The 113369-nt window shown below is 69.8% G+C and carries 100 protein-coding genes and 14 pseudogenes (1 of these 114 running past the window's edge); 69 read left to right on the top strand and 45 right to left on the bottom strand.

Annotation, left to right across the window (positions count from 1 at the left end):
- Positions 1 to 12: 12 nt before the first annotated feature.
- From BLW82_RS46235 to BLW82_RS08610, 7 genes and pseudogenes are all read left to right on the top strand, one after another.
- Positions 13 to 222 (top strand): annotated as a pseudogene (locus BLW82_RS46235) (hypothetical protein); the annotation flags it as partial.
- A 178-nt stretch (positions 223 to 400) separates the two neighbouring features.
- Positions 401 to 817: a DUF5994 family protein gene (locus BLW82_RS08640; protein ID WP_093498239.1), complete on the top strand. Its 417-nt coding sequence runs from the start codon at positions 401 to 403 to the stop codon at positions 815 to 817.
- A gap of 344 nt (positions 818 to 1161) precedes the next feature.
- Positions 1162 to 1603, top strand: a pseudogene (locus BLW82_RS08635) (aldo/keto reductase); the annotation flags it as partial.
- 155 nt (positions 1604 to 1758) lie between these two features.
- Complete coding sequence (locus tag BLW82_RS08630) at positions 1759 to 2736, top strand: magnesium transporter CorA family protein (protein WP_093498238.1); 978 nt, start codon at positions 1759 to 1761, stop codon at positions 2734 to 2736.
- Between the two features lie 141 nt (positions 2737 to 2877).
- Positions 2878 to 3465: a DUF5994 family protein gene (locus BLW82_RS08625; RefSeq protein WP_371131316.1), complete on the top strand. Its 588-nt coding sequence runs from the start codon at positions 2878 to 2880 to the stop codon at positions 3463 to 3465.
- Positions 3466 to 3727: 262 nt separating this feature from the next.
- The gene (locus BLW82_RS08615; RefSeq protein WP_055495844.1) at positions 3728 to 4000 is read left to right on the top strand and encodes a hypothetical protein; all 273 of its coding nucleotides are present in this window, start codon (positions 3728 to 3730) and stop codon (positions 3998 to 4000) included.
- 283 nt (positions 4001 to 4283) lie between these two features.
- Positions 4284 to 4772 carry a DUF5994 family protein gene (locus BLW82_RS08610; protein ID WP_093498236.1) on the top strand — a complete coding sequence of 163 codons (489 nt, stop codon included), beginning with the start codon at positions 4284 to 4286 and terminating at the stop codon, positions 4770 to 4772.
- A gap of 38 nt (positions 4773 to 4810) precedes the next feature.
- On the opposite strand, the gene BLW82_RS08605 is transcribed toward BLW82_RS08610, so the two are convergent.
- The 3 genes from BLW82_RS08605 to BLW82_RS08595 form a co-directional block, all read right to left on the bottom strand.
- Positions 4811 to 6079: an ATP-binding protein gene (locus tag BLW82_RS08605; protein WP_093498235.1), complete on the bottom strand. Its 1269-nt coding sequence runs from the start codon at positions 6077 to 6079 to the stop codon at positions 4811 to 4813.
- A 120-nt stretch (positions 6080 to 6199) separates the two neighbouring features.
- Entirely contained in the window at positions 6200 to 7063 is an 864-nt protein-coding gene (locus tag BLW82_RS08600; RefSeq protein WP_093498234.1) for a slipin family protein, read from the bottom strand.
- A gap of 136 nt (positions 7064 to 7199) precedes the next feature.
- Entirely contained in the window at positions 7200 to 7889 is a 690-nt protein-coding gene (locus BLW82_RS08595) for a DUF5994 family protein (protein ID WP_093507934.1), read from the bottom strand.
- Between the two features lie 356 nt (positions 7890 to 8245).
- Between BLW82_RS08595 and BLW82_RS08590 the strand changes: the two genes are divergently transcribed.
- On the top strand, positions 8246 to 8851 hold the full coding sequence (locus BLW82_RS08590; RefSeq protein WP_093498233.1) for a DUF5994 family protein: 606 nt from the start codon (positions 8246 to 8248) through the stop codon (positions 8849 to 8851).
- Between the two features lie 61 nt (positions 8852 to 8912).
- Here the strand turns inward: BLW82_RS08590 and BLW82_RS08585 are convergent, their stop codons facing one another.
- The 7 genes from BLW82_RS08585 to BLW82_RS08560 form a co-directional block, all read right to left on the bottom strand.
- Complete coding sequence (locus BLW82_RS08585; RefSeq protein ID WP_093498232.1) at positions 8913 to 10154, bottom strand: PP2C family protein-serine/threonine phosphatase; 1242 nt, start codon at positions 10152 to 10154, stop codon at positions 8913 to 8915.
- Positions 10155 to 10458: 304 nt separating this feature from the next.
- Complete coding sequence (locus BLW82_RS43865; RefSeq protein ID WP_093498231.1) at positions 10459 to 10614, bottom strand: DUF6131 family protein; 156 nt, start codon at positions 10612 to 10614, stop codon at positions 10459 to 10461.
- Between the two features lie 84 nt (positions 10615 to 10698).
- The gene (locus BLW82_RS08575) at positions 10699 to 11307 is read right to left on the bottom strand and encodes an alkaline shock response membrane anchor protein AmaP (RefSeq protein ID WP_093498230.1); all 609 of its coding nucleotides are present in this window, start codon (positions 11305 to 11307) and stop codon (positions 10699 to 10701) included.
- Positions 11308 to 11335: 28 nt separating this feature from the next.
- Entirely contained in the window at positions 11336 to 11962 is a 627-nt protein-coding gene (locus BLW82_RS08570) for a DUF6286 domain-containing protein (RefSeq protein WP_256215713.1), read from the bottom strand.
- A 112-nt stretch (positions 11963 to 12074) separates the two neighbouring features.
- A complete protein-coding gene (locus BLW82_RS08565) occupies positions 12075 to 12482 on the bottom strand; it encodes an Asp23/Gls24 family envelope stress response protein (RefSeq protein ID WP_093498229.1) in 408 nt (135 codons plus the stop codon).
- Positions 12479 to 12646 carry a hypothetical protein gene (locus BLW82_RS44330; RefSeq protein WP_030645371.1) on the bottom strand — a complete coding sequence of 56 codons (168 nt, stop codon included), beginning with the start codon at positions 12644 to 12646 and terminating at the stop codon, positions 12479 to 12481. The genes BLW82_RS08565 and BLW82_RS44330 overlap by 4 nt, the downstream gene beginning before the upstream one ends.
- 84 nt (positions 12647 to 12730) lie before the next feature.
- Positions 12731 to 13228 (bottom strand): Asp23/Gls24 family envelope stress response protein, encoded by a 498-nt coding sequence (locus tag BLW82_RS08560; protein ID WP_093498228.1) that lies wholly within the window; start codon positions 13226 to 13228, stop codon positions 12731 to 12733.
- A gap of 154 nt (positions 13229 to 13382) precedes the next feature.
- Here BLW82_RS08560 and BLW82_RS08555 point away from each other — a divergent pair, with 154 nt between their 5' ends.
- From BLW82_RS08555 to BLW82_RS08530, 6 genes and pseudogenes are all read left to right on the top strand, one after another.
- Positions 13383 to 13958: an RNA polymerase sigma factor gene (locus BLW82_RS08555; protein ID WP_177232883.1), complete on the top strand. Its 576-nt coding sequence runs from the start codon at positions 13383 to 13385 to the stop codon at positions 13956 to 13958.
- Entirely contained in the window at positions 13949 to 14620 is a 672-nt protein-coding gene (locus BLW82_RS08550; protein ID WP_093498227.1) for an Asp23/Gls24 family envelope stress response protein, read from the top strand. Before BLW82_RS08555 ends, BLW82_RS08550 begins: the two co-directional genes overlap by 10 nt.
- A complete protein-coding gene (locus BLW82_RS08545; RefSeq protein ID WP_256215712.1) occupies positions 14617 to 14985 on the top strand; it encodes a hypothetical protein in 369 nt (122 codons plus the stop codon). Before BLW82_RS08550 ends, BLW82_RS08545 begins: the two co-directional genes overlap by 4 nt.
- A 253-nt stretch (positions 14986 to 15238) precedes the next feature.
- Positions 15239 to 16121 (top strand): annotated as a pseudogene (locus BLW82_RS08540) (SDR family oxidoreductase).
- A gap of 260 nt (positions 16122 to 16381) precedes the next feature.
- A complete protein-coding gene (locus tag BLW82_RS08535) occupies positions 16382 to 17695 on the top strand; it encodes a PP2C family protein-serine/threonine phosphatase (protein ID WP_093507931.1) in 1314 nt (437 codons plus the stop codon).
- Between the two features lie 360 nt (positions 17696 to 18055).
- A pseudogene (locus BLW82_RS08530) lies at positions 18056 to 18286 on the top strand (GAF domain-containing protein); the annotation flags it as partial.
- 408 nt (positions 18287 to 18694) lie between these two features.
- Here the strand turns inward: BLW82_RS08530 and BLW82_RS08525 are convergent.
- Complete coding sequence (locus BLW82_RS08525; RefSeq protein WP_371131480.1) at positions 18695 to 19042, bottom strand: ANTAR domain-containing protein; 348 nt, start codon at positions 19040 to 19042, stop codon at positions 18695 to 18697.
- Between the two features lie 892 nt (positions 19043 to 19934).
- On the opposite strand from BLW82_RS08525, the gene BLW82_RS08520 reads away from it, so the two are divergent.
- The 5 genes from BLW82_RS08520 to BLW82_RS08500 all read left to right on the top strand — a co-directional run bounded on the left by BLW82_RS08520 (position 19935) and on the right by BLW82_RS08500 (position 26078).
- Positions 19935 to 20786, top strand: coding sequence for a hypothetical protein (locus BLW82_RS08520; protein ID WP_093498224.1), 852 nt, complete (start codon positions 19935 to 19937; stop codon positions 20784 to 20786).
- A gap of 524 nt (positions 20787 to 21310) precedes the next feature.
- Positions 21311 to 22525: a PP2C family protein-serine/threonine phosphatase gene (locus BLW82_RS08515; RefSeq protein ID WP_256216190.1), complete on the top strand. Its 1215-nt coding sequence runs from the start codon at positions 21311 to 21313 to the stop codon at positions 22523 to 22525.
- Positions 22526 to 23184: 659 nt separating this feature from the next.
- Positions 23185 to 23403 carry a DUF5994 family protein gene (locus BLW82_RS45270; protein ID WP_371131479.1) on the top strand — a complete coding sequence of 73 codons (219 nt, stop codon included), beginning with the start codon at positions 23185 to 23187 and terminating at the stop codon, positions 23401 to 23403.
- Positions 23404 to 23433: 30 nt separating this feature from the next.
- Entirely contained in the window at positions 23434 to 24306 is an 873-nt protein-coding gene (locus BLW82_RS08505; RefSeq protein ID WP_093498222.1) for a helix-turn-helix domain-containing protein, read from the top strand.
- Between the two features lie 533 nt (positions 24307 to 24839).
- Positions 24840 to 26078, top strand: coding sequence for an IS256 family transposase (locus BLW82_RS08500; RefSeq protein ID WP_093496986.1), 1239 nt, complete (start codon positions 24840 to 24842; stop codon positions 26076 to 26078).
- Positions 26079 to 26406: 328 nt separating this feature from the next.
- Here BLW82_RS08500 and BLW82_RS08495 read toward each other — a convergent pair whose 3' ends face one another.
- The 3 genes from BLW82_RS08495 to BLW82_RS08485 all read right to left on the bottom strand — a co-directional run bounded on the left by BLW82_RS08495 (position 26407) and on the right by BLW82_RS08485 (position 29631).
- Positions 26407 to 27459, bottom strand: a complete 1053-nt coding sequence (locus BLW82_RS08495) for an HTTM domain-containing protein (RefSeq protein WP_093498221.1) — start codon at positions 27457 to 27459, stop codon at positions 26407 to 26409.
- Between the two features lie 79 nt (positions 27460 to 27538).
- Positions 27539 to 28123 carry a DUF5819 family protein gene (locus BLW82_RS08490; RefSeq protein WP_093498220.1) on the bottom strand — a complete coding sequence of 195 codons (585 nt, stop codon included), beginning with the start codon at positions 28121 to 28123 and terminating at the stop codon, positions 27539 to 27541.
- A 317-nt stretch (positions 28124 to 28440) separates the two neighbouring features.
- Complete coding sequence (locus tag BLW82_RS08485) at positions 28441 to 29631, bottom strand: ice-binding family protein (protein WP_371131315.1); 1191 nt, start codon at positions 29629 to 29631, stop codon at positions 28441 to 28443.
- 692 nt (positions 29632 to 30323) lie between these two features.
- Here BLW82_RS08485 and BLW82_RS46230 point away from each other — a divergent pair.
- From BLW82_RS46230 to BLW82_RS08445, 7 genes are all read left to right on the top strand, one after another.
- Positions 30324 to 30536, top strand: a complete 213-nt coding sequence (locus tag BLW82_RS46230) for a DUF3556 domain-containing protein (protein ID WP_093498218.1) — start codon at positions 30324 to 30326, stop codon at positions 30534 to 30536.
- Positions 30533 to 31993 (top strand): phytoene desaturase family protein, encoded by a 1461-nt coding sequence (locus BLW82_RS08475; protein ID WP_093498217.1) that lies wholly within the window; start codon positions 30533 to 30535, stop codon positions 31991 to 31993. The genes BLW82_RS46230 and BLW82_RS08475 overlap by 4 nt, the downstream gene beginning before the upstream one ends.
- 1367 nt (positions 31994 to 33360) lie before the next feature.
- Entirely contained in the window at positions 33361 to 34362 is a 1002-nt protein-coding gene (locus tag BLW82_RS08465; protein WP_093498215.1) for an acyl-CoA desaturase, read from the top strand.
- A gap of 33 nt (positions 34363 to 34395) precedes the next feature.
- Positions 34396 to 34833 (top strand): DUF5994 family protein, encoded by a 438-nt coding sequence (locus BLW82_RS08460; RefSeq protein ID WP_093498214.1) that lies wholly within the window; start codon positions 34396 to 34398, stop codon positions 34831 to 34833.
- Positions 34834 to 35098: 265 nt separating this feature from the next.
- Positions 35099 to 35518, top strand: a complete 420-nt coding sequence (locus tag BLW82_RS08455; protein WP_093498213.1) for a hypothetical protein — start codon at positions 35099 to 35101, stop codon at positions 35516 to 35518.
- Between the two features lie 86 nt (positions 35519 to 35604).
- Positions 35605 to 36216, top strand: coding sequence for a DUF5994 family protein (locus BLW82_RS08450; protein ID WP_256215711.1), 612 nt, complete (start codon positions 35605 to 35607; stop codon positions 36214 to 36216).
- Positions 36217 to 36230: 14 nt separating this feature from the next.
- The gene (locus BLW82_RS08445; RefSeq protein ID WP_256215710.1) at positions 36231 to 37211 is read left to right on the top strand and encodes an SPFH domain-containing protein; all 981 of its coding nucleotides are present in this window, start codon (positions 36231 to 36233) and stop codon (positions 37209 to 37211) included.
- A gap of 76 nt (positions 37212 to 37287) precedes the next feature.
- Here BLW82_RS08445 and mgtA read toward each other — a convergent pair whose 3' ends face one another.
- The 5 genes from mgtA to BLW82_RS08410 all read right to left on the bottom strand — a co-directional run bounded on the left by mgtA (position 37288) and on the right by BLW82_RS08410 (position 46662).
- Entirely contained in the window at positions 37288 to 39915 is a 2628-nt protein-coding gene (gene mgtA, locus BLW82_RS08440; protein WP_177232882.1) for a magnesium-translocating P-type ATPase, read from the bottom strand.
- The gene (locus BLW82_RS08435; protein ID WP_093498212.1) at positions 39897 to 42308 is read right to left on the bottom strand and encodes a phosphoketolase family protein; all 2412 of its coding nucleotides are present in this window, start codon (positions 42306 to 42308) and stop codon (positions 39897 to 39899) included. Before BLW82_RS08435 ends, mgtA begins: the two co-directional genes overlap by 19 nt.
- A gap of 25 nt (positions 42309 to 42333) precedes the next feature.
- Entirely contained in the window at positions 42334 to 43059 is a 726-nt protein-coding gene (locus tag BLW82_RS08430) for a GAF and ANTAR domain-containing protein (protein WP_093507927.1), read from the bottom strand.
- A 31-nt stretch (positions 43060 to 43090) separates the two neighbouring features.
- Complete coding sequence (locus BLW82_RS08425; protein WP_093507926.1) at positions 43091 to 43924, bottom strand: GAF and ANTAR domain-containing protein; 834 nt, start codon at positions 43922 to 43924, stop codon at positions 43091 to 43093.
- Between the two features lie 1904 nt (positions 43925 to 45828).
- Positions 45829 to 46662 carry a YhjD/YihY/BrkB family envelope integrity protein gene (locus BLW82_RS08410; RefSeq protein ID WP_093498210.1) on the bottom strand — a complete coding sequence of 278 codons (834 nt, stop codon included), beginning with the start codon at positions 46660 to 46662 and terminating at the stop codon, positions 45829 to 45831.
- A 140-nt stretch (positions 46663 to 46802) separates the two neighbouring features.
- On the opposite strand from BLW82_RS08410, the pseudogene BLW82_RS08405 reads away from it, so the two are divergent.
- The 7 genes and pseudogenes from BLW82_RS08405 to BLW82_RS45260 form a co-directional block, all read left to right on the top strand.
- A pseudogene (locus tag BLW82_RS08405) lies at positions 46803 to 47168 on the top strand (YihY/virulence factor BrkB family protein); the annotation flags it as partial.
- Between the two features lie 111 nt (positions 47169 to 47279).
- Complete coding sequence (locus BLW82_RS08400; protein WP_093498209.1) at positions 47280 to 48332, top strand: fatty acid desaturase family protein; 1053 nt, start codon at positions 47280 to 47282, stop codon at positions 48330 to 48332.
- 53 nt (positions 48333 to 48385) lie between these two features.
- Positions 48386 to 48559 (top strand): STAS domain-containing protein, encoded by a 174-nt coding sequence (locus tag BLW82_RS08395; protein ID WP_256215709.1) that lies wholly within the window; start codon positions 48386 to 48388, stop codon positions 48557 to 48559.
- A 236-nt stretch (positions 48560 to 48795) separates the two neighbouring features.
- Entirely contained in the window at positions 48796 to 50589 is a 1794-nt protein-coding gene (locus tag BLW82_RS08390) for a molybdopterin-dependent oxidoreductase (protein WP_256215708.1), read from the top strand.
- A 236-nt stretch (positions 50590 to 50825) separates the two neighbouring features.
- Positions 50826 to 51158 (top strand): cupin domain-containing protein, encoded by a 333-nt coding sequence (locus BLW82_RS08385; RefSeq protein WP_093498208.1) that lies wholly within the window; start codon positions 50826 to 50828, stop codon positions 51156 to 51158.
- Positions 51159 to 51334: 176 nt separating this feature from the next.
- Positions 51335 to 51676, top strand: a complete 342-nt coding sequence (locus BLW82_RS44325) for a succinate dehydrogenase/fumarate reductase transmembrane subunit (RefSeq protein ID WP_177232881.1) — start codon at positions 51335 to 51337, stop codon at positions 51674 to 51676.
- A pseudogene (locus tag BLW82_RS45260) lies at positions 51583 to 51844 on the top strand (dipeptidase); the annotation flags it as partial. The gene BLW82_RS44325 and the pseudogene BLW82_RS45260, both read left to right, overlap by 94 nt.
- A 538-nt stretch (positions 51845 to 52382) precedes the next feature.
- Here BLW82_RS45260 and BLW82_RS08375 read toward each other — a convergent pair.
- The 4 genes from BLW82_RS08375 to BLW82_RS08360 form a co-directional block, all read right to left on the bottom strand.
- A complete protein-coding gene (locus BLW82_RS08375) occupies positions 52383 to 52895 on the bottom strand; it encodes a GNAT family N-acetyltransferase (RefSeq protein WP_177232880.1) in 513 nt (170 codons plus the stop codon).
- Positions 52896 to 53407: 512 nt separating this feature from the next.
- Positions 53408 to 54091 (bottom strand): transposase, encoded by a 684-nt coding sequence (locus BLW82_RS08370; RefSeq protein ID WP_256215707.1) that lies wholly within the window; start codon positions 54089 to 54091, stop codon positions 53408 to 53410.
- A gap of 58 nt (positions 54092 to 54149) precedes the next feature.
- Positions 54150 to 54383 (bottom strand): hypothetical protein, encoded by a 234-nt coding sequence (locus BLW82_RS08365; RefSeq protein ID WP_093498206.1) that lies wholly within the window; start codon positions 54381 to 54383, stop codon positions 54150 to 54152.
- 154 nt (positions 54384 to 54537) lie between these two features.
- Positions 54538 to 55515: a GlxA family transcriptional regulator gene (locus BLW82_RS08360; RefSeq protein WP_093498205.1), complete on the bottom strand. Its 978-nt coding sequence runs from the start codon at positions 55513 to 55515 to the stop codon at positions 54538 to 54540.
- Between the two features lie 137 nt (positions 55516 to 55652).
- Between BLW82_RS08360 and BLW82_RS08355 the strand changes: the two genes are divergently transcribed.
- The 6 genes and pseudogenes from BLW82_RS08355 to BLW82_RS08330 all read left to right on the top strand — a co-directional run.
- On the top strand, positions 55653 to 56291 hold the full coding sequence (locus BLW82_RS08355; RefSeq protein ID WP_093498204.1) for an HD domain-containing protein: 639 nt from the start codon (positions 55653 to 55655) through the stop codon (positions 56289 to 56291).
- A complete protein-coding gene (locus tag BLW82_RS08350; RefSeq protein ID WP_093498203.1) occupies positions 56212 to 57588 on the top strand; it encodes an MFS transporter in 1377 nt (458 codons plus the stop codon). The genes BLW82_RS08355 and BLW82_RS08350 overlap by 80 nt, the downstream gene beginning before the upstream one ends.
- A 192-nt stretch (positions 57589 to 57780) precedes the next feature.
- On the top strand, positions 57781 to 58671 hold the full coding sequence (sigJ, locus tag BLW82_RS08345; protein ID WP_093498202.1) for an RNA polymerase sigma factor SigJ: 891 nt from the start codon (positions 57781 to 57783) through the stop codon (positions 58669 to 58671).
- A 181-nt stretch (positions 58672 to 58852) separates the two neighbouring features.
- On the top strand, positions 58853 to 59773 hold the full coding sequence (locus BLW82_RS08340) for an NADP-dependent oxidoreductase (RefSeq protein ID WP_177232878.1): 921 nt from the start codon (positions 58853 to 58855) through the stop codon (positions 59771 to 59773).
- A 24-nt stretch (positions 59774 to 59797) separates the two neighbouring features.
- The gene (locus BLW82_RS08335; RefSeq protein WP_093507923.1) at positions 59798 to 60253 is read left to right on the top strand and encodes a cupin domain-containing protein; all 456 of its coding nucleotides are present in this window, start codon (positions 59798 to 59800) and stop codon (positions 60251 to 60253) included.
- Between the two features lie 160 nt (positions 60254 to 60413).
- A pseudogene (locus BLW82_RS08330) lies at positions 60414 to 60716 on the top strand (integrase core domain-containing protein); the annotation flags it as partial.
- A gap of 1208 nt (positions 60717 to 61924) precedes the next feature.
- Here the strand turns inward: BLW82_RS08330 and BLW82_RS08315 are convergent.
- Complete coding sequence (locus BLW82_RS08315) at positions 61925 to 62689, bottom strand: SDR family NAD(P)-dependent oxidoreductase (RefSeq protein WP_218162409.1); 765 nt, start codon at positions 62687 to 62689, stop codon at positions 61925 to 61927.
- A 271-nt stretch (positions 62690 to 62960) separates the two neighbouring features.
- Between BLW82_RS08315 and BLW82_RS08310 the strand changes: the two genes are divergently transcribed.
- Both BLW82_RS08310 and BLW82_RS08305 read left to right on the top strand, forming a co-directional pair.
- Positions 62961 to 63311 (top strand): HD domain-containing protein, encoded by a 351-nt coding sequence (locus BLW82_RS08310; RefSeq protein ID WP_256215706.1) that lies wholly within the window; start codon positions 62961 to 62963, stop codon positions 63309 to 63311.
- Between the two features lie 91 nt (positions 63312 to 63402).
- Positions 63403 to 65892 carry a SpoIIE family protein phosphatase gene (locus tag BLW82_RS08305; protein ID WP_256215705.1) on the top strand — a complete coding sequence of 830 codons (2490 nt, stop codon included), beginning with the start codon at positions 63403 to 63405 and terminating at the stop codon, positions 65890 to 65892.
- A 198-nt stretch (positions 65893 to 66090) separates the two neighbouring features.
- Here BLW82_RS08305 and BLW82_RS08300 read toward each other — a convergent pair.
- Positions 66091 to 66666: pseudogene (locus BLW82_RS08300) on the bottom strand (transposase); the annotation flags it as partial.
- Between the two features lie 329 nt (positions 66667 to 66995).
- Here BLW82_RS08300 and BLW82_RS08295 point away from each other — a divergent pair.
- The 4 genes and pseudogenes from BLW82_RS08295 to BLW82_RS08280 all read left to right on the top strand — a co-directional run.
- Complete coding sequence (locus tag BLW82_RS08295) at positions 66996 to 67625, top strand: STAS domain-containing protein (protein WP_371131314.1); 630 nt, start codon at positions 66996 to 66998, stop codon at positions 67623 to 67625.
- Positions 67626 to 67681: 56 nt separating this feature from the next.
- On the top strand, positions 67682 to 68287 hold the full coding sequence (locus tag BLW82_RS45255) for a hypothetical protein (protein ID WP_256215704.1): 606 nt from the start codon (positions 67682 to 67684) through the stop codon (positions 68285 to 68287).
- Between the two features lie 309 nt (positions 68288 to 68596).
- Positions 68597 to 69046: an ANTAR domain-containing protein gene (locus tag BLW82_RS45250; protein WP_256215703.1), complete on the top strand. Its 450-nt coding sequence runs from the start codon at positions 68597 to 68599 to the stop codon at positions 69044 to 69046.
- Between the two features lie 78 nt (positions 69047 to 69124).
- A pseudogene (locus BLW82_RS08280) lies at positions 69125 to 69830 on the top strand (ANTAR domain-containing protein); the annotation flags it as partial.
- A gap of 300 nt (positions 69831 to 70130) precedes the next feature.
- Here the strand turns inward: BLW82_RS08280 and BLW82_RS44320 are convergent.
- The 3 genes and pseudogenes from BLW82_RS44320 to BLW82_RS46225 form a co-directional block, all read right to left on the bottom strand.
- On the bottom strand, positions 70131 to 70298 hold the full coding sequence (locus tag BLW82_RS44320) for a hypothetical protein (RefSeq protein ID WP_177232876.1): 168 nt from the start codon (positions 70296 to 70298) through the stop codon (positions 70131 to 70133).
- Between the two features lie 1327 nt (positions 70299 to 71625).
- Positions 71626 to 72678 (bottom strand): fatty acid desaturase family protein, encoded by a 1053-nt coding sequence (locus BLW82_RS08265; RefSeq protein ID WP_093507922.1) that lies wholly within the window; start codon positions 72676 to 72678, stop codon positions 71626 to 71628.
- A 246-nt stretch (positions 72679 to 72924) separates the two neighbouring features.
- Positions 72925 to 73044 (bottom strand): annotated as a pseudogene (locus BLW82_RS46225) (YhjD/YihY/BrkB family envelope integrity protein); the annotation flags it as partial.
- A gap of 252 nt (positions 73045 to 73296) precedes the next feature.
- Here BLW82_RS46225 and BLW82_RS08255 point away from each other — a divergent pair.
- On the top strand, positions 73297 to 74130 hold the full coding sequence (locus tag BLW82_RS08255; protein WP_093498197.1) for a YhjD/YihY/BrkB family envelope integrity protein: 834 nt from the start codon (positions 73297 to 73299) through the stop codon (positions 74128 to 74130).
- 74 nt (positions 74131 to 74204) lie between these two features.
- Here BLW82_RS08255 and BLW82_RS43860 read toward each other — a convergent pair whose 3' ends face one another.
- The 4 genes from BLW82_RS43860 to BLW82_RS08235 form a co-directional block, all read right to left on the bottom strand.
- Complete coding sequence (locus tag BLW82_RS43860) at positions 74205 to 74414, bottom strand: hypothetical protein (RefSeq protein WP_143063650.1); 210 nt, start codon at positions 74412 to 74414, stop codon at positions 74205 to 74207.
- Positions 74415 to 74790: 376 nt separating this feature from the next.
- Entirely contained in the window at positions 74791 to 75777 is a 987-nt protein-coding gene (locus tag BLW82_RS08245) for a YihY/virulence factor BrkB family protein (protein WP_093507921.1), read from the bottom strand.
- 331 nt (positions 75778 to 76108) lie between these two features.
- Complete coding sequence (locus BLW82_RS08240) at positions 76109 to 76282, bottom strand: CsbD family protein (protein ID WP_093498195.1); 174 nt, start codon at positions 76280 to 76282, stop codon at positions 76109 to 76111.
- Positions 76283 to 76350: 68 nt separating this feature from the next.
- Positions 76351 to 76821: a hypothetical protein gene (locus BLW82_RS08235; RefSeq protein ID WP_093498194.1), complete on the bottom strand. Its 471-nt coding sequence runs from the start codon at positions 76819 to 76821 to the stop codon at positions 76351 to 76353.
- A gap of 592 nt (positions 76822 to 77413) precedes the next feature.
- Here BLW82_RS08235 and BLW82_RS44315 point away from each other — a divergent pair.
- The 3 genes from BLW82_RS44315 (at position 77414) to BLW82_RS08220 (ending at position 78954) form a co-directional block, all read left to right on the top strand.
- Positions 77414 to 77569, top strand: a complete 156-nt coding sequence (locus BLW82_RS44315) for a DUF6131 family protein (protein ID WP_093498193.1) — start codon at positions 77414 to 77416, stop codon at positions 77567 to 77569.
- A 278-nt stretch (positions 77570 to 77847) separates the two neighbouring features.
- Positions 77848 to 78402, top strand: a complete 555-nt coding sequence (locus BLW82_RS08225) for a hypothetical protein (protein ID WP_093498192.1) — start codon at positions 77848 to 77850, stop codon at positions 78400 to 78402.
- 375 nt (positions 78403 to 78777) lie between these two features.
- Positions 78778 to 78954 carry a hypothetical protein gene (locus BLW82_RS08220; protein WP_177232875.1) on the top strand — a complete coding sequence of 59 codons (177 nt, stop codon included), beginning with the start codon at positions 78778 to 78780 and terminating at the stop codon, positions 78952 to 78954.
- A 54-nt stretch (positions 78955 to 79008) separates the two neighbouring features.
- On the opposite strand, the pseudogene BLW82_RS08215 reads toward BLW82_RS08220, so the two are convergent.
- Together BLW82_RS08215 and BLW82_RS08210 are read right to left on the bottom strand one after the other, a co-directional pair.
- Positions 79009 to 79673 (bottom strand): annotated as a pseudogene (locus BLW82_RS08215) (fatty acid desaturase); the annotation flags it as partial.
- A gap of 33 nt (positions 79674 to 79706) precedes the next feature.
- The gene (locus BLW82_RS08210; protein WP_093498191.1) at positions 79707 to 80537 is read right to left on the bottom strand and encodes a hypothetical protein; all 831 of its coding nucleotides are present in this window, start codon (positions 80535 to 80537) and stop codon (positions 79707 to 79709) included.
- Between the two features lie 203 nt (positions 80538 to 80740).
- Here BLW82_RS08210 and BLW82_RS08205 point away from each other — a divergent pair.
- Positions 80741 to 80974 (top strand): annotated as a pseudogene (locus BLW82_RS08205) (Asp23/Gls24 family envelope stress response protein); the annotation flags it as partial.
- A 51-nt stretch (positions 80975 to 81025) separates the two neighbouring features.
- On the opposite strand, the pseudogene BLW82_RS08200 reads toward BLW82_RS08205, so the two are convergent.
- From BLW82_RS08200 to BLW82_RS08165, 6 genes and pseudogenes are all read right to left on the bottom strand, one after another.
- Positions 81026 to 81371, bottom strand: a pseudogene (locus BLW82_RS08200) (helix-turn-helix domain-containing protein); the annotation flags it as partial.
- A 1526-nt stretch (positions 81372 to 82897) separates the two neighbouring features.
- The gene (locus tag BLW82_RS08185; protein ID WP_093498190.1) at positions 82898 to 83665 is read right to left on the bottom strand and encodes a glucose 1-dehydrogenase; all 768 of its coding nucleotides are present in this window, start codon (positions 83663 to 83665) and stop codon (positions 82898 to 82900) included.
- Positions 83666 to 83879: 214 nt separating this feature from the next.
- Complete coding sequence (locus BLW82_RS08180) at positions 83880 to 84035, bottom strand: hypothetical protein (protein WP_256215702.1); 156 nt, start codon at positions 84033 to 84035, stop codon at positions 83880 to 83882.
- A gap of 197 nt (positions 84036 to 84232) precedes the next feature.
- Positions 84233 to 84580 (bottom strand): cyclophilin-like fold protein, encoded by a 348-nt coding sequence (locus BLW82_RS08175; RefSeq protein ID WP_058079689.1) that lies wholly within the window; start codon positions 84578 to 84580, stop codon positions 84233 to 84235.
- Positions 84581 to 84839: 259 nt separating this feature from the next.
- Entirely contained in the window at positions 84840 to 85250 is a 411-nt protein-coding gene (locus tag BLW82_RS08170; RefSeq protein WP_093498189.1) for a (R)-mandelonitrile lyase, read from the bottom strand.
- 46 nt (positions 85251 to 85296) lie between these two features.
- Complete coding sequence (locus BLW82_RS08165) at positions 85297 to 86313, bottom strand: zinc-dependent alcohol dehydrogenase family protein (RefSeq protein WP_093498188.1); 1017 nt, start codon at positions 86311 to 86313, stop codon at positions 85297 to 85299.
- 225 nt (positions 86314 to 86538) lie between these two features.
- Between BLW82_RS08165 and BLW82_RS08160 the strand changes: the two genes are divergently transcribed.
- On the top strand, positions 86539 to 87429 hold the full coding sequence (locus tag BLW82_RS08160; RefSeq protein WP_093498187.1) for a helix-turn-helix transcriptional regulator: 891 nt from the start codon (positions 86539 to 86541) through the stop codon (positions 87427 to 87429).
- A gap of 50 nt (positions 87430 to 87479) precedes the next feature.
- Here BLW82_RS08160 and BLW82_RS08155 read toward each other — a convergent pair.
- Positions 87480 to 87934, bottom strand: a pseudogene (locus BLW82_RS08155) (Dyp-type peroxidase); the annotation flags it as partial.
- Between the two features lie 405 nt (positions 87935 to 88339).
- Between BLW82_RS08155 and BLW82_RS08150 the strand changes: the two are divergent.
- The 9 genes from BLW82_RS08150 to BLW82_RS08110 all read left to right on the top strand — a co-directional run bounded on the left by BLW82_RS08150 (position 88340) and on the right by BLW82_RS08110 (position 96089).
- Entirely contained in the window at positions 88340 to 89437 is a 1098-nt protein-coding gene (locus BLW82_RS08150; RefSeq protein ID WP_256215701.1) for an IS110 family RNA-guided transposase, read from the top strand.
- Between the two features lie 32 nt (positions 89438 to 89469).
- Positions 89470 to 90789 carry a bifunctional 3-oxoadipate enol-lactonase/4-carboxymuconolactone decarboxylase PcaDC gene (gene pcaC, locus BLW82_RS08145; RefSeq protein ID WP_093498186.1) on the top strand — a complete coding sequence of 440 codons (1320 nt, stop codon included), beginning with the start codon at positions 89470 to 89472 and terminating at the stop codon, positions 90787 to 90789.
- Between the two features lie 19 nt (positions 90790 to 90808).
- Positions 90809 to 91444 carry an MBL fold metallo-hydrolase gene (locus tag BLW82_RS08140; protein WP_093507919.1) on the top strand — a complete coding sequence of 212 codons (636 nt, stop codon included), beginning with the start codon at positions 90809 to 90811 and terminating at the stop codon, positions 91442 to 91444.
- Between the two features lie 99 nt (positions 91445 to 91543).
- Positions 91544 to 92323, top strand: a complete 780-nt coding sequence (locus BLW82_RS08135; RefSeq protein WP_093498185.1) for an exodeoxyribonuclease III — start codon at positions 91544 to 91546, stop codon at positions 92321 to 92323.
- Between the two features lie 16 nt (positions 92324 to 92339).
- Positions 92340 to 92747 (top strand): DUF6278 family protein, encoded by a 408-nt coding sequence (locus BLW82_RS08130; protein WP_093498184.1) that lies wholly within the window; start codon positions 92340 to 92342, stop codon positions 92745 to 92747.
- A 145-nt stretch (positions 92748 to 92892) separates the two neighbouring features.
- Complete coding sequence (locus BLW82_RS08125; protein ID WP_093498183.1) at positions 92893 to 93636, top strand: amino acid ABC transporter ATP-binding protein; 744 nt, start codon at positions 92893 to 92895, stop codon at positions 93634 to 93636.
- A gap of 16 nt (positions 93637 to 93652) precedes the next feature.
- A complete protein-coding gene (locus BLW82_RS08120; RefSeq protein WP_093498182.1) occupies positions 93653 to 94588 on the top strand; it encodes a glutamate ABC transporter substrate-binding protein in 936 nt (311 codons plus the stop codon).
- Positions 94589 to 94599: 11 nt separating this feature from the next.
- A complete protein-coding gene (locus BLW82_RS08115; protein WP_093498181.1) occupies positions 94600 to 95244 on the top strand; it encodes an amino acid ABC transporter permease in 645 nt (214 codons plus the stop codon).
- Entirely contained in the window at positions 95241 to 96089 is an 849-nt protein-coding gene (locus BLW82_RS08110) for an amino acid ABC transporter permease (protein ID WP_093498180.1), read from the top strand. The genes BLW82_RS08115 and BLW82_RS08110 overlap by 4 nt, the downstream gene beginning before the upstream one ends.
- 44 nt (positions 96090 to 96133) lie before the next feature.
- Here BLW82_RS08110 and BLW82_RS08105 read toward each other — a convergent pair whose 3' ends face one another.
- Both BLW82_RS08105 and BLW82_RS08100 read right to left on the bottom strand, forming a co-directional pair.
- Positions 96134 to 97702, bottom strand: a complete 1569-nt coding sequence (locus BLW82_RS08105) for a CocE/NonD family hydrolase (protein WP_093498179.1) — start codon at positions 97700 to 97702, stop codon at positions 96134 to 96136.
- A gap of 116 nt (positions 97703 to 97818) precedes the next feature.
- Positions 97819 to 98583, bottom strand: a complete 765-nt coding sequence (locus BLW82_RS08100; RefSeq protein ID WP_177232874.1) for a hypothetical protein — start codon at positions 98581 to 98583, stop codon at positions 97819 to 97821.
- 143 nt (positions 98584 to 98726) lie between these two features.
- Between BLW82_RS08100 and ggt the strand changes: the two genes are divergently transcribed.
- Positions 98727 to 100520: a gamma-glutamyltransferase gene (gene ggt / locus BLW82_RS08095; RefSeq protein ID WP_177232873.1), complete on the top strand. Its 1794-nt coding sequence runs from the start codon at positions 98727 to 98729 to the stop codon at positions 100518 to 100520.
- Between the two features lie 48 nt (positions 100521 to 100568).
- Here ggt and BLW82_RS08090 read toward each other — a convergent pair whose 3' ends face one another.
- Positions 100569 to 103139, bottom strand: a complete 2571-nt coding sequence (locus tag BLW82_RS08090; protein WP_093498178.1) for an ATP-dependent Clp protease ATP-binding subunit — start codon at positions 103137 to 103139, stop codon at positions 100569 to 100571.
- A 204-nt stretch (positions 103140 to 103343) separates the two neighbouring features.
- On the bottom strand, positions 103344 to 104123 hold the full coding sequence (gene map / locus BLW82_RS08085; protein ID WP_093498177.1) for a type I methionyl aminopeptidase: 780 nt from the start codon (positions 104121 to 104123) through the stop codon (positions 103344 to 103346).
- A gap of 57 nt (positions 104124 to 104180) precedes the next feature.
- Here map and BLW82_RS08080 point away from each other — a divergent pair, with 57 nt between their 5' ends.
- The 8 genes from BLW82_RS08080 to BLW82_RS08045 form a co-directional block, all read left to right on the top strand.
- Positions 104181 to 104432, top strand: a complete 252-nt coding sequence (locus tag BLW82_RS08080; RefSeq protein WP_093498176.1) for a helix-turn-helix domain-containing protein — start codon at positions 104181 to 104183, stop codon at positions 104430 to 104432.
- Between the two features lie 177 nt (positions 104433 to 104609).
- Positions 104610 to 105944 (top strand): hypothetical protein, encoded by a 1335-nt coding sequence (locus BLW82_RS08075; protein ID WP_093498175.1) that lies wholly within the window; start codon positions 104610 to 104612, stop codon positions 105942 to 105944.
- A 218-nt stretch (positions 105945 to 106162) separates the two neighbouring features.
- Positions 106163 to 107005: a nitrilase-related carbon-nitrogen hydrolase gene (locus BLW82_RS08070; protein WP_093498174.1), complete on the top strand. Its 843-nt coding sequence runs from the start codon at positions 106163 to 106165 to the stop codon at positions 107003 to 107005.
- Positions 107002 to 108285 carry an aspartate aminotransferase family protein gene (locus BLW82_RS08065; RefSeq protein ID WP_093498173.1) on the top strand — a complete coding sequence of 428 codons (1284 nt, stop codon included), beginning with the start codon at positions 107002 to 107004 and terminating at the stop codon, positions 108283 to 108285. The genes BLW82_RS08070 and BLW82_RS08065 overlap by 4 nt, the downstream gene beginning before the upstream one ends.
- Before the next feature lie 170 nt (positions 108286 to 108455).
- The gene (locus BLW82_RS08060) at positions 108456 to 110036 is read left to right on the top strand and encodes a PucR family transcriptional regulator (protein ID WP_093498172.1); all 1581 of its coding nucleotides are present in this window, start codon (positions 108456 to 108458) and stop codon (positions 110034 to 110036) included.
- Between the two features lie 155 nt (positions 110037 to 110191).
- Positions 110192 to 111034: a nitrilase-related carbon-nitrogen hydrolase gene (locus BLW82_RS08055; protein WP_093498171.1), complete on the top strand. Its 843-nt coding sequence runs from the start codon at positions 110192 to 110194 to the stop codon at positions 111032 to 111034.
- Positions 111035 to 111162: 128 nt separating this feature from the next.
- Entirely contained in the window at positions 111163 to 112566 is a 1404-nt protein-coding gene (gene hydA / locus BLW82_RS08050) for a dihydropyrimidinase (protein ID WP_093498170.1), read from the top strand.
- 11 nt (positions 112567 to 112577) lie between these two features.
- A protein-coding gene (locus BLW82_RS08045; protein WP_093498169.1) for a TIGR03842 family LLM class F420-dependent oxidoreductase crosses the window boundary here: on the top strand, positions 112578 to 113369 show its 5' portion. The gene runs 228 nt beyond the window's last position; the window shows 792 of its 1020 coding nt (coding positions 1-792); it begins with the start codon at positions 112578 to 112580; its stop codon lies beyond the right edge, outside the window.

Below are 113369 nucleotides of genomic sequence, written 5' to 3'. Positions count from 1 at the left end.
TCGTCCGCACGCATGGCGAACTGGACACGCAATCCGCAACACCACTGGTCCGCGCCCTGGCCGAGGCCCGAGCGGCCCGGCCCGGACGGCTCTTTCGTGGACCTCAGCGAGGTGATCTTCTCCGACTCCAGCATCCTGTCTGCGCTGTGCGAGGCGTGGTCCGACTGCCGCGCCCGGCGCGGCTGGGTACGCATCGTGTACGAAAACCACACGACCGACCTGGTCTTCCGTCACACCGGCCTGCTCGACCGCTTCCCCGCCTACGCGAACGCACAGGACGCCTGGGAGGGACGAAGGCCGACGCCGCACTCCGCCTCCCCGCGAGCGCATCGCCCGCCGCCGAGGCGCGCTGTCCGGCCGAGGGCCACATGCCGCGCCGAACCACCCGACAGGACACCTCATGAGCGACCAGCTGCGGCGCCCGCCACCGGCCCCGCCCCTCCTTCGCCTGTACCTAGCGCCCGAGAGCACCGTGCCACGCCGGATCGACGGGGCCTGGTGGCCGCGAACCTTCGACCTCCTGGCGGAGCTCCCGTCACTGCTCTCCGGCCTGCCCCGCGCCTGGGGCCAGATCGTCAGTGTCCTGGTGAACGGCACCGGGTGGGCGGGGGCCCCGGGCCGCATGCTCGTCTGCAACCAGGTCGTACGGCTGCGCAGGACCACCACGGCGCGCACGCCGAGCACCATCGTCCTGATGGCCCCCGCCCACGGGCGCCGGGATCTGCTGGTCGTGCCACCGGAGGCCACCGAGCAGGCCGCGGAATCGCTCATGTCCGCATTGGGACTGACGCCGGAGCAGGGTCACTTCGCGAGCTGAGTGCGTGGATCCGGCCCGTCCGGCGGCACAGGCAGGCGCAATCGGCGAGGATGCGCTCGGTTCGTGGGTAGACGCCGGCCGGCTGCAAACGAGACTTCTTCCGGAGCAGCCCTGCGCGCGACGCGGTGCGAGGTCTGGGACGGGTACGGCGGCTTACGGCTGTTGACCGGTGGCCCTCGGGGTGTGCGCGGGGCGTTGCGGCGGCCGCGGCGCGGTCATGTCGAGAAGGAGAAGGGCGTCGTGGTCCGGAGTGCCAGACCTTCACCCTCGACCAGGCGCCGGACGCCTACCGGGCCATGGCCGACCGCCAGGTCCTCAAGGCCCTCATCCGCGGCCTGGCGGGTTTCGAGACGCCCCTGAACAAGCTGGGTCTGGACCACCTTGACGTCTACGGCCAGTGGCGCGCCATGGAGGCGCTCAACCGCGAGGGCGTGGCCAAGGCGATCGGCGTCGCCAACTTCTATCCGGACCGGCTGATCGACCTGAACGTGAACAACGAGATCGTGCCGGCGGTCAACCAGATCGAGACCCACCCGTTCTTCCAGCGCGCCGATTACCACGACCTCATGCGGCAGCGGGGTGCAGATCCAGTCCTGGGGCGGCTTCGCCGAAGGCCGGAACGACTTGTTCACCAACCCGCTGCTGGCCGAGATCGGCAAGGAGTACGGCAAGTCGGTCGCGCAGGTCGTGCTGCGCCGGCTGAGCCAGCGCGGCGTCGTCGCCATCCCCAAGTCGGTGCGTCCCGAGCGCATGGCCGAGAACGCCGACGTCTTCGACTTCCAGCTCGGACGCTTGATCCGCTCCCGCCCACCCCTCCCGTGCCACAGCCGCCCAAGGTGCGGCGGGGGCCTGGCGGCGAGGGAAGTCGGGGCGGTCATTGCCGGTCAGGATCAATGCGGGCGAAGCGCCATGATCTAGGTGTAAGACACTAGCCTCGGGCCATGGTGACGCGCACCCGGCTGTATCACGACGGCGCTCTCGTCCTGGAGGACTTTCCCGCCAGCGACGTTTCCGCGCATCTCGCCGATCCTGCGTCGGTCCTGTGGCTGGACCTGTACCGGCCCGGGCCTGCCGAGTTGACCATGCTCGGCCAGGAGTTCGGCATCCACGAACTGGCTCTGGAGGATGCCGTACAGCGCGGGCAGCGGCCGAAGCTCGACCGCTATCGCACCCACGAGTTCCTCAGTGCCTATTCCGTGACCGTGAGCCCGGACGGTGCGGAACTGTCATGCAGTGAGATCGCCGTGTTCCTCACCAGTCAGGCCATGATCACCGTCCGCAAGGACGACGGTCTCGACATCGAGGACGTCGTCGCCCGCTGGGACGAGAGCCCGGACCTGGCCGGCCATGGCGTCGGATTCCTGCTGCACGGTCTGCTCGACCATCTCGTGGACGGCCACTTCGCCGCGGTCCAGCAGCTGGACGACGGCATCGAGGAGCTGGAGGGCCTGCTCTTCGCGGCCGGGCGCCGTGAGATCGAAGCTGTACAGCACCGGGTTTTCGCACTGCGTAAATCGCTGGTCCGGTTGCGCCGCGTCGTGCTCCCGATGCGTGAGGTGGTCAACGGACTCATGCGTCCCGGCCTGCACATGGTCGCCGACCCTCTCGTCCCGTATTACCAGGACGTCTACGACCACGTGCTGCGTGCCACCGAATGGACGGAATCACTGCGGGACCTGGTGGCCTCGGTCATGGAGACGAACCTCTCGGTCCAGGCCAATCGCATGAACCTGATCATGAAGAAGGTGACGAGCTGGGCCGCGATCATCGCCGTACCCACCGCGATCACCGGCTACTACGGCCAGAATCTTCCCTACCCCGGTTTCGGCCGCCAGTCCGGATTCATCACCTCGGCAGCCGTCATCGTGGTCCTGTCCGCAGTGCTGTATCTGACGTGCAAGCGCAAGGACTGGCTCTGACCGGCCCAGTGCCGGGCGCGGGTGACCAGGCCGAAGGCAGGAAATACCTGGTCACCCCCGGCTTCTCGGGCCGGTGAGCGGAGTAGTGTGAAAGCACCGGGAGTTCTTCGCGTACCGGCTCCGCTGCGGGTGCCGTTTCCGGTGATCGACAATGCCGGGCCGCACCCACAAGCCCGGGGACAGGTGCGCGCCATGCCTGTGACCATTGACCGTACGACATCGAGCAGGCGCGCGCCGCCGCGGCCGGCCCGGCTGTCCCTGACGCCCGCACCGGGCGGGCTGGACGGCATGTGGTGGCCGCGTTCCCGTGCCCTCACCCGTGAGCTGCCCACCCTGACGGCCGCGCTGGTCGAACAGTGGGGCCGCATCACAGGCGTCACCGTGCACCCGGCCTACTGGCCCGTCATCCCGCACTGGGTGTCCGTCGCCGGGCGTACCGTGCAGGTGGGCTGGTCCACCGAGACCCAGGATCCGCACAGACTGACTCTCTCCCTACCCGACGGTCGCCGAGACGTGCTGGTGATTCCGCCGGAAACCCGTGCGGAGGCAGCCGCGCAGCTGATGGCGGGCGACGGCACCGAGGCCCCGGCACGGGAGGAAGCAGCAGACAGGACCGACGCCCGGATCAGGGAAGAAGCTTGGGAGACCGACGGCGGAGCCGGTCGGGCCGTCGGCCTGCCCCGGTATATCGGATCGGCAGGCCCTTCGCCCACCGTTCGACGGAGGTGAGAGGACCATGACGGTCATCGCCGCGGCCGCGCTGCTCCTTCTGATCGCCGTCGGAGTCGTTCTGATCCGCCGGCTCAACGGCCAGCACGCCGAACGGATCGCTGCCTTCCACTACAGCGATGTTCTGCCGGGGATCGGGCGTCGGCCCGGGAGGCACCGTCGGTCGGCGGTGGACGCGACCGTTCCGACGCGCCCCACCGCGACGGCGACCGCGGATGACATCGACTTCGGCCCGACGGTGGGCAGTAGAGGAAGGCGCGTGATGGCGATATTGCGAGACCGGAAGACGTATCGCGAGAGGATCATGCAGGCTCTCTACCAAGCCGCCGAGGGCAATCGCCTCCTGGGCGTCGATGGGGCGAAGCTCCGCACGGACCTCGGTATCCCTGAGCAGGACATGGCCGCTGCCTGTATGTACCTGGCAGGTGAAGGCTGGGTCGTCGTGGACTGGGAGAGGGGCAACACGCCCGCGATGATCACGCTGACGCACCAGGGGATCCGGCAGATGGAGACGGAAGAGGAAGGGCGTGGCTGAGCCGCCGCGTCGGCTTCTCGGACCGAAGTGAACCCTCGCAAGGATTGCTTATGGCGGATTAATCCCTTTGACGTAACCTGGAAAGCGGGTCGGAGCACGCTCACGTGCGATGACCCGGAAGGGCGGCTCCGGCGGGTATACGCCGGAGCCGTTGCCTGTTTCCGCAACCGCGCCCTGTGGCGAGGCGCTCGCGCGAGCGTCGTGCGGAGTACGGTGAGGTGGCAGGGTCGTATCGCGGTCGCACGCTCTGCGTCGCACGCTTTTCTACGGACGGGCGGACACCATGGCCGACTCAGACACCCCCGACCACCTCCCCAGGCTCCTGCCGGACGCCGTCCACCGGTCGGTGCACCCCGGGACGGCCCTGCTGCGGCTGGAGACGACACACGCACGCGAGGGAATCCTGGACGGCGCATGGTGGCCGCGGTCCCGGGACATCGGTGCCGAGCTTCCCTCGCTGATCTCCGCGTTGACCGAGCATCTCGGGCCTGTCACCCGGGTCGGTCTGGACGGCAGTGCCTGGGACGGACTGCCAACCCGGGTGGTGGTCGACGGCCGAGTCGTGCACATCGATTCCTTCCCGGTCGGTGACGACACCGTCCTCATCACCCGAGGCGAAGGGGACCTTTTCTCTCTGTTGCTGGTCCCTCCGGACACGTCGCCCGATGCGGCACGCGCCGCGATGGCCAGGGCCGTACGGGCCGAAAACGTCATCGAGGCCAGGCAGATCCTCATCGAAACGGGCAGCGACACGCCACCTACGCCGGCCTGACACGTCCGTCGCAGATCGACTCCCCATCGGCCTGGACGCTAGATGCGGGCGAACTCCTCCGTCTGCTGGGCGAATTCCCGGGCCATGGCGGCGCTGACCGTGGGCTTGGTGTCGCGGATCGTGTCCAGGTAGTCGTCGGTGGTGGGGGTGGTCCGGGTTCCGGTGTCGAAGGTGCGCTCGAACTGGGCCTGGGAGACGGTGCGCGCCGCGTGGGCGATGTCGGCGGGGGTGAACCCCTCGCTGGCGGACGCGAGTACCGCGCTGTCGGCCCGTGCGCCCGCTCGGGCCAGGTAGCTGTCCCACAGCGCGGTCCTGGCGGTGCGGTCGGGAGGGCCGATCGGCAGCACGTAGTCAAAGCGGCCGTGCCGCAGGAACGCGGAGTCGAGCGTGGTCACGTTGTTCGTGGCGCAGACGAGCAGCCGTCCGTCCTGGCTTCGGAACCGGACGATCGCCTTGAGCAGTTCGTTGACGACGCCGACAGCGGTCGCGTCCGCGCCGCCGCGTTCGCCGGCGACCTCCTCGACCTCGTCGATGAAGACGAGGACGTGGTCGAGGCGGGCGATCTCGTCGAAGCGCCGGTTCAGCCCGGTCGCCAGGCCGTACTCGGCGGCCAGACGGGCGGGGAACAGTTCGAGGAAGGGCCATCCCAGGCGGCTGGCGATCGCGTGCGCGAACGTGCTCTTGCCGGTCCCGGGCGGGCCGAACAGCATCACCGCCCGCGGCAGTTCCACTCCGTGCTGCGCGGCCAGTTCGGGACGGGCCAGCGGCAGGACCAGGCGCCGCTCGATGAGCTGCTTCTCCCGTTGCATGCCCGCGACTTTCTGCCAGAGCCCCCCTGGCGGCAGCTCCGCTCCGAGCGAGGACAGCGTGCCGGCCGACTGCGGGGTCACCGGTCCGCGTTTCTCGAAGAAGACCAGCCCGGGGCGGGCGCCGAAGTCGCAGTTGCGCAGGGCGGTGGCACCGGTCTCGCCCTGGGGCAGGGCGGCGTGCACCGCGCGGACGCCGGCGGCGAAGAGCCGTTGCTCAAGGGCGGTGATCAGGGCACTGCCCAGCCCGCGCTGCCGCCAGCCGGGCGCCATGCAGATGCGCAGGATCCATGCCCGTTCGCCCTCCACCCTGCTCACCGCGGCGCCGATCAGCACGTCGTCGGCCGTGGCCACCACGGCCGGGTGGCGGGTCTGGAGGGCCGTCACGGCGTCCGAGAGCGGGAACAGCGGCGGCTCCTCGGTCGTGCCGCTCTGCATGTCGACACGGATCACCGCTTCGAGATCGTCCTGGGTGTAGTCCCTGACCCGCCAACCCGTCATGATCAGCTCCGCGTGTTCGGCCGTACCCCCATCATCAGCCGGTGCCCGGAGGACGCGCGCGACAGGCGACGGTCACGAATCCTCCCTGGTGCCACGGATCGCTCGGGCCGTGGTCCGGCTTCACGCCGCGGTGCCGGGCGCGCTGCCTGCCGGGCTGAGGGACTTGTCGGTGCGGCCGGTGCCGGCCGGTGGCGCTGCCGTGGCGGGTGCGGCGGCAGCGGTTTCCCGGGCGAGGAAGGAGCCGAGCTCGCCGATCGTGCTCATGAGGGGGGCCGGGAAGACGACGGTGGTGTTCTGGTCGACACCGATCTCCACCAGGCTCTGGAGATTGCGCAGTTGAAGCGCAAGGGGGTGGGCCATCATGGTGTCCGAGGCGTCGCCGAGCGCGGCTGCGGCCAGGGACTCGCCCTCCGCGTTGATGATCTTCGCTCGCTTCTCCCGCTCGGCCTCGGCCTGGCGGGCCATGGCGCGCTTCATGGTGTCGGGCAGCTGGATGTCCTTGAGCTCGACCAGCGTGACCTGCACACCCCAGTCGACGGTGGTGACGTCGAGAATCTGGCGGATGTCCAGGTTGATACGGTCCGTCTCCGACAGCGTCTCGTCGAGCGTGTGCCGGCCGACGACCTTCCGCAGGGTGGTCTGGGCGATCTGGTTGATCGCCGCGCTGACGTTCTCCACGGCGACGACCGACTTCACGGCGTCGACGACCCGGAAGTAGGCGACCGCCGACACGTCCACGCTCACGTTGTCCCTGGTGATGATGCCCTGGGACTGGATCGGCATGGTGACGACCCGCAGCGACACTCGGTGCAGGGCGTCGACGAACGGGATGATGAACCGCAGCCCCGGGGAGCGTGTTCCGACGAGTCGGCCGAAGCGGAACAGCACTCCCTTCTCGTACTGCTTGACGACCTTCACGGACAGGGCGAGGGCCAGGACGGCCAGGAGGCCGATCACGACGATGAGAACGATCAGGGCTTGCATGTGCTGCTCCTCGGGACGAGGATCCGCCGGTCGAGGCCCCTGCATGTGCCTGCGCCGGTTCGTGAGGCAGGTCCGAAACCCGGGAAGGCACCGGTTGTGGCGGCCATCTCACATGCCGATGACCAGGCGACTGGCCTCACATGCCGATGACCAGGCGACTGGCGCGATCGGTCCGTGTCGGAACGGCCGCTGAGGCGGGGCCGTCCTCGTACTTCCCTGCCTCGTCCGGTTCGAGTGGCCGGTCGGCGGTGGAGACGGCGTGCCGGGTCTCGTCCGCGGCCATGAGAGCGCTTGCGGTCAGCGGTGGGCCGTCGTAGTCGGACGAGGCCGCCATCAGGCGGGCCGCCGACTTCGTCTCCGTCTCGGGTGGGATGACCAGCAGATCCCAGCGGCCGGAGCCGTAGGAGAGCAGCAGCAGCTTGTGCGGGTCGATCTCCGGGGTGAACCATCCGACCTTGACGACATGACCGCCCACGGCGATCTCGTGCGGGATGACCGGCCAGTACTTGGGGTTGACGGCGATGCGGGTGATGCGGCCCCACAGAGGGTCCAGCACATCGGTCAGTGCGGGCAGCTCGCTCAGCAGATCCCGGGAGCGGGGCCACCAGGCACCGTCGAGGAGGCCGCGCGACGGGCCGTCGGTCTTCAGCGCGAGACGCGCGGCCGGGGCTGCGACGGGCTCATGGTGTGGCAGGGGTTGGTGCAAGGTCGCCGACATGATGCGGACCCGTCTCCGGGCCGCCTCAGCGGCGACCCGGGTTTCGTCTCTCGCCGAGGACGACCCGGCGTGGAAGCCGGTGTGCGAAATGCCCTCGGTGCTGTCCACGGTACTCCGCACACGCCGGGGCGGTTGTGGAGGCGCCGCCGCATTCCGGAAACGGCTGTCGGTACCGGCGGCAGTGGGCCGAGGGGCCCTTCGTATGCCGGCACCCGGACCGGTCTCGCGCCCGACGCCCGCATGCCCCTGGCCCGGCACTCCTTGGCTGTCTTACGTGGGAGCTGTTCCTCGTGTTCCGTTCAGCCCGTCGCTCCCTGTCGCTCCCCGCCGGTCCGCCGGGCATCGGCGAGGAGTATCCTGGTGATTACCGAGAGCATCTCGTGCACCGGCTTCCACGCCGGGTCGTTCTCGGCGATTCATGACAACCGGGCCGGCCGTGACCGGCCCGGGGTTGGGTCCGCGCCATGACCGCGACCATTCCGTTCACACCCGCAGTCGGAGACCGGGCCCCTTCTTCGTCACCGCTCCGACTCACGCTGGCGCCGGCCGGTGCCCCTCCGGCCCTGATCGACGGTGTCTGGTGGCCCCGTTCGCGCAACCTGACGGAGCAGCTCCCGGCGCTCGTCGAATGTCTCGACCCGCTGTGGGGGCGGATTACCCGGATAGCGGTGAGCCGCACGTTCTGGCCAGTCATCCCGGGAGAAGTGCCCGCGCACGGCCACATGGTGCGCGTCGGCTGGTCCAACTCCGGGCAGGACCCGCACAAGCTGTTGCTGCTGTCCTATACGTTCGGCTGCTGGAGCCTGCTGGTGGTCCCACCGGAGACAGGGCCGGCAACCGCGGCCCGGCTCATGGCCACGGCCACCGACCCGTCACGGAGCCTCCCGCCGAGCGGCCTGATCCGTGAGGCCGAACGTCTCCGGGCCGCGGCAGAGGCAGCGGCCGACTCGGACTCGCTCCGGGAGGCGGTCTGGGACTCCGAAGGCGGACACGACGCCCCCCACCCCGCCTCACGTACTCCTGACGGGCCGGTCACCCGTCACGTGCCCACCGCGGCAGCAGGAGTGTGAGAGATCGGCGGTGGGGAAAGGCTGCGTGCTGTCGGCCTTTCCCTGGGGGTGGGAGGCCGGCTCACTCCAGGAGGGCGAGGTCGTCGGTGGCGCTCCCGCGCCATTCGATCAGCAGGAGCGTCGCATCGTCCGTCGTGATCCCGCCCCGCGCCCGTTGCAGCGTGTGGGAGAGGGAGCGCGCCACCGTCCGGATCTGCTGCGCCGCGGGCTCGAGGCGGTTCACCCACCCGATGAGCTGCTCCTCACCGAATTCCTCACCGCCGACATCGTGCTCCTCTGTCAGTCCGTCGGTGAAGCACAGGATCCGGTCGCCGGGCATGAGAGCCACTTCACTGATCCGGGGCTCGTGACCGCCGAAACCGACGGGCAGCGTCGTCGGGCCCTCCAGCCGTCGTACGACACGGTGTCCACCGATCAGCACAGGAGCGGGATGTCCGGCGTTGACCCACTGGAGCCTCCCCGTGGCCGTGTTGAGCCGCATCATCTGAGCGGTCGCGAAGTGGTCGGGGCCGAACTGCTCGGCGACGGCCCGGTCCATGAACGCATAGATCTCCGACAGGCCGACGCTGATGCGCCGGGCGTGCCGGTACGCTCTGATGACCACCGTGGCCATCGTGGCGGCGTCCAGTCCGTGGCCCATCGCGTCGACGATGGCCACATGCAGGACATCGCCGTTGAGGGCGTAGTCGAAGCTGTCGCCGGCCACGTCGTAGGCGGGTTCCAGCATCCCGGCCAGCTCGACCCGGGGCGTGGACATCGCCAGCGGTGGCAGCAGCGACCACTGGATCTCCGCCGCCACACTCATCGGTTCTCTGCGGCGCAGCCGGAAGAACAGATCGGTGTAACCGTGCTTGGTCACCAGCGTGTCGGCCACGAGTGAGGCGAGCCTGCGCAGCAGCCGTCGCTCGTCGTCCTGGAGACGGTCCAGGGTGACGGCCATGACGCCCACCTGGTCGCCACCGTCCAGCAGGGGCAGATAGACCCGCACACCGTCGGCCTGCGAAACCTCGACGGGACGAGCTTCCCGGAAGGCGCGTCCGGCGTCGGAGCCGCCGATCGGCTGCGGTTCCCCGGCCGCCAGCCCGTCACCCGGCAGGGGGACGAGCCGCACCTGGCCGTAGTACTGCAGGAAGATAGAGGTCTCGCGGCCGTCGAGCCTGCCGATCTGCCGTGCGACGAGCGGACCGAGCTGGTGCGGCGGCAACTCGTGCCCCTGGTCCAGCAGGACTCCCAGAAACTCCTCCCCGAAGCACTCCGACCGGGTGGAGCCTTCCGCGGGTCCTTGCCGCTCACCGCCCGCCATCGCCGTGGCCCGGGGGGACGTTCTGGCGGATCTTCACGAAGGCGCTGTGCATACGAACTCCCGACGGAGACTCACGGGCCGACGCGGTGGGGAACTTCCGCCCGGATCGTGGGGGCCGGTCCACCGACTCCCATCGAGTCGGCCGTGCGCTCGTGCGCGCCGCGTCCGAGCCGCGGCGGCTGGTCGGCACCGGCGGCGACCTCTGCCGGATCGACCTCTCCGGCGCCGCGAACGTTTTGAGGGGTCCGCGCCGTCTGCCGCCCTGCCCGCGGCCCGGCTCACTGCCTGCGGGGCAGGATCCCGACTACCAGTAGTGGCGTCGACCGGCGACGGCGTGTCCCATCGCGCCGAGGATCCACAGGATGGCTCCGACGACCAGCAGGATGATTCCGATGGTCCACAGGATGGATATCCCGGCGAGGAAGCCGACGACGAGCAGAATGATGCCCAGGATGATCATGATCTCTCCTTTGGGGAGTAGTGCTGAGTCCCTGCGAACTACGAGGGACTGAAAGCGCGTTGAGGTGGCAATGGTCGATCCCTTCTACTCCACCCGGTGTGGTTTGTGGCGGGCGACCTGCAGGCGGACCTCGGTGGGCATGTCAGCAAGGCCGGTGGACCGCCGGGCGGTGCGGAGCGGGCCTTCACACAGGGCACCGAGAGTGGCGCCGGGCGTGCCCTCGGGAGTGAGGGTGAGCTCGATGCGGGTGCGGTGGCGGCCCGGTCGGCCGGTGATGAGTACGGCCGCATGGCCTACCCCTGGCAGGGCACCGGCTTCGTTCGCGATCGCTTCGCTGAGTGCCCGGTCGCGCAGTTCGACGCCCTCCTGCGGGGGTGTGCCGCCGACGGGCAGTGAGCCGGGGCGACGTCGGCTCAGCTGGGCGAGCAGCCACCACAGGGCGAGCAGGGCGGTGAGGACGAGGGCGGCGATGACCGCGGGCCACCACCACCAGCCCTGGCTGCTCCAGCGGGCCCGGTCGGCGGAGCCGAGCAGGACGTCGGCCGGGGTGGTCAGGGGCCAGCCGGCGGGTGGGGCCAGATCGTACCGCCGGTAAAGGCCGAGCCCGGCGAAGAGGATGAGCAGTCCGCCGCCGAGGAGGACCAGTCCGGCGAGGGCCAGCAGAGTGCGGTTGAGGGCGGATCGCGGCGTCATGGCGGGCTCCGGTGCTGCGGGTCTTGTGTCAGCGGGTGCGTCGCCGCGCCCGTACGGCGATGCGGGGAGGACGGGCGAGGGCGAGCCGGTCGCGCTCCTCGTCGAGGACGGCGGTGAGGTCGTCCTTCACCTGTCGGGGGTCTCGGAAGCGGACGTCCGCGCGGGCTTTGATGCGGTGGCGGCCCACCAGGACGTGCGCCGCGCCGACTCCGGGGACCCGCATGGCGGCGTCGCGCAGCAGGACGGCGGCGCTGTTGCGGTCCACGAAGGCCCGCAATCGCGGGCAGCCGGCGGGTGAGCGCAGGGGCAGCCAGCGTCGCTGACCGGGGGTGAGGGCCAGGACGATCAGCCAGACGCCGACGGCGGCGGCCACGGCGGCCCCCGTCAGCATCCACACGTCGTCCACCGGGCGGGTCGCCAGTTCGTCGGCCAGGTGCCGCCGCCAGGCCGCCGCAGGACGTCCCACCCGTACGGCGACGACGTCGACGAGCGCCGCGACCGCGGCCACGAGGATCACCGCGGCGACCATCGCCGCCGTGATGCGGCGCGCGGACCACTTGCGATGTGTTCGGTGTCCTCCTTCGCGCTCACCGGCTGTGAGGTCCGAGGTGGACACGTCGCGTTCGGGAGGGTCGGGCTCCTTCGTCAGCGGCACCGCGGCACGGTGCGTGGACGGCGCGGAGCCGCGGCCCGGGGGAGGTGGACCGGATGTCATCACGATCGCCCTTCCTGCACGGCGTGCCCGGTGACCCGGGCCGCCCGGCCGCTCACCGGACCCGCCCCCGGCTCGAGTCGGTGGCGGTCACCAGCCGCCGGACGGTGAGGAGGACCTCTCCCACTCGCAGCCCGGTCAGCTGGGCGACCCGTTCGGCGACGTCCCGCTGGATCCGCTCGCAGACACGGGGGATGTCGGTGGGGTAGGGCAGGTCCATGGTCAGATGCAGGCGCACCGATCCGGAACGGACGGCGGCGGAGGCGTGGGGTGCCGCAGGTCCGCCCCGATCGGGCGGTACGGCGGCGCGCCGCGACTGCGCCGCGCGCGCGGCCTGTGCGGCGATACGGGCGACCACCCTGTCCGGGATGACGGTGGCGCCCCGCTCGGCCGGGGGCGGCAGCCCGGCGGCCAGTGCCGGCGGGCCCGACCCCTCGCCGGGGGAACCGGGCCGGGTCTTCACCGCTGCCTCCGTGTCCGGAGGTCCAGGTCGCCCTGTACGACGAGGCCGACGATTAGCCCCGCCGCACCCAGGACCAGCACCAGCAGAAAGGCCCAGAAGCCGCCGAAGTAGCCGGCGAAGCCGAGGGCCATGCCGGCCGCGAGTCCCGTCGTTGCTGTGTTCATCTCGCACTCACCCGTCTCGCGAGCGTCCCTCTTGCCGTGATCATCCGCTCGGGCCCGAGGACACGGCGGTGCTCCTGGCAGCGGTCACCTCACGCGGCCCTCGTTCGGTTCGGTCTGTTCCTCCTCGTCGTCAGGCAGATGGACGTCGTCGACGGCGATGTTCACCTCGACGACCTCCAGGCCCGTCATCCGCTCCACGGCGCTGATGACGTTGGTGCGTACGCCGCCCGCGACGTCGACGATGGAGACGCCGTACTCGACGACGACGTCCAGGTCCACCGCGGCCTGCCGTTCCCCGACCTCGACCTTGACGCCGCGGGTGACCGCTCCGCCTCCGCCTCCGCCTGCGCCGGGGACGCGTTCGCGCATGGCGCCGAAGGCGCGGGCCATCCCCGCGCCCAGGCTGTGGATGCCCGGTACCTCGCGGGCGGCCATGCCCGCGATCTTGGCCACCACACCGTCCGCGATGGTGGTCCTGCCCCGTGTCTCGGCCGGAGCCCCGGCCCCGGTGCGGCCCTTGAGCGCGCTCACGCCCGCTTCGGGCCGGCTGCCCCCGCCGACGCTGGTGATGTTGTCCGTCATGGCGGTCGCCTCGATCGGTCGGCCGGGCACCGGAATGATGCCCGTCGAAAGTTGGACATATCGAGTGGCGGAGTCCTCACGTGCCCTGGTGTGTGACGTGCATCACATCTCTTTTCGAGGGTACACGGTCGTTCCGAGCCTGCGTGGGAGCGCCATGATCGAACGCACTGCTTCCTCACGACTGGGGTGCGGCCTGCCCGACCGTCTGCTGGCGGTGCGGGCGGCCGAGGGAGACGAGGACGCCTTCGCCGTTCTCGTCCAGCGGCACAGCCGCTCCCTCCTGACCCTGGCCCGCTGCATGCTGGGCAACCCCCAGGACGCAGAAGAGGCCGTTCAGGACGCCTTCGTCAGCGCCTGGCGCCACCTGCCGGAATACCGCCACAGGGCGGAGTTCCGCACCTGGATGTACCGGATCACCGTCAACCGCTGCCAGACCATGTGCCACCGCCGGCCGCCGCCCCTCCCCCTGGACACCGTCGCCGAACCCGCGGCGGGCGACGCGTGGAGCCAGCCCGCCCGGGCCGCCGAGCAGGACGCGGCCACGGCCGCCCTGTTCCGCGCACTCGCCGAGCTGGACGCCGGACAGCGGGTCTGCTGGATCCTGCGGGAGGTGCAGGGCCTGCCCTACAAGGAGATAGCGCACGTGACGCGTACCGGCGAGCAGACGGTACGCGGCAGACTGTTCAGGGCACGCCGATCCCTGCAGGAGGCGATGGGCTCATGGCGCTAGACGACCCGCACACGCGGCCTCCCGAACCGCCCGGAGCCGACGGGCCCCGCAACGGCTGGGCCGCCGCCGACGTGCCCCCGATCGCAGGCGATGAGGTACTGCCCTGCGGCCGCCTGCTCAGCCGGGTCTGGGAACAGGCGCGGGAGGCACCGCCGGCCGTGGACCCGCACCCGGCGTCCTGTCCTCACTGCCGAGAGGCGGTCGAGGGACTGGCCACGGTGAACGCGGCCGCCCGGACACTGCGCGACGAGGACCCTCCGGGCCTGCACGCACTCGCCGACCGGGTCATGGACGTCGTCAGGGCAGAGGTCCGGTTCGGGCGGCTGCTGCCCCTGGCCGACCCGGACCGGGACCTGCGGATCGCGGAGAGCGCCGCGGCGAAGGTACTGAGGCGGGCCGCGGACACGGTCCCCGGTGCCAGGGCCGCGACCTGCCGGCTCGTACCCGAGGGCAACGGCACCGACGTGCGGGTGACCATGACCCTGGCCGCCGCCCTCGACCGCCCGCTGCCCGAACGGGTCCACCAGGTGCGCCGATCGGTCCTCCACTCGGCCGGACAGGACCTGGGGCTCACGGTGACAGCCGTCGACATCACCGTGGCCGACGTACTGGAACCGGGACCGACCCTCGGTCCCCGCCTCCCGACGGGCGGTGGCGCATGATGACCGCCACCGGCACCACCGCGCTCCTCGGCGTCGCGGCCGAGGCAGCCCTCGCGGTTCCTGGCGTGGCCGCCCTGCAGCCCCGCCTCGCCCGGCGCCTCGCGGCAGCCGCCGCGCCCACCCGGGCGGACACCACGCCGCCCGAGGCCGGCGTACGCGCCGACCGGGCGCCGGACGGTTCCGGATGGCACATCGAGGTGCGCTGCGTCCTGACGGAGGGTCAGCGGGCGCTGGACATCGCCCGAATCGTCCACGACCGGGTGACAGCCACCCTCGTCACTCACCTCGCCACCCACGGTGCCGCGGAGCCGGTCACCGTCGCGGTCACGGTGACCGGTATCGCCGCCTGGCGCGACGCGGCATGAGCGGCGGCGCGGGCACAGGCCCCACGAACCGTCGTTCGGCAAGCAGCAGGTCGCCGACCGTGGGAGCACGCTGCTCCCCTCCGGAAGTCCTACATGGGCGGTCGCGGCTCAAGCCTCGATGCCGCCGACGATCCGGCTCTCGTGCGGGGTGACCGGCTGTGAGTTACGGGTACGCGGGGAGGCGGCCGACCACGGCAGCGGGAGAGATGAGGGTCGCATGCGTACTGTCCTCGGCAGCCGTCCGCCTGCCGCCATGCGCGACGGCCCACTGCGTGGCCGGGTCGCTATGGTCACGGGGGCGGCGCGCGGCGTCGGCGAGGCACTGGTGCGGCGCCTGTCCGCGGAGGGCATGCGGATCGCTCTGCTCGGTCGTGAGGAGGAGACGCTGTCCCAGGTGGCGGCGTCACTGGCCGTCATGACCGTCTGCATCGAGGCGGACGTGACCGATCAGGTCGCCCTCGACAGGGCTGCGCGGCAGGTCGAGGAGCGGCTCGGACCGGCCGACGTCGTCGTGGCCAACGCCGGCATCGCCGTCGGCGGGCCCTTCACCCGCACCGAGGCCGAGCTGTGGCGACGCGTCGTCGACGTCAACCTGGTCGGGGCGGCGAACACCGCGAGGGCCTTCCTTCCCCAACTCGAGCGGACCGGAGGTTACTTCCTCCAGATCGCCTCGACCGCAGCGTTCGGCTCCGCTCGGATGATGAGCGCCTACTGCGCGTCCAAGGCAGGCGCGGAGTCCTTCGCCCTGGCGCTGCGCGGTGAGGTCGCCCCCCGAGGGGGTCGCGGTCGGCATCGCCTACCTGCACTGGACCGGCACCGACATGATCGCCGGAATGGACGAGCACCCGGTGATGGGAGTCCTCTGCCGACACCAGCCGCCCTTCGCTCGGCGGGTCCACAGTCCCGCACAGGTGGCCGACTGGCCCGCCACCGGCATCACACACCGTGCCCGGAGCATCTACGCGCCCCCGTGGCTGCGCTGGTGCCAGCCCTTGCGGCCGGTCTTCCCGTTCGTGGTCGGCCGCATCACCCGGCGCGAACTGGGGGAGGGGTCGACCGACGAGCTCGGTGCCGATGTCGACGTGCTCGGGGCGGGCGGCCGCGCCGACTGGATGTCGGTCAGGCCCGAGACCTGACCCGTGGCGGGGGCCGAAGGCGTCCAGAGGGTGTCCGACAGGCCGTGCGACGTCCGCGCATGCTGCGATCGCAGAGCTAGAGCCGGCCGGACCGGCCGATCAGAACGCTCGGTAACACGCCGGAAGCAGGAGACTCGGCCCCGGGGAGACCGTAAGGACATGCCCGGGCCCCTGCCGTATACGGACGCGGTGCACTGCCCGGGGAGTGGTTTCCCAGGGTGGAAGCGGCCGTAGAGCCCTCAGGCGGGTAGGTGGTCGCCATGGACGAGGATGACGCGGCCGCGGCGCTGCGAGCGGCGCTCGACCAGCTGGCGTTCGCCACCCGGAGCGCGGCGGCGCTGTCGAGCACGCTGGACGCGGTCGAGGGGCTCAGGCGGGTGTGCCGCGTGCTGGTGCCGGGGCTGGCCGACTGGGCCGCGGCCGATCTGGTGGACGAGGACGGCGCCGTCGAGCGGGTCTGTGTCTCACACCGTGACCCCAACACCGCCCTGACCGGCCTGACGGGACCGTTGCCGCCGGTGCCGGAGACGCCAGGAGGACCGCTGTCCCGGGTGCTTCGCGGCGGCGGCCCCCTGCTGTTGTCGGCCGGGCGGCTGCCGACCGCGCAGGAGGCGTCCGATCCGCTGCACAAGGCAACCATGCAACCGTTCGCCCGACTCGGGGGAGACTCCGTGATCGTGGCACCCCTGCGGGCGCGCCGGCGAGTGCTGGGTGCGCTGACCCTCGTCAGGGGCGAGGGACACCCGCCGTGGGCCGAGGCTGACCTGGAACTGGTCGAGGACCTGACCCACCGCATCGCGCTGGCCCTCGACAACGCCAGGCTCTACGCCGAGACCCAGGCCGTCGCCGTGCGCCTCCAGCGCTCTCTGCTACCGGACCTGCCCGTCGTACCGGGTCTGCGCGTCACCGCCCGCTACTCCCCGGCGCTCGCCACCGCGCAGATCGGCGGTGACTGGTACGACAGCTTCGTCCTGCCGGAAGGCGGTGACACCACTTTGATCATCGGCGACGTCACCGGCCACGATCTGCATGCCGCCGTGACCATGAGCCAGATCCGGAACATGCTGCGTGGCATCGCCTGCGACCGCCGGGAGCCCCCCGGCATGATCCTGCGCCGCTTGGACCTCGCAGTCGACGCCCTCTACAGCCACCGCACCGCCACCTGCGTGTACGCACTGCTCAAGGGCCAGGAAGGAGGGCCGTACCAGCTGGAGTGGGCGAGTGCCGGACATCCACCACCCCTGCTGGTCACTGCGGACGGCGACACCACCTACCTCTGGGAAGCACACGGCCTGCTGCTGGGCGTCGACCCGCACGCCGAACGGCCCAGTGCCTGCCTGCCCCTGCCCGAGGGCAGCACCCTGCTGTTGTACACGGACGGTCTGATCGAACGGCGCGGCGAATCCATGGATCACGGCATGACCCGGCTCCGGCAGCACGCTGCCGCCCTGGTCGACCAGGACATCGACGAGCTGAGCGACGAGCTGATGAACGCACTCGTGGCAGGGGCCCACGACGACATCGCCCTGCTCGCCCTGCGACTGCCACAGTCGGACGAGGGCGTCTCGCCCTGAGGGCGAATCCTCGCCGTACGCGATGATCCTGCGACCGTGACACTAGGTGTGCACGCGCCGGCAAGGAGACAACGCAAGAGCCCGGATCATGTACGGGCGGCCTGCCGAGCAGCGAGGAGGGCGAGGCGGCCACCCGGGGGCCAGGAGATCGACACTCACGTCAGCGCCCGTCCGAGTCCGTCCGGCCAGGCGTCCTGCGGACGCGGTCAACCGCATCGCCGGGCCGGATGAGCGGACCGGCGGCTCGTTTCCCCACCGCGCCCGGGCCGGCGCTCCCCGGCTTCCGGAGCTCCGCCTGTCCGGCAGCACAAGCCCGACGGCTCCGCAGGGCGCGGTCCTCGGCGCGGGACTGCGCCGCGGACGGGAGATCACCGAGACCGCCATGGGCCATGTGCGGCTCGCCGCTGTTCGCGGCACGTGATCCTGCACGTCGGCAGCCGCGCTTGCCACTGCGTCCCGCTGCTCGACGAGCGTGGTGCCTTGCTGGGAGCGATCTCGACGCATCACGCCCGGCCCATCGCCGGATTCACCCGCAGCCAGCTCGCGGCCCTGCGCGAAACCGCCGACGTGGCGGGCAGCTGGCTGGCATGACACCGACGCACCGTCATCCCGGACGCCATGGAGGATCTCCAACGCACAGCGTCCCAGGCGTACGGAGCGGCTGTTCGGCCCGCGCCGGCCTGCCGCCCGGTGCCGGTACGCGGCCTCGGCGGGCACCGGCCCGCGTACATACAGCTTCTCGCTCAGCGCATGACGCAGACGAGAACGGACCGGCTACGACGTTGTCCCGAGCTGCGTTCCGGTTTGGCCCCGGCGCTTCGTAGCGTGCGTGATCAGCGACCGCCGGAGAGTCTGGCGTGCGACGTTTTGGTCAGATGGGTTCGGGGACACGTTGAGCGGAGGTCGCGTCGCGTGCGGGTTCGGAAGTGAGCTGGCATTCCACTCGTCCGCCCGCCCTGCCGTCCGACTCAGAACGCGGGCGGCAGAGCTGTTCTGCGTTCAGATGTATCGTGCGGTGGCCAGTGCCTTGTCCAGGGAGGTGCGGATCTCGTCGGGCAGCTGTTCGCTGTGTACCCACTCCACGATCAGTTCGGAGACCTGCCGCAGTTTCGTATTGGTGTGCTGTGAGACCTCTCGTAGCACTTGGAAGCCCTGCTCGGGATGCAGGCCACCGAGGGTGATGACCACACCGATCGCTTGGTCCACCACGGTGTGGGAGACGACGGCCTCCTGCAGCTGACTGACTTCCGTCTGCAACTCGCTGATTTTGTTCAGGAGCGGTGTCCGTGCCGGAACCAAGTGCCCCTCGAGCCGCATCGGGGTGCCGTTCAGAGAGTCTTCCATCATGATCACATCCCAGACCTCGGGTTTCCCGTCCGGGTCGCCGGTGCCGTACGGAATTGCGAGGACGACAGTTCGACTATTACCCCAGGTTGCCGTTTTCGTGCATCCCGTTCCACGGCGCGCAGCAGCCGGTGGAGCGGAGCTCACTCAGGGTTCAACTCGGCCATGACGGTGGGCCCTGCCCTGCGACGATCTGTACCGCTCGGATCGCGGGATGTGCCGTCCATGGTCGCGGGTGGCTGTCGGCGCGCCCGATCCGGGCGGAGGACTGTTCGCCCATCAGATACCGGGGCAGGATCACGAGGCCGGGTATCGTCCTGGCTCGACCGACCGTGTTCACAGTCGGTTCGCGGGTCTCCGGTGCGGGCGCCGACGGCCGTGCGTTCGGAGTGCATCAACCGCAGCCGGAAGAAGACGTCTTGATCGCGGCGTCCCAGAGCATCCCCTCCTCCCGGGGCCCTGCGCACCGGTCGCGGCTTAGATTGAGCGCCTGTCGCACATCGCGGCAGCCATTTCGGTGTGGGTGGGGGACTCGGGAGGGGGACTCGGAGGCGGGCGGCGTTCAGCAGCGTATCCATGGGGCTGGCTCGACTCAGGCTCCTCCGGTTCAGCCAACGAGCCGGGGTAGCTGCTGACGGGACCGCAGTGGTGGTGCCCATGGCCCCGCCGTTGGTCTGGCGGGTGGTGACGGCGAGTTCCACGCACGACCCTGTGCCATCGCGACCCGGGAGGTGCCCTCATTCCGCGGGAGCGCTGCCCGCTGCTGTGGGCACTGGCCGAGAGGCGTGCGGCACGCGGGGACGACGACAGGTGCCTGCGTGGTGACGGACGGCTGGTCCCGATCTCCTGGTCGGCCACCCCCCTGGCGGACGACGTCTCCGGCGTCTGCCAGGGCATGGTCGTGTTGATCGTCGAGACCGCGGCGGACCGCCGTGCCGGTAGGGAACGAGCGGAACGCGCCGAGCGGTCGGAACGGGTGGAACAGGCGGAACGGGTGGAACAGGCGGAACGAGCGGCTCATACGAGCGCTCTGGAGAGCCTCGCCGAGCGGCTGACACTCGTCGCGGAGATCACCGACGTGCTCGGTCAGACCCTGGAGGTGGACGAGGCCCTCGCCCGGATAAGCCGCAGCCTTGCTCCCCGCCCCGCCGACTGGGCCGCGGTGGACCTGCGGGTCGGCTCCCGTCAGGTGCACCGAGTGGCCGTGACCGGTCCGGAGGGCCGTGCAGCCGGGCAGGAGGACTGGCGCGGCCATCTGCCCCCGGTCGGGGAGGCGACCTACTCGCCCCTGGTCCAGGTACTGATAGGAGGCGCTCCCGTCCTTCAGGAGCGGGTGGACCTGGACGCACCGCCCGACTCCCCGCTGGCCACCGTGCACAGCGCCTTCCTGGGAGCGGCCGGTGCGGCATCCGTCTTCTGCTCGCCGACCACGGCGCCGCGCTCGGCGTCGCCGAGGCTCGCGAGCGGCTGGAACTACTGCGGGTCATCGGTATCGAGGAATGCCCCACGGAACGGGCCCGACGGCACGGTGAAGCGGCCGGCCATGGGACCCGGCTCGGCATTCGGCGGTCAGGTCGGCGGAGTGGCCGCCCCTGAACTGCGGGATTGCGGGCCGGCTGCGTTGCGGGTCCACGTCAGCACGGGACCGGTGGCCGCCAACGTACCGGCCGCGTGGTCGGCAGCGGGCGCGACGCTTGCTGAAACTCCCCACTCCGCTGAACGCCGGACCAAGTGGGGCGACAAGTAGCCCTGGCCGCTTTCCGGGCCCTGTCCGCAGTTTCGTGAATCCCCAGGTCAGCGAGGGGAACGACGGGCACAGCGCTCACGGCGCGGTGAGGTTCTGTTCGGCAAAGAGGCGTTCCGGAGCAGCCCTGGCGCCCTGGAGGCGACCCTGGAGTCGCTCGAAGGCGAGCCTGCTGGATTTCCCGTACGACCAGCTCGCCGTCCAGGGCCGTCGCGTCGGCAGCTGGACCGTGCCCGAAACGAACCTCGGGGAAGGACGGTGCGAGGTTCCTGCCCCTGCGATAGCGCAACACCAAACGCCCGGCATCCAGAGAGAGCAGCGCTCTCCAGCGATCGTTCTCCAGACTCTGGCGTGTCTCCTAAGACATGGGCCCGTCGAGCCGCTTTTGTACAGAGCAGCCGTGGCGGCACCGTCCGCGGGCGAACGCCGGAGCGTGACTGTTCACGGATTGACGCTCACTGCGGTTATTACCAAGCTGGTGGGGGGTTGTGGAAAGGACTGCGGTCGTGAGCGGTGGACAAAGTGGGATCACCCGATTGCTGACAGCAGCGGAGACAGCGGCGCCGGCGGACGCCGTCGACGTGATCGCGGAGGACCTGCGGCGGCGTTTCGAGGCCACTAAGGTCTCTTTCCTCATCGTGGACCTGACGGGGAAGGCGGTGGCTCGGCTGTCCACCGCTCCCACTCAGGGTGGGCGGCAGGCCGAGCGGGTTCCCCTGTTCGGCAGTGTCTACGAGGAGGTGATCCGTACCCAGCGCCCGTATCAGGACGCGACCGGCGAGGGGCAGCGGGTGATCGTGCCCGTCACCAACCGCGGGGATGCGATCGGGCTGCTGGAACTGCTCCTGCCGACCGGCCCTGGCGAGGATGTGCTCGACGCAGTCGGGGAAGCCGCCCACATCCTGGCCTACATCGTGATCGCCAACGGCCGCTTCACCGATCTCTACACCTGGGGCAAACGCTCCAAGCCGGCCACCCTGGCAGCTGAAATCCAGTACCAGCTGCTGCCCCTGTCGCTGTCGTGCGAGGCCGCACAGTTCACCCTGTGCGGGAACCTGGAGCCCTCCGAGGACCTCAGCGGCGACACCTTCGACTACACCGTGGACCGCGACACCTTGCACGTGTCGGTGACCGATCCCATGGGCCACGACATGGATTCCGCCCTGGCCGCCACGATCCTGGTGGGCGCCCTGCGCGGTGCCCGCCGGGCGGGCACCGGCCTGGGCGAACAGGCCCACCGGGCAGACCAGGCACTGATCGAACACGGCCACGGTCATGCCACCGGGCAGCTCCTGCGCATCAATCTCCATACCGGGCGGGCCCGGTTCGTCAACGCCGGTCATCCCTGGCCGCTGTGCATGCGCGACGGGGCTGTGGAGACGATTGCCTGCGAGGTGGACCATCCCTTCGGGCTGTCTGAGCTGACTCCCCACCCGTACCGTGTGCAGGACCTCGACCTGCGGCCCGGTGACCGTCTGCTCATGGTCACCGACGGCATGCTCGAACGTCACGGAGAGAAGGTCGATCTGCCCGCCCTGCTGGGGTGTACCCGGAATCTGCACCCGAGGGAGACCGTGCTGGCGCTGACGTCCGCGGTCCGGGACGCCGCCGACGGCCGGCTCGAAGACGATGCCACCGCCGTCTGCCTGGACTGGCACGGCCCCCAGGAGACCCAGCGGCACGTCAGCAGCGGCGCAGACACCCGGCAAGCCTCAGCCGCACGCACGGAGGACCAGTCGTGACCTGGGTGAACGGTGCCAACGCGAATGAGACATCACGAGGTGTCTGGAGAACCGTCCCACTTCTCCTCGGCGGCCCACCCATCGGGCGGCGCCGGGTCGGTGACGGGGGCCGCGAGCATCGGGTCCGGCAGCGCCCACATGCGCCATGCCTTCCACGCGGGCGCCCCTTCGTGCGGTGCTGCTGTTCCCCGTTACTCGAGTAGACCGAGTTCCCAAGCACTCGCCGGTGCCTTTGCCGAGTTGCTAGGCAGCCTCTTTGGCAGCCCGCCCCATGACTTGCGGACAACCGTGCACCAGAATGAGGGCTCGAAGCCGTTCGTGCGATGGCCGATGGAGGGCGACCGTAAGGCGGCCCAGACGGCTGTCTGTCATTGCCGGTCGCGAGTGGGCGGGGAGTCAACTCATTCTCAGCCTGCTCCGGCCAGGTTGGGCATTGGTTCGGGCGAAGCCATCCGACGCCGTCACTCCCGCCTCGGACAACGCAGTCCCATCGCCTACGAGACGGCACTCGCCACGACAGCAACTACCCTGGCCCAAGCCGCATAGCCCGTGTCCAAGAATCCGGGTTAAGGCCCGTCTGACTCTTGAGGCGATCTCGTACCCCGCGACGCGAACCTGGCGGTTGTTGAAGCCGAGGGGGCGAAGGTCGTTGCGGCCTACTGCTCAGACTCGAACTGGCACCCGCCGGCACCACTCCAGCACTGATCGGCGGCGCCTGGTGGCCCCGCTTCCGCGATCTGAAGGCGGAGCTTCCGGCGCTCATCGAGGTCCTCGACCCGCTGTGGATGACAACGTCACAGTCCGTTTCACCGATCCACGCACACGACGGCATGGCACATGATCGACAAGTCGTGCCCCATGGCAACCTTCGGACCTGACAACACCGTGGATCCGGAGGTACCCCGCGCATGACGGTGATCATCAGCCCCACCGTGAGGAGACGCCGTCTGGGGGCCGAACTGCGCCGGCTCCGCCATGACAGTGGGCTGAAGAGCACGGAAGTGGCTGAGCGGCTCATGGTCTCCCAGCCCAAGATCAGCCATATGGAGAACGGCCGCCGTGCCATCAGCCCCCGCGATGTACGCGACCTTTGCACCATCTACGGGGTGACGGACCACCAGGTCGTCGACTCCCTGATGCGCATGGCCCAGGAGTCGGCACAGCAGGGATGGTGGAGCGCCTACGGAGAGCACCCCCGCAGCGTCCATATCGGCCTCGAGACGGACGCCGCCTCGATCCATGCCTATGAGCCCATGGTGATTCCCAGCCTGCTGCAGACCCCCGCCTACGCCAGTGCCGTCATCGAGGAAACGATTCCCTCGATCACTGCCGAACAGGCCGCCCGGCGCCTCAAGGTGTTGCTACGCCGTCAGCACCGGATCTACGACCCCACCTCACCACTACGTCTGCGGGTCGTCCTGGAGGAATCGGCACTGCGCCGTGTCGTCGGCGGCCCCGACGTCATGCGTGAGCAGCTGGAGCATCTGAACGCACTCGGCGCCGAGCCGCACATCACCGTGCGAGTCCTCCCCCACACGGTGGGCGCCCACCCGGGACTCTCAGGACAGTTCTCCATCCTGCGGTTCGCCGACGGCCTGCAGACAGAGGTGGTGTACCTGGAACGCTTCACCAGCGACCTTTACCTGGAAAGACAATCCGCCGTACAGCAGTACGCCATGATGTACGACCACCTCCGGGCCCGAGCCCTAAGCCCGGAAAGCACGCACGACTTCATCACCGACGCCACCAAGTCACGCATCGACGCGACAAACCGCCCCTGAGTATTCCGACGGCCTCACCGCGGGAGTCGCACCCACCACGCTCTCCAAGCCCTCCTCCGGGGTTCGGTGGGAAACGGGATTTTCTGACCTGGGGCGGAGCGAGCGGTAGCGGCACCATTGAACGGCGCCGGACGGGGGCGAACGAGACCCACCAGGCTCGGGTCCGCCTTCCGCCTCGCCTTCTCCCACACCCTCACTGAAGGCAGCACGGGTGGTTGCTCGTGCCGTGACCTCAGCCGGTGACAGGCGTTATCGGGGATGGCACGCGTGCGCCGGTGTCCTGTGGTTCCGCGGCTGCTTTCCTCGGCCCGTGCCGGGGGACCACGAACGCGTTTGGCCCCGGTGACCGACTGCCATTGGAGACGGCCTCTGGTTTCCCCTCAGAGACCAGGGGCCATGGTTGCGTCTCTGGAAGTGGTGTACCGGTTCCCACCTGATCCGGGTGTTTGTCCCGGCGTCGGAGTGAGGGTCCGGATATGAGAACGGCCACCGGCTGATCTTCGAGATGTCTAGGCTCGAAGGAGATCAGCACGATGACCGCACCAGACAGTCTGCCCCTGCACGCTCTCGCCGAGGACAACCTCGCCGCGGCGAGTCCCGATCTGCTGCGCGCGATGGTCAAGACGTTCGCCGACGCGCTCATGTCCGCGGAGGCCGATGCCCTCTGCAATGCCGAATACGGGCAGGTCAGCGAGGAACGCGTCAATCACCGCAACGGTTATCGCCCGCGCGAGTGGGACACCCGCGCAGGGACCGTCGAACTCGCCGTCCCCAAGCTGCGGCAGGGCAGTTACTTCCCGCACTGGCTCCTGGAACGCCGCCGGCGGGCCGAGCAGGCCCTCGTCTCGGTGGTCGCCACCGCCTACCTGCTCGGTGTGTCCACCCGCCGCGTCGAGAAGCTCGCCGAGTCCCTCGGCGTCACCCAGCTGTCGAAGTCCCAGGTCAGCGCGATGGCCAAGCATCTGGACGATCAGGTCACCGCGTTCCGCAACCGGCCGCTCGATGCCGGGCCCTACACGTTCGTCTGGGTGGACGCGCTGACCCAGAAGGTCCGCGAGGGCGGCCGCATCATCAACGTCCACGCTCTGATCGCAGTCGGCGTCAACGCCGACGGACACCGCGAGATCCTCGGCATCGACGTCGCCACGGCCGAGGACGGTGCGGGCTGGCTCGCCTTCCTGCGCTCCCTGACCGCCCGCGGCCTGTCCGGTGTCCAGCTGGTCGTCTCCGACGCGCACACCGGCCTGGTGAACGCGATCGGCGCGGTCCTGCCCGGCGCATCCTGGCAGCGGTGCCGCACGCATTACGCCCGAAATTTGCTGAGCCAGGTCCCGAAGTCCGCTCAGCCGTGGGTGGCCACCCTGCTGCGGACCGTCTTCGAACAACCCGACACCGACGCTGTCCAGGCCCAGATGCGGCACGTTCTGGATGCCCTGGAAGCCAAGTTCCCCAAGGCAGCAGCCCACTTGGACGCCGCTCAGCACGACCTGCTGGCCTTCACCGCCTTCCCACGCGAGATCTGGCGGCAGATCTGGTCGAACAACCCACAGGAACGGCTGAACAAGGAGATCCGACGTCGCACCGACGTCGTCGGCATCTTCCCCGACCGCACCGCGCTGATCCGCCTGGTCGGCGCCGTGCTGGCCGAGCAGAACGACGAATGGACCGAGGCCCGCCGCTACATGGGACTCGACCTGCTGGCCAAGGCCCGGCTCCACCCGATCGAGTCAGAAACCGACGAGACCGTCCTCCCGACCGAACTCACCGCATAGCCTCAAAACGAGATCACCGAGTGGCCGGCGATACACCACTCCAGCGGACGTGACCGGGGCCATCGAAGTCAGGCAGCAACATCCACTGAGCGCGGGCACCGCCGTCCGGGCTTGCGGCCGGCCAACAGACCGGACGGAAGGCGGGTCTGCGCGCTGGATGGGTGGGGCTGCTGGACCTGGGGCCCAACCACGGTGCTTCTACCCGGTCCGGCAGCCCGGAGCGCGACGCCGAGGGTATCTGCTGGCCCTGACGAGGGCTGAAAGCCGTGATGCGCCGGATGGTCAGCGAGTTGGATGTCCGGTCGTGCAACGGCACCAAGTGTCGGCCTCAGCCGGTATGTTCCGGCTGCGGAGGTACCAGTGCAGCCTCTGCGGTCGGAGTCTGTGCCCCCCTGACGTCGGCCCACGGGACAACTCGCCGCGAGAGCTGTCCCAAGTACCGGTAGAAGCGGTCCGGAAGGAACACGGCGTCCGCGACGATCATCGCGCCGGAGAAGAGCGGCAGGCCCAGGAACACCGCGATACCCACGTGCATGCCCAACAGCGTGGTCAGGACGGGGTACTTGAGCCTGCCGAACAGGACGAACGGGAAGGCCACCTGCAACAGCACCGTCAGGTAGCAGGTGATGGCGATCAGTACGTCGTGTTCGTCCGCCATGGCGGAGAGCGCGGGCCAGGGCTGGAACAGGTCCAGATTCAGGACGTAATGGAGGGCGGTTCCGTTGCCCCAGGAGGCGCCCTGCACCTTGTACAGGCCCGCGGATCCGTAGAGGAAGCAGACCTGGGCGGCGATGACGAGCATGCCGCAGTTGTGCAGCACGGTGATCACTGTCAGGCGCGCGTCGCGGAGGTGGCGTCCCAGTTCGCCGGATGCCCGGTCCAGCGGAAGCAGGACTGTCTTGCCGGCGGATTCTCGGAGCCGGGCCCTGCGCGCGTCGAGGGACCAGCGTCGGCCGCATGCGGTGACGACGAGGTAGAGGGCCATGAGGAGGATGAGGTTGTCCCCTCCGTCCGTCATGAAGATCGCCCTGGCGTGGAACGACGTCACGACGACCGCGAAGAGTACGGACACCGCTCTGGTCCGCCAGCCCAGCATGAACAGTGCGGAGATGACGATGGCTGCCGCGTAGCAGACCTCGAAGTAAGCCCGGCTGTCGGACAGGGTGAGGATGCTGGTCCAGCCGGTCTGGTCGAAGAGCTGCTTGGCCAGTGCCGGCGTCCACGGTGAGCCGGGACCCCAGATCTCGTCGCGGTGGGGAAACTCGCGCAGCAGGAAGGCGAAGTAGAGGAACCCGTACCCGATGCGCAGAACCGCCGCGGCGTACAGGGAGATCGGCTGCTCCAGCAGGAGGGTGAGGAGCGCAGCGACACGGGCCGGCATGTGCCGCGGCGCCTGTGCGCCCGCCCGCTCGGCGCCGTGTCCGGGTCGCGTCGGCGGGGTTGCCGGGGGCGATGTCTGCTCAGCCTGTTGCATGGCGGGCCGCCTTCCACCAGGGCAGGTAACGGGTGTCGGTGGGCCGTGGTGGGGCCGTGCCGGGACCGGGGCCGCCCGCTGCGGGCGGCGCGGTGATGGGCAGGGTGACCACCCGCAGTTGGATGGACTCGAATGCGCTGTGGCGATGTGCGGCGACGCGATCCGCTGCGATGTTGCGCAGGTATTGTTGGATCATCAGAGCGCGTTGTGAGCGCGGATGGTCGTCGCCGCCGTGTGTTTCGACGTAGGAAGTCCAGGCCCGGCGCAGCATGTTCTGTGCTGTGTGGCTCGGGAAGGGATCGTGTTTCACCGCGGCTGTGTCGATGGCGGTGAGGTCGAACCAGCCGCTGACTACGGCGGTGCCGTCCGGGGCGGTGTGCATGGTCCTTGCCGAAATCTGCCGGTTGACCGACTCCGGGTCCGGGGCGAAGAGCCGCCAGTTCTGCTCGAACAACGGGAAGACCCAGGCGTTGACCTGCCGACTGTACTGCCGGGAGACGGGATTCGGCGGTGCCACCTGCAGGAACACCAGGAGCACATGCACCAGGGCCGCCGCCAGGCACAGGACCACGGCGACTTGTACTCCGGCCTTCAGGACGACGGGCGGCTCTGAAGACGCTGGGAACGCAGTCGGTCTCCCGCTCCCTCTCTGTACGGTCGGCCTGGCGCCCGCCTGGTCCGATTCGTCAGCATCTGCTGACGCAATGCCACCCCGGACGGCTCTATCCGGTCTTTCCGTCCCGACTTCTCGCACCTGGTTCTCCTGAGTTTCCGCCTGCGGCGTGCGGCGGAATCGATGACGATCCGCGCCGCACGCCACCCGTCCTAACCCGCGCACGTGGGTGGCTGCCTGCGAGCAGTCACCCACGCTGGAGTGGGTCGCGCATGCTAGGCAGGGTCACAGCCGTAGCTGTCGTCCTGGCCGGGCTTGTCGCCATACTCGTCGCCGTACCCGTTGTGTTCGGGTTTGCAGCCATGGCCGTTCCCACCGGAGGTACCACCGGTGGTGCCGGTGGTGGTACCACCGGTGGTGCCGGTGGTGGTGGCGCCGGTGGTGCCGGTGGTGGTGGCGCCGGTGGTGCCGGTGGTGGTGGCGCCGGTGGTGCCGGTGGTGCCGGTGGTGGTGGCGCCGGTGGTGCCGGTGGTGGTGGCGCCGGTGGTGCCGGTGGTGGTGGCGCCGGTGGTGCCGGTGGTGGTGGCGCCGGTGGTGCCGGTGGTGGTGGCGCCGGTGGTGCCGGTGGTGGTGGCGCCGGTGGTGCCGGTGGTGGTGGCGCCGGTGGTGCCGGTGGTGGTGGCGCCGGTGGTGCCGGTGGTGGTGGCGCCGGTGGTGCCGGTGGTGGTGGCGCCGGTGGTGCCGGTGGTGGTGGCGCCGGTGGTGCCGGTGGTCGTGGCACCGGTGGTGCCGGCCGTCGTGGTGGCACCCGTGGTGCCGGTCGCGCACTGCGGCCGGGTGATCGTGTTGGTGTCCAGCGTCACGGCACCGTTACGGGCCAGCGCCCGTCCCTCGATGGTCGCGCTCGTGGTGGCAGTGATCGAGGTCATGGCCAGGATGTTGCCCACGAAGGCGGTGCTGGTGCCAAGAGTGGCCGAACTACCGACCTTCCAGAACACATTGCACGGCGAGGCGCCGTTGATGAGGGACACGCTGCTGCCGGACGCCGTCGTCAGACCCGAACCGATCTGGAACACCCAGACGGCGTTGGGGTCCCCATGGGCATTCAGGGTGAGGGTACCGGTGAGCCCGAGAGTGGTGGAGGCCGTGTAGACGCCCGGATCCAGTTCCAGGCCACCGGCGTCCGGGGGAAGTGCCCCGTCGGAGGGCTGCCCGGCAGCGTCGTCGTACGCCGTGATCAGGTCGGTCTGGGCGTCCTGGGCCACAGTGTCCGCAGAGTGCTGGGTCCCGTTCACCACGGCGGGCGGCCCGTATCCGGTGATGGACGTGCCCGGAGACACTCCGACGTCCCCGGTGATCACCGAGGGGCCGGTGTTGGTGGTGGCCGAACCGGCCAGTACTGCGAAGCTGTCCGCCCTGCCCAGATCTACAAACGTGGCGAGGGCACTTGCCTGCGTCGGCGACACAGCGACTACGACAGCGGAGATCACCACGGCAAGTACCGCCGCGATCCATACCGACAAAGTGCGCCGCAGAGGCGCGACAGGGAAATGGGGCGTCATCGAAGGGCCAGCTCCTGTGAGGGGATGGAGACGTATTTGGCGGTTCTCCGTCACACTGAATCGCCTGTCTCTTCGCCTGGAATATTACGCAGGCGCATGCCGCAACTTGCAACTCATGCGCATGCTTTCGCCCAGCTTGGCGAGCCGATCACAAATACTCAGAAGATTTTTAATAGGCTGAATGGTCTTTCCTGCGTAGCCGAGACGGGTGACGCGGTGACGCCGCTTCCCAGGTCAGCTCAGGCAGCAAGGAAATTCATGCATCCGTAGCCCCTCGGTCGATGCCGCCCCCATCCGACACCCGGGGCCTCACCGGCGTGTTGAGTAAATGAGCAGCTCCGCGATTCTCTCCGGAGGAGATTCGTATCACTGGCGGAGCGGAAGGAGTACAGCGAGGAGATCATGAAGGCTTTGCGTGAGGCCAGGGAAGGGAACCGACCTCTGCGTGTCACAGGAGCGGTCCTTCCCCGCAATCCCATCTTTCGGTGAGGACCTGGTCGGTTGACCAGGTCACCGGCAAGGATCGCCCTGACCCACCAAGGCCCTCGGCTCATGGAAGCACCGAGGAAAAAGATCACGGCTGACGTTAGTGATATTTGGAAGGGCAGCCCATCCACCGGCAGACTGTGGCGTATGAGATCCACGACGCCGCCCTTGGCCTGCTCGGACAAGGCCAGGTCACGGTGGGCGACATGGTGACCCGGCAGCCCGGGCCCATCGATGGCCCGGACTGTCCCGTGTGCGGTGCCGTGTCTCGTCATGCGCAACGCTCGGCGTCCGGCGTTCCGCGCATGGGGTTGGCGTCATGACGACCGCGGTCGTCGTCGGTGGCGGGCCCAACGGGCTCGCCGCTGCGGCCCTCCTCGCGCGGGACGGCCTGGACGTCACGCTGCTGGAGGCCGCCGACGAGGTCGGCGGCGGCACGCGCAGCCACGAGGCGATCCTGCCCGGCCTGCTGCACGACCACTGTTCGGCCATCCACCCCATGGCCGTCACCTCGCCCGCGCTCCGGGCCCTCGGCCTCGAACGCCACGGGCTGCGCTGGCGGCTGCCGGAGATCGACTGTGTGCACCCGCTGGACGACGGGACGGCCGGGGTCCTGCTGCGCTCCGTCACGGAGACCGCCGCCGGGCTCGGCCCGGACGGCCGCCGCTACCTGGCTCTGGTGGAGCCCTTGGTGCGGCGCTGGGACGCCCTCGCGCACGACGTGATGGGTCCGCTGCTGCGGATCCCGGCGCACCCGCTGCTGCTCGCCCGGTTCGGCCTCCCGGCCGTGCTGCCTCCCGCGATCCTCGCGCGCCTCTTCCGGACCCGGCAGGCCCAGGCTCTGTGGGCCGGGGTGGCGGCGCACGCGTTCCGGCCGTTCTGGGACCCGCTCGTCTCGGCGATCGGGCTAGGCATCCTCACCTCCGGCCACGCCGCCGGGTGGGCCGTCGCCGAGGGCGGCTCGCAGTCCATCGCCCGCAGCATGGCCGCGGCTCTCCTCGCCGCCGGCGGCACGATCGAGACCGGCGTGCCGATCACCGCCCGGCGGCAGATCCCGCCCGCTGACGTGACGCTGCTCGACCTCGACCCCGGTCAGGTGGCCGGCCTCTACGGCGACAGGCTGCCCGCCCGCGTGACGCGCGCGTACCGGCGTTTCCGCCGTGGCCCTGGCGTCTTCAAGGTGGACCTGGCCGTCGAGGGCGGCGTGCCTTGGAGGGACGAGCGGGCGCGACGGGCCGGGACCGTGCACCTCGGCGGCCCGCTCGCCGAAGTGGCCCGGACGGAACGGGACGTGACGCAGGGCCGGATGCCCGAGCGGCCCTTTGTCCTGGTCGGCCAGCAGTACCTTGCCGACCCCTCCCGATCGGTCGGCGACGTCCACCCCGTCTGGACGTACGCCCAGGTCCCGCACGGCTACGACGGCGATGCCACGGAGGCGATCCTCCGACAGCTCGAACGCTTCGCCCCCGGCGTACACGAACGAATCGTGGGCCGACACGTCACCCGCCCCGCCGACTTCGCAGCGGCCAACCCCAACTTCACCGGCGGCGACATCCTCACCGGAGCGAAGACAGTCTCCCAGCTCCTCCTGGGCGCCCGCCCGGCGCTGGACCCGTACGCCACTGGCCTGCCCGGAGTGTTCCTGTGCTCAGCGGCCACCCCACCCGGCCCTGGGGTGCACGGCATGTGCGGCGCCGGGGCGGCGGCATCAGCACTGCGCCACCTGGGGGGCCGCCCGACCTGGCAGGCTCAGGAGCGCTCCCAGGACTCGCGCACGTAGCAGCGCTACTCGCTCGTGCAGCCCAGGCCATTGGAGACCTGCTTGGACCCCAGGTTCCAGCCCACGGCGCCATTGACCTTGCGGCCGAGTTCGATCAGACGGTTGCGCTCCGTCCACGTGTGGCAGGCGCCCCGGCCCTCGACGAGCGAAGCCCCGCCCTCCCAGCGAGCTGAACATCTGCCGCTCGATCCCACAAGGTGGGCCGTCACCTGATGACGGCCCACCTGGATAGCCCGTGCCCGACCCGGCCCACTCCAGTCCGAGGCCGGCCAGTTAACCGAGCATGTCCGCTGTGACCCTCCCACACCGCGCTTTCGTATTCGTCAGGAACACTCCAAGTGTTTTACCTCGATGCCGCCGCAGGTGCCGTCGGGCTCTCGCCGCCGGCCTGCCTGGACGCCGTGGACAGATCTCGGCCTGACCGCCCTGCACTTCGCCACCTCCGAGGACCATCACAACGTGACCGGCAGGCGCCGAGGTCCGGGAGCCTCTTGGAGCCGCTTGTACCTTCGGAGCTGGGTCATGGTCGGATCGCCAGCGGGGGCACCGTTGGTGACTTACACGAAAGTGTCCGGCCCTCCCCAAAGACCCGGCCCACCATAGCCACAGGCCAGAGTGCGTTTGGGGCAGCCGCTTTCGCACAAGCCGCCTAGTAGGACTCCGTTAGGTCTGTCTCGGTCCTGGTGCCGTATATGTCCTGCTGGGTAGGGGCTGTTGGCAGGTGGCGCAGATGCCCGCGCCCGCCGATCTCACCGACCAGGGCGACCTGACGGCCCCGCCGCCCACCTCCGTTGTCGTCGCAGCCGGTCTGTCCGTGGGACTCCCCGGGCTGCCACACGAGACACGGCAAGGTCAGCAGTGTGACTGGTCGCGGATTCGCTTCCTCGTCCCGGGAGCAGTTCATGATTGACCAACCCGTCATCCCGCCATCGGGCATCGGCCGGTGGTTTCGGCGGGCACCGCATCACAAAGATGCGCCGGAGCGGCTGTCCCGAGCGGCAGGAGTACGCTGACAACTGGAGGGCGCGTCGTACGCCGGTGTTCGGACCGGTCTCGTCCTCGTCGCGGCCCCTCAGGAGCGGGGACGTGACTGCACCTCACACTGGGCGCCTCGCGCGCCGGCGGTCCGCTCGGCTCTTGGCTCGACTCCACCGGACCGCCTGCCGACAGCACCCGCCAGGGCGAGACCGCCTGACGGCCCCGCCGCCCACTCTGCACGTCCTAGCCAGTCCAAACCCGCGTAGCTCCCGTATCCACCGTCCGTGCGACTCGCATCCGCTCTCTGCGATGCCGTTGCGCACCCACCGTCCAAGAGGCGCAGCCCAAGACCCCGGCCGCACTGTCGTCACCGAGGTCAAGGACCGCGCATGTCTCTCCATATCCTCCGTTCCCCGTCCGCCGTCCCGCCGGAAGGCGCCCCGCCGTCCCCGGAGTACGACGGGAGGGCGGCCTTCCCGCGCGAGGGACCGGCTGCCGAGCGCACCGGCAGCGAGCGGCTGTCCCTGGCGATCACGGCGTTGATCGTCTTCCTCCCGTTCCTGGCACTCAGCCTGGCCGTATGGCTGCTGTGGGGGCGCCTGATCCATCCCGTCGATGTCCTGCTCGCCGCGGTGCTCTACACCGTCACGGGCCTCGGCGTCACGGTCGGCTTCCACCGTGGCCTGACCCACGGCAGCTATCGGGCCGTCCGGCCGCTGCGCACCGCGCTCGCCGTGGCCGGGTCGATGAGCTTCCAGGGTGACGTGATCGGCTGGGTCGCCATCCATCGCCGCCACCACGCCTTCACCGACCGGCCGGGCGATCCTCACTCTCCGTATCGCTACGGCACTTCTGTATGCGGCCAGTTACGCGGACTAGCGGATGCCCACGTCGGCTGGCTGTTCCGCAACGACCCCACGTCCGCGGCGCGCTACGCTCCCGATCTGCTGGCCGACCGTGACATCCGGGTCGTGTCCCGGGCCTTCCCGGCCCTGTGTGTACTCACTCTCGCGCTGCCCTTCGCCGCGGGGTGGCTGATCGGCGGCAGCTGGGTGTCCGCACTGACCGCCCTGCTGTGGGCGGGACTTGTCCGCATCGCTCTGCTCCACCACGTCACGTGGAGCGTGAACTCCCTCTGCCATGTGATCGGTGAGCGGCCTTTCCGTACCCGTCGTCACGACCGCGCCACCAACCTGTGGCCCCTGGCTCTGCTCTCGTTCGGCGAGAGCTGGCACAACCTGCACCATGCCGACCCCACCTGCGCCAGGCACGGCGTCGACCGCGGCCAGCTCGACCCGTCCGCCGCCGTGATCCGTTTCTTCGAACGCCTCGGCTGGGTCTGGGACGTGCGCTGGCCCACCCCGGACCGTATCGCCGCCCGCCGCGCGTGAACCCGAGCGACCGCATCCCGTTCAGGAGTTCTCATGACACTTGCCCCACCGCCCCCGCTCTCCTCGTTGTCCGCCGTCCGCCTGCGCCTGGTGTCCCAGCCGGCACAGGGCCACATGCCCCGGCGCATCGACGGCGCATGGTGGCCCCGCTCGCCCGATCTGGCGACCGAACTGCCCAGGCTGCTGGCCGGACTGGCGCACGCCTGGGGACAGGTCACCAGCGTCCTCGTGGACGAGACCGTATGGTCCCCGTTCCCGAACCGGCTGCTCGTCGCGAACCAGGTCGTACGCCTGCGCCGGACGACCACCCGGCACTCCCCGTCCGCCGTCTGCCTGCTGGCGCCCGGCCGCGGCAGGTGTGACCTGCTGGTGGTGCCGCCCGCCGCCACGGACGCGGAGGCCGGGCGGCTGATGGAGAGTATGGCCACCGATTTGAAGGACAGTGCGGGGTTGGAAGTCGCAGCTCGTTGACGGTGGCCGCCGGACCACCCCCGGGGTCCGCGGCACCCCGGGTGCGGGCCTGGGGGTGTGTTGTCACCGGACCCGGCCGGGCGGGCTCCACGTGCCCGGTCCTTGGCCGGCTGCGCTGCCCGGACGGGGGAGTCCGCTCGGACCGTCGACGGAGTACGCTGGTGTTACCGAGGGTATTTCGTGCACTGGCTTCCATGTCGTTGTCACTTTCGGCGATTTGACCACGCCGGGCCGGTTCCGGTCGGCCCGGAGCAGGGTTCGCGTCATGACTGCGACCGTTTACCCCACGCCGATCCCCGGAAGTACGCCCTCCTCCAAGCCACTCCGGATCCCCTTCACTCCCCTCGGTTCCTCGCCGACGACCGTGCTCGATCTGCTGTCGGGGCGGATCACCGGGGGCCTGACGAACCAGCCGTACTGGCCGGCCTCCCCGGGTGCGGTGCCCATGAGCGGGCGGGTGCAGCCGACGCCCGTCTCGGCCCGCTGGCTGATGGCCGCCGGCAGAGACTGCCTGCGCACCTCGCACGTGGACCGGCTGATGGTGGAGGCGGCGCGCCTGCGTACAGTGTCGGAGGCCGACCCGGCGGGGCAGACGGCCTGGGACTCCGAAGAAGACCACGAAGTCCGCGATCCGGCAGCACGCCCGCAGATCCCGGCCGTATACGTTCCGCCGACGGCGCGGTGAGAGCCGTGAGAACCCTGGTGGCCAGCACGGCCGCAGCCGGCCGAGGAAGGGCCGGGCGCACCCGTGAGGGAGGGAAAGGAGCCGCCATGGACACCGTCAGGCTCCTTGCGGACACCAGCGGCGAGCCGGTGCTTCCCGGCACACCGGTCCTGCGGATGGAGACGACCAAGAGCACGGGGACGTTCGACGGCGCGTGGTGGCTGCGGAGACGCGACCTCAGGAGCCGGCTGTCGGGTCTCCTCACCGCGCTGACGGCCCGCCTGGGCCCCATCGCCCGCGTGGGCCTCGATGCGAGCGACTGGGACGAGACCCCGGGCCATCTGTTCGTCGACAGGCACATGGTCCGCATCGGCTGGTCCGCCGTGAGGGACAACATCGTGATCGTCACCCGTGGAGACCAGGACCACTTCCTGTTCCAGGTGATCCCGCCGGGGACCGGTCCCGGTCCCGCGTACGCCGCGATGGACATGGCCGTACAGGATGACAACGGCGTCTCGGCCGAGCGGATTCTGGCCGCCACCGGCATCACCCGGCCGACCGGACCGACGCACTGCAGGGTTCTCCCGGCTGAGCCGGGCCGACACACCAGAGTCTCAACAGCAGCCCGAGACCCCGGCCGCACCTCAGACGACAGGCCGGGGTTCTCGCGTGCCGTGTGCTTCCCGGACCGCTCGGGTCCGGGACCGTCATCGACGTAAGGAAAGTGAGAACCATGGGTGTTCTGATCACTGTGCTGCTGGTGTGCGCCGTGGCCGGGCTGGTCCTGCTCGCCCTGAGCTTGCGCAACGTCCAGCAGTACGAGAAGGGCGTGGTGTTCCGCTTCGGGCGGCTGCTGCCGGACATCCGCGGGCCCGGCCTGCGTGTCATCCGGCCGATCGGGGACCGGATGCGGAAGGTGTCCGTCCAGACCGAGGTTCTCGGTATCCCGCCGCAAGGATCCAACACCGCCGACAACGTGACGCTCACCGTCGACGCGGTCGTCTACTTCAAGGTCATCGACCCGGTCAAGGCCCTGGTGAACGTCCGCGACTACCCCAGCGCCGTCTCCCAGATCGCCCAGACCTCGCTGCGTGCGGTCATCGGCAGGGCGGATATGGACACGCTGCTCTCCGACCGTGACCACATCAACGCGGAACTCAAGAAGGTGATGGACGCCCCCACTGAGGAACCCTGGGGACTGCGCAACGAGCGCGTGGAGATCAAGGACATCGCCCTTCCGGAGTCGATGATGCGCTCCATGTCCAAGCAGGCCGAGGCCGAGCGGGAACGCCGGGCCCGGGTCATCGCCGCCGACGGTGAGTTCCAGGCGTCCCAGCGGCTGAGCGACGCCGCGGCGACCATGGCCGACACCCCGGGCGCGCTCCAACTGCGCCTGTTGCAAACCGTGGTGGACGTCTCCGCCGAGAAGAACAGCACCCTCGTGATGCCGTTCCCCGTGGAGATGCTCCGCTTCTTCGAGCACCAGAGCAGGGACAGCGGCGACGAGTCCGACGGACGGCTTGTGCGCCGGAGTGACAGGCACGCCGCGCTCTCCGCGGGGGCCGTGATCCCGGAGCCTGCCATCCCCGCACCGGCCCTCGCACCGTCGGTCTCCCTGCCCGGAGAGCGGGTCGGTAGCCGTGCGGAGGTGGCCCGGGAGCGGCGGCACAACTGGCCGACGCGGCGGGACGCCGAGGAATCCCTGAGCGGTTGACCGTTCCCGGCCTGCCCGGGGTGACGTGATCGTCTCGGTGCGGGGTGGTGCCGCTGCCGGCCCCGTTGACAGCGTGTCACTGGGGTTGCAGCGGTCCGTGGTGGCTGAAGCGGCCGGCCCGGCGTTGGATGCGATGCCGGAGGGTGCGGTGGCGTACCGGTGGAAGCGCGGCCCGCGCGTCGGCGCGGGCGTAGAAGATGTGCTTGGCGCCCTCGATCAGCACCAGGTAGAGCACGACCATCAGGGCCAGGACGAGGACGAGCCCGAGCGGCAGGGACCGGAAACCGAGCGGTCCCGCGAGCGGGGACATCGGCAGCGCGACACCGACGGCGACGACACCCAGGGCGCTGACCAACAGGGGGCGGCTGGGCCGGCTGCGGTAGAACGGCACCCGGCCGGTGCGGATGGCGAGGACGACCAGTGCCTGCGTGGCGAGGGATTCCACGAACCAGCCGGAGCGGAACAGCTCGGCGCCGGTGTGGAAGATCTCGATCATGACCGCGAAGGTGAGGAAGTCGAAGACGGAGCTGACGGGCCCGAAGAAGAGCATGAAGCGACGGATGAAGGCGATGTCCCAGTGCGAGGGCGCGCGCAGTTGCTCCGGGTCGACGTGGTCGGTTGGGATGGTCAACTGCCCTGCGTCGTAGAGGAGGTTGTTGAGCAGGATCTGCGAGGGCAGCATCGGCAGGAAGGACAGCACCAGGGAGGCTCCGGCCGCGCTGAACATGTTGCCGAAGTTGCTGGAGGTGCCCATCAGGACGTACTTGATGGTGTTGGCGAAGATCCGGCGGCCCTCGGCGACCCCGTCGGCGAGGACGCCGAGGTCCTTCTCCAGGAGCAGGACGTCGGCCGCGTCCTTGGCCACGTCGGTCGCGGTGTCCACGGACAGTCCCACGTCGGCGGCGTGCAGGGCCAGCGCGTCGTTCACGCCGTCGCCCAGGAACCCGATGTCCCGGCCCCGGCGCCGCAGTGCCCGTACGACTCGGGCCTTGTCCTGGGGCGAGACGCGGGCGAAGACGGTGGTGGTCTCGGCCGCCCTGGTCAGCTGGTCGTCGTCCAGCGCCCCGATGTCCTGGCCGGTCAGGGCGCGGCCGGGCGGCAGGCCGAGGTCGGCGCAGACCTTCTGGGCGACGAGCGCGTTGTCGCCCGTACAGATCTTGACGGTGATGCCGAGGCCGGCGAGGCGGCGCAGTGAGGCGGCGGCACCGGTCTTGGGCGGGTCGAGGAAGACCAGGAAGCCGGCCAGACGCATCCGGTACTCGTCGGCGGCCGTGAGGGACGTCTGCCCGTGCGTGTCCCGGGTGGCCACGGCGACCACCCGGCTGCCCGCCGCGAAGTGCTCCTGGAGCACCGCCGCGGCCGCCTCAGGTACGTCATCGCAGCGGGCCAGGACCGCTTCGGGTGCGCCCTTGGCGACGAGCAGGCGGCTGCCGTCCGGACGCTCGACGAGCGCGGAGCCCAGCTGCCGGTCGTGGTCGAAGGGCAGCAGCGCGAGCCGGTGGTGTCCGGCCGGGGGCGCATCCGTGGCCTGCCACAGCGCGACGTCCAGCGCGTTTCCGCCCACCTGGTCCAGGTCGCCCTCGGTGGCCAGCAGGCCCAGCTTCAGCACCGTGTCGGAGGGCGTACCGGCCGGGTCGAGGGCCGCCTCGAAACGGATACGGCCCTCGGTGAGCGTGCCGGTCTTGTCGGTGACCAGGACGTCCATGTCGCCCAGGTCCTCGATGCACACCAGCCGTTTGACGAGTACCTTGCGCCGCGCCAGCTGCCGTGAGCCGGTGGCCAGGCTCGTGCTCACCACGGCGGGCAGCAACTGCGGGGTGATACCCACCGCGATGGCCAGCGAGAAGAGCAGGGCGTCGAGCAGCGGGCGGTGGAGCAGGAGGTTGATGACGAAGATCCCCGTGGTGAGGGCGGCGGCGACCTTGAGGAGCAGCATGGAGAAGCGCCGCAGCCCCGCCTGGAAGTCGGTCTCCGGCTGCCGTTCTCCCAGCCCCAGCGCGATCCGCCCGAACTCGGCGCGGCCACCGGTGGCGACGACCACTCCGGTGGCGCTGCCCCCGTGCACCACCGTCCCCATCAGCGCGCAGGAGGTCAGCTCGGCCAGCGCCGCCCCCGCGGCGACCGGTTCCGGGTCCTTGTCGGCGGGGGCGGACTCCCCGGTGAGGACGCTCTCGTCGCAGGCGAACGCGGTGCACTCCAGCAGGCGCAGGTCCGCGGGAACCACCTGCCCCAGTGTCAGACGTACGACATCGCCCGGCACCAGCTCGGTCACGTCGACCTCGCCGGCCGCGCCGCCCCGGATCACGACGGCCGTGTGCCGCACCCGCGAGTGCAGGGCCTGTGCCGCCTTCTCCGCCCGGTACTCGTTGACGAATCCCAGTGCCACGCTCAGCACCAGAATCCCTGCGATGATGATCGCGCCGGTCCGCTCGCCGAAGAAGTACGAGACCCCGGCCGTCACCGCCAGCAGGATCAGCAGGGCGCTGCGCAGCTGCCGCCCGAGGACCGCCAGGACGCGGACGTGGTGCGTGCGTACGGCGTTCGGCCCGACGGCCGCGAGCCGTTCGGCCGCCTCACCCGTCTCGCCCCCCGACAGGCCCTCGGGACTGCTCGCAAGCGTGGACAGCACGGCCTTCGCGTCTTCGGCGGCGGCGTCCCCCACCCGCAGCTCTGCCGCACGGGTGGTCACTGGCTCCAGGTCCATTCGGCCACCTCGGGCAGGTCCACCCCGTGGGCGCGGATCCAGTCGTGATGGCGGTAACGGACGTCGATCATCCGCTGGCGCAGCGCCGCCGCGCGGACCGCGAGACCGGGCACCCGGTCGATGACGTCCATGACCAGCCGGTACCGGTCGAGGTCGTTGCGTACGACCATGTCGAACGGGGTCGTGGTGGTGCCCTCCTCCTTGTAGCCGCGCACGTGCAGGTGCGGGTGGTTGGCGCGGCGGTAGGCAAGCCGGTGGATCAGCCACGGATAGCCGTGGTACGCGAAGACGACGGGCTTGTCGGGGGTGAACAGCGCGTCGTACTCGCTGTCGGGCATGCCGTGCGGGTGTTCCTCCGCGGGCAGCAACCGGGCGATGTCCACCACGTTGACCACCCGTACTGCGAGTTGGGGCAGGTGGCGGCGGAGCAGCGAGGCCGCGGCCAGCACTTCGAGGGTGGGTACGTCGCCCGCGCAGGCGAGCACCACGTCGGGCTCGCCGGGGTCGGACTCGGTGCCGGCCCAGGCCCAGATCCCGGCGCCGCGGGCGCAGTGCGCGCGGGCGGCGTCGAGGTCGAGCCAGTCGAAGCAGGGCTGCTTGCCCGCGACGACGACGTTGACGTAGTCGCGGCTGCGCAGCACGTGATCCGCCACGCACAGCAGGGTGTTGGCGTCCGGGGGGTAGTAGACCCGCACGACCTCCGGCGACTTGTTGAGTACGTGGTCGACGAAACCGGGGTCCTGGTGCGAGAAGCCGTTGTTGTCCTGGCGCCACACGTGCGAGGTGAGCAGGTAGTTGAGGGAGGCGATCGGGCGGCGCCAGGGGAGCCGGCGGGCGACGCGCAGCCACTTGATGTGCTGGTTCGCCATGGAGTCGACGATGTGGACGAAGGCCTCGTAGCAGGAGAACAGGCCGTGCCGCCCGGTGAGGAGATAGCCCTCCAGCCAGCCCTGGCAGGTGTGTTCGGAGAGGATCTCCAGTACCCGGCCGCCGCGCTCCAGGTGCTCGTCCGTGGGCAGAACCTGGGCCTCCCATGCCTTGCCGCTCGCCTCGTAGACGGCCTGGAGGCGGTTGGAGGCCGTCTCGTCCGGGCCGACCAGCCGGAAGTCGCGCCGCTCGCCCGTGTCGGCCATCACCTGCGCCAGCAGGTCGCCGAGGACGCGGGTCGGCTCGTGCGTCGTCGAGCCGGGCTTGTCGACCGGGACGGCGAACCGCTGAAGGGGCGGCAGGGGCAGGTCGCGCAGCAGCAGGCCGCCGTTGGTGTGCGGGTTGGCGCCCAGGCGGTGCGCGCCGTCGGGGACGCAGGCCAGGACCTGTTCCCGGGGGCGTCCGTGCTCGTCGAAGAGCTCCTCGGGTTGGTAGGAGCGCAGCCATCGCTCCAACTGCCGTAGATGGTCGGGGTTTTCGCGTACCGCGGGCAGCGGCACCTGGTGTGCTCGCCAGGTGCCCTCCACCGGGAGGCCGTCGACCTCGGCGGGTCCGGTCCAGCCCTTGGGCGTGCGCAGCACGATCACCGGCCAGCGCGGGCGTTCGGTGATGACGGAACCGGCACGGGCGGCGTACTGGAACGCGGCCATACGGTCCAGAGCTTCGTCCATGGCGCGAGCCATCGTCTGGTGGACGGCGTGCGGGTCATCCCCGGTCACGTGGAGGGGCTCGTGGCCGTATCCCCTGAGCAGGGAGTCGAGTTCGGGCTCAGGTATCCGGGCCAGGACCGTCGGGTTGGCGATCTTGTAGCCGTTGAGGTGCAGGATCGGCAGGACGGCACCGTCCCGTACCGGGTCGAGGAACTTGTTCGAGTGCCAGGAGGCGGCCAGCGGGCCCGTCTCGGCCTCACCGTCGCCGATCACGCAGGCCACCAGGAGCCCCGGATTGTCGAACGCGGCCCCATAGGCGTGCGAGAGGGAGTAACCCAGCTCGCCGCCCTCGTGGATCGATCCGGGGGTCTCGGGTGCGACATGACTGGGGATGCCGCCCGGGAAGGAGAACTGCCGGAAGAGGCGGGTCATGCCGGCCGCGTCCCGGGTGATGTCCGGGTACGTCTCGGTGTAGCTGCCCTCCAGCCAGGAGTTCGCCACCACGGCCGGCCCGCCGTGCCCTGGTCCCCAGACGCAGATCGCGTCCAGTTTCCTCGCCTTGACGACCCTGTTGAGGTGGGTGTGGACCAGGTTCAGACCCGGTGAGGTGCCCCAGTGCCCCAACAGTCGCGGTTTGACGTGCTCAGGCGCCAACGGCTCGGTCAGCAGGGGGTTGGACATGAGGTAGATCTGCCCGGCGGCCAGGTAGTTCGCCGCCCGCCAGTGGGCGTCCAGAGCGCTCAGTTCCTCCTCGTCGAGGCGGTCGGGGGTGCCCGGAGTGCCGAGGTGGGTCCCGGTGGTGGGGCCAAGTGGCATGACGAACCCTTCTCGCAGGGGCTGATCAGGAATTTCCCGGACTGAGACCGGGGAGGTGCTCGGTTTCTTCGATGAAGGCGCGGGCGACGTCCGCCAAGCGGCGGTTGTGGGCGCGGGCGTAGGCGCGCAGCGTCGTGAAGGCCCGCTCCATGTCCGTGTGGCGGCGTTCGGCGAGCTTTCCCTTGGCCTGTTCGATCAGGACGCGGCTGTTGAGGGCGGTCTGCAGCTGTTCGTTGAGGAGGGTGCTGCGCTCGGTGGTGCGTTGTTGCAGCAGGCTGATGGTGGCGACGTCGGCGAGGGCCTGTGCGAAGGGGGTGGCGGCGGGGCTGATGGGCCCCGGGGTGGTGTGGAAGAGGTTGAGGGCGCCGACGACTTCGTCGCGCAGGCGCATGGGCAGCGCCTGGACGGCGGTGAAGCCGATGCGCTGGGCCTGGGCGGTGAACAGGGGCCAGCGCGCGGCTTCGTCGCGCAGGTCGGGAACGGAAACGGTGATCCCGGTGTGGAAGCAGTCCAGGCAGGGGCCTTCGTGGTTCTGGAGCTGGAAGAGTTCCAGGAGGCGCACCCGCTCGTCGGAGGCGGCCATGACGCGCAGCACTCCGTCGCGGTCGGCGAGCAGGACGCCTGCCGCGCTCGCGTCGAGCAGATCGACGCACCGGTCGGTGAGCAGACGCAGGAAGTCCATGAGGTCGAAGTCGGCGACGAGACTGTCCGCCAGCTCGACGAACGTCCGGGCCATCAGCTGTTCCTTCATCGTGCACACCTCTGTTTGTGGGGCGTGAGCATCAGGGCTCCTCGTCGGGCGGTCGCGCATCAGGCGGTTGCGTATCGGCGGGACGCGCATCCGGCGGTCTCACGTCGGACGGTGTCGTCTCCCGGCGGAAGCGGAGCCGGTGGGCGACCACGTCGGCGGCGACCACCGAGATCCGTATCCCCCGGGCGTACGCGTGGGCGCGCAGTCGGATGAATGCCTCCTCGACGCCGACGCCGAGCTGCACCATGAGGATGCCGGTGGCCTGGTCGATCTCGGCCCGGTATCCGCCCAGGTCGTCGAAGGGCGCGTCGTCCGGCCGGTCCGTGCCGGCCACGTCGGTGCCGGACGGGACGCCCGTCTCGCTGATCCCGGCGTCGAGCAGAAGCAACGTGGCAGTGTCGGCGAAGGCCATCGCGTCGGCCACCTCGTCCGCGTCCAGCTCGACCGAGGTGCTGGAGTACAGGTCGAGTACGCCGGGGCTGATGGCCCCGATCCGCAGGGGGAAGGCGAAGACCGCCCTGGCTCCGGCTTCCAGGGCCGCGTCGGCGAACACCGCCCAATGCCGCTGGAGTTCACCGGCCAACAAGTCGGTGCACAGGACCGAGGAGCCGAGGACAAAGGCATCCACGCACGGCCCCTCGCCCAGTGTGAGCTGGAGTTCTTCCAGCTGCCGACTGACGGAGTCGGTGCTGCACAGCGGATGACTCGCCCGCCCGCGGGACATCGCCGACACCCCGGCCCCGCCGACCGGCAGCGCCGTCACCGCCGCCGTACACACGTCGAGGAGGCCGACCTGGGCGCCGCGCAGGGCTGCCTGCTCGGCCACGAGAGCCTGGATCCGCGCCGACCGGCTGCCGGGGATCACGGTGACCACCGGATCAAAGGGGGAGGAGGCGCCCGGAACACGGCACCGTCGGCCGGCCGACGGACGTTTCCGACGTCCTTCCTGCGCCAGGAGCGGAGGGAGGCCACGATCGGCTCGTCGGCCCGGTCCGCCGAGGCGACACCGAGTGATGCCTGGCGCTCGGAGAGGAGCGGTTCCTGCAGCCGTCGGGCCATGTCCCGGTGCCGCACGTGCGGGTGAACCAGGAGCCCGGCGAAGCCGGCGCCGGCGCCGGTGATCCGGCCGACGGCGGGCGGGAGCGCTCCGTCGATTCCCGGCCACCCGAAGTCGTCATCGCCTACGACACGGGAGGCTGAGGTCGCGTGGGGGAGCCGCCGGCGCCGCCATCCCGGGGAAGATCCGAACCCGCAGCCCTCCAGGGTCGCGGTACTCGCGATCACCACGGACAATCCGGACCGCCGTACGGCGACGGCGAGACGTCCTGGTCGGACTTCCGGGCTCGGCTCGCGAGCATCTTCGCGGAACGCCGCTGCACGGGACTCCGCAACGGACCCGCGAGATCCCCGCGGGAACGGGCGGCCTGCCGGCGGCTGAGCCGGCGCGGGCACATTGCTTCCACGGCGGGCTGCTCGCAACCTCCTCCGCTCCACGGCTGACCGTGGGCCGGAGGCATGATCATGGCGCCCCCGCCCGCTGGAAGGGACAAGAGCGGCGCGAGCGCACGCGAGCCCTGCCGGCGGACGGACAGCCGCAGAGTAAGGCATGACACCTCTGTTCCAGTCGTTCAGGTGTTCTCGGGACCGTCACCGGGCACCGCCCGCGAGGCGCCGGGCTTCGTACCCGGTGGGGTGCGACCTAGGTCGGGGCGTACGAGGACGTGAGTGGGTCACCAGGTCGGGGTTCCGCTCCGAGGCTCGGTGCCCGACAGGGATCTCCTCGAAGATGCGACGGGTCCGGACGAGATTCCGCTCCCGTGGCATCGTGGTCAGCAGGCCGTGCGTCCACCGGGGTCCTGGGCGTCCGTTCCCCACCATAGTCCCCGGCCCTGCGTCGCGGTGGGTCGGAGCGGGCCGGAATCTGACGACCGGGCGGCCGTGGAAAGGCGTGGGAGATATCCGGTGGCGAGCCGATCTCGGCGTCCGGTCCAGACAGAGGGTCCGGGCAGGGCGCCTGCGGGGCAGCCTCCTGGCGTCCTGTTTCCGTGTGCACACGAAGTCCGGGGAAAGTGCGTCGGCGAAACGGCGGGCGTGTTCGCGGTAGGCGGTGTGGCTGTCGGGGCGCCAGGCATGGCGCCGGTTGTCGCCCAGGCGGTTGGGGAAGCCGCCGGGTTCGATCAGGCTCACCGCGACGTTGACAGGGGCGAGCTCGAAGTACAGAGTCGTGGCGGGCGAGGCGGAGGAGGGCTTGGGTGTGGGGCTTTCCGCGGGTTCGGCATTTGTCGTGGTCGCTGATCGACTCTGCGCCGTCGGCGGCCTGGACGGTCTAGTCGTCCTCGACTGCGGAAGCGTCGTCGAGTAGGTCACCAAGGAGGAGCTGCTCGCGGTGGACGGTGCCTACGCCGAGCTGTGGCAGCACCAGGCGTGCGGCTTCGTCGGCGCATGCACCGAGCCGGCCCCCGGACGCCCGGTCCCAGGAGCCGGTTCCAGCGGGCTGCCCGGACCGGCCGACCCGGCGCCGGACGGGGACCGCAGGGTGTCGTCGCACGCATCGCGTAGCCGGCACCGGACCGCACGGATGGTCAGAACCGTGACGACGCTTGCTCGGCAAGCCCCCTTTCGAGACACCCGGCCAGCCCGGTACCGGCAAAGCACCCACGCCGATCGGGCGCACGCCTCACTGGCGTCGGGCGTCCTTTCGTTGCTGTACCTCTTGTCCGTCTGCCAGTCCGGTCAGGTGTGAGCAGCTCCGGGCTCCGAGGCCGTGTCTCATCCTCGCTGTTTCAGTACACGTGCCACGCGTGGGAGTTCCTCGTGCAGCAGCCGGCCGGCCAGGGCACCGCCGAAGACGACGACGCCCACACCGACGAGCCAGGACTGGATGACCAGGACGGTTCCGACGGGGCCGTAGGTGACGGCGTTGGACGCGATCAGCGGCGAGTAGACGAGCCGGGAGAAGACCCTGAGACCGAGCAGCCCGACCATGGTGGCCACCGCGCCGGGCAACAGGGCCTGCCAGCGAACCCGCCGGCCCAGCAGTATGTGCTGCGACCACCAGAAGAACAGGACGGCGCTCAGCGCGGCGGCGAACGCGCCGGCCAGGGACTCGGCTCGCAGCGTGGTGGTGGCGGAGGCGAAGAGGTAGCCGATGAGTACGCCGAGCCACACCACATGGCGCCACCTGGCCCACCAGCGGGCCGGGGGCAGATCCCAGACCTTCTCGTAGCCGGACTGCACCGCTGCCCCGAAGGCCAGGCCGAAAGCGGCGAGGACGGCGATTCCGAACGCGGTCGTGGTCCGCAGAGCCTGACTGGGGCGGGTGAACAGCTGCTCCACATGTTCCCTGGAGGTCGTCGACACGCCGAGTCCTTCCCCCAGCCACTGCGCGAATCCCCGCCCATGCTCCGGATCGGCAGAGGAGACGATGATCAGCAGCGGCACCAGCGTGAGGAAACCCAGCGCCGCGAAGCCCAGCGAACGCTGTCCCAACGCCAGGTCGCTGCTCCGCCGCCATCCGCGTCCGACTGGTGAATGGCTGATCACGCGGCCCAGCCGTTCGAAACGAGAGGAACGGCCCGCGGCACCCGGGGTCTTCATCGGCATGCCTGTCGACTACCACGGTGGACACCGGTGCCCCGCGAGGGCGCGACGCAGCTTCCCGAACGGCTCAGAAGGAGGCCACGATCCAGGAAGCCGGTATCCGTGAGTGGCGCAACCACAACGTCGTGGATCCCAGGGGCCACAACATCGCCAAATGGCCCGTGATGATCATGCTCTTCGCCGCGATCATCGCCCTGCTGTACTGGGCGGCACCCAACGTCAAACGTAAGTTCCGGTGGATCAGCCCCGGCAGCCTCATGGCCATCGTTCTCTGGTTCATCGCCTCCGCCGCGTTCGCCTTCTACGTGGCGAACTTGAGCAGCTGCAACAAGACCTACGGCAGCATGGCCGCGATCGTCATCTTCCTGGTCTGGATGTGGATCTCCAACCTTGCCATCCTGCTCGGCCTGGAATTCAACGCCGAACTCGAACGCGCCCGGGCCATCGGCAGCGGCCACCCGCCCGTGGAAAAGCCCTGCGTCGAGCCCCGTGACACCCGCGAACTCTGACAAGCACCCCGGCTGGCGTGCCGGTCTCAGGGATGTGGGTACCCGGCTGCCGCCTCGCTTCCGGCACACCGACGGACGCGGCCCATCAGCCGGGAAGGACACACCGACAGCATGACCACGCATACCCCGCCCCGTCGCCCGCCTCCCCCCGCAGGCGGCAGTGATTTCGCCCGCCTGTCAAGGAAGATCGCCGAGGCCGGCCTGATGAACAGACGCCCCGGCTACTACACCGTCCGCTCCATCGCCGTGGCCGTCGCCTACGCCGGCGGCTGGAGCGCGTTCGTCCTCATCGGCGCCAGCTGGTGGACCCTGGCGCTCGCCGCGTTCCTCGCCGTGATGTTCGGGCAGGTGGCTCTGCTCGCCCACGACGTCGCGCACCGCCAGGTCTTCCGCCGGCGCCGGCCCAGCGAGACGTGCGGCCGCATCGCCGGGGCCGCGATCGGCATGGGCTACGGATGGTGGCAGGACAAACACACCCGCCACCACGCCAACCCCAACCACGAGGACCTCGACCCCGACATCGCCCCCGACCTGCTCGTGTGGTCCCAGGACCAGGCCCGCGCCGCGACCGGACTGCCGAGGCTCCTCGGCCGCCGGCAGGCGTTCCTCTTCTTTCCCCTGCTCCTACTCGAAGGGGTCAACCTTCATGTCTCCAGCGCGCGAGCATTGCGCAACCGCGCCCTGAAGAACCGCGCCCTGGACGGCACGCTGCTCTACGGGCACATCGCCGCCTACCTGACCGCAGTGTTCCTCGTCCTCCCGCCAGGCATGGCCATGGCGTTCCTGGCCGTCAACCAGGGCCTGTTCGGCATCTACCTCGGCTGCCTCTTCGCCCCCAACCACAAAGGCATGCCGATCCTCACCGGCAACGACGGCCCCGACTTCCTGCGCCGACAAGTCCTCACCGCACGCAACGTACGCGGCAGCTGGTTCACGGACCTCGCCCTGGGCGGACTGAACCACCAGATCGAACACCACCTGTTCCCCAGCATGCCCAGCCCCCACCTGCGCAAAGCCCGGTCCATCGTCCGCCACTACTGCCAGGACCTGGGCGTGGACTACCTGGAAACCGGACTGATCACCTCCTACCGGCAAGCACTCGCCAGCCTCCACCGAGCAGGAGCGCCACTGCGGCGAGCCCGTGTCAGCACCGCCCACGTATGACGCTCATCTGCCCCGCTGCCGCCACACTTCAGGCGGGGGTCGGGGTTACCTTCATGGACTCCAGCGGCATCAACCTCTTCATCGCCGCCCACCGCGCTACGACCGAAGCAGGCGGCTGGCTGCGACTGGCCGCACCCACTGCATCAGTGATGCGCACCCTGCAGATCGTCGGCGTCGACACCGTCATCGACTGCCACGCACCCCTCCGCCAAGCCCTCACCAACTGACCTTCGGCCTTTCCAGACCGCCCCTGGCCCAGTTCCGTCGAGTACGGATCGGAGCGTTGCACTGCAAGCTGGTGATGCTGGGGCAGGACTCGGACCAGGACAACGAGAGGCATCTGCCGGAAATGGTCAGATTGATCAGTCCGCCCCCCTTGCGGCGGGCTCGGTCACTGCAGCCTCCCGGCCGGTCCAAGGCGCGAGGTTTGGCAGTCTTTGCAGCGTGACGGGAGGTCGATGACATGCCCGATGACGAGCACGTGACGGGTGACGGTGCGCTGCCGCACGCGTCGGGTGCCTCCTCTCAGATCCCCGGAGGTTTCCGCTCGAACCTGACGCGAGGTGACGACGTCGTCGACGTGGCGACCTGGGCGGGCTCTATTCCGGCGGCCGGCGGGGTCGCTCCGCGGGTGCGCTTGGGCAGCAGGTGGTTCAACCTGCTGTGGCTGCTCCCGATCGGCTTCGTGGGTTTGCTGGGGTGCGTCGCCGCGGCGAAGGGACTGCGGGGCATGCCGTCGGTGCAGCGGTTCATCGCCGAGTATCCCGGCACCGATCCGCGCGCGGACCGCGACGGCGCCTACCTGGGCGTTCCGTCATGGGCACGATGGTCGCACTTTTTCAACCTGTTCTTCATGCTGTTCACCCTGCGGTCGGGCCTGCAGATCCTGGCCGATCACCCGCGCCTGTACTGGACCCGGCACAGCACCCCGGGACGGGAATGGTTCCGGATGCAAAAGCCCGTCTCCGCTGACCCGCTGTGGACCGCGAAGCAGGACTCGATCGGCCTGCCCCGCGGGGTCGGCCTCCCCGGGATCCGGCACTCGATCGGTCTGGCCCGGTGGTGGCACCTGGCGGTGAACACGCTGTGGCTGCTCAACGGTCTCGTCTTCTACGTGCTGCTGTTCGTCACCCCGCAGTGGAAGCGCCTGGTCCCCACCAGCTGGAGCGTCTTCCCCAACGCCGCTTCTGCGGCCATCCAGTACTTGTCGCTCAACTGGCCGCGGGAGAACGGCTGGGTGGCGTACAACGGGCTCCAACTGCTCGCCTACTTCGTCACGGTCTTCGTCGCGGCACCCCTTGCGTTGATCACCGGGCTGGGTATGTCACCGGCGCTGTCGACCCGTTTCAAGCGGCTCAGCCGGGTGCTGAGCATCCAGACCGCCCGGTCCATGCACTTCCTGATCTTCACCTGGTTCGTGCTGTTCATCGTGATCCACGCGAGCCTGGTCTTCACCACCGGCTTGCTCACCAACCTCAACCACATCGGCAGCGGCCGCAACGACAGCAGCTGGCTCGGCTTGTGGATCTTCCTCGGCTGGATGGCGGTGGTCGTCGCCGCCTGGGTCGCGGCCACACCGCTGACCCTGCGCCATCCCCGGGTCGTGCAGCGCCTCGGGTACGCCATCATCGGTGAGGCTCAGCGCCTGTTCGAACACGTCGATGTCTCCCCCGGCGAGTACACCGAGAAAGACATCTCCCCCTACTTCTGGCACAACGGCCGCTACCCCGACTCTGCCGAGTACAAGGCCCTGCAGGCAGGAGGTTTCGCCGACTACCGGCTACGCATCGGCGGCCTGGTCGCCCACCCGGCCGAGCTGTCCCTCGACGACCTGAGGAAACTGCCCGGGCACGAGCAGATCACCCAGCACTTCTGCATCCAGGGCTGGTCCGGTGTCGCCAAATGGGGCGGCGTGTCGATGGCCACGATCCTCGACCTGGTCACGCCCGACCCGCACGCCAAATGGGTGGTGTTCTACTCCCTGGGAGAAGGCTTCGACGGCGGCACCTACTACGACGCCCACCCCATCGACCACATGCGCGGCAAGCTCGCCATGCTCGCCTACGACATGAACGACCAACCGCTGTCATTCGGCCACGGCGCGCCGCTACGGCTGCGCAACGAGCTCGAACTCGGCTTCAAACAAGTCAAATGGATCAAGGAGATCGAGTTCGTCGCCGACTTCTCCGACATCGGCAGCGGCTTTGGCGGGTACAACCAGGACCACGAATTCTTCGGCTACCGGCAGTCCCTGTAACGTCCGGACACTCGGTCTGGCGCGTGAGACCGTCGGCGGGGGCGAGCAGGCCGTCGGCGAGGCGCGCTGGTCCGCTGCGGGCTGCGGCCCGCAGGCGCCGAGCAGGTCCGGACCGGCCTGAGCGGGACTCTCCCGCTCCGGGGAGACGCGGGACCACACCGGTGGGGCGCGTTGTCACGCGGCCCGCCCGGGCCGCCCCGAGTTGCCCTGGCTCATCGAAGCGGGAGACTGGTGGGGTGCAGAGAACCTCCCTGGAAGCGCTGGCCCGTCAACAGCTGGAGCTAGCAGCCGCCGCGGGTGGTGGTCACACCGCTGAGACCGTCTATGGCAGCCACGAGAAGGTTCTGCGTCAGACGGTCATCGGCATGACTGAAGGCGCCAGCCTCGCCGAGCACGAGAACCCGGGCGAGGCGACGGTGCAGGTCTTGCACGGGCACGTGCGACTGTCGGCAGGTGAGGTGTCGTGGGAGGGCCGCACGGGGGACCTGCTCATCGTCCCTGACTCCCGCCACAGCCTCGAGGCGCTCGAGAACTCCGCCATCCTGCTGACGGTGGCCAAGCTGCCCTGACCTGACCTGTATAACGCACCACGGCCACGTCGCCGGCGTACATCCACCGCGCGGCGTGGATCGCCCAGACGGCCCGTGTGTCCGAGCCTGTGAGCAGCGTCGCCTGAAATGCGCGGGTGTTGACGGCCCATCCCTTGACGACGTCTCGCCACCGAGTGCCGGCTTCGCGCTCGACCGTGGCGCTCAAGGCCATGGCGATCTCCGGCTTGATCACGGTGCTGTTTCTCCTGATCCACATGTACGGCGACCTCAACGTCTTCAACGGCCGTGCTGCCTTTGACGACTACGCCCGCTGTCTGTGGACGATGGGTGAACCGTTCCTTCCCTACTCCGGCGCCCTGTGGATCACCTGGGTGGTGCTGCTCGCGAGCGTGTTGGTTCACATCTATGCGGCGGTGACGCTGCGGAAACGCGCCCGCAGGGCGACCGCGGGTCCGCCGAGCTCCGCGAGGCCGCCAGTCGCTTCGTGTCACCTCCGGAGGTCGCACCGCACTCCGCCGGCGCGGCCGTCGACGTGACGCTGATCGACCACCTCGGCCGCGGGCTGGGCCACGTTGAGCGGCGCGCTGTCGGCCGCCGGGTTGATCAACTACGAGACCGAGTGGTGGCATTGGTCGTACGGCAACGGGTACTGGGCACTGCAAACCAAGCAGCTGGCCGCCCTCTACGGCCCCGTCGAACTGCCCTGGCACCGCACCATCACCCACGTCTTTCACGAACGAGAAGCGATCTCAGGATCGGCGTGTGAGGGCTCGTCTCACTCCGTCCGCTCACAAGCCCCTATCGCCGGGGGCTCGCAGGAAGGCGGACTGCATCATGCCACGAGAGCCGGAACGTCCCATGTCATATCGCGTTTCAGGACAGCCTTCGACGCCGGGCGGGCTGTGGCCCCAGGATCCAATCAGGTCAGAGACGCGGTGCGGGCTCCCCGACGAAGCGGGCAAACTCCCCTGCGGCACCGCATGGCAGGCCGGCGACCGCCGTCTCCGGCAATGAGGTGATGACTTTCCGCAGCCGCGCGCTCCGTAGCTGCCGGTCCCTTCCACTCGGGCTCGCGTCACCGGCCCGAACCGACACGCCCACTCAAGAAGCAGGCTGTAGCCGGACGCGGTGGCTGGAAGGGCCGCAGTGCCGAGCACCTCACCGGCCGGGCCATCGAGCACGAGACGCGATTGCGCACCCTGTGTGCGGCGTTGGAAGACGCGGTCACCAAGACCGAACTGCTCAAAGTGTGCCCGGGTCGCCGAGGAGGCCCGAAGGAATGCGAAACTCGAATTCGGGACGGTCCCACTGCACGGCCGGCGGGTTCGCGAACGCGGTCCCGATCCGCACCGCACCCACGCGGTGGTAGAAGTCCTCGGCGGGAGGATGCGACACGACCTTGACACGGTCGAGCCCGGCGGCACGGGCCTCGGACTGCATGTGCGTCACGAGCAGCCGTCCGATACCCCGCCCTTGCGCTTCGCCGACGACGAACAGCAGGTCGAGCTCCGGTGGAGCGAGGACGAGCGAGTAGAACCCGAGGACCCGTCCTCCATGCTCGTCGGCGCCGACGGCCACGAAGGCGCGGTGGGTCTCGATGTAATCGGGACCGACCCGGTAGCCCGCGACTGCGGCTGCGTACCGGCCCTCGTAGGCACCTGAACCACGCACGAGCCGCGTGAGCCGTTTGGCATCCCGCGCGACGGCCCTCCGTATCGTGATCGGCTGACTGACCGGGGAAGTGCGTGAACTCATCGGGAGAGTATTTCGCACCGGGGAGTGCCTTCCTGCGGCAGGTCGGCTGCTCGGGCAGGATTCCTGCACCGCTCCCGGGAACCGCCTGCCCAGGCCCCGGCCGACCAAGTCACTGCCGCCGCATCGGCCGCCCGCCGACAGCAACTGGGACGCCCGAACACTGCGGAGGAGCCGGAGAACGGGGTGGTCAACCGCTGCTTCCCCTGGGCCTGCCGCAGCGAGGGCCAGCCTGCGCAGGACGACTTCAGGCTTGCCTCGTGAGCCGCATCAGGAGACGCTGGACTTTGTGTCAGCAAACGGATGTGCCCTGGTTGATCACCCCAAGCCCCTGGGTCGTGTGTTGCGCATCGGCCGTATAATGCGTGCCGTCGCTGTGTCCTTGCTTCGGGTGGCTCCCAGGTGGACAACCGAGTGCAACGGCGCCCGCGCCGGCGTTGTAACCCACCTGTTCGGAAGCCCCGCCAGGCCGCACCCGCGGGGCTTCTCATCGAGTGCCGCTCTCACAGACGCCCCTATAGCGTGGGGGTGCGGGAAACCTGTCTGACCAGGTTGAAGACCTCTCGGGCGGCATATCGCTTGAGGCATCGGACGATCTCGCGTCGGGTCTTGCCCTCCTGCGTGCGGCGTTCGTAGTACGCCTGGGTGCGTGGGTCGTGGCGCAGGCGGGTGAAGACGATGCGGTGCAGGGCCGCGTTAGCCTGCCGGTCGCCGCCGTGGTTGAGCCGACGCGTGCGCCGCCGGCGGGAGGAGTACTCGATGGGGCTGACCCCGCAAAGGGCAGCAAAGGACACCTCGGTGTTCAGCCGCTCGGGGTTGTCTCCCATGGTGATCAGGAGCGTGATGGCGCTGTCCGGGCCGATGCCGACCGGTACGAGCAGCTGGGGGGCGTGGCGTTCGACGAGCCGGGTCAGGCGCTGGTTCAGCTCATTGATCTGTGCGGTGAGCTGTTCGATGCGCTGGCCGAGCATGCTCAGGGTCGTGTGGGTGGCCTGGGCTACCGCGTCATCGTCTCCTTCATCGTCGAGTAAGCCGAGGCGCGCGCAGGTGCGGAACAGCTCGGCGTTGCCGAGGTTGGACAGTCGTTCCCGAAGGGCGGGGTCGGCGATGACCAGGACGGCTTTGAGCTGGTTGATCGCTTGGGTGCGGGCCTTGACCGCGGAGTCCTTGGCGAGTTTGTAGATCCGGGCGCTGTGCACCGGACCGTCGCCGGACTTGGCCCGGGCACGGGCGCGACCAGGCGTTTGGCCTTCGACCTCAATGCCTCCTCCCGCGCCGGCACCCCGTCCATACCGAACACTGCGGCCCCATCGTGGCCTCGTCGTGGCCGTAGCCCAGCGTCACGATCTCCTCGAACAAGGCGTGGCAGACGTCGAGCAGCGGTGAGGCGACCCCCGTCTTGCGGGCACCTCGCCGATCAGCCGGTTTCAGCACGTCGTGGGCCGGCGCCTGCACCGCGAAGTCGCGGGCGTACAGCTTCGGCACCTTCATGCAGGACAGGTGACAATTCGTACTCGCTGAGCGCGCCTGGGAAGGCTGTGCTGTCGCGGATGTGGTGGACGAACCCGTCGTGGAACAAAATCGCACACGGGCAGCGCAACCATCTCTAACGCATCGGTGTCGTCCGTGCAGTGACAGCTTCTTCTTACTGCTGCCCCTCGTCGGCCCGGTGCGCCGTGCTGAAGCGGCGCTGATAGGCGGCGGGGCTGAGTGACAATTCCCGCGCGAAAACTCTCCGCATACTCTCGTAGTTCGGGAATCCGGCGAGGGATGCCGTCTGCGTCGCGGTATGCCCCTGGTCGAGGAGAGCTTTCGCCATGTCGAACCGGATCATCTCCACGTACCGGGCCGGCGTGGTGGACAGCTCTTCGCGAAAGAGCCGCGTGAGGTGCCGGGGGCTCACATTGAGGTGCTTGGCGAGTTCGCCGAGTGAGTGGTTTCCCCCGGGATTCGCCGTGACCACGTCGGTGATTCTGCGGAGGGCCGGAGATCGGGGCGGCGGTCCCTGCAGTGGTGCGGAGAACTGCGACTGGCCGCCCGAACGCTGCAAATAGACCACCAGCGCGCGGGCGACGTCGCGGGTCAGATCAGGGCCGTGATCCTCCTCGACGAGTGCCAGTGCCAGGTCGATGCCGGCGGTCACGCCCGCCGAGGTGTAGGTGGTGCCGTCACGGACGTAGATCGCGTCGGGTTCGACGCTGCTGGCCCGGCAGCGGGCGGCGAGCTCGTGCGCGACCTTCCAGTGCGTGGTCGCGCGCTTGCCATCCAGGAGGCCGGCGGCGCCGAGGATGAAGGCTCCGGTGCAGATGGACGCGACCCGGCCGGCCCGGCCCGCCAGCGTTCGCGTGGCCTCGATCAGATCACGGGAGACCGGTGTGCGCGGGTAGATGTCGGCGCCGGCCACCAGGAACGTGTCGGGAGCAGGCTCCGTGGCGGCGGCGTCGACCGAGATCCGGATCCCGATGGACGAGGTGACATCGGCACCGGTCGGTGACACCAGAACGATCTTGTAGTCGGCGCCGAGCCGGTTCGCTTCCCCGAACACCTCCGCGGGGCCGACGACGTCCAGGAGTTTGACCCCGTCGTAGACGAGGATCGCGACCCGATGCGTGGTGGAGCCCACAACCCCGCTGCCCGCCTGTCCGGATTCGGGTGACTCATGGCCGGACCGAGGGAGCGCCGGACGCCGGGTGGTCGGCAGGGTGGAAGACGGACGCACCGTCCATTCGTAACACACCGATACCGGAAGGAGCAGAGGTCATGAGCAAGATCATCGCGGGGGTGGAGATTCCCGAAACGGCGGCGGTCGCCGAGGCCACCCGCCTCATGCAGGAGATGACCAGCCCCCTCATCTACCACCACTCCCGGCGCGTTTTCGTCTTCGGCGCCCTGCATGCTCACAGGCTCGGTTTGGAGCCCGACCCGGAGCTTCTCTACCTGTCCGCCATGTTCCACGACACCGGCCTCTTGACGCCGTTTTCCGACGTCGAGCAGCGCTTCGAGGTCGATGGAGCCGACCACGCACGCAAGTTCATGCTCGACCACGGCTTCCCGGCCGCGGCCGCCGACGTGGTGTGGACGGCGATCGCGCTGCACACGACCCCGGGAATTCCCGGCCGGATGGGCCCGGAGATCGCCATCACGTACTCCGGGGTTCTGACGGACGTGCTCGGCTTCGGTCTGGACGAGCTGGATCGCAGCCAGGTGGACGAAATCACCGCCGTCCATCCGCGGGGCGACTTCAAGAACGAGTTCCTGCAGGCCTACGTCGACGGACTCAAGTACCGCCCGGAGACCACGAACGGAACCGTGAATTCGGATGTGCTGGAGCACTTCATTCCCGGCTTCCGTCGCACCACCACGGTCGAGCGCATGCTGGGCGCTCCCTGGCCGAGCTGATCAGGACGCCAGAAGAGGCAACGTGATGAAACGTGCGAGTCGCTCCCGCGACGGGCGTCGTCTCGGACGAGGTCCGGCCTTCGCCGTGCTGGTCTGTGTCACTGTGGTGATGATGGCCACGGCAAGCGCACCGTCACCGATCTACCCGCTGTACCAGGAGCGCTGGGGCCTGTCGGTCACGATGCTGGCGGTGGTCTTCGCGGTGTACGTCGTCGGTCTGCTCGGCGCGTTGCTGACGGTCGGATCGCTGAGCGACCACCTGGGGCGCCGCCCCGTGCTGGTCGCCGCCCTTCTGGTGGCGGCGGCCAGCACGGCGGTCTTCTGGACGGCCGACGGTATCGTCTCCCTCCTGATCGCCCGGGTGGTGCAGGGCATCGCCACGGGGACGGCCACGGGCGGTCTTGCCGCCGGACTGGTCGACCTCTCACCCGAGCGACGTCCGCAGCTGGGGCCGACGATGACAGCGGTGGGCACGAGTACCGGCATGGCCACCGGTGCCGGAGTCGTGGGGTTGCTGCTTCAGTTGACTTCACGTCCCGATGCGTATGTCTTTCCGGTCCTTACGCTGACCTTCGTCGTTCTGGCCGCGGTCATCCTCAGGATCCCTGAGACACTCGCCCCGCGAGCGTTTCGGCTGGCGTCGTTGCGACCGAGAGTCCGGGTTCCTCGGGAGGCCCGGCCGGCGTTCCTCGCCTCGGTTCCCGCCCTCGTCGCGGGGTGGGCCGTCACGGGTCTGTTCCTTTCGCTCACTCCCTCCCTGGTGAGGAACGTCCTGCATGTGCGGTCCGGTGCTGCGGGCGGGCTCAGCATTGCGGCGCTGTTTCTGGCCAACAGTGTGGGCGGGGTGTGGTCAGTTCGGCATACGGCACGGCTCGCCAGCTTGCTGGGGGCGGTTCTCCTGACTCTGGGTGCGTTCGGACTGGCGGTGGCCATCGCTGTTGCGTCGCTGGTCGTATACGTGGGCGGATCGGTCGTAGCGGGGCTGGGCGTCGGCCTGACGTTCAACGGGAGCCTCCGCGCCATCAGCGCGGTCACCACCGCGAAGTCGCGGTCGGAGGTCTTCTCGGCCGTGTACGTGATCAGCTATGCGGCGTTGAGTCTTCCGTCCCTCGCGGCCGGGCTCGCGGCGCCCTCATGGGGACTGGAGACCACGGGCTACCTGTACGTCGGCTTCGTCGGGGCGCTGTCCGTGGCTGCGGCCCTCCACGCCGGACGATCGCGAGCTCACCGGCCGACCGGAGACCCGATGCGGACGGCCGGGGAATGCGAGCCTCGCAGCGAACTGACCCGCTGCTGAGCGTGTCGCATCGAGTCGGTTCCGGTGGGGTTGCCCCCAGGCAGAGTGGCCCCACCATGAAATACCGCCGTACGCCGGCAGGCAGCAGCCCCGGAGCAGCTTGCTCACGACTTACGACCGCCGTGTCAGAGCGCACGTCCTGAAATCGGCTAACTACGCTGGCCCCGCAGGTTGGAGGAGGTTGCGATCCGTATGGGTGATGGGCACGGGCCCGGACGGTCTGGGCAGGAGGACCTGCTCGGAGCCGAATGGGAGAGGCACCGGCCCGCGGTCTTCGGGGTGGCCTACCGGCTGCTGGGGACTGTGGCCGATGCCGAGGATGTCACCCAGGACGTGTGGCTGCGGGCGGCCGGAGCGGAACTGCGGGAAATCGATGATCTGCGGGCCTGGCTGGTGACGGTGGCCGCGCGACGGTCGTACGACATCGTCAAGAGCGCCCGCTTCCGCCGGGAGACCTATGTCGGGCCGTGGCTGCCGGAGCCGCTGCTGACAGGACCGGACGCGTCGCAGCCGGTACTCGTCGACGAGTCCGTCAGCTCGGCGATGCTCCTGATCATGGAAGAGCTGAGCCCGCCGGAGCGGGTGGCCTTCGTCCTGCACGATGTCTTCGGCCTTGAGTTCGGCCGGATCGCCGAAGTGCTGAACGTCTCCGTGCCGGGCGCCCGGCAGCTCGCCTCGCGGGCACGACGGCGGGTGGCCAAGGCGAAGCAGTCCACGCCGCAGGCGTCGAAGGCAGAGCGCGAACGGGTCCTCAAGGTGTTTCGCGCCGCCTACGAGGCCGGGGACCTGGCCGGCCTGGTCAGGCTCCTGCACCCGGACGCGGTCTACGTCACCGACGGCGGCGGCAAGATCTCGGCGGCACGCAAGCTCATCCACGGCGGCGAGCGCGTCGCCGAGGTCATGGTGCGTACGGGGCGTCGGTGGCGACCGGACCGCATCGGCTTCGCGGAGGTCGGCGGCGAGCTGGCCCTCGTGTTCCACCGGGAAGGACGGGTCTACTCCGTCGACACGGTGCAGATCACAGATGGTCTGATCACCGCGTACCGCAGGGTCATAAACCCCGACAAACTGGTGCGCGTCTGAGCTGTCACACACGGAGGGGCTGTCTCGTCTCCCTGCCGAGAACGCATAACGGGCGACGAAGGAATACGCGCGAGCAGGTGAGATCGATCATGCAGAACGGCATACATCCACCTGCAGCCGCCGTGAGCCCCGCGCGCGGGTGCGCTGTGCACTCGGGTCGCCCCTCCCAGTAAGGATCTGTATGCAAGCCATCACTGTGCGAGACCGTGACGCAGGTCTTGCCGGGATGTCCTTGACGGACATTCCCTACCCTCACGCGGCCGAGAACGACGTCATCGTGAGGGTGCACGCCGCCGGCTTCACCCCTGGCGAGCTGGACTGGCCCGCCACGTGGACCGATCGCGCCGGCCGCGACCGGACGCCGAGCGTGCCCGGGCACGAGCTGTCCGGTGTCGTCGTGGAACTGGGGTACGGCACCACCGGCCTGAGCGTCGGACAGCGGGTGTTCGGCCTGGCCGACTGGACCCGCGACGGCACCCTCGCCGAGTACACCGCGGTGGAGGCCCGCAACCTCGCCCCGCTGCCGGCGGACGTCGACCACACCATGGCCGTCGCACTGCCCATCTCGGGGCTGACCGCCTGGCAGGGCCTGTTCGACCACGGCCGCCTCACCACAGGCCAGACCGTCCTGATCCACGGCGCCACGGGCGGCGTCGGATCGATCGCGGTACAGCTCGCCCGCGAAGCCGGCGCCCGCGTCATCGGCACCGGCCGCGCCTCAGGCAGGGACAGGGCACTCGCACTCGGCGTCGACACCTTCATCGACCTTCAGGCCGAGAAGCTGGAGGACGCCGGCGAGGCCGACGTCGTGTTCGACGTGATCGGCGGCGACATCCTCGACCGCTCGGCCGCCCTCGTCCGGGCCGGTGGCACGCTCGTCTCCATCGTCATGCCGCCCAAGGTCCAGCCCAAGGACGGGCGTGCAATCTTCTTCGTCGTCGAACCCGACCGCGCCCGGCTCGCCGACCTGGCCACGCGACTGAGGGACGGCCGGCTCAAACCGGTCGTCGGTGCGGTGCGGCCCCTCGCCGAGGCAGCCGACGCGTTCGCCCCCGGCAAGCGCACCCCCGGCAAGACGATCATCCGCGTCACGGAAGACTGAATAAGGAGACCCATCGTGATCGGAATGCGAATCGCCGCCGGCCTGCTGGCTGCGGCCACGCTGACCGGGACCACGGCCTGCTCGGCCTCCGACCAGCCCGCCCACGCCAAGGCGCAGGCGACGGTCGCAGCATCGACGCGCCCCGTCGAAACCTTCACACCGCTGCTCCAGCAGGCCCTTCCGAATGTGAAGGGTAAGACGTTCACCTCAGCGATCGTCGCCTTCCCGCCCAACGCAAGCGCGCTGCCGCACCGGCACGGCCAGGCGTTCGTCTACGCCTACGTCCTCGAAGGCACCGTGCGCAGCCAGCTCGACGGCAAGCCCGTGACTACCTACCACCAGGGCGAGAACTGGGTCGAGCAGCCGGGCGCCCACCATGTCCTCACCGAGAACACCAGCCGGACCAGGCCGGCAAAGCTCCTGGTCGTCTTCGTCTCCGACACCGGCGCCAAGCTCAAGGTCGACGACCCGAAGTCGTAACCCCCGGGGCATGCAGCGGGGCGGCAACACTCTTCACGAGCCCCGCCCCTGCCGGAGCGCGCCCCCCGCAAGGTCCTCGGTTGGCGGACACCGGCCGAGGTCTTCGAAGAGCAGCTACGCTCGCTGCAACAGCCCGGTGTTGCAACGACTGGTTGAACTCGCCCAGTACACCAGCCGGGCCTTCGCCGACGCCTGCCGCCAGGCCGGCGTCCGCCGGTCCATGAGCGCGATCGGCAGCTCGGCGGACAACGCGCTCGCCGAGTCCTTCAACGCGACGTTCAAACGAGAGACTCTTCAGGGACGAAAGCACTGGTCCAGCGAACGCGAGGCCCATCTCGACGCGTTCCGCTGGCTCAACCGCTACAACACCCGACGCCGTCATTCCCACCTCGGACAACGGAGTCCCATCGCCTACGAGAGAGCACTCGACACAACACCAACCACCCTGGCCCAAGCCGCATAGCCCGTGTCCAAGAATCCGGGTCAAGGCCCATCAGCCGGGCGGCTTGTGCGAGCCGCCCCGGCTCGCACAAGGCGGAGGCATCCGACGACGTACGTACGTCCACGGGGAACGGCCAGGGAGCGGATCGCGCCCCCGCTTGTCCGGGCGGAAGGTGCCGTACGGGTTGACGTTGGGCCTGAACAGGGCGGTCAGACCGCGCCGGTCCTCGTCCGCCGGCTTCTTCGCCACTCTGTCTCGGCCAGAACCTGCTGGAACAGCAGCGGTTTGACGTGCACGTGGCTGGCCTGGCGCAGGTGCAGGTGCAGGGACGGCATCGACGTTTCCGGCTTGCTCCTGGTACCCCGCTGATAGGCCGGAAGTGCCACTTCTCGTACGGCGTCTCCGTCATCACGCGGCTGCTGCACCGCACGGGCTACAGCGTGCAGATGCCCGCCCGGCCAAACCGGGCCTGCCCGCCGGCCTGTGCTGCCGGCTGCGCCGACACGCGGGTTGCAAGGGCGGGCGCCGCGCTCTCACCAAGAGCGACTACATCCCGCCTGGACGACGCCCACCATCTGCTGAAGGCCCTGATCGTGGTGTGGGGCCGACTGGGCACTCACTGTGCTGCGTGGCCTGGCGTCTGTGCCGGGATCGCCCGCGATGCGGCGGCTGACCGTCCAGGGCGACGACCGCCCGCTGCGGGTCACACCCGCTTCCCCGAGGCGCTGGCCGCTCTGGCCCAGCGTGCCGCTCGCCGGCACCGGAACGTGCTCGCCGCGGCGGTGCCCGGTTGTCCTGGGCGGTCGAGTGGACCGCCGAATCGCTGCGAGCCCTGCCGACGACCCTCGCAACCGCAAGTGACGGCGGCGATCTGGGACATGTGCGGACCCGCCGGGGAGCACCACACGGCCGAGCTGACCAACCTCTTGTACCGCGACCGCCGTTCCTATGGTCGTCGACCACACTGCCGGAGGAGTTCGCGCCTGTGGAATCGGGTCAAGGCGGTGTCGCCCGGACCGGTCCGCACGCCGGGCTGGACAGACAACTGCCGACTGGCACACGGCGTGGTCGCCGCGTTCGGCGTCGCACGGGAGCGAGCATGTACTCGCCGAGGGCGTGCCGAAAGCATGGGTGCCGTGCTCGGAGGGATGGCCGAGGCCGACGAGTTCGCCGCAGCCGTCGCATTTCTGCTGGGGCCTGATGCCCGGTGGATCAGCGCAAAAGCGTATTCAGATGAGTTCGAGGCCTCCGTCGATCGTGAGAACCTGGCCCGTCAGCCACGTTGCGGTGGGATCTGCGAAGTGGACGACCCAGGAAGCGACTTCCTCCGGTTCTCCCCTCCTCCCCAGAGGGATCCGGGATGCCTGCTCCTTCTTGACCTTCATCACCTCCTCCTCCGTGAGTCCGCTGACGTACAGAGCCTCGCTCTCGGTCGGACCGGGGGCAATGGCATTCACTCTGATCCCGTCCCTGGACAGCTCGACCGCCCAGGTCCGCGTCAGCTGTTCCAGGGCGGCCTTGGTCGCCCCGTAGTGGGCACCGCCCGGGTGGGGGCGATGGCCGTAGGTGCTGGAGATGTTGATGATCGAGCCCTTGCTGCGACGCAGGTGAGGCAACGCTGCCTGGGCGAGCATGGTGGGTGCGATGACGTTGAGGTCGAACAGGTCGGTGATGCGCGAGCGTGTCACCTCGTCGAACGAGACACGTGCGGTGGCGCCGGCGTTGTTCACCACCACGTCAAGCTGCTTCCACCGGTCGATCGCCGTACCGATGATCAGCTCAGGGGCATGCTCCGAGCGCAGGTCCGTGGCGAGAGTCGCGATGCCGGGGTGCATGGCGGCAGTCTCCTCCAGGGCCACCTGGCGTCGTCCGACACCGAGGACGTGCGCCCCCGCTTCGGCCATCGCGACCGCCGTTGCTCGGCCGATCCCAGTCCCGGCTCCGGTGACGATGACGACGCGGTCATGAAGGGGTCGGGCGTGCTGGTGTTCCATCATGCGTCTTCCTCTTGCTGTACGACTGGCGTCAGGACACGACCGCCCGCCAAACATCGGCACAGTCGGTTGTCCACGATGGGGACGTCCAGGACTTTCATCCGCCATGGACGAGGATCGCACCCGCTGCGTGGCGGAGCCCACAACCCCGCTGCCCGCCTGTCCGGATTCGGGTGACTCATGGCCGGACCGAGGGAGCGCCGGACGCCGGGTGGTCGGCAGTGTGGAAGACGGATGCACTGTCCAACTGATACCGGGAGGAGCAGAGGTCATGAGCGAGATCATCGCGGGGGTGGAGATTCCTGAAACGGCGGCGGTCGCCGAGGCCACCCGCCTTATGCAGGAGATGACCAGCCCGCTCATCTACCACCACTCCCGGCGCGTTTTCGTCTTCGGCGCCATTCATGCTCACAGGCTTGGCGTGGAGCCCGACCCGGAGCTTCTCTACCTGTCCGCCATGTTCCACGACACGGGCCTTTTGACGCCGTTTTCCGACGTGGAGCAGCGCTTCGAGGTCGATGGGGCTGATCACGCATCGAAGCAACGTCTGACGGGTCGAGATCACCGCCGCAGCCGCCGTCGGAGGCGGTGCGAACGGACTGCTGGCCCCCGTGCCTGGTAGCTCGATCACTCCTGCTCTGGATTTGTCCATCCACCAGACAGCCGAGCAGTTGGGGGGACCACATCGCCGGGGGACACAGAAGGGAGAAGCGGTGGGCAGTTCCGCAGCGACAGCAGTCTCCGAGGCTCAGACGGCCATCAAGAGAGTCCGCCCAGCGATAGCTCTCCTGGACGAGCAGGGGACGGTGGTCGGATGGTCACAGGCCGCTCAGCAGCTCGTGGGCTATTCGGCCATGGAGGTGGTGGGGCGGTCCGCCGGTGTCCTGTTGGTGGCCGCTGACGACCGAGCAAGGGCTTCACAAGCCGCACGAGAGAGCACCCTCCGGGGCTGCTGGTCCGACCTTGCGCAGGTGCGCCACCGCGACGGCCGCAGCATCGACGTGTTTCTGTGCGTGTCATCGCTGTCCGGGCATGACGGCCGGGACTGGTGGGTGGTCTGCGCGGCCGACAAGGCTTCGCTTCCCGCGTGGCCGGCCAAGGTCACAGCGGCGGAGCCGCTCCACGCCAGGCTGCCGCTGCCGAGCCGCCTGCCGATCGGCGTCGTCATACGGGACACGCACCTACGCTGCATCCAGGCGAACGACACCCAGGGCTCCAAGGACGGCATTCCTCTCCACAAGCGGCTGGGCCGCAGGCTGACGGAGGCGGCGCCCGGGGCGAAGGCCGAAATGCTGGAGGCAGTGATGCACCAGGTGCTGGAGAGCGGCGACCCGGCGATCGACGTGGACTACCAGGCTTTCCTGCCGGCCAATGTGCGAAGCAATCGGATGTTGACGGCGTCCTACGTCCGCCTCGACGACGCGCAGGGACGCGCGCTGGGCGTGTGCGTCGTGAGCGTGGACGTCACCGACAGCCGGCGGGCGCGAGAGCGTCTGGCAATCCTCGGCGAGGCCAGCAGGCGCATCGGCACCACTTTGGATGTCATGCAGACCGGGCAGGAACTGGCCGACCTAGCCGTGCCGCTCCTCGCGGACTACGCCACCGTCGATCTGGCGGAGTCGGTCCCACTCGGCGAGGAGCCCTTGACCCATCTCAGCCCACAGGGCGGGCGGATCCCCGTCTTCCGCCGTGCGGGCCTGGCCTCGATCCACCCGGGAACGCCGGAGTCTCTGTTCGCTCGCGGAGAGCCGGTCTTCGTCCCGCCCACTTCGCCCTTCACCGGCGTCCTGCGCTCCGGGAAATCCCACTTCGAGCCCCTACTGGACGCATCCCCCGGCACATGGCTGGATCACCACGACGCGGCGCGGGCGCAGAAGCTCCGCGAGCACGCCATGCACTCGTTGATGATCGTTCCGATCAAGGCGCGGGGCGCAATGCTGGGTGTGGCGGTGTTCGTGCGGACGAAGGACGCCAGGCCGTTCGAGGAGGACGACCTGCTCTTGGCAGAAGAACTCGTCAACTGGGCAGCGCTGGCCCTGGACAACGCCCGCCAATACGTGCGCGAACGCTCCGCGGCTCTCGCCCTGCAGCGACTGCTGCTACCCCACCGCCCCACAGGCGGCTCTGCCGCTGATGTGGCCTGGCGCTACCTGCCGGCCGACAGCCACCACGGCATCGGGGGTGACTGGTTCGACGTGATCCCCCTCTCCGGCGCCCGCGTCGCCCTGGTCGTCGGCGACGTGGTCGGACACGGCATCAATGCGGCGGCGAAGATGGGACAACTCCGCACCGCCATGCGCACCCTCGCCGACATGGACATGCCTCCCGACGAAGTACTGTCCCGCCTCGACGAGCAGGTCATCCGCCTCACCGAGGCGGAAGCCGAGCCCCGGCACCAGGCCACCACCGCGATGGCCGCCACGTGCCTGTACGCCGTCTACGACCCGGTCACCCGAACCTGCACCATGGCACGGGCCGGCCACCCTCTGCCCGCGATCATCGATCCTCACGGCCACGTCACCTTCCCCGACCTGCCCACCGGAGCACCGCTCGGCCTCGGACTGGTCCCCTTCGAGTCCGTAACCTGGGAACTCACCGAAGGAAGCGTGCTCGCCCTCTATACCGACGGTCTCGTCGAGGTCCGCGACCAGGACATCAGCGCCGGCATGAACCGCTTGCGCGCGGCCCTCGCGCGGCCCGACCTCACACTGGACGATCTGTGCTCTTCCGCAGTGGACACACTGCGGACCCAGCCGCCGAGCGACGATGTCACTCTGCTCCTCGCACGGACCCGCTCGCTGAACGCAGACCAGGTCGCCTCTTGGCAGTTCCCCAGCGACCCCGCCATAGTCAGCCGTGCCCGAACCCTCGCTACCCGGCAACTCACCCAGTGGGGACTAGAACAGCTGGCCGAGTCCACGGAGCTGATCGTCAGCGAACTGTTCACCAACGCCATCATCCACGGCAGCAGCGACTGCAACGGCGACCGCACGATCGGCCTACGCCTCATCCGACACGAGATGCTGACCTGCGAAGTCTCCGACGCCAGTAACAGCCACCCGAGTGCGCGCCACGCCCGCACCACCGACGAACACGGCCGCGGCCTCTTCCTCGTCAATCAACTGTCCCGCCGATGGGGAACCCGCCACACCTCGGACGGCAAAATCATATGGGCTGATCAGCAACTGCCAACCAGTGCGTGAAACCACCGGGTCTGTACGGTGCAGGCACAAACGAACCCGCCCTCGTTCCTGTCCTCAACCCGGCGACAACGCGCGGGTTCAGCGGTTCGCCCTTTCAAGAATCCGCGAACTAGCACACTTCAGGTCGGGACATCGCGTTGGTCGGGGTGTGTCAACTTAACGGCCCTGTCTCACATTCGGTGGTGGCGGAGCGTGCTGTTATCCGAGGAGGATGCGGTGCCGGAGCAGGGTGAAGCTTGCTCGTCCGTGCATCTGGCGCGCGACCCGTTTGGTCTTGGTGTTGACGCCCTCGGTGGGGCCGTTGCTGTAGGGAAGCGTGAGGGCGGCGATCACGGCGTCGATGTCCCGGTCCAGGCCCCGGGTGAAGGCGTGAAGGTGGGGCAGATCAGCTGTTCGGACCTGGGTGATCCAGCGCGTGAGCGCATCGGGGTTGTCGGTGTGTGGCGTAAGAAGCGGGGCGAAGCCCCTGATGCCCGCGCTCAGTTGGGTCATCTCGGCGCAGGCCGCGGTGAGTTTGGCCAGGAGATCGTGCTGCTCGGCTGTGAGGTTGTCGGGCCTGGTCAGCAGCATCCGGGCGAGTCGGCGTGGGGAGATGTGGCTGCGGTCGGCGTCCGCGCGGCCCTGGTTGATGTACTTGTGCAGGAGGTTCAGACAGCCCGTGAAGCCGAGGGTCTTGATCTCTTCGAAGAGGTGCTGGACCGGGACGCCGGGGTCTTCAGCTCGGCGTTTGCGCAGGTACTCGCGGTAGGGATCGACCAGGCTGGCACGGTACTGAGCGCCTGCCGTCTGGGGTCGTTGCCCCACACGGCCGGGTGACCGCTTGCGGCACCACGTCCAGAACCTGTAGTGGCTGTGCGGCGCCCGCGAGACGAACTCGCCGTCCGCCCCGCTGCCCGCCACTGCCATACCTGAGCGGCTGTTGGCCGCCACCTCTGTGCCGCAGGCCCAAGTCCCGTGCACGGCACCCGATATGCGCGCGCCGCTGCGCTTTCGCGCCGTCCACGTCATCCTGGGCGGCTTCGGGCCGTCCGTCGCACCGGGTTGGGGACTATGCTGCAGTACGGACGTCCCAGACCCCGGCGGCTTGTCGTTGCTCGACACAGATGGCTGCGGGGAGCGGACCTTTCGTCCGTCACCCGGCGCATCCCTGGAGGGAACTGGGTGGGTCCTCTGACCTGTCGCACAGGCTGACGGACCGGCCATTGCTCCACCTCCGCCGAACGTACGCCCCTGCCGACAGCGCACCAAGGGGCCGGGATCCCCGGCGTCACCGCGCGCTGCCGGATGGTCTTCCGAACCGAGGCGTCATGCCCCTCCCACAGCTCACCGTCTACCGTCAAGACCGAAGGCACCGGGCACAGATCACCCTGGCTGGTGAGATCGACCTGGAATCGGCGCCGCTGGTGCGTGCATCACTGCAGCGGTGTCTGCACGACGGCATCCGCACCATCGACGTCGACCTCGCCCTCGTCACCTTCTGCGACTGCAGCGGCCTCAACGCCTTCCTCCACGCTGCACAGCAGACCGCCGAGGAAGGTGGGACGCTGCGCCTGCACTACCCGCCACCGACACTGGGCCTGCTCCTCGACCTCACCGGTTCCAGGTTCCTGCTCCTTGGCGTTCCGTTCGGGCACCTGCCACCTCCTCCCGGGCATGTCCCAGCCCCGACCGCTCCAGACCCGCCACACCGGACTGTTCCTCCGGCGCCCGTCCTCTCGGGCGATGTGAAGTGACGGAGCAGCCCATGTGGAGGCAGCTCCACAAGCCCCATGCAGGCGACTCGTCCGCCGTGGACGCGGTGCGGTTGCGCCGGGTGAACCGCTGGCTGGCGCAGGGCCTGGCCGAAAAGCCGGCGGATCTGTACACGGACTCCCCCGAAGCGTCTGCCCCAGGGGCATACCGCGGCCGCAGCCACCAGGACTTCCTCAACCGTCTCACCGGCGACATCCGTCGGCCGGGCTGCGCCATGGTGATCGTGGAGACCGACAGCCTGGTGGGATGCGCCTTCGGATTTCCGGTGCACAGCGACGGCTTCTGGTGGCTCGATTTCGACGGAGCATTACCACGGAGCATCGAGCAACTCACCGGCTCCGGGGCCGTCTTCGCGATCACCAGCGTCCTGGTCCGCCCGCACCCGCACGACAATGACGTGGCCCCCCAGTTGCAGGAGCCGCTGCTGAGCGACCACCAGGCGTCCCTCGGCGCCACCTTGGTGAATCAGAACGATCGCCCGAACCTCACTGCGCTTCGCTCCTGGAGATGGCTGGGCATCGGAGAGGTTTGGCGGCCGGCGGGGCCCACCATGTTGCGTGCTCTGGTACTCCCCCTCGGGGAACGAACCGCGGTGAGGCTGGAGGGACTTGCCCGCGATGCCTGGACTCGGTGGCCCAGGTGAGGTCCGACAACCGATCGGCCCGCATCCAGACGCTGGTCGCCGAACAGGCGGCCCGACGCGGTGCCCGGGTCGGCGTGGTGGATGTGTGCACCGCGGCCGTGGCCGCGCTGCCGGTCGGTGGGGCGGGGCTGTCGGTGATGTCGAGGGCCGCAGCGAGCCATCCGTTGTGCAGCACCGACGACATCAGCGCCCAGCTGGAGGAGCTTCAGCTCACGCTGGGCGAGGGGGCCTTGCGGGGATGCCTTCACACGGGGCTCGGCCGTCCTGACGCCCGATCTGCTGACCGGAGCACTGCAGGACCCCTGGATCGTGTTCGCCGACGCGGCCCTGAAGGCCGGAGCACGCGCAGTCTTCGCCTTCCCCTTGCAGATAGGGGCGATCAGCCCGGGGGTTCTGGACCTGTACGCCAATGTCCCGACCGTGCTGGACGCGGAGGAGCTGGCCGACGCGCTGACTTTCGCCGATCTCGCGGCGTTGCTCCTGCTCGATGCGCGGATCGACGAGACGGGCGCGCCGACCGACGAACCGTTGCCGGACCGCGGCTTGGAGGACCTGGGCGGATACCGGGCGGAAATCGACCAGGCCACCGGCATCCTCACCGTCCAACTTGGCGTCGGCATCGAAGAAGCCTTCGTCCGGCTCCGCACCTACGCGTATATACAGAGCCGCCGGCTAGCCGATGTGGCCGCCGACGTGGTGGCCCACCGGCTCCGCTTCTCCCCGGAGACGGAGCCGGACCATACCGGCGAGGAAATCTGACGCACCGGTGCCATCCGATGAACGTGCTGCACCACCCGCCCCTTCCCGGCGGGACTAGTCTCAATCGAGGGTGTCACGATGAATCAGCAGCTCCTGGCCAAGACCTTCGTCGAGCTGGCCGACAACCTGGTCGCCGACTTCGACCTGATCGACTTCCTGCGCCTGCTGACCGACCACTGCGTCGGACTACTCGGCGCGAGCGCCGCCGGCGTGCTGCTCGCCGACCGGGACGGCGAGCTGCGCGTGATGGCCGCCTCCGACGAGCAGGTACGCCTGCTTGAGCTCTTCCAGCTCCAAAACGACGAAGCCCCCTGCCTGGAGTGCTTCCGCACCGGCACGCCGGTGATCGTCCCCGACCTGACGCGGGAGGTCGACCGCTGGCCGCGCTTCGCCACGACGGCCCACCGCAGCGGTTTCGGGGCGGTCCAGGCCCTGCCCATGCGCCTGCGGGACGAGGTCGCCGGCGCCCTGAACCTCTTCCGCGCCGCCCCCGGCCCCTTCGACCCGGCCGGCACACTCATCGCCCAGGCTCTGGCCGATGCCGCCACCATCAGCCTGCTGCAACAACGTTCCAGCCAGCGCAGCACGGTCCTCAACGAACAGCTGCAGACTGCGCTGCACAGCCGCGTGCTGATCGAACAGGCCAAGGGCATACTCGCCGAACGCCAGGGCATCGACATGGAATGCTTTCACCGCCCTGCGCGGCTACGCCCGCGCCCACAACCGGCGCCTGTCCGACCTGGCCCGCGCCTTCATCGACGGCTCCGAACCCCTCCCCGGCCTGGCGCCGAGACGGCGAACGCACGTACCGGCGCCAAGGAAGAACCAGACTCACTCCCATTCCGTCGGCACAAGAGCCGCTCTCCGGCGCGCTTGAGCGCAGGGAGCAGGAAAGCACCCGTGGGCTTTGGAACGGGGCCGAGGAAGGCCATGTCGAGGGTGGCGTCGCGGCACAGGGAGCGGAAGAAGCACCATCTCGCCGGCTTCGGCGGACTGGCCGTCCTGTCACTCGACGCACTGGCTCATCGGCGAGATCCCCCGCAAGGGAGCAGCGGCGGATGCAGGCCGGACGGGGCGGGCGGGGTCAGTGGGCCGGACTCTGGAGGTGCAGTACCGATCTCACGGCGAGGTAGAGCACGTCTGCGATGAGGAGCAGCACTCCGGCGGAGAGCAGGTACAGCATGCCTTCGGTGGTCGCTCCGACGATGACCAGCACGATCGCGGCGATCAGCAGGAGGTAGAAGATGGTCATGGCGTGATGCCTCGGTTCGCAGGTGCGCGCGTGCTGGAGGCGCGGCAGGACAGTTGTGACGGCCGCGTGCTGTATGCGTCCTCGGTGTCGGGGGTCGTGCGCGTACGGGTTGTTTCCCAGGCTGGGCAGGGGCGGCTACCAGTAGTGCCGCCGTCCGGCGACCTTGTGTCCGACGGATCCCAGGATCTATAGGGTGATTCCGAGGACGATCATGACGTCCTTCGATCTTGTGGAGTGATGCTAGGCCCCTGTTCTCAGGGTAGACCCGCCCTTCGGGGGTGGCTCCCGAACAGTGCAGTCCCTATTCCGCTCCGCGGGGGTGGCGGTCCAGGTCTGGGATCTGCCCCCGGCCCGCTCGTGGCCAGGTGACGGCACGTGGTGTGGCTCGCCACCCTCATCGGGGTCCTCTCCCTGTCCGCGATCACGCCTGTGTGGCGCGAGTCCCCAGCCCGCGGGCAGCCTCGGGGTCTTCTCCCCGGCTCGTGTTCTTACCGTAGATCGCATCCAGCGCCGTCACCTACTGCCTGCTCGGGACCGGCCTGGTCATCCAGTCTTGGCTCGTCGTCGTGTTCGGCGGTGCGCTGGTTGGCCGTTTTGCTCCACCATGATCCGCTCCGCGTGGCACGTGGTGCCGACTATGGCCGGGCCGGGGCCCTTCGCCAGCCTGTGGCGTCACTGACCGGGCTCCAGTAGTTTCGGCTGCTGTGCCACTGGTTCACCGCGCGCCGACGGGCGAGGAAGCAGCGTAGGCAGACAGCCGTTTTGGAAGAGGGAGTGGTCCGCGTCGCAGGTGCCTGTTCGGGCTCCTGGGTCGGACCAAGAGTGTTCGGTCCGACCTCGAGGCCGCGTGCCATGCAGGTGTCGAGGATGCGGGGCAGAGCGCCGAGGGCCGAGCGCCAGGCGCCGGGGCCGACGTGCAGTCGGAGTCGTGGAGCAGGATGGTGCCGCCGCCGTCCAGGTCGCGGACGACGGTGCGGTGAATGGACTCCGAAGACGGGCTCGCTCGCCCCGCTGGCGTTCACCGGGCTCCCGCAGATGTGCCCGGTCGCGGCCCGAGGGCCACTGGTCTGACAGCGGTCGCATCGCCGACAGCGCGAAGCGATCGCAGTGCGCGGCGCCGGCGAGGACCGGGAGCGCGCCACCGATGGGTGACCGCCGGTACGGGCCCGGTTTCTGTTGCGGCCCTCACCATCGGGCCGAGGTCGGGGAACACCGCTCATAGTGGCGGCGGTGCCTGCTCTCGCCCGCCCGCTGACGGGTCGGCTGCGGGTTCGGCCCCGCGGACCGGGACGAGCATGGTGACACGGCCCCCTGGGGCAGATGAGCGTCATACGTGGGCGGTGCTGACACGGGCTCGCCGCAGTGGCGCTCCTGCTCGGTGGAGGCTGGCGAGTGCTTGCCGGTAGGAGGTGATCAGTCCGGTTTCCAGGTAGTCCACGCCCAGGTCCTGGCAGTAGTGGCGGACGATGGACCGGGCCTTGCGCAGGTGGGGGCTGGGCATGCTGGGGAACAAGTGGTGCTCGATCTGGTGGTTCAGTCCGCCCAGGGCGAGGTCGGTGAACCAGCTGCCGCGTACGTTGCGTGCGGTGAGGACTTGTCGGCGCAGGAAGTCGGGGCGGTCGTTGCCGGTGAGGATCGGCATGCCTTTGTGGTTGGGGGCGAAGAGGCAGCCGAGGTAGATGCCGAACAGTCCCTGGTTGACGGCCAGGAACGCCATGGCCATGCCTGGCGGGAGGACGAGGAACACTGCGGTCAGGTAGGCGGCGATGTGCCCGTAGAGCAGCGTGCCGTCCAGGGCGCGGTTCTTCAGGGCGCGGTTGCGCAATGCTCGCGCGCTGGAGACATGAAGGTTGACCCCTTCGAGTAGGAGCAGGGGAAAGAAGAGGAACGCCTGCCGGCGGCCGAGGAGCCTCGGCAGTCCGGTCGCGGCGCGGGCCTGGTCCTGGGACCACACGAGCAGGTCGGGGGCGATGTCGGGGTCGAGGCCCTCGTGGTTGGGGTTGGCGTGGTGGCGGGTGTGTTTGTCCTGCCACCATCCGTAGCCCATGCCGATCGCGGCCCCGGCGATGCGGCCGCACGTCTCGCTGGGCCGGCGCCGGCGGAAGACCTGGCGGTGCGCGACGTCGTGGGCGAGCAGAGCCACCTGCCCGAACATCACGGCGAGGAACGCGGCGAGCGCCAGGGTCCACCAGCTGGCGCCGATGAGGACGAACGCGCTCCAGCCGCCGGCGTAGGCGACGGCCACGACGATGGACCGGACGGTGTAGTAGCCGGGGCGCCGGTTCATCAGGCCGGCCTCGGTGATCTTCCTTGACAGGCGGGCGAAATCACTGCCGCCTGCGGGGGGAGGCGGGCGACGGGGCGGGGTATGCGTGGTCATGCTGTCGGTGTGTCCTTCCCGGCTGATGGGCCGCGTCCGTCGGTGTGCCGGAAGCGAGGCGGCAGCCGGGTACCCACATCCCTGAGACCGGCAAACCGGCCAGGGGTGCTTGCCAGAGTTTGCGGGTGTCGCGGGGCTCTCGACGCAGGACGTCTCCCCGGACGGGTGGCCGCTGTCGATGGCCCGGGCGCGTTCGAGTTCGGCGTTGAATTCCAGGCCGAGCAGGATGGCAAGGTTGGAGATCCACATCCAGACCAGGAAGATGATGATCGCGGCCAATTCGCCGTAGGTCTTGTGGTAGCTGCTCAAGTGCGCCGCGTAGAAGGCGAACGCGGCGGAGGCGATGAACCAGAGGACGATGGCCATGAGGCTGCCGGGCTGATCCACCGGAACGTGCGTTTGACGTTGGGTGCCGCCCAGTACAGCAGGGCGGTGATCGCGGCGAAGAGCATGATCATCACGGGCCGTTTGGCGATGTTGTGGCCCCTGGGATCCACGATGTTGTGGTTGCGCACTCACGGATACCGGCTTCCTGGATCGGGGCCTCGTCCTGAGCCGTTCGGGCAGCTGCGTCGCGCCCTCGCGGGGCACCGGGGTCGACCGTGGTAGTCGACAGGCATGCCGATGAAGACCCCGGGTGCTGCGGGCCGTTCCTCTCTGTTCGAATGGCTGGGCCGCGTGATCAGCCATTCACCAATTGGACGTGGATGGCGGCGGAGCAGCGACCTGGGCTTGGGGCAGCGTTCGCTGGGCTTCGCGGCGCTGGGGTTCCTCACGCTGGTGCCGCTGCTGATCATTGTCTCTTCGGCCGATCCAAAGCATGGGCGGGGATTCGCGCAGTGGCTGGGGGAAGGACTCGGCGTGTCGACGACCTCCAGGGAACATGTGGAGCAGTTGTTCATTCGTCCCGGTCAGGCTCTGCGGACCACGACCGCGTTCGGAATCGCCGTCCTCGCCGCTTTCGGCCTGGCCTTCGGGGTAGCGGTGCAGTCCGGCTATGAGAAGGTCTGGGATCTGCCCCCGGCCCGCTGGTGGGCCAGGTGGCGCCATGTGGTGTGGCTCGGCGTACTCATCGGCTATCTCTTCGCTTCCGCCACCACCACGCTGCGACCTGAATCCCTGGCCGGCGCGTTCGTTGCATCGCTGAGCGCCGTCCTGTTCTTCTGGTGGTCGCAGCGGATACTGCTGGGCGGGCGGGTTCGCTGGCGCGCTCTGTTGCCCGGCGCGGTGGCCACCATGGTCGGGCTGCTCGGTCTCAGGGTCTTCTCCCGGCTCGTCTACTCGCCGCTGATCGTGTCCAACGCCGTCACCTACGGCCCCGTCGGAACCGTCCTGGTCATCCAGTCCTGGCTAGTCGGTGTGGGCGTCGTCGTCTTCGGCGGTGCCCTGGTAGGCCGGCTGCTGCACGAGGAACTCCCGCGCGTGGCACGTGCCCTGAAACGGCGAGGATGAGACGGGACCTCGGAGCCCGGAGCTGCTCACGCCCGGACGCCCGGACGCCCGGCGCCGGTGAGGCGTGCGCCTGATCAGGGTGCATCAGACCGCATTCTCGCGTGGACGACGGCCATGCACGGCGAGCAGTAGCGTTCGGCCGGCGTGTCATCGAGGACGGGTCTGGCACGCACGGTTTGTGCGACCTCCTGTCCGCACAGTGTGGTGCGGGCATCGCTCTTGGCCCTGAGGTGCCACATGACCCCGGCACCGGTCGTTGCAGGGTCGGCGATCATCTCGTACATCGGCCTCTCCCCTGGTTGAGACCCCGGCGGGCCGTGGGTCGCTTCGTCTGGGGCGAGCCGGGTAGCGCGCTGCTGGCCGGACCGGACCCCACCCCGCTCGTCCATGCAACTGCGCAACACCTGATCGGACCATCGGAAAGGGGCCGATCGGGTGAACCGGAAGGTGTCAACCTGCTCGGACTCAATGTGAGTCACGAGTATTGCGACACTCCGTGAACACGGTCACCGACTCGTCGTCGGCGGCCCGTCCACCCCTGGCCCTTCGGCAGGCTGCCCCAGTGTGGCTGTTGCGGCGGATTGTTGGCGCGCCCTCGTCGTGGGGATGAAGCAGGAACTGGCGGGAGCCCAATCCCCTTCAGTGGGTGTCGGCGGGCACTCACCGCCGGGGCGGGTCGGGGACCGCTCGGCATAAGGGCCTGCGCGGTGTTGTTGGTGGACCGGCGCCTTCCGCTGCCCGCTGGGGCTCGTCGGTCACTGCGGGTCTGGTCCCGGGAACCGGGCCCTCACCTGCGTCTGCTTCGCTGGACTCCGCTGCTGTGCCCGTCGCCGTCCAAGCGGCGCAGTACAGCAGCAGCCTGGCCATGAGGTTGATCCACAGCACGACGGCGACCGGGACGGCGAAGGCGCCGTACATGCTCTTCCCTGCGACGCCCTGGAAATAGCCGGTCAGCAGCAGCTTGAGCAGTTCGAAGCCGACCGCACCGATCAGCCCGGCGACCACGACCGCACGTCGCCCGGGATGCACTCGCGGCAGCCGGGTGAGCAGGTAGACCAGGAGTAGGAAGTCGACGAGCAGGGCGATGGCCAGGCCGGCGAAGTACAGCAGCACCCGTCCCGCGCTGCCCTCGATCCCGACCTTGTCGGCGGCCCAGCCGACCGCGCTGTTCGCGAACACCGAACTGCCCATCGCTACCAGCCCGACCACGCCGAGACCGACCAGTACCCCGGTGTCCTTGAGTCTGAGCAGGATCGGATTCCCCGGGTCCTGCTCCTTTTCCCAGACCGCACGCAGGCAGCCGCGAAGGGCGCCGACCCAGTTGATGCCGATCACGAGCAGCAGCGCGCCTGCGATGAGCCCGACGGTTCCGGCGTTCGCGACGAGGCTGTTCAGGTTCAGCAGGTTGGAGAGGCCCGGTGCCTGGCCGGCGATCTTGTCCTGGAGCTTGCTGAGCTGGTCCTTGCTCAGCAGCTTGGCGCCGATCGCCGCGCCCGCAGTGATCAGAGGAAAGAGTGCGACGAAACTGATGTAGGTGATGGCGGCGGCGAGCCGGGCCCAGTGGGTCTTGGCCAGCCGCTCGTACGCCCGCCACACGTGCGTACGCATCAGCCGTGCGATGCCAGGAAGCCTTGTCAGCCAATCCATGGTGAACACCTGCTCTCAGCGTACCCACGGGGGGAGAGAGAAGCAGCATGTGGCGGCGAAACCCGCTTTCCGCGCTGAGATCGTTCGGCCGCCAGTTCAGGGACAGAGCAGTCGCGGTAACCGACTTGCATGCACTGCGAACCCGCTGGAGGGCCCGGATTGTCGGCGGAAACCTTGATCTCCCGAGCGGCGGAAACGATCACCACCCACTGGCGGACCCCAAAACTCCCCGCAGACAGCGAAAGTCCCCGCTTGTCACGGCTTCCACTCCTAGCGGGACGGCTCAACTGGAACCATCGACCCGTACCGCGCCGGGTCCGGGGCGGAGTGGTCAGTGCTTGAAGACGTCCTTGATCTTCGCCCCGGCCTGCTTGATGTTGCCCTTGACTTGGTCTCCGCGGCCTTCGGCCTGCAGGCGCCGACTGCCGGTGGCGCGGCCGGTCGTCTTCTTGGCGCCACCTTTCATCGCTTCGGCTTTGTGCGCGATCTTCTTCGAGATACTCATGGGTTACCACCCTGGGTGAGTAGTCTGCTGGGGTTCACGGTGGCAGGAAGATCCATGGCGCTGGCCGGTCACCGAGCTGCGCGTGGGGGCGGTCTACCGGGGGCGGATCGGTGCCCGAACAAGTGCAGCCTGCTCCGACGCCCGCCGTCCGGGGCGGGAGCGTGATCACCGTGGGGTGAGTCCCTCTGCGCGTTCGCGTTCTCCGCGCGGGCGGGCTCGCGTTGGTCGCCCAGGTCGTCGCGGCCCCTCCCGGCAAAAGGCGCCTCGCGGCGCGACTCCTTGACTCCGCGGCGCGACGCGCTGCCCCGGCGAGAAGCGCGGCGGCGTGCACCGGTCAAGAGCAGGCTCAGCCCGAACAGGGCCGCCGCTCCGACGACGATGCCGGACAGGAACAGCGTGCCGGTGGAACCGGTCATGCCGTGGCCGAATACCGAGAACCCGCCGGTGAGTTCATGCCCGCTGCCGCGGTTGGTGAGAACACCGGCCACGCCGACGACTACCGCGGCGATCAAGACGATGAGTCCGAGGATGGCGATCATGACCCGCTCCAAGGATCTACCTGCTACACCCACGGTAGAACCGCGCCGTCCATGAAGCCACCGCGGCAGGGACGGCAGGATTCCCTGGGGACTGGCGGCTCACTTCCTGGAGACCATCGACCGCGACAGCGCTCGATCTTCCAGGTGGCCGTAGGCGAGCGAGGGCTTGGTGAGTCAGCGCGGTATTGCCGCTCGAAGAGCACCCCAGCCGGGGCGAGCCTGGTGAACCGGCCAGCGCACTGCTCCCCACTGCCGGTCAGCACCTCCTCGGATGGCATTCCAAAATGCCACATGGTCTCGGCGAACGCCGCTGCGGACCGCCCGGCCCGACGGCTCCGCCGCGACCTTGGCGATCACGACAAAACGGGAATGATTTCGATCCCCGTGATCAGCTTGCACCCCGGCCTCCGGCCAAGAACACCCCACCCATCCACCCGGTTCCACCCCGGAGACCGGCGACCGACACAGCGAAGGCATCTCGCCCGGACGGCCTGAAACATCAGGAGGTCAGCGGGATTTGGAAGCGGTTGCCGTGAGGGGCAGGTGAGCGCCACAGTGGGAGGGAGAGCATTGTGCGAGATCGGAGGACACCGTGATCGCCCTGGGAGTCATTCTGCTCGTCATCGGGTTCCTGGCCAAGATCGCCATTCTGTGGACCATCGGGATCATCCTGCTCGTCATTGGACTGATCTTGTTGCTCCTGGGCGCTGTTGGGCATGGGGTCCGCGGGCGACGGCACTACTGGTAGAGGGCCTCGACACCCGCACGGCGATGAAGTCCCGCGCGTGTAGAGCCGATGGCCGGCGATGTAACGACGGCCGTGTGTGGCACGCGTCGTTGCGTGCTCACCCGTGAGATCAAGATCGTGTGGGGAAGTCCCGATGAGAGTGCGGCGCACCGCGTGCCTGGGCAGTACGTCACCGGTGGCCGTTGAAGCCTGTCGTGCGGGGCGCGCCGAGCTGCATGCGGCTCAGTCGTTTCTGAAACATGGCTGCCGGTCGTGGGCTGTAAGGAGTGGAGGATGCGATGTCGACCATCGTCATCATCGTGGCTGTCGTGGTCATCCTGGCCGTGGTCGCGCTGGTCCTGCGGACCACGATCCGGCGCCAGCGGCTGCGGGAACGTTTCGGGCCGGAATACGAGCGCACGGTCCAGGCGAAGCACAGCCGTGGCGCGGCCGACCGCGACCTGAGGGCGAGGGAGGAGCGGCATGAAACGCTGGAGATCAGGCCACTGCCCTCGACGGTGCGGGACCGGTACGCCCGGGACTGGACCAGCGTGCAGGAACACTTCGTCGACCGTCCCGACCAGGCCGTGGGCGAGGCGGACCGGCTCGTGACCACGCTCATGAGCGAGCGGGGCTACCCGACCGAGGGTTACGAGCAACAAGAGCGGGATCTCTCGGTCGAACACGCCCAAACGCTGCAGCACTACCGCATCGCCCACGAGATCAACGAGCGCGCCGGCAGCAGGGGCACGTCAACCGAAGAACTGCGGAGCGCGATGGTCCACTACCGGGCGTTGTTCGAGGAACTGCTGCACGACGGCGGCACCGCTTCGTCGGACAAGGAACGCCGATAGTGCCCAGCAGCCGGGAGCGTGACCACCGCATGGAGGTGAAGGGACATGCAGAGAGAAGGACCATTCGGGCGCGACGAGTATGCCGAGCCCGGCCAAGAGGGTCTGTCCACCGAGGACATCGCCCGGCCCCGGACAGATGCACCGCAACAACCCCCCGACGATGACCTGACGGCAGCCCCCGCAGCCGACCGGGCTGCGCCCAGGACCAGAATCACGGACGCGGCCGAAGGGGAGCCGGACGCCGCAGCCGGCGGACACGACGCGTCCGCGCAGAAGCCCGATACCGCCCCGCTTCTCGGACCCCAGGAGACAGAGGACCTCCGGACCAGGTGGCAGGAGATCCAGCAGGGATTCGTCGATGACCCGCAGCAGTCGGTGCGTGCGGCAGACGCGCTCGTCGCCGAGGTGATGCAGCTGCTCGCCACCACATTCGCCGACCACAAGCACGGGTTGGAAGGTCAATGGCACCGCGGCGAGGAGGTCGCCACCGAGGACCTGCGCAAAGCCCTGCAGCAGTACCGGTCCTTCTTCGACCGCCTGCTCAGCACCTGACCCTCCGCCGGCCGACTGCGCAAAAGGCCACGCCGTGGCGCAGTCGGCCGTCGCTTATCGAGTTGCCCGCAGCGGAGCGCCGACCGCGTGCGTATGCCGCAGCGCGGACATTGGAGTCGATCAGGCCCGCCTCGGTGTACGGCACGCCGCGTCGGTGGCAGCGCTCGCGCACCACAGGCCGGGTCAGGCGCAGGCTGTGGCGCGGCATGCTCGGAAAGAGGTGATGCTCCACCAGGTAGTTCAGACCGCCCAGGGACCAGTCGGTCACCCGTCCGCCCCGCACATTGCGCGAGGTCAGCACCTGGCAGCGTAGATGCCCCCGCCGTTCGCCGTCCGCCTCAGGCATCGGCATACCCTTGTGGTTCGGCGCGAAGGAGCAGCCCAGGTGCAGCCCGAACAGCGCGTGATGCAGCAGCGCGAAGACCGCGGCGACACCCACCGGCATCGCCGATGACAGCAGGTCCGCGTAACCGATCAGGTGCGCGGCGAGCAGCGCTCCCTCGACAGCCCCCACGTGCTGGCTGCCGCTTGAGGCCCATGATGCTGGCGACCTTCAGCGCGAAGCCCTCCAGCAACGGCATCGGGTAAAAGCCTTGCCTGACGTTTCGTCACAAAAGTGCGAAGCCTTCGCGTTCGACGGCCTGGGCCTGTCTCCACCCCAACGCGCCCACTTCGACGTCCGGATCCTTGCCCACGTGATTGGGAGGGGTGTGGTGCCGGTTGAGACGCGGTTTCCGTGTTCATCCTGTAGATCATGTCGGCACGGCCTGACCCGGCTCCACCGCTGTCACCAGGACGGCGACGGTCACCGGACCGGGGGCGTCCCCTTCCGCTGCCGCGGCCACCGCCGCCCGGACGGCGAGGGAGACATCAAGGGCGCGATGAGTCTCGGCGACCGCCAGATGGATCTGGAGGTGTCTGCCTGGGGGCTCGTCGCTGTCCTCGATCCGGACGGGGCACGCAAGACCTCCCCTGGCCACGGGCCCGGGCACTCCTGGAACGGGGGCGAGGCGGGTCACACCGGGGACAGCCATGACAACGGTGGCCAGCTCCGCTGCCGGGTCCCGCACAGGCACCGGCCCGGGCGACGGGTGCTCGGGCTTAGTGACCGCGACGTGCGAGGCACTGGTTTCTCCCGCTGCACTTTCGCAGGCTTCGGCCGCGGTCGGCTGCTGCGCCGACCGCGGCACCTCCAGCAGGTCCGTCACATGCAGATTGACCTCGGCCACTACCAGCCCGAGACGTTCAACAGCCGCTGCGAACAGCGTATGCCGCAGCTGCTCCGCGACCTGGGGCAGGGGCTGCCGCGCCTGCGCCGAGAAATCCGCCTCGATCCGCAGCGGTCCGGGCGGCAGTGCAGTCCGGGGCGCCGGGACACTTGGCTCCGGCGCTGCTTCCGGGTCGGCCAGGCGAATCCGCAGCGTGCCCGGCCGAATCCCGGATACTCCGGAGGCTGCGCGGCTCAGTACCCCGCCAGCGGCTCGTTCGGTGATCCAGGACCCGTCCTCCGGCCCGCCGAGCGGCAGTAGTCGGCCCAGGCCGAGTTGCTGCCGTACGGCCTGGGGCCATCCGTCATCCGTCATCGGTTCTCACCCCTTCTCTTACCGCGTTCTTCCACTGACCTGCTGTGCCCAGACTGCCGGAACCACCCTGTTGCGGCTGCTCATGCCACCTGTTCGGTGGGGCGGTCCCACGTCTGCCGTATCCCTGGAGCAGTGCCAGCCAAACGGACCTGAGGTGGAAAAGCGGGCGGCTGTCACCTCTTCTGGGAAAGGGACGACCGGCCATGACCGAGAGCGGACAGCAGAACCGCCCCGAGGCATCCGGAGCAGAGTCCATGGGCGAGGGGACCAGGAAGAACGCCGGCGTGAAGCGCGGCGACCCGGGCGCGCGGGGTCAAACCACCATCGCCGAGGGTGTGGTCGAGAAGATCGCCGGGATGGCGGCCCGTGATGTGGCCGGTGTCCATGCGTTGGGCAGCGGCATCTCCCGGTCCTACGGTGCCGCGCGGGAACGCGTGGAAGAGCAGCCGGCGGGCACGGTGCCCGGGGTTTGACCCCGCGCGCCCGCCGTCCAGCACGCGCTGCAACTGCGGCTGGATCTTCTGCCGCCGCCTCCTGCCGGTGTGGGTGGTGGTCTTGCCGACGAGCTGGAAGAGAAAGCCCCGTTCGTCGTCGAGACGGAGCACCCGGGCGAGCGCGTCCAGCACGGGCGCGGACGCCTGCATACGGCCCTGTTCGAGATGCGTGTAGTAGCCGGTGCTGATGCTGGCGTGCTGGGCGACCTCTTCGCGGCGCAGCCCGGCGACCCGGCGGGGGCCGCCGTTGTCGGGCAGGCCCACAGTGCGCGTGCTCAGCTCGGCGCGACGTTTCTTGAGAAATTCTCCCAGCTCGTTGTAGGGGAACATTGCCGGTCATGCCGCTCAGCGTGACACCGAACGCATCAGAGGAAGGAGGGAGGGTTTCCACCCGGGATGTCTCCCTCCCTGGATGCCTGTCTCCGCATTTCGCTCCTGCCCTGGCATGTGGGGCTCGGCATAGAGCAGTGCGCGCGGCGATCCGAGCGCCGTGCAGGCAAGGTCCTTCCCAAGCCCGAGCGAAGCCCCTCCATCGACAAGGACTCACCATGACGACCTTCGCCCTCGTCGGCGCCGGCCTGGGGCTCGCCACCGACCGCCGCTTCGGAACCGCCGGACACCCCCTCGCCCTCACCTCCCTCAGCGCCGGGAAGCTGGACGGGCTGACCGCCGAGCTGGCCGGCGACGGCATCTTCACCGCGACGTCCTCGACATCGAGTCCCTGGACGCGGCCCTGTACGCGGCGGCAGCCACCCCTGGGGTCCATCGAAATCCTGCAGTACAGCCTGGTACCCCGCGCAGACTTCACGAAGCCGGTCGTCGGCAGGACTGCCGACGACCTCGACGCGCCCCTCGCTTCTCCGTCAAGGGCCCCGTCCCCGCGTGCATACCGTCCTGCTCGGCATGCGCGACTCGGCGGCGGCACCCTTCTGTTCAACGGCGGCAGCGCCGCACGCCCCCACCCGGACCGCGCCGGCACCTCGATCGCCTTCGCCGCCGAGAGCGCCTACGCCCGCATGCTGCACGACGCCCTCGCCTCGGAGAACATTCACACCACCCAGTTGATCATCCCGGGAGCCATCCGCCCCGACGCTGAGCACAGCAGCCCTGAGGCGCTGGAACACCGCCTGTACGACATACCTCAAGCGCCACGGCTGCCGCCACTACGCCGAGCCCCTGCCCGACTGACCCGCGGCGCCACGTCGAACGCCAGGCACGCGGGACCGCGAGGGGGAAAGCCGGCCAGGGCGGCATTGCCCGGGTCGCAGGCGTTCCCGTGCTGGGCGAACCAGGCGAACGAGTCCGCCCTCCTCGACGTGCTGGCGGGGACGGCTCACGAGGTGGTGCTTCCTCACTGCGTACTCGCCGGTGTGGACCAGGCGATATGGCGAGCCAAGGGGCAGTCACATCCGCCAGGAGCCGCCTGCGAAGGCGTCTTCCCGCACGGTGCGGATGGTGCGACCGACGAGTTCGCGCAGCACGGGCCACATCTGGGGGAGTGGTTCCGGTTGAGGTGGCGCGGTCGTCGTGCAGGCACTGTGCAGGGCGGTGCGGTACAGGTCCACGCGCCGGCGAGGTTGCTCAGGTCGTACGGGTCATCCCGGATCAGGCCATGTGCAGCGGCAGCTTTACGACCGCATGCGCTGGCCGGGCATGGTGGTCTGTTCCACCCGAGGAGGGGGATGGGCTGGAGGTCATGACGTTCACTTGACGCGTGTTCTGGCAGGGCATCACCCGGCTGGTCGCGCAGGTCATGCCAGGTGAAAGGCGAACCCCCGCAGGCTGTCCTTGCGGGAGTTGAAGGAAAAGCGGCCGGGTTCCGGCGCCGCTGATGGCGGCCGCTGCTCACGGTGGGCCCATGGGCTGTCAGCGGGCGGTGTAGCCGCCGTCGACGGGGAGCGCGACGCCGACGACGAAGCCCGCGCCGGGGCTGCACAGCCACAGGACGGCCTGGGCCATCTCGTCGGCGGTGCCGAGCCGGTTGATCGGTTGGTTGGCTTCGGCCTGGGCGCGGTCGAGTTCTCCCCTGGCGATCATGTCGCTGACCATGGGGGTGTCGATGGTGCCGGGGCAGATGGCGTTGATACGGATGCCGCGGGGCGCGTATTCGAGGGCGGCGCTTGTGGTCAGGCCGATCACGCCGTGCTTGGTGGAGTGGTAGGAGGCGCGGCCGGGGATGCCGACCAGGCCGCCGAGGGAGGAGCAGTTGACGATGGCGCCGCCGCCCTGCGCGCGCATGTGGCGCAGTTCGTGCTTCATGGACGCCCAGACGCCGCGCAGGTTGATGGCGTGGACCTTCTCGAACTGCTCGAGGGACTCGTCGGCGGCGTCGGTGGGCGGGATCTGGATGCCGGCGTTGTTGTAGGCCATGTCGAGGCGGCCGAAGGTGGCCACGGTGCGGTCGACGGCAGCGGCGACCTGGTCCTCGTCGCTGACGTCGCAGACCAGGGCGAGGGCCTGGTGGCCCGCGTCGGTGAGGTCCTTCGCCGCCGCGTTCACGGCCGTCTCGTCGATGTCGGCGAGGGCGACGGCGGCGCCGGAGGCGGCGAAGGCGCGGGCGGTGGCCAGGCCCATGCCGGAGCCGGCGCCGGTGATGAAGGCGACCTGGCCGGTGAAGTCGTAGGTGGGGTTCACGGGGTTCCTCCTGCTGGACGAAGCGAGTGTTGGGCCGGGCGGATTCAGGATCGCGTCGATGTCCTTTCGGCGGCCTGCCGTGGTGCGGGGGGCCGAGTGTCGGGGGTGCTCCGTGCGACGATCCGGTTCGCTCCGGGCTTCGCGTCGGTGACCGGCGCGATCAGCGGTAGCGAGGTATGGCCCGTTAAGGGCGCCCCGACCAGCGCGGGGCCGGTCACGCCGAGGGAGGGGCGAGGGCCTGGCCTGCCGGGGCTGAGCCGGCGTTGTAGGCGGACGTGGTCGGCGTCGAGGTCAGGGTGGGCGCGTCCCCGGCGAAGCGGACCGCGAGGGCGGTGACGACCGGGTTGACCGTGAACCCGGTCAGGGCCATCAGAAGGATCAGGGATCGTCGCGGTCATGGGGCGCCGGCCGCCGATCGCGGTGCCCGCCCAGTGAACCGGTGCCGGAGGCGGCCAGGTCCGGAGCGGCAGGGCTCCCCGGGAGGCTGGCTTGCCCGGCGCAGGAGCAGCGGTGTGGGGCATGACGACTTCCGTGGTCGTGGAAGGGATGGCCAGGTGGAAAGGGTCTTCAGCTGGCGGGCTCGACGGTGATCCGCTCGGCTCTTGCCAGCTGCTCGACGGGGGCGTCGAGGTGGCCGAGGATCAGCAGGTCGGCCGAGGGGGCCGGGCCGTCCTGGTAGAAGACGGCCAGGTTGCCCCACGGCGCGTAGTAGGCCAGATCGCGGGCCTTCGCCGCGGACGGCTGGGGGGCGCCGTCGGTGGTGAGCTTGCGTGGCGGGTAGCCGATCCGCTCCGTGCCGTGGAAGTCCTCCAGCGCGAGGGTGAGCGGGAGCAGGCCGGCCAGGTCGCGGCCGGCGGGGCTGTCGTTCAAGGTGCCGTCGGCCTTGTGGCCGTCGATCGTCAGGCGAATGCGCATGGCGTTGATCCTGTCGGACGGTGCGGACGATGTGCCTCGCGTGGAAGTCGACGGGTGCGAGGACGGCGCAGCAGGCGGCGGGGGATCGTCGCACGCCGTCATGGGCCAGACCAGGATGGCGAGCAGGACAGTGCGAGGAGGGCGCGAAGCACGGGCCTGTTCCTCCCAACTCCGCTGGGGCGAGTGAGCAGCCGCAGCATCCTGAGCGCGGCAGTGCCGAAGGCGAGCGCCGGTCGGATGCGACGGCCCGGTACGAGGTTCAGCTGGTGGCCGGTGCGGCGGCGTACTCCTCGTCGGTGACGGGGGTGAGCCAGTGCACGACGTCGTGGTCGGCGTCGCTCTCGTTGATGGCCAGGTGGACCATCAGCCGGTTCGGCGCGGCGCCGTGCCAGTGCTCTTCGTCGGCCTCGAACAGGACGCGGTCGCCGGGCCGGATGACCTCGATGGGTCCGCCGCGGCGCTGGCACAGGCCGATGCCCTCGGTGACGAAGACGGTCTGGCCGAGCGGGTGGCGGTGCCAGTGGGTGCGGGCGCCGGGCATGAAGTGCACCAGGGCGGCGCTGACCCGTGAGGGCTCGGGTGCGGCGGCGACGGGGTCGATGTAGACGTCGCCGGTGAACCAGTCGGCGGGGCCCTTGACGGTGTCGATCGAGCTGCGGGTGATCTGCACGGTTGCTTGCTCCTTGCTTCCTGTTCGGGAGGACGGAGTGGGTGGGTCAGGGCTTGAGGAGTGCCTTGATGGCGCGGCGCTCGTCCATGGCCCGGTAGCCCTCGGCGACCTGGTCCAGAGGCAGGGTGAGGTCGAAGACCTTGCCCGGGTCGATCGCTCCGGTCAGGATGCGGTCGATCAGGTCGGGCAGGTAGCGGCGCACCGGAGCGGGGCCACCGCGCAGGCCGACGTGGGAGAAGAACAGCTCCTGGCCGTCGATGGCGACCTCGTGGGGGACGCCAACGAAGCCGACGTTGCCGCCGGGGCGTGCCGAGTGCAGGGCCTGCCGCATGGCCTGGGCGGTGCCGACACACTCCAGCACCGCATCGGCGCCGATTCCACCGGTCATGTCCTTGATCCGGGCCACGCCCTCGTCGCCGCGCTCGGTGACGATGTCGGTGGCGCCGAACTCCTCGGCGAGCTTCTGTCGCGTCTCGTGCCGGCTCATGACGATGATGCGCTCGGCACCCATCTCCTTGGCGGCGATCACCGCGCACAGCCCGACCGCGCCGTCGCCGACGACCACGGCGGTGGAGCCGGGCTCGACCTCGGCGGCGTCGGCGGCCCACCAGCCGGTGCCCATCACGTCGGAGACGGCCAGCAGACCCGGCCAGAACCGCTCGTCAGGGATCTCGTCAGTGGCGACCAGGGTGCCCTGGGCGTTGGGGATGCGCACGTAGTCGGCCTGGCAGGTGGACATGAACTCGCGGTGCAGGCAGTTGGACGGGAAGCCGTTCCGGCAGTTCGCGCAGCTGTTGTCCGAGGTGGCGAAGGAGCCGACGACGAACTGGCCCGGCTTGACGGCGGTGACCTCGGACCCGATCTCCTCGACGAAGCCGACGTACTCGTGTCCCATGGGATGCGGGTCGCCGATCGGCTCCGCGCCGCGGTAGGGCCACAGGTCGGAGCCGCATACGCAGGTCACGGCCGTACGGATGATCGCGTCGGTCGAGTGGAGGATCTTCGGGTCGTCCAGGGTCTCGAAACGGACGTCGCCGGGGGCGTGGATCACTGCGCCGCGCATGAGAGGGATTCCTTTGCGTGCCATGGCGTGCGGCCGCCGGATGTCCGGGGCCGCCGCAGAGTGCAGGACCGGGTGCGCTTTCCCCGCCTCGTCCCGCCGGGACGGAGCGGGCGGAAGCACCACGCCATCCAGGTAACCCGCTCCCGGGCCGCGGAGCGAGGCACCCTCAAGGGGCGTACTGGCAGTGCACCCCTACGGCGGCGGGCGGGACGTACCGTCGAAGGCATGGACAACCGTGAGGAGGTCCGCGAGTTCCTCACCTCGCGGCGCGCGAAGATCACTCCCGAGCGGGCGGGCCTGCCATCCGGCATCCGCCGCCGGGTTCCCGGACTGCGCCGCAGCGAGGTCGCCGCCCTGGCCGATGTGAGCGTGGAGTACTACGCCAAGCTCGAGCGCGGCAACCTCGCCGGCGTCTCCCCCGCTGTACTCGAAGCCGTCGCCCGCGCCCTCCAGCTCGACGACGCCGAACGCGCCCACCTGCTCAATCTCGCCCAGGCCGCCGACGGCTCCGACGCCCTCACCCGGCCACGCCGCCGCACCACCCGGGCCTGGACGTCGCACCGCAGCCTGCAATGGGTGCTGGACGCCGTCACCGCGGGGCCCGCGTTCGTCCGCAACGGCCGCATGGACCTGCTCGCCACCAACCAGCTCGCCCGCGCCTTCTACGCCGACGTCTACGCCACGGCCGGCAACCAGGCGAACCTGGCCCGGTTCCAGTTCCTCGACCCCGCCTCGCGCCGCTTCTACCCGGACTGGGACCAGGCCGCCGACATCTCCGTCGCCATCCTGCGCACCGAAGCCGGCCGCAACCCCCACGACAAGGACCTCCACGATCTCGTCGGCGAGCTGTCCACCCGCAGCGACGACTTCCGCACCCGCTGGGGCGCCCACAACGTCCGCCACCACGGCACCGGCACCAAACGCTTCCACCACCACGCCGTCGGCGACCTCACCCTCGCCTACGAGGGCCTGGAGATGGCCGCAGAACCCGGCCTCACCCTCACCATCTACACCGCCGAACCCGGCTCACCCTCCGAAGAAGGACTGCGCCTGCTCTCCGCATGGGCCGCCACTCGGGAAGCCGACCCTGACACGAAACGATCTGCGCCCAGATGACCGTGAGTGCGAGTGGGTGAGGTGATCGGGGCGCCGGGCGGCGGCCGTCACACTTCCCGCCCGGCGCAGCAGAAGACCAGGCCCATGCCGAGGTTGCCGACATCGTCGATTCCGCGGTCGTAGTTGTAGCCGCGGCGCAGGATACGGGAGTCGTCCGTGGCGGCGGTGCGTGGGTTGGCGAGGCGGATATGGGCGTCGAGGGAGATCGGGTTGCCGTGCGAATCCTTGGCGTAGTTGGGGACATCGGTCTCCTTGACGCTGTCGAGCGGGGCGCCGGTGTCCTCGCGGCGGCCGAACATCTTCTCCTGCTCGGTGAGGTAGACAGGTCCAAGAACTCGACGAGCACGCGGATGATCCGTATGACCTGGCAGCTGCCGCCCCTGTCCCAGGCGGGCTCGTCGGCGCCGCCCCCTCCCCATATGGGACGGTTGCTTTCTCGGAACGAGGCGACGTCGGGGTTGGCGATGCCGTCCTTGAAGCCGAGCAGGTTGCGCTGGGCGCCGGTGGAGCCGCAGCTTCCGCAGCCGGTGAGCACCACCTCCTTGCGTGACGTCTCCCTGCCAATACCGGTCAGGAGTGGACGAGAGTCAACGCTTTGTCAGCCCGCTCAGTCAGGTTGAGCATCCGTTCGGCCGAAGTCATCCGGCAGTGATCGAGTCACGCCGCTGTACCGGCATCGATGGGACGGTTGCGCAGTGCCGTCCCGGGCGGGGGTCTGACTCGTGAGATCTATGACCGAAGTGTCCAGTCACGGACCTGTCGGCTGCCGTTGCGGGATGCTGCCTGCCACCGAGCCACAGGGCGTGTCCCAATAGGGGCCTTGCCGCGTTCAGGCGCCATCACGGTCCAGACCGCCCGAGCAGGCCGGTGCCATCCACCCAGCACGTCACCACGCGGGAGGCCGACCATCATGACGACCAGACAGCGCAGCACCTCCTCGAGCACGGATCCGCCCGTTCGGCGCGAGGTCGTCCTGGGCGTGGACACGCACGGCGAGGTGCATGTTGCCGCCGTGATCTCCCCGCTCGGGAAGATCCTGGGAACGGAGTCCTTTCCCGCGACGGCGGCCGGCTATCGGCAGCTGCTCGTGTGGGCCCGCAAGCGGGGGACGGTGCGCCGGGCCGGTGTGGAGGGCACCGGCACCTTCGGCGCGGGCCTGTCCCGCTACCTGCTGGCGCAGCAGGTCGAGGTATACGAAGTGAACCGCCCCGACCGCTCAGCCCGCCGGCTACTGGGGAAGTCGGACCCGCTCGACGCGCAGGCCGCCGCGCGGGCCGTGCTCAGTGGCCGCGCCCGGGCCCGGGCCAAGTCCGGCGACGGTCCGGTGCACAGTGCCCGGTTGTTCAAGCTCGCCAAGGACTCCGCGGTCAAGGCCCGTACCCAGGCGATCAACCAGCTCAAAGCCGTCCTGGTAATCGCCGATCCCGCCCTGCGGGAACGGCTGTCCAGCCTGGGCAACCGCGAGCTGTTCCGCACCTGCGCACGCCTCGGCCTACCCGGCGGTGGGGGAGACGAGGACGCGGTGACCCAGGCCACCCACCTGACGTTGCGCATGCTCGCCGAGCGCGTTGAGCAGCTCACAGGGCAGATCGATGAGCTGAACCAGCGCCTGACCCGGCTCGTCGAGCGCCACGCCCCCCAGCTGCTCGTACCGGTGGGCATCGGCCCGGACAGCGCCGTCACTCTCCTGATCACTATGGGAGACAACCCCGAGCGGCTGAACACCGAGGCGTCCTTTGCTGCCCTTTGCGGAGTCAGCCCTATCGAGTACTCCTCCGGCCGGCGGCGCACGCGCCGCCTCAACCACGGCGGCGACCGGCAGGCGAACGCGGCCCTGCACCGCATCGTGTTCACCCGCCTGCGCCACGACCCGCGCACCCAGGCGTACTACGAACGCCGCACCCAGGAGGGCAAGACCCGACGCGAGATCATCCGATGCCTCAAGCGGTATGCCGCCCGCGAGGTCTTCAACCTGGTCAGACCGGTTTCCCGCGCCCCCGCGTTATAGGGGCGTCCGTGAGACGTGAGAGGGTCTGGGGCGTGAGTGAGACACCACCGAACACCCTGCAATACCGCTTTGACGGGCCAGAAGACGCTCCGGTCCTGATCTTGGGTCCCTCACTGGGTACCACATGGCACATGTGGGACCGGCAGATCCCGGAGCTGGTCCAGCAGTGGCGGGTCTTCCGCTACGACCTGCCGGGACACGGCGGCGCCCCGGCGCACCCGGCCGGTTCCGTGGCCGAGCTGACCACCCGGCTGCTGGCCACGCTGGACTCCTTCGGTGTACAGCGCTTCGGCTACGCGGGCTGCGCGCTGGGCGGAGCCGTCGGCGTCGAGCTGGCGCTGCGGCACCCGGAGCGGATCGCCTCGCTGGCGCTGGTCGCCGCCTCGCCCCGGTTCGGGACGCCGGACGAGTTCCGGCAGCGCGGCGTGATCGTACGGACGAACGGTCTCGACCCGATCGCCCGGACCTCGCCCGAGCGCTGGTTCACCGGCGGGTTCGCCGCCGCCCAGCCCGCGATCACCGAGTGGGCCGTCCAGATGGTCCGCACCACCGATCCCGGCTGCTACATCGCCGCCTGCGAGGCGCTGGCCGGCTTCGACGTACGGCACGAGCTCGCCCGCGTCGGCGTACCGACGCTCGTCCTGGTCGGCTCCGACGACCAGATCACCGGCCCGGCCGAGGCTCGCACCCTGGTCGCCGGGATCCCCGACGCACGGCTCGCGGTCGTGCCCGGCGCCTCCCACCTGGTCCCGGTCGAGCAGCCCGCCGCCGTCACCGACCTGCTGGTACGGCACTTCTCCACCGCCTGGCAGCCGGCCTACGACTCGGCCACCGGACAGATCGCCATCCCGGCCGCGCACGTCAAGCCGGTGCTGGCCGCCGCGCCCCAGGCCGTGCCGCAGGTCGCGCCCCAGGTGGCGCCGATCGCCGAGATCGCCCCGGCCGTCGTGGCGCCGCAGCCGTTCGGGCGGCCCGACCCCTACGAGGCGGGGCTGAAGGTCCGCCGGGAGGTGCTCGGGGACGCGCACGTGGACCGGGCGCTGGCGCAGGCCGACGAGTTCTCCGGGGACTTCCAGGAGTTCGTCACCCGCTACGCGTGGGGCGAGATCTGGGACCGGCCGGGCCTCGACCGGCGCTCGCGCAGCTGCGTCACGCTCACCGCGCTGGTCGCGGGCGGCCATCTGGAGGAACTGGGCTTCCACGTCCGGGCCGCGCTGCGCAACGGCCTCACCCCGGCCGAGATCAAGGAAGTGCTGCTCCAGGCGGCGGTGTACTGCGGGGTGCCGGCCGCGAACAGCGCGTTCCGGGTCGCCCAGCAGGTCATCCGCGAGGAGACCACCCCCGAGGGCTGAGCGGGGCAGGATGGTGACCATGAAGCTCACCAAGAAGTCCCACGCGTGCGTGCGCCTCGAGAAGGACGGGCGCACGCTCGTCCTCGACCCCGGCGGGTTCAGCGAGCAGGACGCGGCCGTCGGCGCCGAGGCGATCCTGATCACCCACGAGCACGCCGACCACTTCGACGAAGGCCGGCTGCGGGCCGCGCTGGACGCGAACCCCGGCGCCGAGATCTGGACCCTGAAGTCCGTCGCCGACCAGCTCGCGGCGGCCTTCCCGGGCCGGGTGCACACGGTCGGCCACGGCGACACCTTCACCGCCGCCGGCTTCGACGTCCAGGTGCACGGCGAGCTGCACGCGGTGATCCACCCGGACATCCCGCGCATCACCAACGTCGGCTACCTGATCGACGGCGGCAGGGTCTTCCACCCCGGTGACGCCCTCACCGTCCCCGGCCACCCCGTCGAGACGCTGATGCTCCCCGTGATGGCGCCCTGGAACAAGATCTCCGAGGTCATCGACTACGTCCGCGAGGTGAAGCCGCAGCGCGCCTACGACATCCACGACGCCCTGCTCACCGACCTCGCCCGGCCGATCTACGACCGTCAGATCGGCGCCCTGGGCGGCGCGGACCACCAGCGGCTGGCGCCGGGGGCCTCGGCGGACGTCTGAGGCCGCAGGAGACGCGAGGCGGGAGCGGACGCGAGGCCGAAGGTTCGGGGCCGGACGGCCGAGGGCCCGTTGTCAGAGGCGCCCGGTAAGTTGTGGAGCATGCGCATCGCGACCTGGAACGTGAACTCGATCACCGCACGCCTGCCGAGGCTCCTCGCCTGGCTGGAGAGCAGCGGCACCGACGTGCTCTGCCTCCAGGAGGCCAAGGTCGCCGAGGCACAGTTCCCGTTCGAGCAGCTGCGCGAGCTGGGCTACGAGGCGGCGGTCCACGCCACCGGCCGGTGGAACGGCGTGGCGGTGCTGTCGAAGGTCGGCCTGGAGGACGTCGTCAAGGGCCTGCCCGGCGACCCGGGCTACGACGGCGCGCCCGAGCCCCGCGCGATCTCGGCGACCTGCGGGCCGGTCCGGGTCTGGTCGGTGTACGTGCCCAACGGGCGCGAGGTGGGCCACCCGCACTACGCCTACAAACTCCAGTGGTTCGAGGCGCTGAAGGCCGCCGTCGCCGGGGACGCGGGCGGCAGCCGCCCCTTCGCGGTACTCGGCGACTACAACGTGGCGCCGACGGACGACGACGTCTTCGACGTGGCCGCCTTCGAGGGACTCACCCACGTCACCCCGGCCGAGCGCGCCGCCCTCACCGCCCTGCGCGAGACCGGCCTGGCCGACGTCGTCCCGCGCCCGCTGAAGTACGACCACCCCTACACCTACTGGGACTACCGCCAGCTCGCCTTCCCCAAGAACCGCGGCATGCGCATCGACCTGGTGTACGGCAACGAAGCATTCGGCAAAGCCGTGAAGGACGCCTACGTCGACCGCGAGGAGCGCAAGGGAAAGGGCGCTTCCGACCATGCTCCGGTGGTGGTGGACCTCGAGGTGTGAGTGTCAACCTGGGTCCATGAACATCCCCTTCCTGGGCAACAGGCACGGCAAGAGCGGTGACGTCCCCCACCACGCCGACCCCGATCTGCTCGCCGAGTGCGAGCTCCTGCGCGCCCAGGCGGCCGAGGAGGGTGTCACGCTCGACGACACCCCGGCCTCGCTGGAGGCCCTCGACCAGTTGCTCCCGCGCTGGCGGGACGACGAGGAGACCCTGACCTGGCTCGGCACCGACGCCGGCCTGTACCTGGGCACCGTCCTGACCCGGACCGTGACCGGCGCGGAGTGGGAGATCCGGGCGGACGGCGAGCCGGTCGTACGGCTGTCGTCCGGGCGGGAGTTCGAGGTCGTCGAGGCCGGCCACGACTGGGCCGCGAGCGGGGTCCCCGAACTCTCCCAGCTCTACGCGGAGGTCGCCGAGACCTGAGCCGCGGCACACCCTGCGACAGGGCGGCAATAAAGATGGCATAAATACGGCTAATGCCCGAAAAGTGCGTGTCGTGCCTTAAGCCCACTCCCGGCTGGATAGTTTGCGGCAACCACGACACAGCTGAGAGCGGGTAGGGCTGCGGATGGCCGTCGATCCTCTGATCGAACTGCGGGACGTCAACAAGTACTACGGCGAGCTCCATGTCCTCCAGGACGTCGATCTCACCGTCGGCAAGGGAGAAGTGGTCGTCGTCATCGGCCCCTCGGGGTCGGGGAAGTCGACGCTGTGCCGGACGATCAACCGCCTGGAGACCATCGAGTCCGGGACCATCACGCTGGACGGCAGGCCGCTGCCCCAGGAGGGCAAGGCCCTCGCGCGGCTCCGTGCCGAGGTCGGCATGGTCTTCCAGTCCTTCAACCTGTTCGCCCACAAGACGGTCCTGCAGAACGTCTCCCTCGCCCAGATCAAGGTCCGCGGGCGCCCGAGGGAACAGGCCGACCGGCACTCGCGCGCACTCCTCGACCGGGTCGGCCTGTCGGCGCACGCCGGGAAGTACCCCGCACAGCTCTCCGGCGGCCAGCAGCAGCGCGTCGCCATCGCCCGCGCCCTCGCTATGGAACCCAAGGCCCTCCTCTTCGACGAACCGACCTCCGCCCTCGACCCCGAGATGATCAACGAGGTCCTTGAGGTCATGCGGCAGCTCGCTCGGGACGGCATGACCATGGTCGTCGTCACCCATGAGATGGGCTTCGCCCGCTCCGCCGCACACCGGGTCGTCTTCATGGCCGACGGCCGCATCGTCGAGGACCGCACCCCGGAGGAGTTCTTCACCGCCCCGCGCAGCGAACGCGCCAGGGACTTCCTGTCCAAGATCCTCAAGCACTGAGCGGGGAGCACCACCCATGGTCCGTACCCCCCGTGTGCCCGCCGCCCTGACCCTGTTCACCGCGCTGATCAGCGGCGCCGGTGCCGCGTTCGGCGTCGCCGGCTGCGGCAAGGAGGGCAGCCCGCCACGGAAGGGCCCCGCGGCCGGCACGCTCCCCGACTACCGGGTCGCGCGGGGCTTCCGGCTGCCGGCCTCACCGACCTGGACCCGGGCGAGGCAGCGCGGCCACCTCGTCGTCGGCGCCAAGGAGGACCAGCCCTACCTCGGCGAGCGAGACCCGGCCACCGGCGTCTACTCGGGCTTCGACGTCGAGATCGCCAGGATGATCTCCGCCTCCCTCGGCCTCGCCCCGAAGACCGTCCGCTTCCGAACCATCGCCTCCGCCAACCGCGAGACAGCCCTGCAGAACGGCCAGATCGACTACTACGTCGGCACCTACACCATCAACGACAAGCGCAAGCGGCTGGTCGGCTTCGCCGGCCCGTACTACATGGCGGGCCAGTCCCTCCTCGTCCGCCACGACGAGAACGACATCCACGGCCCCCAGGACCTCGCCGGCAAGCGCGTCTGCTCGGCGGCCGGGTCGACGCCGTACCAGCGGATCAGGGCCGACTACCCGAAGGCGGTCCTCGTCGCCTACGACACCTACTCCGTCTGCGTCGACAACCTGCTCACCTACCAGGTCGACGCCGTCACCACCGACGACGCCATCCTCATCGGCTACGCGGCGAAGGCCCCCGGCGAACTCAAGGTCGTCGGCAGGCCCTTCTCGAAGGAGCCGTACGGCATCGGCGTCCCCCGCGGCGACACCGCCCTGCGCTTCGCGATGGACGACGCATTGGAGGCACGTGAGAAGAACGGCGACTGGAAGAAGGCGTACGAGGCGACGCTCGGCCTGTCCGGCGTACCCGCCCCGACGCCGCCCCCGATCGACCGCCGTCCGGCGAGCTGAGCGAGGACGGCATGAGCGTACTGACCGACAACTTCCGCACGTACGCCGAGGGTTTCCTCGGCACGCTCGAACTGACCGTCTACTCCTCGGCGCTGGCCCTGCTCCTCGGCTTCGTCATGGCGTCCTTCCGGGTCGCGCCCGTCGGCTCCCTGCGGGCCTTCGGCACGGCCTGGGTCACCGTGCTCCGCAACACCCCGCTCACGCTCCTGTTCTTCGCGGTGCTGCTCGGCCTGCCCCGCTTCGGACTGGTGCTGCCCTTCAAGGTCTTCGCGGTCCTCGCCCTCGGCTGCTACACCTCCGCGTTCATCTGCGAGGCGCTGCGCTCCGGCATCAACACGGTGCCCCGGGGGCAGGGCGAGGCGGCCCGCAGCCTGGGCATGACCTTCGGGCAGACGCTCCGTCTGGTGATCCTGCCCCAGGCGTTCCGGTCGGTGATCCCGCCGGTCGGCTCCACCCTCATCGCACTGGCCAAGAACTCCGCCATCGCGGGCGCCTTCAGCGTCACCGAACTCCTCGGCACCTACCGGACACTGAGCGAACTCGGCTACAACATCGTCTGGATCTTCGTGTGGATCGCCGTCGGCTACCTGATCGTCACCCTCGCCATCAGCGCCCTGTTCCACCTGATGGAGCGCATCTGGGGAGTCGCCCGATGACCGAGGCCACCGCCCTCTACGACATCCCGGGGCCCGTCACCAGAAGGCGGCACGCGGTGTACGGCGTCCTCGCGGCCGCCGTCCTCGTGGCCCTGCTCGCCTGGATCCTCCACCTCCTGCTCGCCGCCGGCCAGTTCACGCCCACCAAGTGGATGCCCTTCGCCTACGAGGGGATCCAGAAGCTCCTCCTGCGCGGTCTCGGCAACACGCTCAAGGCCTTCGCGACGGCGGCCGTCCTCTCCCTGGCGCTGGGCGGCCTGCTGGCCACCGGACGGCTCTCCGAGCACCGGCCGGTGCGTCTGCTCGCCGTCGTCGTCGTGGAGTTCTTTCGCGCCATGCCCGTCCTGGTCATGATCTTCTTCGTCTTCGTGGCGCTGAAGGTCCAGCCCCTGCCCGCCCTGGTCGCCGGACTCACCCTCTACAACGGCTCGGTGCTCGCCGAGGTGTTCCGCTCCGGGGTGAACAGCGTCGAACGCGGCCAGCGGGAGGCGGCTTTCGCGCTCGGCATGCGCAAGACGCAGGTCATGTCGTATGTCCTGGCGCCCCAGGCCGTCCGGGCCATGCTGCCCGCCGTCATCAGCCAGCTCGTGGTGGCCCTGAAGGACACCTCGCTTGGCTATCTCATCACCTACGAGGAGTTCCTCCATGCCGGGAAACTGATCGCGTCCAACCTCGACTACGATTTGCCCTTCATCCCCGTGGTGATGGTGATCTCGCCGATCTACATCGGGATGTGCATGTTGCTCTCGTGGTTCGCCGGCTGGGTGGCCAGGCGGGAGCGGCACAGTCCCAGGACCGGGGCCGCCGAGGTGGCCCCGGCCGAACCAGGGACGCTGCTGCCGTAGGGGCAGCAGCCAAAGGGCCAGGCCCGGCCGGCGGCAGCCGGAGATCACTGCTCGCGCAGCGGAACGGACACGTACGACGGGTCGTCCACCGGCGAGGAGAAGGTCAGCTGCGCGCCGGGCGGGTTGTGCTCGATGTAGAGCGGGTCCACCGTGTCGATCACCAGCGCGAGCCGGTGCCCGGCGGGCACGTCGTAGGCGGTGGAGAACAGGTCCAGGTCCACGTCGAACGCCTTGCCGGGCGTCCGGCCGTGCCAGGTGTATGGCGCGTTGGTGACCAGCTTGCCCAGACCGAGCGGCCCCACGTCGTAGAGGTAGGCGACGAGGGTGCCGCTCTCCGCGGTCGGGGTGAGGGTGGTGTGCAACCGGGCCGTGCCGCGCACCTGTTGGGTGTCGGTGTACCGTCCGGACTGCCAGACCGCGGCCCAGCGGCGGGGGAGCAGCGGGATCGAGGCGACCGGCGGCAGCTGGGCGACCTGGTCGAGGATGCTGGACAGGAAGACGATCCCGCCGTCCGCGCCCGAGTCGACGTTCGCGTGCACGGTGGCCGTGCCCGCGAGGTCGATCTTCCGCCCGGTGGCGCCGACCGACTTCCAGTCCGGATAGCCCTCGTAGCCACCGGTGGAACGGGACTTCAGCTCCACCGGCTGCTCGCGGTCGATCCCGTTGTCCGCGCCCTTGAGGTAGTGGTCGAACCAGCGCTCGGTGTCCGTCCACACGTCGTTGGGCAGCCCGAACAGTCCGGTCAGCTCGGCGGTCGCGTGGTCACCGGGGCGCAGTTCGAGCCGCTTGGGACCGGTCAGCCGGCCGTAGAAGTCGGCGATCTGGTTCGGCGGGAAGACCGTGTCGCCCCAGGCGTTGGCGAGCATGATCGCCGCGCCGTTCTTGTTGATCCGGTCGACATAGGTCGCGGCGGAACGCTGCTTGCCCCAGTCGATCAGTTCCTGTTCGTTGGACAGGTCGGAGGCGAAGAAGTCCTTGAAGACCTGGCTGGTCTCCGCGCTCGGGCGGCCGGTGACCTGGCCGACACCGTCGAGGAGGGCGGTGGCCTCGGAGTGCTCGGTGCGGCCCGAGTAGATCGAGTCGATCAGGTCGGCCCAGCCGCTCAACGAGGCGACCGCCCTGATCCGGTTGTCGTGCGCGGCCGCCAGCAGGCTGATGCCGGCGCCGTACGACACGCCCGCCATGCCGATGTGCCCCGCGTCGGACGGGGTGTTGGCGAGCGCCCAGTCGATCACCTTCGACGCGTCGGCCACGTCGGGCGGCCCCGCCACTTCTATTCCGCCGCCGGACTGCCAGAACCCCCGGACGTTGTAGGCCACCACCACATAGCCGGAGTCGGCGAGCTTCTGGGCCTGGGCCAGGTACTCGAACTGGGGGAAGCCCCAGCTCGTGGGCATGACGAGCAGCGGGTAGCGGTGCGAGCCGTCGGCGCCCGCGGGCGTGACCACGTTCGCCTTGAGCGTCGTGCCGCCGTCCCCGGTGATGTCGACGAACCGGACGCCGTTCCCGGCGGCCTGGGCGGCGGGGGTGAACCCGAGGACGCCGCCGGCGATCAGGGTCGCGGAGACCGCCCCCACGGCGGTCGTGCGCAGGGCCTTGCGATGGGTTCCCACAGGTCACTCCCCGTCTGTGTCAGAGCAAAGTGACCCGACAGTAACCGCGACCCCGTACCGCAAGTAACCCGTCGGTAAGTTACGTACCAGTAAAGGTTGTTGGACCAGGCGGCCGGTCAGGAGGCGCGGTGCGAGGCGCGGGGCGTCTCGGTCGCGTCGGGCGGCAGCGGGGCCTGGGCGGCACGGGTGACGTCCTCGACGAGTTCGACCACGTCAGGGCCGTACGCCTGCGAGTTGACGACCTTGAGGAGCAGCACGAAGGAGTTCCTGCCGTGCTTGCGGGCGAGCCGCTGGTGGTTGCGGGCGAGGTAACGGGTGGCCGCCTGGTTGGTGATCGCGCGCTGACCGCAGAAGAGGAACACCGGTCGGGCGTCCGGGCGTTGGCCTGCGGTGAGACGGGCCAGCAGCACGTACTCCGTGACGCCCGGGTCGAGGCGGTAGCGCTCGGTGCCGATCTGGAAGGCGCCGCGGTCGGGGCCCGGTTCCGGGTCGATGTTGACGCGTACGCCGGGCAGCATCGCGGACATGTGGGCGAGCATGCGGCGATTCGACCCGGGCCCTCCCACGCAGAACTCGGTCCGCTCGCCGAAGCCCTGCTGGACGTTGTCCTGGGTCACCACCTGGAGGTTCGCACGGCAGTCCTTGATGAGCGCGGCCAGTTCCAGGAGTGCGAACACGTCGAAACGGTGGACGGCCGGTTCGGACGTGGCCGGATCGCGGTTGACGACCAGCAGCGACTCGGAGTTCTCCGGCAGCCCGAAGAAGGCCTGCTTGCGGCGCAGGCTCCGGCGCCACAGCGAGGTGCGGGCCAGCCAGCCGAGCGCCGCGCTGATGCCGGCCGCCACGACGCCGAGGATAATGTTGCGCAGGTCGTCATTCATGGGCGCGCATGCTAGCGGTCACAGGTGGCCGGAACGTACCCGTGTTCGAAGTGTGGCGGTCATATGACAGTGCCCTGAATGTGGCTGTCGGGGCCCCGGCCCCGTCGGTACGCTGCGCGGACGTTCCGGAACTGGAGGTGCGGATGCGTCGCCCTGTCGCGCGGAAACTGACGGTCCTGGCGGTCTCGGCCGCCGTGGTGTCGGTGGGGGCGGCGGCGCCTCCCGCCCCCGGCGCCGCCACCACCGCGAAAACCCCGGTGGCCGTCGGCTACGGCGGTGCGGTCTCCAGCGTCGACGCGGACGCCACCGCCGCCGGTATCGAGGTGCTCCGCGAGGGCGGCAACGCCGTCGACGCGGCCGTCGCGACCGCCGCCGCGCTCGGCGTCACCGAGCCCTACTCCTCCGGCATCGGAGGCGGCGGCTACTTCGTCTACTACGACGCCAAGTCCCGTAAGGTGCACACCATCGACGGCCGCGAGACCGCGCCGCTGACCGCCGACTCCAACCTGTTCGTGGAGAACGGCAAGCCGCTCGCCTTCGCCGACGCCGTCAGCAGCGGGCTGAGCGTCGGCACCCCGGGGACGCCCGCCACCTGGCAGACGGCGCTCAGCCAGTGGGGGACCAAGCGGCTCGGCTCCGTGCTGAAACCGGCCGAGCGGATCGCCCGCGACGGGTTCGTCGTCGACGGCACCTTCCAGTCCCAGACCGCCGCGAACGAGACCCGGTTCCGCTACTTCCCCGACACGGCCAGGCTGTTCCTGCCGGGCGGGAAGCCGCCGGCGGTGGGCTCCACCTTCAAGAACCCCGAACTGGCCCGGACCTATGAGGAGCTGGGGAAGAAGGGGATCGGGGCCGTCTACAACGGCGACCTCGGCAAGGACATCGTGTCGACGGTCGACAACCCACCCGTGGACCCGGGTTCGGGGTGGAAGGCGCGGCCGGGCAAGCTGTCCGTGAAGGACCTCGCCGCCTACCGGGCCAAGCTGCAGGCGCCCACCGAGACGGGGTACCGCGGGCTGAAGGTGTACTCGATCGCGCCGTCGTCGTCCGGCGGGACGACGGTCGGGGAGGCCCTCAACATCCTGGAGAACACCGACCTCTCCAAGGCCAGTGAGGTGCAGTACCTGCACCACTTCATCGAGTCGAGCCGGATCTCCTTCGCCGACCGCGGGCGCTGGGTCGGGGACCCCGCGTTCGAGGACGTGCCGACGAAGGGGCTGCTGTCGCAGCGATACGCCGACGAGCGGGCGAAGCTGATCAGCGACGACGCGGTGCTGACCAGCCCGGTCGCACCGGGCGACCCGAACAGCCCCGGGTCGACCGGCACGGCGGCGCCGACCACGTACGAGGGCGAGAACACGACGCACCTCACGGTCGCCGACAAGTGGGGGAACGTCGTCTCCTACACGCTGACCATCGAGCAGACCGGTGGCAGCGCGATCACCGTGCCGGGGCGCGGGTTCCTGCTCAACAACGAGCTGACCGACTTCTCGTTCACCCCGGCGAACCCCGCGGTGCACGACCCGAACCTGCCGGGGCCCGGGAAGCGGCCGCGGTCCTCCATCTCGCCGACCGTCGTGCTGGACAAGGCGAACCGTCCCGTGGTGGCCGTGGGGTCGCCCGGCGGGGCGACCATCATCACGACGGTGCTTCAGGTGCTGACCGAGTTCCTCGACCGGCATCTGCCCTTGGTGGACGCGATCGCCGCGCCCCGGGCCTCGCAGCGGAACGCGGCGAAGACCGAGTTGGAGCCGGCGCTGTACAACGACCCTGTACTGAGGGGGAAGTTGGAGGCGATCGGGCACTCGTTCAGCTTGAATCCGGAGATCGGTGCGGCTACTGGTGTGCAGCGGTTGCCGGGTGGGAAGTGGCTGGCGGCGGCTGAGACCGTGCGGCGGGGTGGGGGATCGGCCCAGGTGGTGGATCCTTCGTCCTAGACGCCGGGTGCGGGTGCGTGGGGGCTGGCCGCGCAGTTCCCCGCGCCCCTATCGGGGCGTCTCAGCCGGCGCCCCTGAAGGGTCCCGCTTCCGAAACACCAGGCTCCCGCCCTCGACATCCACCGTCACCTGACTGCCCTCCGTGATCGTGCCGTCCAGGAGCAGACGCGACAGCTGGTTGTCGACTTCCCGCTGGATGGTGCGGCGCAGCGGGCGGGCGCCGTACTCCGGCTGGTAGCCGTGTTCCGCCAGCCAGTTGACCGCCGCGTCCGTGAAGTGGGCGGTGATGCCCTGGGCGTGCAGCATGCGGCGGGTGTGCTCCAGCAGGAGTTCGGTGATCTGGCGCAGCTGATTGCTCGTGAGCTGGCGGAAGACGACGATCTCGTCGATGCGGTTGAGGAACTCCGGGCGGAAGTGTTCCCGGAGCGGGCGCAGGACCCGCCCGCGCCGGGCCGCCTCCGTGGCCTCGTCGTCGCCGGCGCCGAAGCCGATCCCGGCACCGCGCCGCGTGATCACGTCCGAGCCCAGGTTGCTCGTCATCACGATGACCGTGTTGGTGAAGTCCACCGTGCGGCCCTGGGAGTCGGTCAGGCGGCCGTCGTCCAGGACCTGGAGCAGGATGTTGAAGACGTCGGGGTGCGCCTTCTCGATCTCGTCGAGGAGGAGCAGGGAGTACGGGTGGCGGCGGACGACCTCGGTGAGCTGGCCCGCCTCCTCGTGGCCGACGTAGCCGGGCGGGGCGCCCACCAGGCGCGAGACGGTGTGGCGTTCCTGGTACTCGCTCATGTCCAGGCGGACCATCCGGTCCTCGCTGCCGAACAGCACCTCGGCGAGCGCACGGGCCAGTTCGGTCTTGCCGACGCCGGTCGGGCCGAGGAAGAGGAAGCTGCCGATCGGGCGGTTCGGGCTCGCCAGCCCGGCGCGGGAGCGCATGACCGCTTCGGAGACGGCGGCGACCGCCTCGTCCTGGCCGATGACCCGCTGGTGCAGGTGGGCCTCCAGGCCGAGCAGCCGCTCCTTCTCCTCCTGGGTGAGGCTGCTGACCGGGATGCCGGTCTGGCGTGACACCACCTCGGCGATCGCCTCGGCCGTCACCTCCATGTTCAGCCCCTCGTCCGCCTCGTCCTCACCGGAGAGTTCGGTGATGCGGGTCTTCAGTTCGCCGATGCGGTCCCGGAGCTGGGTGGCGCGCTCGTACTGCTCGTCGGCGACCGCCTGGTCCTTGTCCCGGGTCAGCTGCTCGGTCTCGCGCTCCATGGCGCGGACGTCGGTGCCCTTGGTGCGGGCGCCGAGACGGACCCGGGCGCCGGCCTGGTCGATGAGGTCGATCGCCTTGTCCGGCAGCCTGCGGTCGGTGAGGTAGCGGTCGGACAGCTCGACGGCGGCGACCAGGGCCTCGTCGGTGTAGCGGACCTGGTGGTGCGCCTCGTAGCGGTCGCGCAGGCCGCGCAGGATCTCGATGGTGTCCGGGACCGTCGGCTCGGGCACCAGGATCGGCTGGAAGCGACGGGCCAGCGCCGCGTCCTTCTCGATCTTGCGGAACTCCTCGAGGGTGGTCGCGCCCACGATGTGCAGCTCGCCCCGGGCCAGCGCGGGCTTGAGGATGTTGGCGGCGTCCATCGCGCCGCCCTCGCCGCCGCCCCCGGCGCCGACCACGGTGTGCAGCTCGTCGATGAAGACGATCAGCTGGTCGGAGTGTGCGCGGATCTCGCCCACGATGTTGTTGAGCCGCTCCTCGAAGTCGCCCCGGAACCGGGTGCCGGCGACCACGCCGGTCAGGTCGAGGGCGACCACCCGGCGTCCGGCGAGCCCGTCCGGCACGTCTCCGTCGGCGATCCGCTGGGCCAGGCCCTCGACGATCGCCGTCTTGCCCACACCGGCGTCGCCGATCAGCACGGGGTTGTTCTTGCCGCGCCGGGAGAGCACCTCGATGGTCTGCTCGATCTCGTCGTCGCGGCCGATCACCGGGTCGATCCGGCCCTCCCCGGCCAGCTCGGTCAGGTCACGGCTGTACTTGTCGAGGTTCGGCGTGCTGCTCGTACGGCGCCGGGTGTCCGGACCGGCGAGGGTGCGGTCGGTCTCGGTGGCGTCCGGTGGCAGGCCGGCGGCGGCGAACCGGGCGGCGTTCAGGATGTGCCCGGCGGCCGAGTCCGGGTTGGCGGCCAGCGCGCCCAGCACGTGCTCGGGGCCGATGTACCCGGCCCCGCCGGCCCGGGCCAGGTCATGTGCGTCCAGCAGGGCCCGCTTGACGGCCGGGGTGAGGGAGAGCGAGGTCGGCGGGGGAGCCTCGCCCGGCGGGTGCTGGACCGGTCCCGCGCGGCCGTCGATCTCAGTCGCCAGCGAGTCGGGGTCGGCGCCGGACCTGCTCAGCAGGGACCGGGTGGGCTCCGCGGCGAGTGCGGCGCGCAGCAGGTGCTCGGTGTCGAGGTCCCGGCTGCCGTGCTCGGCGGCGTACTGGGCGGCACCTTTGACCAGCTCCCTGGCCGGCTGGCTCAGCAGCCTGCCGATGTCGATCTGCCGGGGGCCCTGGTGGGCTCCGCCGCCGCCGAAGAAGCGTGCGAGGAACTCTCCGAAGGGATCCTGTCCGAAGTTGTCCGGTCCGGGGTAACCGCTGGTCATGAGCGTTCGTTCCGTTCCGGCGTCCCGGCGCCTGGTGGGACGCGCTCGCTGGTCGACGTGCCGGTCCGTGCGGGTGCCCCTCGCCGGGGCCCGGTCACACCACCTTCGCACGCCCGCCCGAGGGGGGCACGTCCAGCCGTTCGGGCGACGGTCCGGACCGCGCCTTCCCCCTTGCCGCGTGATCGGTCTCCGGGGCGGCCCCTGTCAGTTCTCCGGGTTCCTGGCCGTGAGAACGCGCGGCCCCGACTCCGTGATCGCCACCGTGTGCTCCGCGTGCGCCGCCCGGGAACCGTCGTTCGTCCGCAGCGTCCAGCCGTCCTCGGCCGCGTGGTAGCCGTCCCGGCCGCCGCCGATCAGCATGGGCTCGATCGCGAGGACCATGCCGTGCCGGAGCGGGAGACCGCGGCCGGGACGGCCCTCGTTCGGTACGCCGGGGTCCTCGTGCATACGGCGGCCGATGCCGTGTCCACCGAAGTCCTGCGGGATGCCGTAGCCGGCGTCCCGGCACACCCGGCCGACCGCGTGCGCGATGTCGCCGATGCGGTTGCCGACGACCGCCGCCGCGATCCCCGCCGCGAGCGCCCGCTCGGCCGTCTCGACGAGCCGTACGTTCGCCGGGCGGGGCCTGCCGACCGTGAAACTGATCGCCGAGTCGCCCGCCCAGCCGTCCAGCACCGCGCCGCAGTCGATGGAGACCAGGTCTCCGTCGCGCAGCCGGTAGCCGGTCGGGATGCCGTGCACGATCGCGTCGTTCACGGACGCGCAGATGACGGCCGGGAAGGGGGTGGGCGCGAACGAGGGGCGGTAACCGAGGAAGGGGGAGGAGGCCCCGGCCTCGCGCAGCACCTCCCGCGCCACCTCGTCCAGTTCGAGCAGGGAGACGCCGATGCCGGCCGCCTCGTGTACGGCCGTCAGAGCGCGCCCGACGACCTGGCCCGACGCGTACATGGCGTCGATCGATGTGTCTGTCTTCAGTTCCACCATGCCAATTAATATACCGGCTTTCTCGACCGGGTTAGAATCACGGCTTAGAATGACGGCATGGTACGCACCCCTCTCACTCCGGAAGAGCGCGAACGCGGCGAGCGGCTCGGGCGGTTGCTGCGCGAGGAGCGCGGCGGGCGGAGCATGACGGAGGTGGCGGCCGCGGCGGGCATCTCGGCCGAGACCCTCCGCAAGATCGAGACCGGGCGGGCACCGACCCCCGCCTTCTTCACCGTGGCCGCGCTGGCCCGTGCGCTCGGCCTCTCGATGGACGACCTGGTGGAGCGCTGCGCCCTGGTCGTCGTGTGACATACGACGGTTCGAGACACGCGACGGTGCGTGACGCGCGTCGGCGCCTGCCGCGCACGGGTCAAGATCGGGCAATGAGGGCTCCGCGCACCCGCTGAAAACTCCCCGTAGCAACCGCGTAACACAACTGGTGTTGCCTACGGAACCGGAGTGTTCCGGTCTGGCGGGAGTCGAGCGATGACTGTGGATCAACTCCCGGGCCGAGTGCGGGAGTTCGCGAGCTACCTGAACGGCCTGCTGGCGCGCCTGGACCAGGGCGGCGGCTGGTGCGCGGTCTTCTGGCAGCGCGATCCCGACGGTATGCAGGCCTGCCTCGGCGGGCGCGAGGTGCCGCCCTGGGACGTCGTGGAGGCCCTGCTCCAGGACCTGGCGACCGTCCACGGCACCGAGGCCGCCGCGCGTGAGGCCGAGCGGGCCCGCCGGCTGCACGCGGACGCGCTCGCCGCGTACGACACCCGGCCGGGCGCCCGCGAGCACCTGAGCGACCGCCTCGACGTCACCCTCCGCGAACAGCGCTACGCCGCGGAACGGCTGGCCCAGCTCGGCCGCGCCCTCGACTCCGCGCACTCCCGCGAGCAGGCCGAGGCCCTGCAGATCGACCTCGCGTGGGCCCGCGACGACCACGAGCGGGCCTCCGCCCGGTGCGCCGAGCTCCGGGCCCGCTTGGAAAGGCTGGAACACCGGGCCGAGCCCGCCGGGCCCCCGCGGGCCGAGACCCGCACCGTGGCCCCCGAGCCCGCCCCGGCTCCTGTCCCGGCCCCCGCCCCGGCCAAGCAGCGCAAGCGCCGCCGGGGCAGCGCCCGGTTCGCCGGCCTGGCCGAGGACGAGGCGGCGCCCGGCGCCGTACCGCAGGTCGTACCGCAGACGCCGGAGGCGTCCGTGTCCGAGGCCGCCATCGGCCGCCGTACCCCGCGCGGTGCCCGCTTCGCCGGGGCCGTCGAGGCACCGGTGCGGCCGGAGCCGGTGCCGGCGGAGTCCGACGAGGAGTCGGGACGGGCCGTGGCCGCGGCCGTGGAGATGCTCGAACGGCTCCGGGCGGAGGGCCGCACCGGCGAGGCGCACGCGCTCCTGGCCGAGGTCGCGCACTGGCCCGCGGCCCGGTTCCCGCTGCTCGCGGACGCCCTCCAGCGCGCCGGTCTCGGCGCCGACTGGGCCACGCTGCTGTGGGAGGCGGTCTCGCTGCCGCCCGCCCGGCTCGTCGCGGCCGCCGACGCCCTGACCGCCGCGGGCCGGACCGACGACGGCCGGCAGATCCTGCGCCAGGGCGTCGCCCGCCCCGCCCCGGAGATCGGCGAGGCCGTCCTGGCCCTGGACACGGAGGGCCGCCACCGCGAGGCCCGGGCCCTGCTGGACACATACGTCCAGGTCCGCCCCCCGGAGGAGACGGCCCACAGCGCGGAACCCGATCCCCAGCGCCTGGTCCCCCTGCTCCTCCGCTCGGCCCAGCAGATCTCCGACCAGCGCCACTGGGACCTGCTGCACGCCCTGCGGGTGGCGGGCCTCGCTTCCTGAGGGCGCGCGCCCCGCCAGGGGGGGCGACTACGCGACCAGCCCCCACGCACCCGCGGTCAGGAACGGCGCCCAGCCGAGTCGGCGCGCTTCCGGGACGGCCGCGCATCCGCCAGCCAGGTAAGAAACGCGATCGACTCGGCGGCTTAACGACGATGGTCTTGGCAAGGACTCCGAGGAGGCCTACTTTCGACCCTCTACGGGCGTAGAAGGAGCAGCTCATGGCCAACGTCGTACGCGCCGCTCTGGTCCAGGCCACATGGACCGGCGACACCGAGTCCATGGTGGCGAAACACGAGGAACACGCCCGCGAGGCGGCCCGTCGAGGCGCGAAGATCATCGGATTTCAGGAAGTCTTCAACGCCCCCTACTTCTGCCAGGTCCAGGAACCCGAGCACTACCGCTGGGCCGAGCCGGTCCCGGACGGTCCCACCACGCGTCGTATGCAGGAACTCGCGCGCGAGACCGGCATGGTGATCGTCGTCCCGGTCTTCGAGGTCGAGCAGTCCGGCTTCTACTACAACACGGCCGCGGTGATCGACGCCGACGGCACCGTCCTCGGCAAGTACCGCAAGCACCACATCCCCCAGGTCAAGGGCTTCTGGGAGAAGTACTACTTCAAGCCCGGGAACGCCGGCTGGCCGGTCTTCGACACCGCCGTCGGCAAGGTCGGCGTGTACATCTGCTACGACCGCCACTTCCCCGAGGGATGGCGGCAACTCGGCCTCAACGGCGCCCAGCTGGTCTACAACCCGTCGGCCACCTCGCGCGGCCTGTCGGCCTACCTCTGGCAGCTGGAGCAGCCGGCCGCCGCCGTCGCCAACGAGTACTTCGTCGCCGCCATCAACCGGGTGGGCCAGGAGGAGTACGGGGACAACGATTTCTACGGGACGAGCTACTTCGTCGATCCGCGTGGGCAGTTCGTGGGTGAGGTCGCGAGTGACAAGGGCGAGGAACTCGTCGTCCGCGACCTCGACTTCGACCTGATCGACGAGGTGCGGCAGCAGTGGGCCTTCTACCGCGACCGCCGTCCCGACGCCTACGAAGGGCTGGTACAGCCGTGAACGACCTCTTCGCCCGCCACCGCCAGGTCCTGCCCGACTGGCTGGCTCTCTACTACGACGAGCCCCTGGAGATCACCCACGGCGAGGGCCGGCACGTCTGGGACGCGGCCGGCAACCGCTACCTCGACTTCTTCGGCGGCATCCTCACCACGATGACCGCGCACGCGCTGCCCGAGGTGACGAAGGCGGTGAGCGAGCAGGCCGGCCGGATCATCCACTCCTCCACCCTCTACCTCAACCGCCCGATGGTCGAACTGGCCGAGCGCATCGCCCAGCTGAGCGGCATCCCGGACGCCCGGGTCTTCTTCACCACCTCCGGCACCGAGGCCAACGACACGGCCCTGCTGCTCGCCACGACCTACCGGCGCACCAACACCGTCCTGGCGATGCGCAACAGCTACCACGGCCGCTCCTTCAGCGCGGTCGGCATCACCGGCAACAAGGGCTGGTCCCCGACCTCCCTGTCCCCGCTGCAGACGCTGTACGTGCACGGTGGCGTCCGCACCCGCGGCCCGTTCGCCGAGCTGAACGACCGTGACTTCATCGCGGCCTGCGTCGCCGACCTGCGCGACCTCCTCGGCCACACCCGCCCGCCGGCCGCGCTGATCGCCGAACCCATCCAGGGCGTCGGCGGCTTCACCTCCCCGCCCGACGGGCTGTACGCGGCCTTCCGCAAGGTCCTCCAGGAGCAGGGCATCCTCTGGATCGCCGACGAGGTGCAGACCGGCTGGGGCCGCACCGGTGAACACTTCTGGGGCTGGCAGGCACACGGCCAGAGCGGCCCGCCGGACATCCTCACCTTCGCCAAGGGCATCGGCAACGGCAGCTCCATCGGCGGCGTGGTGGCCCGCTCCGAGATCATGAACTGCCTCGACTCCAACAGCATCTCGACGTTCGGCGGCACCCAGATCACCATGGCCGCGGGCCTCGCCAACCTGTCGTACCTCCTGGACCACGACCTCCAGGGCAACGCCCGCCGTGTCGGCGGCCTCCTCATCGAACGCCTCCGCGCGGTCGCCGCCCAGCTGCCCGGCGTACGCGAGGTCCGGGGCCGCGGCCTGATGATCGGCGTCGAACTGGTCAAGCCCGGCACCGACGAGGCCGACCCCAAGTCCGCCTCCGCCGTCCTGGAAGCGGCCAGGGAGGGCGGCCTCCTGATCGGCAAGGGCGGCGGCCACGACACGAGTGCGCTGCGCATCGCGCCGCCGCTGTCATTGACGGTCGCGGAGGCGGAGGAGGGCGCGGCGATCCTGGAACAGGCGCTGCGGAGTGCCTACTAGGCGACCCGCCGTGTGTCGACCGCGGCGCCGTCGTGGCCGGTCGCGCCGTTCCCCGCACCCCTAAGGGGCGCTGTGCAGCCCCTTGCTTCGGGGGCGCGGGGAACGGCGCGACCAGCCTCACCGGCCCGCGGTCTCCGAACGCACCGAACCCGACCAAGGGATCACGCACGATGACCGCCACCTGGGATCCCCCGCACACCACAGACCCCATACTGTCGGTCCGCCAGATCCTCGCCCTGGAACGGGTCCTGGCCGGCGACCCCGAGGTGGTGGCAGGCGCCGCCCATCTCGACCGCCCCGTCCGCTGGGTGCACGTCGCCGAGGCCCCCGACGTCGGCGTCATGCTCACCGGCGGCGAGATGGTCCTCACCACCGGCGTCCTGCTCGCCGGCGACGAGCACAAACAGGCCGAGTACATCCAGTCCCTGCACCGGGCCGAGGCGGCGGCCGTCGTCCTCGGCCTCGGCCGCGCCTTCCCCGCCCCGCCCGACGCCATGCGCCGCGCGGCGGACCGCTGCGGCCTCCCTCTGGTGGTCCTGCACCGCCCCTTCCCCTTCGCCGAACTGACGGAGGAGGTCCAATCCAGACTGGTCCGGCGGAAATTCGCCGCCGTCAGCCTCTCCGAGTCCGTCCGCACCGCACTCACCGGCCTCATCACGGCCGCTGCCCCCCTCCAGCGCCTCCTCGACGAGGTCGCCGTGCACAGCGCCTGCCCGGTCGTCGTCACCAACCTCGCGCACCGGGTCCTCGCCACCGCAGGGGAGCGGTCGGCCGTGGACGACGTGCTGCGGGACTGGGAACGCATCGCCCGGCAGGCCGGCGGCGGCGCGGCCGACGGCTGGATCCGCGCCGAACTGGGCGGCCGGGGCGAGCGCTGGGGCCAGATCATGCTCTGCGGCTACCGCGGCGACACCGCCACCGGCCGGCTGCTGGCCGAGCGGGGCGCCGAGGCCCTCGTCCTGCACCGCATGCTCGGCGGCGGCTCCGCCCACACCTGGGAGGAGCAGTCCGCGCAGAGCCTGCTGACCGACCTGGTCTCCGGGGTCGTACCGGCCCGCCAGCTGCTGCCCAGGGCCCGGGCGGCCGGCCTCCCGGTCAACCGGCGGACCTTCGTCCCGCTCGTCGTACGGGACGCGCAACCGGCCCAACTGGAGCGGATCCTGCGGCTGCTGGGCCTGCCCGGGCTCGTCGCCGAACTCACCGAGCGCACCACCGCCGTGCTCCTCAGCCTCGCCCGGGACCAGGACGCCGACGCGCTCGCCGCGCACTTCGCCGCCCGGCTGCACGGCGAGTCGGCGGGGGCCCGGGCGGTGGTGGCCGCCGCGGGCGCCCGTACCGTCTGGGACGACGTGCCGGTCGGCCTGCGCGAGGCCCAGCACGTCGCGGACGCGGTCGCCGACACCACCGCCGCCCTCGACCTCCCGGCCGTCGTACGCCTCAAGGACGTCCACCTGCGCGGCCTGATCCGGCTGCTGCGGGACGACCCGCACGTCCAGTCCTTCGCCGAGCGCGAGCTGGACGGCCTGCTGTGCGGGAACGGTACCGACCAGGATCTCCTCGGCGTGCTGCGGACCTATCTCGCCACCGGCCGCAACAAGTCCCGCACCGCCCAGCTCCACCACGTCTCCCGCCCCGCGCTGTACCGCCGCCTGGAGGCGATACAGACCCGGCTCGGCGTCGACCTCGACGACTTCGAGCAGGCGGCCTCGGTGCACATAGCACTCCTCGCGCACGACGCGCAACAGCAGTGAAACATGCGACGACCTGGGAAAACGGCGGTGAAACATGAGCCGACGGCAGCGTGACACGGTGCCACGCCGGGTGCCCGCAGACGTGACACGGTGCAACTCAAAGAGGACTTCGGGGCTTTCTAGCCTTCTCGCACACCGAGCGACCGGAGGTCCCGATGAGCCGAGTGATTCGTGCCGCCCTCTTCCAGACCGCCTGGACCGGCGACAAGGAGTCGATGATCCAGGTCCACGAGCAGGCGGCCCGCGACGCGGCCGCACAGGGCGCGCGGGTCCTGTGCTTCCAGGAGCTGTTCTACGGACCCTACTTCTGCCAGGTCCAGGACAAGGCCTTCTACGAGTACGCCGAGCAGGTCCCGGACGGCCCGGTCGTCCAGCGCTTCCAGGCCCTCGCCCGCGAACTGGGCCTCGTCCTGATCCTGCCGGTGTACGAGGAGGAGCAGCCCGGCGTCCTCTACAACACCGCCGCCGTGATCGACGCCGACGGCTCGTACCTCGGCAAGTACCGCAAGCACCACATCCCGCAGGTCCCCGGCTTCTGGGAGAAGTTCTACTTCCGTCCGGGGAACGCGGGCTGGCCGATCTTCGAGACGGCCGTCGGGAAGATCGGCGTCTACATCTGCTACGACCGGCACTTCCCGGAAGGCTGGCGGGCGCTGGGTCTCGGCGGTGCCGAGATCGTCTTCAACCCCTCCGCCACCTCGCGCGGACTCTCCCGCTACCTGTGGCAGTTGGAGCAGCCGGCGGCGGCCGTGGCCAACGAGTACTTCGTCGGAGCGATCAACCGGGTCGGCGTGGAGGACCTCGGCGACAACGACTTCTACGGGACCTCCTACTTCGTGGACCCGGAGGCCCAGTTCGTCGGCGAGGTGGCCTCCGACAAGGAGACCGAACTCGTCGTCCGCGACCTGGACCTGGCCAAGCTCCGCGAGGTCCGCGACCGCTGGCAGTTCTTCCGCGACCGCCGCCCGGACGCGTACGGCCCGCTGACGGCTCCCTGACCGCGCCCCCGCTGAAAGCGCCCCGTAAGGGGCGCTGGGGGTACCCCCGGCCGAAGGCTGGGGGAGGATCCGCGCGACCAGCCACAGACGACCGGCATTTTCCCGACAACCGAACGGAGCGTGAACCCATGGTCGGCCGCACTCTCATCCGTGGCGGACTCGTCATCACCGCGTCCGACGAGATCCACGCCGACGTCCTGATCGAGGACGGCCGCATCGCCGCCCTCGCGGCGACCGGCACCCCCGCCGCCGAGGCCTTCACCGCAGAGCGCACCATCGACGCCGCCGGCAAGTACGTCATCCCGGGCGGCGTCGACGCCCACACCCACATGGAGCTGCCCTTCGGCGGCACCTTCGCCTCCGACACCTTCGAGACCGGCACCCGGGCCGCGGCCTGGGGCGGTACGACCACCATCGTGGACTTCGCCGTGCAGAGCGTCGGCCACAGCCTGCGCGAGGGCCTCGACGCCTGGCACGCCAAGGCCGAGGGCAACTGCGCCATCGACTACGGCTTCCACATGATCGTCTCCGACGTGAACCAGGACACGCTCAAGGAGATGGACCTCCTCGTCGAGGAAGGCGTCACCTCCTTCAAGCAGTTCATGGCCTACCCCGGCGTCTTCTACTCCGACGACGGCCAGATCCTGCGCGCCATGCAGCGCTCCGCCGAGAACGGCGGCCTGATCATGATGCACGCCGAGAACGGCATCGCCATCGACGTGCTGGTGGAACAGGCGCTGGCCCGCGGTGAGACCGACCCCCGCTACCACGGGGAGGTCCGCAAGGCCCTGCTCGAAGCCGAGGCCACGCACCGCGCCATCAAACTCGCCCAGGTCGCGGGCGCGCCCCTGTACGTCGTGCACGTCTCGGCCATGGAAGCGGTCGCCGAACTGGCCCGCGCCCGCGACGAGGGTCTCCCGGTCTTCGGCGAGACCTGCCCGCAGTACCTCTTCCTCTCCACCGACAACCTCGCCGAGCCCGACTTCGAGGGTTCGAAGTACGTGTGCTCGACACCCCTGCGCCCCAAGGAGCACCAGGCCAAGCTCTGGCAGGGCCTCAGGACCAACGACCTCCAGGTCGTCTCCACCGACCACTGCCCCTTCTGCTTCGTCGGGCAGAAGGAACTCGGCCGCGGCGACTTCTCGAAGATCCCGAACGGCCTGCCCGGCGTCGAGAACCGGATGGACCTGCTCCACCAGGCCGTCGTCGACGGGCACATCACCCGCCGCCGCTGGATCGAGATCGCCTGTGCCACTCCGGCCCGGATGTTCGGCATGTACCCGAAGAAGGGCACCATCACCCCGGGTGCCGACGCCGACGTCGTCATCTACGACCCCCACGCGGAGCAGGTCGTCTCCGCCGAGACCCACCACATGAACGTCGACTACTCGGCGTACGAGGGCAAGCGCCTCACCGGCCGCGTCGAGACGGTCCTCTCGCGCGGCGTGCCCGTCATCACCGAGCGGGAGTACACCGGACACGCCGGGCACGGCGTCTACACCCCGCGCTCCACCTGTCAGTACCTCAACTAGGAGAGGCGCACATGGACTTCGGACTCGTCCTGCAGACCGACCCGCCGGCCTCCCGGGTCGTGAGCCTGATGAAGAGGGCCGAACGCAACGGCTTCCGCTACGGCTGGACCTTCGACTCCGCCGTGCTCTGGCAGGAACCGTTCGTGATCTACAGTCAGATCCTGGCCAACACCAGCAAGCTGACGGTCGGCCCGATGGTCACCAACCCGGGCACCCGCACCTGGGAGGTCACCGCCTCCACCTTCGCCACCCTCAACGACATGTTCGGCAACCGCACGGTCTGCGGCATCGGCCGCGGCGACTCCGCGATGCGGGTGGCCGGCCGCAAGCCCAACACCCTCGCCCGGATCAGCGAGGCCATGAAGGTCATCCGCGCCCTCGGCAGCGGCGGCGAGGCCGACCTCGGCGGGACCGTCATCAGGTTCCCCTGGGTCAAGCCGGGCGCCGAACTCCCCGTCTGGATGGCCGCGTACGGCCCGAAGGCCCTGAAGATGACCGGGGAGGAGGCCGACGGCTTCATCCTCCAGCTCTCCGACCTCTACCTCACCGAGTACATGGTCAAGGCGGTGAAGGACGCGGCCGTGGCCGTCGGACGCGACCCGTCCGAGGTCAGGATCTGTGTCGCGGCTCCCGCCTACGTCACCGAGGACGACTCGCCCGAGGCCCTCGCCCACGCCCGCGACCAGTGCCGCTGGTTCGGCGGCATGGTCGGCAACCACGTCGCCGACCTGGTCGCCAAGTACGGTGAGCACTCCGCCGCCGTGCCCGACGAACTCACCGACTACATCAAGGCCCGCCAGGGC

Source organism: Streptomyces sp. Ag109_O5-10, assembly GCF_900105755.1.
GTDB lineage: Bacteria > Actinomycetota > Actinomycetes > Streptomycetales > Streptomycetaceae > Streptomyces.
This window is presented reverse-complemented; position numbering and strand designations above follow the sequence as displayed.

Coding starts and splice junctions, on each gene's coding strand:
- BLW82_RS08600 (WP_093498234.1), bottom strand. CDS start 7,063: ATGCAAGCCCTGATCGTTCTCATCGTCGTGATCGGCCTCCTGGCCGTC.
- map (WP_093498177.1), bottom strand. CDS start 104,123: ATGGTGGAACTGAAGACAGACACATCGATCGACGCCATGTACGCGTCG.
- BLW82_RS43865 (WP_093498231.1), bottom strand. CDS start 10,614: ATGATCATCCTGGGCATCATTCTGCTCGTCGTCGGCTTCCTCGCCGGG.
- BLW82_RS08245 (WP_093507921.1), bottom strand. CDS start 75,777: ATGGATTGGCTGACAAGGCTTCCTGGCATCGCACGGCTGATGCGTACG.
- BLW82_RS08525 (WP_371131480.1), bottom strand. CDS start 19,042: ATGATGGAAGACTCTCTGAACGGCACCCCGATGCGGCTCGAGGGGCAC.
- BLW82_RS08615 (WP_055495844.1), top strand. CDS start 3,728: ATGGCGATATTGCGAGACCGGAAGACGTATCGCGAGAGGATCATGCAG.
- BLW82_RS43860 (WP_143063650.1), bottom strand. CDS start 74,414: ATGTACGAGATGATCGCCGACCCTGCAACGACCGGTGCCGGGGTCATG.
- BLW82_RS08390 (WP_256215708.1), top strand. CDS start 48,796: ATGCCCGATGACGAGCACGTGACGGGTGACGGTGCGCTGCCGCACGCG.
- BLW82_RS08070 (WP_093498174.1), top strand. CDS start 106,163: ATGGCCAACGTCGTACGCGCCGCTCTGGTCCAGGCCACATGGACCGGC.
- hydA (WP_093498170.1), top strand. CDS start 111,163: ATGGTCGGCCGCACTCTCATCCGTGGCGGACTCGTCATCACCGCGTCC.
- BLW82_RS08075 (WP_093498175.1), top strand. CDS start 104,610: ATGACTGTGGATCAACTCCCGGGCCGAGTGCGGGAGTTCGCGAGCTAC.
- BLW82_RS08140 (WP_093507919.1), top strand. CDS start 90,809: ATGAAGCTCACCAAGAAGTCCCACGCGTGCGTGCGCCTCGAGAAGGAC.
- BLW82_RS08630 (WP_093498238.1), top strand. CDS start 1,759: ATGGTGACGCGCACCCGGCTGTATCACGACGGCGCTCTCGTCCTGGAG.
- mgtA (WP_177232882.1), bottom strand. CDS start 39,915: ATGGACCTGGAGCCAGTGACCACCCGTGCGGCAGAGCTGCGGGTGGGG.
- BLW82_RS08555 (WP_177232883.1), top strand. CDS start 13,383: ATGATCGAACGCACTGCTTCCTCACGACTGGGGTGCGGCCTGCCCGAC.
- BLW82_RS08100 (WP_177232874.1), bottom strand. CDS start 98,583: ATGAATGACGACCTGCGCAACATTATCCTCGGCGTCGTGGCGGCCGGC.
- BLW82_RS08335 (WP_093507923.1), top strand. CDS start 59,798: ATGCGAATCGCCGCCGGCCTGCTGGCTGCGGCCACGCTGACCGGGACC.
- BLW82_RS08130 (WP_093498184.1), top strand. CDS start 92,340: ATGAACATCCCCTTCCTGGGCAACAGGCACGGCAAGAGCGGTGACGTC.
- BLW82_RS08255 (WP_093498197.1), top strand. CDS start 73,297: ATGCCGATGAAGACCCCGGGTGCTGCGGGCCGTTCCTCTCTGTTCGAA.
- BLW82_RS08640 (WP_093498239.1), top strand. CDS start 401: ATGAGCGACCAGCTGCGGCGCCCGCCACCGGCCCCGCCCCTCCTTCGC.
- BLW82_RS08475 (WP_093498217.1), top strand. CDS start 30,533: ATGACGACCGCGGTCGTCGTCGGTGGCGGGCCCAACGGGCTCGCCGCT.
- BLW82_RS08225 (WP_093498192.1), top strand. CDS start 77,848: ATGTCGACCATCGTCATCATCGTGGCTGTCGTGGTCATCCTGGCCGTG.
- BLW82_RS08175 (WP_058079689.1), bottom strand. CDS start 84,580: ATGCGCATTCGCCTGACGATCGACGGCCACAAGGCCGACGGCACCTTG.
- BLW82_RS08450 (WP_256215711.1), top strand. CDS start 35,605: ATGGACACCGTCAGGCTCCTTGCGGACACCAGCGGCGAGCCGGTGCTT.
- BLW82_RS08575 (WP_093498230.1), bottom strand. CDS start 11,307: ATGACGCCGCGATCCGCCCTCAACCGCACTCTGCTGGCCCTCGCCGGA.
- BLW82_RS08500 (WP_093496986.1), top strand. CDS start 24,840: ATGACCGCACCAGACAGTCTGCCCCTGCACGCTCTCGCCGAGGACAAC.
- BLW82_RS08395 (WP_256215709.1), top strand. CDS start 48,386: ATGGACTCCAGCGGCATCAACCTCTTCATCGCCGCCCACCGCGCTACG.
- BLW82_RS08435 (WP_093498212.1), bottom strand. CDS start 42,308: ATGCCACTTGGCCCCACCACCGGGACCCACCTCGGCACTCCGGGCACC.
- BLW82_RS08445 (WP_256215710.1), top strand. CDS start 36,231: ATGGGTGTTCTGATCACTGTGCTGCTGGTGTGCGCCGTGGCCGGGCTG.
- BLW82_RS08465 (WP_093498215.1), top strand. CDS start 33,361: ATGTCTCTCCATATCCTCCGTTCCCCGTCCGCCGTCCCGCCGGAAGGC.
- BLW82_RS08295 (WP_371131314.1), top strand. CDS start 66,996: ATGGCTGCGGGGAGCGGACCTTTCGTCCGTCACCCGGCGCATCCCTGG.
- BLW82_RS08310 (WP_256215706.1), top strand. CDS start 62,961: ATGAGCGAGATCATCGCGGGGGTGGAGATTCCTGAAACGGCGGCGGTC.
- BLW82_RS08550 (WP_093498227.1), top strand. CDS start 13,949: ATGGCGCTAGACGACCCGCACACGCGGCCTCCCGAACCGCCCGGAGCC.
- BLW82_RS08495 (WP_093498221.1), bottom strand. CDS start 27,459: ATGCCGGCCCGTGTCGCTGCGCTCCTCACCCTCCTGCTGGAGCAGCCG.
- BLW82_RS08210 (WP_093498191.1), bottom strand. CDS start 80,537: ATGACGGATGACGGATGGCCCCAGGCCGTACGGCAGCAACTCGGCCTG.
- BLW82_RS08610 (WP_093498236.1), top strand. CDS start 4,284: ATGGCCGACTCAGACACCCCCGACCACCTCCCCAGGCTCCTGCCGGAC.
- BLW82_RS08535 (WP_093507931.1), top strand. CDS start 16,382: ATGGACGAGGATGACGCGGCCGCGGCGCTGCGAGCGGCGCTCGACCAG.
- BLW82_RS08165 (WP_093498188.1), bottom strand. CDS start 86,313: ATGCGCGGCGCAGTGATCCACGCCCCCGGCGACGTCCGTTTCGAGACC.
- BLW82_RS08240 (WP_093498195.1), bottom strand. CDS start 76,282: ATGAGTATCTCGAAGAAGATCGCGCACAAAGCCGAAGCGATGAAAGGT.
- BLW82_RS08135 (WP_093498185.1), top strand. CDS start 91,544: ATGCGCATCGCGACCTGGAACGTGAACTCGATCACCGCACGCCTGCCG.
- BLW82_RS08410 (WP_093498210.1), bottom strand. CDS start 46,662: ATGCCGATGAAGACCCCGGGTGCCGCGGGCCGTTCCTCTCGTTTCGAA.
- BLW82_RS08590 (WP_093498233.1), top strand. CDS start 8,246: ATGACCGCGACCATTCCGTTCACACCCGCAGTCGGAGACCGGGCCCCT.
- BLW82_RS44330 (WP_030645371.1), bottom strand. CDS start 12,646: ATGAACACAGCAACGACGGGACTCGCGGCCGGCATGGCCCTCGGCTTC.
- ggt (WP_177232873.1), top strand. CDS start 98,727: ATGCGTCGCCCTGTCGCGCGGAAACTGACGGTCCTGGCGGTCTCGGCC.
- BLW82_RS08110 (WP_093498180.1), top strand. CDS start 95,241: ATGACCGAGGCCACCGCCCTCTACGACATCCCGGGGCCCGTCACCAGA.
- BLW82_RS08585 (WP_093498232.1), bottom strand. CDS start 10,154: ATGGCGGGCGGTGAGCGGCAAGGACCCGCGGAAGGCTCCACCCGGTCG.
- BLW82_RS08150 (WP_256215701.1), top strand. CDS start 88,340: ATGACGACCAGACAGCGCAGCACCTCCTCGAGCACGGATCCGCCCGTT.
- BLW82_RS08350 (WP_093498203.1), top strand. CDS start 56,212: ATGTGCTGGAGCACTTCATTCCCGGCTTCCGTCGCACCACCACGGTCG.
- BLW82_RS08340 (WP_177232878.1), top strand. CDS start 58,853: ATGCAAGCCATCACTGTGCGAGACCGTGACGCAGGTCTTGCCGGGATG.
- BLW82_RS44320 (WP_177232876.1), bottom strand. CDS start 70,298: ATGACCATCTTCTACCTCCTGCTGATCGCCGCGATCGTGCTGGTCATC.
- BLW82_RS08430 (WP_093507927.1), bottom strand. CDS start 43,059: ATGAAGGAACAGCTGATGGCCCGGACGTTCGTCGAGCTGGCGGACAGT.
- BLW82_RS08520 (WP_093498224.1), top strand. CDS start 19,935: ATGGTCGTGTTGATCGTCGAGACCGCGGCGGACCGCCGTGCCGGTAGG.
- BLW82_RS08315 (WP_218162409.1), bottom strand. CDS start 62,689: ATGGAACACCAGCACGCCCGACCCCTTCATGACCGCGTCGTCATCGTC.
- BLW82_RS08060 (WP_093498172.1), top strand. CDS start 108,456: ATGACCGCCACCTGGGATCCCCCGCACACCACAGACCCCATACTGTCG.
- BLW82_RS08505 (WP_093498222.1), top strand. CDS start 23,434: ATGACGGTGATCATCAGCCCCACCGTGAGGAGACGCCGTCTGGGGGCC.
- BLW82_RS08120 (WP_093498182.1), top strand. CDS start 93,653: ATGGTCCGTACCCCCCGTGTGCCCGCCGCCCTGACCCTGTTCACCGCG.
- BLW82_RS08235 (WP_093498194.1), bottom strand. CDS start 76,821: ATGATCGCCATCCTCGGACTCATCGTCTTGATCGCCGCGGTAGTCGTC.
- BLW82_RS08560 (WP_093498228.1), bottom strand. CDS start 13,228: ATGACGGACAACATCACCAGCGTCGGCGGGGGCAGCCGGCCCGAAGCG.
- BLW82_RS08115 (WP_093498181.1), top strand. CDS start 94,600: ATGAGCGTACTGACCGACAACTTCCGCACGTACGCCGAGGGTTTCCTC.
- BLW82_RS08400 (WP_093498209.1), top strand. CDS start 47,280: ATGACCACGCATACCCCGCCCCGTCGCCCGCCTCCCCCCGCAGGCGGC.
- BLW82_RS08455 (WP_093498213.1), top strand. CDS start 35,099: ATGACTGCGACCGTTTACCCCACGCCGATCCCCGGAAGTACGCCCTCC.
- BLW82_RS08375 (WP_177232880.1), bottom strand. CDS start 52,895: ATGAGTTCACGCACTTCCCCGGTCAGTCAGCCGATCACGATACGGAGG.
- BLW82_RS08365 (WP_093498206.1), bottom strand. CDS start 54,383: ATGAAGGTGCCGAAGCTGTACGCCCGCGACTTCGCGGTGCAGGCGCCG.
- BLW82_RS08055 (WP_093498171.1), top strand. CDS start 110,192: ATGAGCCGAGTGATTCGTGCCGCCCTCTTCCAGACCGCCTGGACCGGC.
- BLW82_RS08355 (WP_093498204.1), top strand. CDS start 55,653: ATGAGCAAGATCATCGCGGGGGTGGAGATTCCCGAAACGGCGGCGGTC.
- BLW82_RS08545 (WP_256215712.1), top strand. CDS start 14,617: ATGATGACCGCCACCGGCACCACCGCGCTCCTCGGCGTCGCGGCCGAG.
- BLW82_RS08180 (WP_256215702.1), bottom strand. CDS start 84,035: ATGGCCCTGACCGGGTTCACGGTCAACCCGGTCGTCACCGCCCTCGCG.
- BLW82_RS08125 (WP_093498183.1), top strand. CDS start 92,893: ATGGCCGTCGATCCTCTGATCGAACTGCGGGACGTCAACAAGTACTAC.
- BLW82_RS08090 (WP_093498178.1), bottom strand. CDS start 103,139: ATGACCAGCGGTTACCCCGGACCGGACAACTTCGGACAGGATCCCTTC.
- BLW82_RS08460 (WP_093498214.1), top strand. CDS start 34,396: ATGACACTTGCCCCACCGCCCCCGCTCTCCTCGTTGTCCGCCGTCCGC.
- BLW82_RS08080 (WP_093498176.1), top strand. CDS start 104,181: ATGGTACGCACCCCTCTCACTCCGGAAGAGCGCGAACGCGGCGAGCGG.
- BLW82_RS08265 (WP_093507922.1), bottom strand. CDS start 72,678: ATGACCACGCATACCCCGCCCCGTCGCCCGCCTCCCCCCGCAGGCGGC.
- BLW82_RS08605 (WP_093498235.1), bottom strand. CDS start 6,079: ATGACGGGTTGGCGGGTCAGGGACTACACCCAGGACGATCTCGAAGCG.
- sigJ (WP_093498202.1), top strand. CDS start 57,781: ATGGGTGATGGGCACGGGCCCGGACGGTCTGGGCAGGAGGACCTGCTC.
- BLW82_RS08160 (WP_093498187.1), top strand. CDS start 86,539: ATGGACAACCGTGAGGAGGTCCGCGAGTTCCTCACCTCGCGGCGCGCG.